We start from the raw sequence: 113,763 nt of genomic DNA on the forward strand, positions 1-113,763 counted from the left end.
CGTTGGTCGGGCAGCCCATGCCGCAATAGCCTAGGTTCCAGCAGCCACGTACGTTGCGCGGGATCACCGCCCAGTGCTGGCCGAGACTTTCGCAGCCGCGCTGCAGCACCGCGTTGTTGGCATTCGGCGGCACGGCCCAGGGCGCGATGCCGAGGCGCTGTTCCATCCGTTCGAACCAGGGTTGCAGCGCCTCGACCGACAGCCCGCTGACGCCGTGCTCGCTGGCCCAGTGCTGCAATGTTTGCGGCGGTGTGCGAAAGCTCGAGGTCCAGTTCACCAGCGTGGTGCCGCCGACCGCGCGGCCCTGCAGGATGGTGATGGCGCCGTCCTTGCTCGTACGGCCGATGGCTTCCTGATAGAGCGAGCGGTAGGCGCGGGCTTCCTGCATGTCGAAGTCGCTGCTGGTGCACAGCGGGCCTTCTTCGATCAGCAGCACCTTGTAGCCCGCGGTGCTCAGCACTTCTGCACTGGTGGCGCCGCCTGCGCCGCTGCCGACGATGGCGATGTCGGCCTCCAGGGTCAGATCGCCCTCCGGCCGCGAGCCGTCGTAGGTGGTCCAGCCGCGGGCGAGGCCTGCAGCAAACATGTCGGGAACGGGCACGGATGCCTCCTATCAGTCAGACCTTCGGTGGTCCGGGATAACCGCAGTGCGCCCAGGCGACGGGGCTGGCGTACCAGGCCATGAGGGTCATCTGCAGCAGCGAGGCATGACCCTGGCGCAGCAGGGCGAGCGAACTGTTCTGCCAGCGCTGCAGGAACGCGCGTATTTGGTCATCGGAGGCTGCGTCCCAGCTGCTCCAGATTCCGGTCAGCGGCCCGCGGGTCAGTGGCAGGCTGAGTACGTCGAACAGCTGGCGTACCTGGCTCAGCAGCGCGGGCGACAGGTGGTGCAGGCCCCCGTCCAGGCTGACGAGGGTGGTCTGCACGGCCTGCGGCATGTCACTGGGCGCCGTCGAGCCTTCCAGTAGCAACGGCGTTAGTCGGCGCAGCATGGGCAGATCGCTGTCACGCAACGCGAAGAAGCCGCTCGCCGGGCTGTCTGCCGAGGCGCTGAGGGTTCGGCTGAGCAGGCCGCCGCCAGCCAGGATGGCGCCGCCGAGCAGTCCGACCTTGAGCAGGCCGCGGCGATTGAGGGAAATCTCGTGCATTGCTCCAGCTCGCTTCAGCGGATGAACAGCGCATAGATCAGCTTCTGCCACCACCTGCCATAGGGCGGATAGATCAGTCGGGCGGCGTTGAAGCGCTGTTTGATGAACACACCCTTGGCCTTGCTGAAGGTGAGAAATCCCTCATGGCCGTGGTAGTGCCCCATGCCGGACGGGCCGACGCCACCAAACGGCAGATCGTCCTGGGCGACGTGCAGCAGGGTGTCATTCAGGCACACGCCGCCGGAGTGGGTGGTTTGCAGCATGCGCTGCTGCTCGCTGCGGTCGTAGCCGAAGTAGTAGAGCGCCAGCGGTCGTGGGCGCGTGTTGACGTAGGCCAGCGCCTGTTCGAGATCGTCGTAGGGCACGATCGGCAACAGCGGGCCGAAGATTTCCTCCTGCATCACGCGCATGTCGTCGGTGGTGTTCAGCAGCAGGCAGTGCGGCATGCGCCGTTGCTGCGCCTCGGCGAACAGCGGTACGACTCGCGCGCCCTTGGCCCGCGCATCGTCGAGGTAGTCCTGCAGTCGCGTCAGCTGACGCGCATTGATGATCGCGGTGTAGTCGGGATTGTTCGCAAGGCTCGGATACAGACGCTGTACCGCCTCACGGTAGGCACCGATGAAGCCCTCGACACGCTCGCGCGGCACCAGCACATAGTCCGGCGCGACGCAGGTCTGCCCGGCGTTCATGCACTTGCCGTAGGCGATGCGCTCGGCGGCATCGGCCAGCGGGACGCTGGCCGAGACGATCGCTGGCGACTTGCCACCGAGTTCCAGGGTCACCGGTGTCAGGTTCTCCGCTGCCGCGCGCATCACCTCGCGGCCGATGTGCGTCGAACCGGTGAACAGCAGATGATCGAACGGCAGCCGGGCGAAGGCCTGCCCGACCTCTACATCGCCGAGCACCACCGCTACCTGATCTTCAGGGAATATCTGCGCCAGCAGCTCCTTGAGCAGCTGCCCGGTGGCAGGCGTCGACTCGCTCATTTTCAGCATCACGCGATTGCCGGCGGCGAGCGCGCCGATCAGCGGCCCGATGGCCAGATAGAGCGGATAGTTCCACGGCACGATGATGCCGACCACGCCCAGCGGCTGGTAGACCACCCGTGCGCTGGCCGGCTGGAAGGCGAGGCCGACATGCCGGCGCGAGGGTTTCATCCAGCGCCGCAGGTGACGGCTGGCGTAACGGATGCCGTGCAGGCTGGGCATGATTTCCGCCAGCAGGGTTTCGTCGGCCGAACGATGCCCGAAATCCGCAGCGATTGCCTCGATCAGCGCCGGTTGATGGCCGGCCAGCACATCGCGCAGGGCGTCCAGCCAACGCAGGCGATCCTCTTCCGAGGGCATCGGTGCGGCGGTGAAGGCCGCACGTTGGCGGGCGAACAGAGCCTCCATGGTGACCAGCGCTTGCGGGATTTCGGCTGACATGCGGGCTCCTGATGCGATGTGCTGGAGGATTTCTAGAGTAATTACTCTAAACTGTCAACGAGACGTGCTTACCCGCCTGCTGGCGTGTACCGTTGCTTCCTTCGCTTCGCCGCCGAGAACTCGCCGCCTCATGGCATCCCGCACCAAGACCCGTGACCGCATCATCGAAGCCAGCCTGGGGCTGTTCAACGCTCAGGGCGAGCGGAACGTTACGACCAACCACATCGCCGCCCATCTCGGCATCTCGCCGGGCAATCTGTACTACCACTTCCCCAACAAGCAGGCGATCGTCGCAGAGCTGTTCGGGCAGTACGAATCGCGTGTCGACCAGTTCCTGCGCCTGCCGCCGGAGCGGGAAATGCAAGTCCAGGACAAGGCGCTTTACCTCGAAGCGCTGCTGGGCGCGATGTGGGATTACCGATTTCTCCATCGTGATCTGGAAGGCCTGCTGGATGCCAATCCGCAGCTCGCCCAGCGCTACCAGGCGTTCGCCGGCCGTTGCCTGCGGCATGCCCGGGCGATCTATCAGGGGTTCGTCGATGCCGGCATTCTGCTGATGGATCCCGCCCAGGTTGAGGACATCGCGCTTAACGCCTGGATCATAATCACGTCTTGGGTGCGCTTCCTTTCCACTAGTGGCATTCGTTCGGACCGGTTGAGCGAGGCCTTGCTGTGTCGGGGTGTTTATCAGGTGCTGGTATTGGAGGAGGGCGTTGTCGCCGACGCTGCGCGGGTGAATTATGGCGAGCTGTGTCGGCGGTTTCGGGTGCCGTTAGACGTAACTGTAAGGGAAGTATGGCACCTGGATTTCGAGCTGGATTGACATTTAATTGGCGCCATCTGCCGACAGGGTCAACCTTTCATCGGTGATGATGGCATTATGCTTGTATAGAGCCAGACGCTATGGATTAATACCGGTGGGCGGTAGGTCGTTTATTACGGTGAATCCATGTGGATCGTTCAAGTATTTGCCCGTAGGTTGACGGCAACGGCAATCCGATTTTTTGCATTATTAGGGCCGCACCGTTCGGCGTACGCCATTTTGCTCCATGGTCTGCTGTTAGCCCTGCCTGTTCACGCTGATGCTAGCTCGACGGCCCGTCCGGGCAGTGTCGCTTTCTGGTACGCCTCCTCTCCGCCGCTGGAAGAACTGGCACAGTTCGAGTGGGCGGTTCTTGAATCTGGCCATCTCTCACGACGAGACGTGGCGTTTCTTCGCGCTCAGGGCAGTTCGCCCTTTGCCTATCTTTCCGTTGGCGAGTACGACGGCGACCTCTCCGAGGGTGGCGACGAGATCGCCCGGAGCGCAAGCGAGGTCCGTAACCAGGCCTGGAACAGTCAGGTCATGCAGTTGAGTGCCCCGGCGTGGCGCGAACATCTGCTGGCTCAAGCCCGAGCCCTCGAGCAGCAGGGCTACGTCGGTCTTTTCCTGGATACGCTGGACAGCTTCCTGCTTTTGCCCGAGGACAGGCGCGAAGCCGAGCGCGTCGCGCTGCGCGATTTTCTTCGGCAACTGCACCGGGAGCTGCCGGAGCTCAAGCTGATCTTCAATCGCGGGTTCGAAGTACTTCCCGAATTGCCGGGCGTGGCGAGCGCGGTGGCGGTCGAATCGATTCACGCCGGCTGGGATGCCGGTCGCGGACGTTACCGTGCAGTGCCGCAAGCTGACCGGGACTGGCTCGACATCCACCTCGATCCATTGCGTGCCCAAGGCGTGCCGTTGATCGCGATCGATTACCTGCCATCCACACAGCGCGAGGAGGCGCGCGCGCTAGCCGAGCGTCTACGTGGCGAGCGTTTCATACCCTTCGTCACCATGCCTGAGCTGGATTATCTCGGGATCAGCACGCTGGAGGTCCAGCCTCGACGCGTTGCGGTGATCTACGACCCACGGGAAGGTCCGCTTTCGAGCAACCGCGGTCATATGTTTCTGGGCGGGCTGATCGAATACCTTGGCTATCGGGTCGACTACCTACCAGCTGACCAGCTGCCGACAAACCCGATGGGCGGGCTCTATGCCGGTATCGTGACCTGGATGACCAATGGCCCGCCGGACGATTCTGCCGCTTTCGACGACTGGCTCGTGGCCCGGCTCGACGAAGGCGTTCCGCTGGCCATCATGGGAGGGGTTCCCGTGGTCGGCCGGGCAGTACTCAGGCGGTTGGGGATGCGCCACGTTGGCAAGCCGGCGAAGCCCGGTGTCTCTATCCTCGCGCAGGACAAAACCCTGGTGGGCGGTTTCGAAGCGCCGGTTACGGTGCGAGTTCGCGAGCTGGTAGCGCTCGACACGATCGATGGCGAGGCACAGGCAGGCCTGAGCCTGGTCGATAGCGAGCAACGCCGTTACACGCCGGTGGCGACCGGGCCTGCCGGCGGTGTTGCGCTGACGCCCTACATCATTGAAGAGGGGCCTGACTACCAGCGCTGGATTCTCGACCCGTTCGTCTTCTTGCAGCGTGCCCTTCGGTTGCCGCCGTTGCCCCGCCCGGATGCGACCACCGAAAACGGGCGGCGTATCGCGACGGTGCATATCGATGGCGATGGTTTTCTGTCTCGTGCCGAGGTGGCCGGCTCCCCATATGCCGGTCGCGAGGTGCTCGAGGCGTTCATCGAACCGCATGGGTTGCTGACGTCGGTATCGGTGATCGAAGGGGAAATCGGGCCCAAAGGCCGCTATCCCCATCTCGCCCGCGAGCTGGAGCCGATCGCGCGTGAAATATTCGCCAATCGTAAGGTCGAGGTGGCCAGTCACAGTTTCAGCCATCCGTTTTACTGGCAGCCGGAGCGCGCCCAGCTCCGGGAAGGCTTTACCGCCGAGTACGGCATGACGATGGCCATTCCCGGCTATGACAAGCTGGATTTCACACGGGAGGTGGTGGGTTCGACGGCCTACATAAACGAGCGGCTGACCACCGCCGACAAGCCCGTGAAGATGATCTTCTGGACCGGCGACGCACTGCCGGATGCGGCTACGATCAAGCTCGCTTATGACGCCGGCCTGGAGAACGTCAACGGCGGAACGACCATCCTGACCCGCGCGCATCCTTCATTGACCGGGCTATCGCCGCTAATCCGGCCGACGGCCGGCGGCATCCAGTACTACGCGCCGATCATCAACGAGAACCTCTATACCAATCTCTGGCAGGGGCCCTATTACGGTTTCCGGGGTGTACTCGAGACCTTCGCGCTGACCGATGCCCCCCGCCGTCTGCGCGGCCTGCATCTGTATTACCACTTTTACTCTGCGACCAAGCAGGCATCGATACGGGTCATGCAGGACATCTACCGATCGATGCAGGCCGAACAGCCGATATCGCTCTGGATGAGCCAGTACATCCGACGGATGAATGGTTTGCACCAGTCGAGCCTGGCCCGGCTCGGCGATGGCCGCTGGCAGATTCGTGGCCTGGATGGGCTCCGCACCTTGCGACTGGATCCAGCGCTCGGTTGGCCGGACCTGCGCCGCTCGCAGGGCGTCGCCGGGGTTCGCGAACTGCCGCAGGGTCGCTACGTGCACCTGAGCGATGCGCACGCCGTGCTCGCGCTGCGTCCCGAGCGTGACCCCAGGCCCGCCCTGGAGCAGGCGAACCTGCCGCTGCTGGCCTGGGACTATCTGGATGACGACCGAGTGAAACTTTCCTTCGCGGGAGAAATGCCGCTGCGGTTTTCCGTTCGCGCCAGCGGCCGCTGCTCGCTGGAAGTTGCGGGCAAGCGTCATGCGGGCGCGAAGGTTCAGGGCTTGTGGCAGTTCGAGCTGGCAGAGACGCGGGTGAGCGATGCGCAACTCCTCTGCCACTGAACCCGTTCGGCTTCTCAGTCCCTGGGCCCTGCTGCTCGTCGGCGGGCTAGTCGTTACCCTGCTGGTCGTCACCTACCATGGCGACGAGGTCTTCATGCCGAGCGAGCGGCAACCTGATGCCGTCTCGATCAGCTACGCCGAACTGCTGCTGGAAGCCCATCCTGATGACACCAGCTTGCGGCTCAAACTCATCGAACAGCTCATTGCCCTCGGCGACCATGTCCGCGCCCGCTCACACGTCTTCAGGCTGAATGAGGCGTCCGGCGATGTCCGCTTTTTCCTAACGGAGCTGGCCGTACTCGAGGCTCAGGCGACTGAAAAAGCGGTTTCCGCCCAGACCCTCGCGGCGCTGAGTGCCCAACTACGCGGCGTGGTGCGCGAAGGGCTTAGCCTCGAACAACTGGCCCGGCTTGCCCGCCATGCCTTGGCGGTGAACGACCCGAGCCTGGCCGCGCAGGTCTACCTGGACCTGGCTGAGCGAGACGAGGCCAGACGACAGCAGTGGTTTGGCGAAGCGGTAACGGCCCACCTCGCCGCTGGCGAAACCGGAACGGCCGCACGCTTGCTGAGCGGAATGATCGCCCGTGTTGACAGTGCCGATGACCGGCAGCGCTATGTCAGCGAGGCGTTTTCGGCATACCTCGCCGCGGACCAGGGTGAACAGGCAGCGACCGTGGTGCATGCCAATCTGGACATCTTGGACGCAGCCGATGGTGCGCTGCTTGAAGCGGCGGTAAAGGCGGGTATCGGCAGCCAGCGGTACGACCTGGCCGCTGAAATCCTGGCACGCTGGCGGCTGCTCGATCCCGAAGGCGTGACCGCGCTGCGCAGCGAAATGCAGCTGCGCCTCGCGTCGGGTCAGCTCGAGCAGGCCTGGGAGGTCGGCCAGCAGCTGGCGAATGTCGCACCGCAGCCCGCCGAGACGCTCGAAACCATGGCCAAGCTCGGCGAATGGACAGGGCGGCCCAGCGAGGCCCTGGAGTACTGGCTGAAGTTGCTGCAGCAGCAGGATGGTCTGCAGGTGCGGGAGCACGCCTGGCGTCTGGCGGCCCAGCTGTTCGATTTCGATAACACCATCCGGTTGCTGGCCGGTGCGGGCGAAAGCCGGCAACTGTCCGATGCCGAGCTCGACGCCCTGGTCTACAGCCATGGCCAGCGCGGCACGCCAGAGCAGGCCGAGCGCTGGCTGCGTCAGTATCTCAGCGCCCATCCGGATCACAGCCTGGCCTGGGAGCGCCTCCAGCAGTTGCTGGAACAGACGCAGCAACTCGAGGCGCAGGTCGCGCTCTGGGCTGAGCGCGACCGCAGGTTCGGCGTGAGCCTCGAGCAACGATTGGCCTGGGCGCACGTGCATTGGGAGCTGTTCGATTTCCAGGCCGCCTGGGCCGTGCTCGATGCAGCCGACCGGCAGCAGGTCAGCGAACCCGCCTACTGGCTCTTGCGCGCCGAACTGGCGTGGGACTTGGAGCGTGATGAGGATGCAATGGAGGGCTATCAGCGGCTCCAGGAACTTGGGGTCGCCAACAGCGATACTGCCGACGAGCGGCTCATCACCCTTTACGAGCGTCACGCTCCGGCGCGGGCGCTGGACGTCATGATGGCCAGCTGGGAGCGCAAGCGGACCCCGGCGAATCTGACCCGCGCCTTGCAATGGGCGATGCAGCTGGATGACCTGCCACGGTTGCGCCTGCTGGTCGAGCAAGGCCTGCAGCTACCTGAAGGCGAACGAGTCGGCGCGCTATGGAGCGCCCGCGCCAGGCTCGCGGTGCAGGCGGGTGAACAGGCCGAGGCCGAGCGATTGCTGGTCGAGGCCGTTGCGCGCTTCCCGCACGCCGACGCGGTCAAGGAGCAGTTGCTCTGGCATTACATCGACACGGGCAACAAGGCGGCCCTGACCCCGCTGCTGCAGCGCTGGGAGCCGCTCGCGCACAAGCGCAGCAGCCTGTGGCTGCCCTATGCGAGTGGTTACCTGCTGCTCAATCGCAACGAACTTGCGCTGCAGTGGTTCGACCGCTTCCTGCGACGCAACCCCGAGGACCTGCTGGTGCAGGCCGCTTACGCCGATGCATTGGACAACGCCGGCTATTTCGACCGAGCGCTGCGGTTGCGACGCCATCTGGCTGGGCTCTTCGATGGCCGGCCTGCGACGGCGGAGCCGGACACCTATCGGACCTACCTGAGCCTGCTCAGTGCGGGTGGGGCCGGCATCGAGATGGTGTTGCGCCTGGAGCGGCCCGATGCCCGCCCCATGCTGCAGATCTGGTTCGACCAGTTCAGCGAGCAGCTCGAGCGGCTCAACCAGCCGGCATTGAAGGACGAATGGCTTGGCTGGGCGCGTCGCAATGGCCTGCGCATCGATCGGTATGCCGAGCTGCAACACGCATTGCGCGCCCACAATGCCAGCGCGTTGGAGCGCCTGCTCGCCGGCGGCGGGCTCGATCCGGCGCAACGAGTCGAAGCCTTGCAACAGCTCGGTGCGTCCCATCGGGCGCTGAGCGAAAGTCTGGCGGCGCTTTCGCCGGACCAACCGGACGCGTTGCAACACCAGTTGCGGGGCCAGGCGCTGGCCCTCCAGGCGCGCCACCCGCAAGGCCTGCAGATCGGCCTGCGCCGGCAGGATTTCGGCACCCTGGAGCTGCGTGGTCAGACGGCGGAGATCGCCCGCCAGTTCGGGCGCGACTGGCATGCCAGCGCCCTGTTCAGCAGACAGCGGTATTCGGGGCCGGGCCTTTCTGACGCCAGCCCCGGTGTCGAGCGGTCCGCTGAGCTCCAGCTGACCCGCGAGCTCGGGCCGGCCTGGCTCGGCGCGGCGCTCGAGATCAGCGACCATGACGAAGGCGATCGCCAGGGCGCTGGTGTTTTTGGCGGCCTTCAACTCACCGATACCGATTCGCTTGAATTTCACGCCGACTGGCATCGCCAGGCTGAGGAGAGCGGCCTGGCTCGTGCACTCGCCCGTCGCGACTCGGTGGGCGTCAGTGCGACGCATGGCCTTACACCCCGTGACCAGTTCAGCTGGTCGCTCGCGCAGCAGCGGTTCAGCACATTGGACGGCGAAGCGCTTGGCCACGGGCGCCAGCTGAATCTGGAATTCAGTCATGCACTGTTCTTCGAGGGGCCTAGCTGGACACTTCGCAGCGGCCTGAGCCATGCCGCCTATCGGCTGGCGGACGGGCCCTTGCATTCAGTCCCGCAAGAACCGGCCGATTACCTGCAGGAACGCTTCGGTCAGGTCTATGTCGCCAGCACCTGGCGCCGTGGCTTTCCCGGTGCGTTGAACCGCGAAACCGCCCAATACAGCTGGCTGGTCGATGTGTTGGCCGGCTGGCAGTGGACTGAGCAGCAGGTCGGCTACGCGATCAACGCGGGTGTCGGGACGCGGCTGCTCGGTGACGACGAACTGGCGTTCACCCTGGGGTATCAGTCGGCGCCGCGCAACGGCGACGGCGAGCCAGGAGGCACGCTGAGCCTGACCTACAGCACCCGGTTCGGGCGCTGATTTCTCACAGGGAGATCCATCCATGTCATTCATCCGTTATCTGGCCGTGCTCGCCGTGGCCATGTTGGCGACCGGCTGCAGCACCTTCACCGATCACGATACGGCGACCCTGCCGCGTGAGGCCGCGTGGGGGCTGGTTCCGGTCGTCAATTTTTCGCAAGCCCCGCAGGCGGGCGAGCGGGTCGAGCAGATCCTGCTTAGCGTGCTGGCCGAGCAGGGCCTGCAGCCGCGGCATTACCCGGTCGCACCTCGGTCGGACCTGCCCATGCTCGACGACCGCAGTCGACTGGCCGATGCGCTGGCCTGGGCAGCATCGGAGCGGCTCGACTATGTCATCAGCGGCAGCGTCGAGGAGTGGCAGTACAAAAGCGGTCTGGACGGCGAGCCTGCGGTCGGTATCAGCCTGCAGGTGATCGAGTCGGCGACGGGGCGGGTCGTCTGGAGCAAGAGCGGTGCACGTGCCGGCTGGTCACGCGAGAGCATCGCCGGTACTGGGCAGAAGGTGTTGCGCGAGCTGGCCGGCGCGTTGCGGCTCGAATGATGTCCGTCGGATCGGCACACAAGGACTTCACGCTGGCGCCGCGCGCCGGCGCGGCTGTGTCGTGGCTGGAAACCTGGGTGATCACCGGCCTGGCGATCGGCCTGGGTTACTGGTTGTCCCCCGAAGACCCGCTCATGGTGCAGGCTTCGTTTCCCTGGCCGCTGATGGCGCCCCTGTTGCTCGGCATGCGCTACGGCTTCATGCGGGGCATGGTCAGCGCGGTGCTGCTGATCCTCGCGCTTATCGCCTATCACCGCTACGGCGACGGGCTGTACCCGCAGATGCCGGCGTCCTTCATCGTTGGTGTGCTCGTCAGCGGCATGCTGGTAGGGGAGTTTCGCGACATCTGGGAGCGGCGCCTGGAACGGCTCGACCTGGCCAACGACTACCGCCAGTTGCGGCTCGACGAGTTCACCCGGGCTCATTACATCCTTCGCATCTCTCATGACCGTCTGGAGCAGCGGGTCGCGGGCAACGATCAGAGCCTGCGCAGCTCGCTGCTTGGCTTGCGCAACCAGCTGCGCGACCTGCCTCGTGGCGACGATGCGCTGCGGGCCCTGGCGGAACCGGTCCTGGGTCTGCTGGCCCAGTACGGCACCTTCCGCGCCGCGGCGCTCTATCGGGTGCGCGACGGTGTTGCGCTGCCCGGCGCGCTGAGTGCCATGGGCGATGTCGCCCCGCTCGACCACGACGACTTGCTCATGCGTATGTGCCTGCAGCGCGGCGAGCTTGTCAGCATCCGCGAGCACCTGATCGAGCGAGGCGAGCATCGGCAACATTCGCGTTACCAGCTGTGCGTCCCGCTGAGCGACACCGAAGGATGCTTCCTGGCAGTGCTTGCCATCGAGCAGATGCCCTTCTTCTCGTTCAACGACCGGGTGTTCGGCCTGCTCGCCATCCTGGCCGGGCACATCGCGGACCTGATCCTGAGCGATCCGGAGCTGCTCCATCTGCAGGACATGGACAGCCAGCACTTCAGCCAGAACCTCAAGCGCTCGGCCAGCGATGCACGGCTTCACGGGCTCGATGCCAGCCTGTTCGCACTGCAGGTGAAGGCGTCGGCCAACAGCGACAGGCTGTTGCGCCTGATCGAGGACAGCCGTCGCGGGTTGGATCTGCAGCTCAGGCTGACCGACCAGGACGGCGACACCTGCGTGCTGGTGCTGCTGCCCTTGACCTCCGCCGAAGGCGCTCAGGGCTATCTGTTACGCCTCAATACGCTGCTGGGCGAGCGGTTTGGCCAGGGGCAGACGCTGGACAGCCTGCAGGTTCGGGTGCTGGCGCACGACATCGGCGCGGAATACGGGCAGGAAGCCTTGCGTCATTTCCTCTACAGCGAGTGTGGCTTGAATGATCAGCAAGTGGCTGTTTAGTGGCGCGCTGCTGTTCGAGCTGAGCAGCTGGGCGGCGTTCCACGAGCGTTTGAGCGTTGCGCAGGCGACATCGCTGTATCTGGGGGCGCATGCCGCGAGCAGCGCCTTGCTGGCGGCCGGAATCTGGCTGCTCCTGCCTCGTCGCTACAAACTGCCGCTGCCGTGGAGCCCGTTATTCATCTTCTGTCTGGCGTTCTTCGTTCCGGTGTTGGGCGCGGTTGGGGTGGCGGCTGCGCTCTTTCCGGCGCTGTACCTGCCCCGGCGTCGGCAGGAGAAGAGCTGGGACTCGATGGGGCTTCCGGAGTTGCCTTTCCGACCGCAGGAGCGCGGCAAGGAACTAATGTTCAACGACGGCGGCCTGCAGGACGTGCTGCGTCATGCTCCAGATACGGACAAACGGATGGCCGCGCTGTTCGCTACGCGTCGCATGCCGTCCCGCGAAGCCATCCCCATCCTCAAGCTGGCGTTGCGTGATTCGGCTGATGATGTCCGGCTTCTGGCCTATTCGATGCTCGACAAACAGGAAAGTGAGATCAACCTGCGGATCGAGACGGCTCTGCGACAGCTTGCGGTGGCGGAGGGCGCCCACCGTACGGCATTGCACGATGCCCTGGCGCGCTGGTATTGGGAGCTGGCCTATCTTGGGCTGGCCCAGGGAAGCGTCCTGGACCATGTCCTGGAGCAGGCGCGCGAGCATGCGCAGCGCACGCTGGACATCCCGGGCAATCCCTATGCGCATGTCCTGGCGGGGCGGATCGCCCTGGAGCAGGGGCGGCTCGAAACCGCGGCGGACCACTTCTCTCACGCAGAAGCGGCCGGCGTCGGAGTGCCGACACTGGCTCCTTTCCGTGCGGAAATCGCCTTTCTTCAGAGACGTTATGCCGAGGTTCGCCAGCAGTTGGCCGCGCTCCCGTCCGAAACCCTGCAGCGTCCGCCTTTCGCTGCCCTTGCGAAGTACTGGTTGTGACCCTCATGCGATCCGAAACGCCTATCGCCGATATCTGCCTGCTGCTCGAGGGCACCTGGCCCTATGTGCGGGGTGGCGTGTCCAGTTGGGTGAACCAACTGATCCTGGGGCTGCCGGACTTCACCTTCTCGGTGGTATTCATCGGCGGGCAGCGAGAGGCTTACGGGGAGCGGCAGTACAGGATTCCGGCCAACGTCGTGCACATTGAAGAGCACTTCCTGGAAAGCGCCTGGCGTCCGGTCGAGGCGCTCGGCCGGGTCGGGCACGAAGGCGCGGGAGAGACCATGCGGCAGATGCATCGCTATCTCCACGACCCGGGCATCCAGGACGAAGCGCTCGGCGAAGGCCTGCTCGACACGCTGGCTTCTGGTCGGCTGTGTCTTGAGGACGTGCTGCGCAGCCGATCGAGCTGGGAGGCGATCACCGAGGGTTACACCCGGCATTGCAGCGACCCCTCGTTCGTCAATTACTTCTGGACACTGCGCACCATGCATGCGCCGATCGTCATGCTTTCGCAGGTTGCGGCCCGGCTACCCAGGGCGCGGGCCCTGCACTCGATCTCGACCGGATACGCGGGGTTGCTGGGGGCCGTGCTGCAGCGTCGCTGGCAGTGTGCGTACATGCTTAGCGAACACGGCATCTACACCAAGGAACGCAAGATCGACCTGGCCCAGGCCAGTTGGATATCCGAAGGCCCGGACGAGGCCTTGCGTACCGGCTTGGACACCGAGTTCAGCTATATCCGCAACCTGTGGATCCGCTTTTTCGAGCGCATCGGCCTGCTGACCTACCGCGCGGCAGACCCGATCATCTCGCTGTACGCAGGCAACCGGCAGCGCCAGATCGCTGATGGCGCGCAACCCTCGCGTACCCGCGTGATCCCGAACGGCATCGCCATGTCGGTCTGGGCCGATGCGCTGCAGCGCCGCCCAGCGGGGATTGCGCCAGTGGTCGGGCTCGTCGGCCGCGTGGTCCCGATCAAGGACGTGAAGACCTTCATCCGGGCGATGCGTGGCGTGGTCAGTGCCATACCGGAGGCCGAGGGTTGGGTGGTCGGGCCCGAGGAAGAGGATCGCGCCTATGCGGCCGAATGCCGAAGTCTGGTCGCCAGCCTCGGATTGGAAGGCAAGGTGAAGTTCCTCGGGTTCCGGCAGATCCACGACCTGTTGCCCAACCTAGGCCTCATGGTGCTGACCTCGATCAGCGAGGCCCAGCCCTTGGTGATTCTCGAAGCTTGGGCAGCGGGAACGCCTGTGGTCAGCAGCGATGTCGGTTCCTGCCGAGAGTTGATCGACGGGGCGGCGGACGAGTCGCCACCGCTGGGTTGCGCCGGGGAGGTGGTCGCCATTGCCGACCCCCAGGCGACGGCCAGGGCGATCATCGGCCTGCTCGGCAACCCCGAGCGCTGGCGGGCGGCCCAGGCGGTGGGACTCGAACGGGTGAATCGCTATTACACCGAGGCCCTGATGCTCGATCGTTATCGCAATCTCTATCGCAACGCCACGGGGAGGCGCTGACATGGCCGGTATCGGTTTCGAGCTGCGCAAAATCCTGTCGCGCGATTCCTATACGGCTACGCTCCGCGCCTATGTCTATGCCGGCTTGATCAGTTCGGGCCCGTGGGTGCTGTCGATCATCAGCGTGATGCTGATCGGGGTGATGAGTCTTGGAGTGGTCGTGCCGGAGCTGCTGGTGCGCCAGTTCCTGGTCAGCGTGACCTACCTGATGGCCGCTTCGCTGATCCTTACCGGTGGCGCTCAGCTGTTCTTCACCCGGTTCATTTCGGATCGGCTGTTCGAGAAGCGACAGGACTGCATCCTGCCGAATCTGGTGGGCATCCTGCTGATGGTCACGGTGGCTTCGGGTGTGCTGGGATTCGCCTTGCTGAGCCTGGTGTTCGATCAACCGTTCGGATACCGGCTGCTGATGCTGGCCAACTTCGTCGTGCTGTGCAACCTGTGGCTGACCATCATCTTCCTGTCGGGCATGAAGGCCTACAACCGCATCCTGCTGATCATGGTCATCGGCTATTCGCTGATGGTGCTGTGCGCCTATCTGCTGCGGTTCATGAAGCTCGAAGGGCTGCTCCTCGGCCTGCTGATCGGGCATGCGAGCCTGTTCTTCATGTTCCTGTTCGACATCCTTCGGGAGTACCCGGCCCGGCGGCTGGTGGCGTTCGATTTCCTCGAGCGCCGGCAGGTTTTCCTGAGCCTGCTGGTCACAGGGCTGTGCTACAACCTGGGAATCTGGATCGACAAGATCCTGTTCTGGTTCAACCCCAGCACGTCGAGTCAGGTGATCGGGCCGTTGCGTGCTTCGATGCTCTACGACCTGCCGATATTTCTGGCCTACCTAGCGATCATCCCAGGCATGGCGGTGTTCCTCGTGCGCATCGAGACGGACTTCGCGGAGTGGTATGAGCGGCTCTTCTCGGCCATTCGCGGGGGCGAGACGCTGCAGCACATCGGCCAGCTCAAGCAGCAGATGATCCTGGCGGTGCGTCAGGGGTTGCTGGAAATCTGCAAGGTCCAGGGCCTGACCGTCGTGCTGCTGTTTCTCGTTGCACCCGACCTGCTCGCCTGGTTGGGGATTTCGGCCTATTACCTGCCGCTGTTCTACGTCGACCTGATCGGCGTGAGCATTCAGGTCGTGTTCATGGCGCTGCTCAACGTCTTTTTCTACTTGGACAAGCGCCGGATCGTGCTGGAGCTGTGCCTGATCTTCGTGCTGCTCAATGCGATGTTGACGGTGATCAGCCAGCACATGGGCCCGAGCTTCTTCGGCTATGGTTTTACGCTGTCGGTGCTGGCGTGTGTTCTGCTGGGGCTGGTTCGCCTGTCCAGCAGTCTCGAGGATCTGGAATACGAAACCTTCATGCTGGGCCGCTGAAACTAGGCGCCCAACCATTGCGGAATACGCCGCTCCAGGTAGTAGCGCGGCCTACGCGGCGTGCCTTCGACAAAGCCGACGTGGCCACCGTTGGCGTGCAGCTCGAGGGCGGTGGTGGCGGACAGCTCGGCCGGTTCCGGCACGCTGTGGCGGAACACGAAGGGATCATCCTCGGCCTGGATCAGCAGGGTTGGCGTCGTGATCGTCGGCAGGTAGTAGCGGCTGGAGGCACGGCGGTAATAGTCCTGGGCGTCGCTGTAGCCGTGCAGCGGCGCGGTGAAGCGGCCGTCGAAATCCCAGAAGGTACGCATGCCGTGCAGTGGTCCGAGGCTCTGCAGGGCACCAAGGTGGTCGAGCAGCCCCTCGCGCTGGAAGCGCTGCTGTTTGTCCCTCACGTAGGCGACCATCGCCTTCATGAAATGCGCCTGGTAGACGCGGGAGAAGCCGAGGCCGATGCGATCGGCACATTGGTCCAGGCGGAACGGCACGGACACCGCAACCGCCTTGCGCAGCGGGCAACTGGCTGCCATTTCGCCCATGTACTTGAGCAGTACGTTGCCGCCCAGCGAGTAGCCGACCGCATGCAGCGGCGCCATGGGCCGGCAGGCCTGCAGATGCCCGATCACTTCGGCGAGATCATCGCTGGCGCCGGAATGATAGGCGCGCGGCAACAGGTTCGGTTCGCCCGAGCAGCCGCGCCAGTTGATCGCGACGCTCGCCCAGCCCTGCGCGCTCAGTTGTTGCTGCAGACCGAGCACGTAAAGCGAATTCGACGAGCCGGTCAGCCCGTGTAGCACAAGGACCAGCGGCGCTGTTGCTTCATGCGGGCCGTGCCAGTCCAGGTCGATGAAATCGCCATCGGCCAGCCACAGTCGCTCACGCCGGCGTTCGAGGCGCGGCGCCTTGCGAAAGAATGCGTTCCACAGGGTCTGCAGGTGCGGCCCGGGAAGCCACCAGGCGGGTTGGAAGGATTCGGACACGGTTGCTCGGGTTCCTCGTTTGCTCCGACGTTAGAGCCTCGGCGGCGGGAAGAAAAGCACGATGCAGGCGTTGAATGATGCTGGCCGCCTGGCGACTTATGTCTTTGGGGATATGGTCAGCGCCGCCTAAGGGGGGGAGAGTGACGCGATAGTCTTATCCGGAACCCTGCCCATGACGCTTACCCCCTTCGATCAACTGCTGGCTGCCGCGCGCCAGGAGCGCGAACCCCAGCGCCTGCTGTTCGTCTTCGTTAGCGCCGAACTGCCCGAGGATGCCACCGAGGCCGAGCGCCAGCGCTTCGAGGAAAACGCCGGCGGCTCGCTGAAACCGGTGCTCTGCGTCGACAAGCTGCCCGAGGAACTGAGCGACTTCGCCGCGCTGCGTGAAGAGTCCGAGCGCACCGGCGTGGCCTGGGATCTGCTGTTCGCCGCGGCGCTGCCCGGCCAGGCGGGCATCACGCCGAACGCCGACGAGGCCGAGCAGCCACTGAAGATGATGGTCAGCGCAATCGAGACCGGCAACGTCGGCCGCTTCCTGGCCTTCGATCGCAACGGTCAGACCGTCGACTTCTACTGAAGTCGCCGACTTCAAGCGGCGGGTGCGCTGCGCTCCCACAGCGCGTAGTGCACCTTGCCAGCCTGCTTCTCCCGATGCAGTCGCCAGTTCCCCGGCAGGCCGAGGCTGGACGGCAGTGCCTCGCTTTCGGTGTAGACCCAGGCGTGCTCGGCCAGCCAACCCTTTGTCTCCAGCAGCTCGCAGGCCGGTTGCAACAGATTCTTGTTGAACGGCGGGTCGAGGAATACCAGGTCGAAGGCGGTCGGCGTCTGGGTTTCCAGATAGCGCAGGGCATCGCTCTGCAGTAGCTGGCCGTGGCCGCAGTTCAGCGTGTCCAGATGCTTGCGCAGGCTGGCGATGGCGTTGGCGTTCACGTCCAGCGCCAGGGCCATGCTGGCGCCGCGCGACAGGGCTTCCAGATAGATCGCGCCGCTGCCGGTGAACGGATCGAGCACCCGCGCGCCGGATAGGTAGGGTGCCAGCCAGTTGAACAGGGTTTCGCGCACCCGGTCCGGCGTGGGGCGCAGGCCTTCGGCATCGGGGAAGCTGAAGCGGCGCGAGCGCCACTCGCCGCCGATGATGCGCAACTGGCCCTGGCCGCCGTGGGCGCTGGGGCGAATGGGTGGATTGGCCATCAGTGCTCCGGAACGCCGCTGGGCTGTTCGACTGGTTTATCGGTGGGCGGTGGCAGCGGTTGCTGCTCGACGCTGGGGCCGGCGGTGACGATGACGAAGGCGTCTTGCTGCAGATGCTTGTTCATCGCCGTCTTGACCTGTTCGACTGTCAGCGCCTGCACCTCGCCCATGAAATCCTCCAGGTAGGTCAGCGCCAGGTCGTAGAAGCCGATGCTGCCCAGCTGACCGACGATGTCGGCATTGCTTGCGGTAGACAGCGGGAAACTGCCGGCGATCTCGCGCTTGCTGCGCTCCAGCTCGGCCTCGGTCGGCCCTTCGGCGAGATAGTCGCGGACCAGCTGCTGCACCAGATCCAGTGCGCCATCGGTGAGTTCGGCGCGGGTCTGCATGCTGATCATGAACGGCCCTTCGGCACGCATCGGGCTGAAGCCGGAATAGATGCCGTAGGTCAGGCCGCGCTTTTCGCGCACTTCTTCCATCAGCCGCGTGCCGAAACCGCCGCCGCCGAGGATCTGGTTGCCCAGATAGAGCGCCGCATAGTCCGGATGGCCACGAGGGATGCCGAGTTGGGCCAGCATCAGGTGGCTCTGGTTGGAGGGGAAGTCGATGTGGTGCTTGCCGGCAACCGGAGCCTCGGGTGTCGGCGTCGCTGGCAGCGCCGGGCCTTCGGGCAGGGCGGCCGAGACGCCTGCGGCCAGGGCTTCGGCCTCTTCGCGGGAGAGGTCGCCGACCAGCGCGATCACGGCATTGCCTGCCGCATAGGCGCGGGCGTGGAAGTCGCGCAGCTGCTCGACGCTGATTGCCGGCACCGACTCGGGGGTGCCTTCGCTGGGGTGGGCGTAGGGGTGATCGCCATAGAGCTGCTCGAACAGCTCGAGGCTGGCGAGCTTGCCGGGGTTCTGCTTCTGGAATTCGAAGCCGGCCAGCAGCTGATTCTTGATACGTTGCAGCGAGTCCTCCGGAAAGCTCGGCTGGCCGATGACCTGATTGAACAGCGCCAGGGCCGGCTCGCGCTTGTCCGGCGCACTGAGACTGCGCAGGCTGACCACTGCCATGTCGCGGTAGGAACCGTTGCCGAAGTCCGCGCCCAGGCCTTCGAAGCCACGGGCGATGGCGCCGACGTCCTTGCCCTCGACACCCTCGTTGAGCATGGCGTTGGTCAGCAGTGCCAGGCCGGGTACGTCGCCGTCCTGGCTGCTGCCGGCGGAGAAGGTCAGGCGCAGGTCGAACATCGGCAGCTCGCGGGCTTCGACGAACAGTACCTTGGCGCCTTCGGCGGTCTGCCAGCTCTGGATGTCCAGCTTGCGCCGGGCCAGGGGTTGATCGCCCAGCTCGGCGAGCGATTCCAGACGAGGTTTTTCCGGCGTTGCGGTCGGCACGGCAGGCTGGGTCGCCTCGCGGGCGACGTCCTGCTTCGCCGGCTCGCCGGGTTGTGGCAGGGCGGTGGAGCCTTCATCGCAGCCCGCCAGGCCGAAACCGGCTGCCAGCAGCAGGCCGAACAGGCCGTTGCGCAGCGCTTTGCAATCACTCATCACGGGCTTCCTCGGGCAGAACATGGGCGACGCTCAGGCGGGAGCGGGTGAAATAGGTGCTGGCGGCCTGCTGGATGTCCTCGGGCGTGACCGCTTCCAGCGCGCTCAGCTCCTCGTCCATCAGGCGCCAGGACAGGCCGACGGTTTCCAGCTTGCCGATGGTGGTGGCCTGCTGGGTGATGGAATCGCGCTCGTAGACCAGGCCGGCGATGACCTGCGCACGCACGCGCTCGAGTTCATCCGCCGAGGGGGGTGCCTGCTTGAGCGCATCGAGTTCCTGCCACAGGCCGGCTTCGACTTCTTCCAGCGTGCGGCCCTTCTGCATGTTCGGCGCGGCGCTTAGGACGAACAGGCTGTCGCCGCGGGCATAGGCGTCGTACCAGGCCGAAGCGCTGGTCACCAGTTCTTCACCGCGCTCCAGCCGCTCCGGCAGGCGCGCGCTGTAGCCGCCGTCGAGCAGGGCGGAAATCAACCGCAGCGCATGCACCTGGCGGGCGTTCTCCTCGGTCGCCAGGCTCGGTGCGTTGAAGGCCATGAGCAGCGTCGGCAGCTGGGTCTTCACGTGCAGCTTGAGGCGCCGCTCGCCCGGCTCGGCCAGTTCCAGTGGCCGCTTGGCTGCTGGCACTTCGCGTTTCTCGATGTCGCCGAAGAAGCGCTCGGCCAGTCCGCGGACCTCATCGGCGGTCACGTCGCCGACCACCACCAGGGTAGCGTTGTTCGGCGCGTACCACTGCTCGTACCAGGCGCGCAGCTCGTCGGCCTGCATGCGGTTGAGGTCGGCCATCCAGCCGATGGTCGGGTTGCGATAGCCGCTGGCGGGGTAGACGATGGTCTTGAAGCGCTCGTAGGCCAGCGAGCTCGGCTTGTCATCGGTGCGCAGGCGGCGCTCTTCCTTGATCACTTCGATCTCGCGGGCGAACTCGTCTGGCGGCAGCTTGAGACTGGCCAGGCGATCGGCTTCGAGCTCGAACGCAACGGCCAGGCGGTCACGTGCCAGGACCTGGTAATAGGCGGTGTAGTCGTCGCTGGTGAAGGCGTTCTCCTCGGCGCCCAGCTCACGCAGGATGCGCGAGGCTTCGCCGGCATCGAGCTTGCGGCTGCCCTTGAACATCATGTGTTCCAGCGCGTGGGAGAGGCCGGTCTGGCCAGCCGTCTCGTAGCTGGAGCCAACCTTGTACCAGAGCTGGGATACCACTACCGGCGCACGATGATCCTCGCGCACGATCACTTTCAGGCCGTTGTCGAGGAAGAACTCGTGGGTGGGCTGGCTGTCTGCTGCTGCCAGCAGGGGCAGATAGAGCGCTCCGAGCAGCAGGGCGGCGGCGCGGCGTAACATCAGAGGCATAGTCGGGACTCGTCCAGTTGGTGTCCGCCACGGCAGACTGGCAGGGCGGCAACACGGCAGCCATGGTACTGGCGCGTGCGAATCAGGCAAAGCCGGGATATCCGCAGCCGAACCGGCCCTGATGCCGGAACCCGTGCTTAGCGCACCCGCTTTGCGAGGTGCTAGGATAGAGCCCGTTTGGCCGGCAGCGTGGCTGCCGGCGTATCGCATCCTTGAGAATACCTTCTCCATGTTTGGTTCCAACGACGACAAGAAGACACCGGCCGAGCCCGGCGAAAAGAAAGGCCTGTTCGGCTGGCTGCGCAAGAAACCGCAGCAGCCGGTGGCCGAGCAGCCTGCCGCCGAACCGCAGGAAGACAGCCTGCCGCACGCCGAGCAGCCTGAGGCAGAGAGCGAGCAACCGGCAATCACCACCTCCGGGCTATTGCCCGAACCGCCCGTCGAAGCCGAAATACTCCCAGAGCCAGAGCCAGAGCCAGAGCCAGAGCCAGAGCCAGAGCCAGAGCCAGAGCCAGAGCCAGAGCCAGAGCCAGAGCCAGAAATAGCGCCGGTGCCGGTCGCCGCGGCAGCGCCCGCCGAAGCACCGGCGAAGCTCGGCTTCTTCGCCCGCCTCAAGCAAGGCCTGTCCAAGACCAGCTCGAGCATCGGTGAAGGCATGGCCAGCCTGTTCCTCGGCAAGAAGGCCATCGACGATGACCTGCTCGACGAACTGGAAACCCGCCTGCTTACCGCCGACGTCGGTGTCGAGGCGACGACGGCGATCATGCAGAACCTCACGCGCCGCGTGTCGCGCAAGGAGCTGGCCGACAGTGGCGCGCTCTATACCGCGCTGCAGGAAGAACTCTCTGGGTTGCTCAAGCCGGTCGAGCAGCCGCTCGTGGTCGACAGTGGCAAGCGCCCGTATGTGATCCTCGTGGTCGGGGTGAATGGTGTCGGCAAGACCACCACCATCGGCAAGCTGGCGAAGAAGCTGCAGCTCGAAGGCAAGAAGGTCATGCTCGCCGCTGGCGACACCTTCCGCGCCGCGGCGGTGGAGCAATTGCAGGTGTGGGGCGAGCGCAACAGCATTCCGGTGATCGCACAGCACACCGGTGCCGACTCCGCCTCGGTGATCTTCGATGCGGTGCAGGCGGCCAAGGCGCGGGGCATCGATGTGCTGATCGCTGACACCGCTGGTCGGCTGCACACCAAGGACAACCTGATGGAGGAGCTGAAGAAGGTCCGCCGGGTGATGGGCAAGCTCGACGAGTCGGCTCCCCACGAGGTCCTGCTCGTGCTCGACGCCGGCACCGGCCAGAACGCCATCAACCAGACCAAACAGTTCAATCAGGCGGTCGAGCTGACCGGTCTGGTGCTGACCAAACTCGACGGCACCGCCAAGGGCGGTGTGATCTTCGCCCTGGCCAAGCAGTTCGGCACGCCGATCCGCTACATCGGCGTCGGCGAAGGGATCGACGACCTGCGCACGTTCGAGGCCGATGCGTTCGTCAAGGCGCTTTTTGCCCAGCGGGACGGCGCATGATTCGTTTCGAACAGGTCGGCAAACGCTACCCCAACGGCCACATCGGGTTGCACGAGCTTTCCTTTCAGGTGCGGCGTGGCGAATTCCTCTTCGTCACTGGCCATTCCGGCGCCGGCAAGAGCACGCTGCTGCGCCTGTTGCTGGCAATGGAGCGTCCCACCAGCGGCAAGCTGCTGCTGGCCGGGCAGGACCTGTCGCGCATCACCAATGCGCAGATTCCTTTCCTGCGCCGGCAGATCGGCGTGGTGTTCCAGAATCACCAGTTGCTGTTCGATCGCACGGTGTTCGACAACGTCGCCCTGCCGTTGCAGATTCTCGGGCTCAACAAGCGCGAGATTGGCCAGCGGGTGATGACCGCGCTGGAGCGCGTCAGCCTCAAGGACAAGGCGCTGCAGTATCCGGCGGACCTGTCCACCGGTCAGCAGCAGCGTGTCGGCATCGCTCGCGCCGTGGTGCACCGGCCGGCCCTGCTGCTCGCCGATGAACCGACCGGCAACCTCGACCCGCGACTCGCTGCGGAGATCATGGGCGTGTTCGAAGACATCAATCGCCTGGGTACCACCGTGCTCATCGCCAGCCACGATCTGGCGCTGATCGCGCGGATGCGTCATCGCATGCTGACCCTGCAACGTGGTCGCCTGATCGGCGACGGGGAGGCCAGCCGATGAGCAGCGAACGCAATCCCAAGACCAACCCGAGCACGGCCGAGCGCGTCGGCGGTTCGGTGAAGAAGCCGGAGCAGCCGCGCGGCGACGAGCCGGACTTCAAGACGCTGTTCCACGCCTGGCTGGAAAGTCATCGCGCCAGTTTGGTCGACAGCGTCGGGCGTCTGATCAAGCAGCCGATCGGCAGCTTCTTCACCTGCCTGGTGATGGCCGTGGCGTTGAGCCTGCCCATGGGCCTGGCGCTGCTGCTGGACAACGTCGAACGGCTCGGTGGCTCGTGGCAGCGTGCCGCGCAGATATCGCTGTTCATGCAGATTGAGGTGGATGGCGACGCTGGCGAGCGCCTGCGAGACGAGGTTGCCGCCATGCCCGACGTGGCAGCGGCGGACTGGGTCAGCCGCGAGCAGGCGCTGGACGAGTTCCAGCAGCTGTCCGGGCTTGGCGAAGCGCTCAAGGAGCTGCCGGACAATCCGCTGCCCGGCGTGGTCATCGTGACACCCGAAGAGGTGGACAAGGACAAGCTCGAAGCACTGCGTCAGCAGCTGGCCGAACTGCCCGGCGTGCAGTTGGCTCAGCTGGATCTGCTCTGGGTCGAGCGGCTGACCGCTATTCTCAAGCTTGGCGACCGCTTCGTCTTCGGCCTGACATTGTTGCTGGTGGCGACGTTGCTGCTGGTGATTGGCAACACCATCCGCCTGCACATCGAGAACCGCCGCACCGAGATCGAGGTGGTCAAGCTGGTGGGCGGCACCGATGGTTACGTCCGCCGTCCGTTCCTCTACATGGGTGCCATCTACGGTCTGGGCGCTGGCCTGATCGCCTGGCTGCTGCTGGCCTATGGACTGGGCTGGCTGAACGAGGCCGTGGTGAATCTGGCGGGCCTCTACGGCAGCGATTTCGGCCTGGGAGGCGTTCCGGCCGGTGATGCGTTATCGCTGGTGATCGGTGCGGTGCTGCTCGGCTACATCGGTGCCTGGCTGGCTGTCGCAAGGCATCTGAGCGAGCTGGCTCCTCGATAAAATTTCATTTGAAAACAATCACTTGGCAGTTGTGTCAGGGAACTTTTCCACAGGCTTGCAGTCTCATGCGGCAATGCTAAACTGCTGCAGCTTCGTCATTGGAGGTACTGCATGACAACTACTCTGCAACCTGTTCAAGCGCTAGTCCCGGGAGCGAATCTCGAGGCCTACGTGCAGACCGTGAACAGCCTCCCGCTGCTCACCGTCGAGCAGGAGCGCGAGCTGGCCGGGCGCCTCTTCTATCATCAGGATCTCGAAGCGGCTCGGCAGATGGTGCTGGCGCACCTGCGTTTCGTCGTTCACATCGCCCGCAGCTATTCCGGCTATGGTCTGGCCCAGGCCGACCTGATCCAGGAAGGCAACGTCGGCCTGATGAAGGCGGTCAAGCGTTTCAATCCGGAAATGGGTGTGCGGCTGGTGTCCTTCGCCGTACATTGGATTCGCGCCGAAATTCACGAATTCATCCTGCGTAACTGGCGCATCGTCAAGGTCGCGACGACCAAGGCGCAGCGCAAACTGTTCTTCAACCTGCGCAGCCAGAAAAAGCGTCTGGCCTGGCTGAACAACGAAGAAGTCACCGCCGTGGCCAATAGCCTGGGCGTCGAGCCGCACGAAGTGCGCGAAATGGAAAGCCGCCTCACCGGCCATGACATGGCCTTCGACCCGGCCGCCGATGCCGACGACGACAGCGCCTACCAGTCGCCTGCGCACTATCTGGAAGATCATCGCTACGATCCGGCCCGCCAGCTGGAAGATGCCGACTGGAGCGACAGTTCCACTTCCAGCCTGCATACGGCGCTCGAGGGGCTCGACGAGCGCAGCCGGGACATTCTCCAGCAACGCTGGCTGAACGAAGACAAGGCGACCCTGCACGACCTGGCTGCCAAGTACAACGTATCGGCCGAGCGCATTCGTCAGCTGGAGAAGAATGCGATGAACAAGTTGAAGGGCTCGATTCAGGCCTGATGCTCGTCAGCTGAAAACGAATCGCGGGATGCCATTGGCTCCCGCGATTTTTTTTGCCTGCCGTTCGCTCGGGGTGCCGCCCGGCTATCGAGGCTTGCTTCTGGCCTGGCGGATGTTGTCTCGCGCCTGTTCAACCGCGACCAGCAGCTGGGCGTTGGTGATCGGCTTGTGCAGCCAGACGATCCCTGCGGGGAACTGTGCCTGCTCGAACTGGTGCGCGGCGGAGATAACGACGATGGGCAGATCCTGCATCGCCGGTTGATCGCGCAATTCGTCGATAAGCTGCATGCCGCTGCCGTCGGGCAGGTGCAGGTCCAGTGTCATGGCCTCGTAATGGCTGGCAGCGAGCTTTTCACGGGCCTGATGCAGGCTTTGCACGCGCTCCACGCCGTAGCCGCCCTCGCGCAGCATCATATGCAGCAGACGGCCGGTGTCAGGCTCGTCTTCGACGACCAGGATTCGCGGCTGGCCGTCGCGGCAGTCCGATTCGGCTGGCGGTATCTGGATCGGCAGCTCGCACCAGAAGGTGGTGCCCTGGCCGGGTACGCAGTCGAAGCCGACCGTACCGCCCATGCGTTCGATCAGCTCCTTGGTGATCGCAAGTCCGAGTCCGGTACCGGACTTCTGCCGGCTGTCGGAGGCATCGGCCTGGGCGAACTTCTCGAACACGCGGGAGCGGAACGCCTCGGGAATGCCGGGGCCCTGGTCGGTAACGCTGATACGAACCTTGGTCCCACGCAGGGAGCTGTGCAGGCGAATCTCTCCGCCCTCGGGGGTGAACTTGACGGCGTTTGAGAGGAAGTTGCCAAGCACCTGCTGCAGGCGCAGGCCGTCCACCCAGACCAGCACATCGGTCGGATGCTCGAGCGTACAGCGCACGCCATGCTGCTCGCAGAGGGCCTGGTTGCTCGCCAGCGATTCCTCGAGCAGGTCGCCAAGCGAATGTTCGCGCAGTTCGAACGACATCTTGCCGGCGGCAATCTTTTCCATGTCCAGCAGGTCGTTGATCAGATGACCCAGGCGCAGGCTGTTGCGGTAGGCGATCTCGAGCATCTGCTGCATGGCTGGAGGCGCTGCCCCGAGCGCGCCGCCGACGATCAGTCCGAGCGCACCGCTGATGGAGGTCAGTGGCGTGCGCAGCTCGTGGCTGACGGTGGAAACGAAGTCGTTCTTCATCTGCTCGACGCGCTTGCGTTCGGTGAGGTCCATCAGCGTGCCGCTGATGCGCTGGGCCATGCCTTGTGGATCGCGCTGGATGTAGCCACGCAGCAACACGGGTACGACGTGGCCGTGCTTGTGCTGCAGGCGCAGTTCGGTAGTGAAATGATCGACATTGGACAGCATGGTTTGCGCCAGCCGGGCTTTCTGCTGCGCTAGGTCTTCGGCAACCGTCAACCGCTCCCACAGTTTGAGGTCGCAGGTCAGCTCGTTGGGACGATAACCGAGCATTTCCCAGGCGCGGGGCGAGGCGAACATGCTGCCGGCTTCCAGATCGAGATCCCACAGCCCATCGTTGCTGCCTTTCAGGGCCAGCGACAGACGCTCCTCGCTCAAGCGCAGATCGTGTTTGCTCTGACGTATGTGCCGCGTCATCTCGTTCGCCAGCGCCTGGGCACGGCTATGGCGCAACGCCAATGACGAGGTCAGGAAAAAAACCAGCAGGCTCAGACCGAGCCCCAGGCCGAACACCAGTGCCTCGTTGGAATGAAAACGCTCGTCGAACTCGGGCCGGCTATCCATGCGCAGCGTCCAGGTCTGGCCGTACAGCTCGAGCTGCTGCAACTGGCTGAAGCGGGCACTGCCGGGCTCGGGGGCTTCGCTCGATGCGTACAGCAGGTGTTCCGGCTCTTCACCGGGACTGGCGTAGATATGCAGCGCCAGCGGCAGATCGGCCGCTCGCAGAATGCCGCGCATCAGATCTTCGACGCGATAAGGGCTATAGACGAAGCCGCGCAGCGCCTGCATGCGCTGCTCCGGCGTCGTCAGCGGCGCGCTCGGTCGATACACCGGGACATAGAGCAGCACTCCGGCCTGCACCTTGCCGTGGGTTTCCTGCAGAAGCGTTACCTTGCCGGTAATACTCGTTTCGCCCAACTGAGCCGCGCGTTGCATGGCGCGCCGGCGAGTCGGCTCGGAATACATGTCGTAGCCGAAAGCGGCCAGGTTGCGGCTGAGGAATGGCTCGAGAAAAATGATCGAGGTGTAGAGTTCCCGCTGACCGGGCGGATGAATGTCGTAATCCGGGTAGCCCTGTGCACGAATGCGTGCGACGTGCGCATCGCGCTCGGCATGCGGGATCGCCTGGCTGAAACCGACGCCCTGGATGCCGGGATAACGGTCTGGCAACAGCAAGCGCTCGACGTACGTGCGCCACTGCTCGCGGCTGACATTCTCCATGGCATCGAACAGGCCGGCGCCGCCGAGCAGGATCTGCTCGTGGTCCCGTAGCCGCTTGCGGATTGCTTCGGTGACCTTCTCGCCGAGCAGCTGGAACTGCTGCTGGGCCGCGCTAGCCTCGTTGGTGCGCAGACTCTGCCAGACCACCAGTTGGACCAGCAGGGTGAACGCCAGCATTCCCCAGGCAACGCCGTTTCTCCAGCTGAACAGCTGTCGCAGGCCGTGAGGCTGATTGTGGTGTATCGCTGGATCGCTCATCATCTTCGTTGCGGTACGCGGTGGTTGACCGATTGGACGCCGGAGGCCTGGAATCGGTGCCAGTCTGCGGCACTCGAGCCAGTATGCCGCAAAGCCGGTTGCCCGGCTTTCCATGACGGCGAGGTTGACCGTTCTGTCAGCTTACCTGCCGTAATGGCCTATTGATATATGCGCCTGATCAGGCTCCGGACGAGCGGCAACTCTGCCCGTAGCGGAGTTCGGCCGCGCGCCAATCGATGTCGCTGGCAGGCTGCGGTCGTGCAAAGCCGTAGCCTTGGCCATAGTCGCAATTCTGCGCCAGCAGAAACGCCGCCTGGTCTGCAGTCTCGATGCCTTCCGCCACGACTTTGAGGCCCAGATTGTGTGCCAGGCCGATGACCGAGCGGGTGATAGCGGCGTCCTCGCGGTCGTCGGGCAGGCCGCGGACGAAGCCCTGGTCGATCTTCAGTTTGTGCACGTTCATGCGCTTGAGTCGCTGGAGTGACGAGTAGCCGGTGCCGAAATCGTCGATCGCCAGCTGAACGCCGAGTGCGCGCAGGCGCTGCAGTAGCTCCAGAGCGGCGTCCGGGTCCTGCATCACCGCGCTTTCGGTGATCTCCAGTTCCAGATGGTGCGCCTCTAGCCCGCAGCGGGCCAGAATGGTGGCGACCTGCAGGTCGAGCTCGCCGTTGCCGAACAGGCGGCTGGAGATGTTCACCGCGATGAAGCCCAGCGGGCGACCCTGGCCAAGCCACTCTCGAGCCTGATTGCAGGCCTGCTCCAGCACCCAGTGATCGATCGCGCTGATCAGCCCGGTTTCCTCGGCGACCGGAATGAAGATGCCCGGTGCGATCAGGCCTTTCTCCGGGTGTAGCCAGCGTACCAGTGCCTCGAAACCGGTGATCGTGCCCTCGCGCAGGTCGTAGATCGGCTGAAAGTGCAGGCGCAGCTGTCCTTGCTCGAGGGCCTGGCGCAATGCGGTGACCAGTTCGACGCGCTGGCGGGCCTGGCTGGTCAGTTCCTCGGAATAAAACGCATAGGTTGAGCGGCCGCTGTTCTTGGCCTTGAACAGCGCCGAGTCGGCGTTGCGCATCAGCTGTTCGACGTTCTGCACGTCGGTCGGATAGGGGTACAGCACGATGCCGATGCTGGCGCTGCTGAACAGCTCCTGTCCGGCAATATGGAAGGGTTCGTTCAGTCGGTCGAGAATGCGCAACGCCAGCGAGGTGGCCTTCTCCGCGCCGTAGCCTTCACAGAGCAGGGCGAACTCGTCACCGCCGAGTCGGCCAAGCGTCATGCCTTCTTCCAGGTACTCGCCCAGTCGCGTGCTGACAGCCTGCAACAGCGCGTCGCCCAGGCTGTGGCCAAGGCTTTCATTGATGTCCTTGAAGTGATCGAGGTCGATCAGAAGTAATGCACCGCTGCGTCTGTTGGCCCTGGCGCGCTCGAGATCCTGCTTGGCGCGTTCGGTGAACAGCAGCCGATTCGGCAGCTTGAGCAACGGGTCGTAATGAGCGAGCTGGTCGAGCTCTTCGCGCGAGCGCTTGAGCGCCGAGAGATCGGAGAACACCGCCACATAATGGCTGAGCTGGCCCTGGTTGTCATGGATGCAGCGCAGGTTCTGCCATTGCGGGTACACCTCGCCATTCTTGCGTCGGTTCCAGATCTCGCCGCTCCACTCGCCATGCTCTTTCAGCGCCAGCCACATCTGGTTGTAGAAGGCTGCGTCGTGCTTGCCAGACGCGAAGAGTCTAGGGGTCTGTCCAAGGACTTCCTCGGTGCTGTATCCGGTGATGCGGCTGAACGCCGGATTGACGTGCACGATGTGTTGGCTTGGATCAGTGACCAGCACGCCTTCCTGAGTGCTGTCGAAGACTGCGGCGGCCTGCTTCAGGCTGGTTTCCTGGACGTGCTGTGCGCGCTGCTGTTCGTCGAAGCGGCGAAAGTGCTGGCGGCCGAGCAGGAATATCAGCACGGTGGTAAGCCCCACGAACAGCGCTCCCTTGCCCGTTTGCCAGGTTTGGCTATCGCCTGCAGCGAGGTAGCCGACTAGTGTGTCGCCGAGGAGAATCCACAGCATGGCCAGGCAGAAGTAGCCCAGACTCAGCCGGACGAGGTAGGTGTTCATGGTTGCTCTCGGGTCCGATCCAGATACTGCATAGTCAAACCCCATCGCACTGGCTGAGCGGGAGGCACGTCATCTCGCACCGGAGGTGCTGCATCCTGCTGCGCCGGTTGTTCTGCATGCTGGTTCAGAGCCAGCCCGGCCACCAGTCCGGGTGGTCCGGTTTGATCCGCTGCAGGTAGTGGCTGCCACCCAGCTGGCGCATCTGTTGCCGAATCCAGGCCGCGCGATTGTTCACGTGGCTGCCCGGTTTGCCAGCGCTCCACTCTCGCGGGTTGGGCAGCACTGCGGCGAGGAGGCTGGCCTGGCGGGTCGACAGGTACGGTGCACCGGTTCCGAAGTGATGCTGGGCCGCCGCCTGCGCACCGAAGACGCCATCGCCCCACTCGACGCTATTGAGATAAACCTCAAGGATGCGCTGCTTGGGCCATAAAAGCTCGATCAGCGCAGTGAACCAGGCCTCCAGTCCTTTGCGCGGCCAGCTGCGGCCGGACCAGAGAAACAGATTCTTCGCCACCTGCTGACTCAGCGTGCTGGCACCGCGTAATGAGCCACCGCGCTCATTGTGGCTGAGCGCCGCACGGATTGCTGCGACATCGAAGCCCCAGTGGTCGGCGAACTTCTGATCCTCGGCGGCGATCACCGCCATCTTCAGATCGTCCGGCAGCACTTTCCAAGGCCGCCAGCCGCGGGTCAGGTCGATAGTTTCGCCTGTGCGCCATGACTCGATCTTGCGCTCGATCATCAAAGCGGTGAACGGCGGTGGCACCCAGCGAAACAGCAGTACCAGCAGCGCCGAGAGGCCGATCAGCCAGAGCAGCAGTTTGGAGAGGCGCAGCAGCAGGTTTCGCAACATGGCACTTGGTCGTGGGCGAAAAGAGCGGGCATTATAGCGACCGCTAAGGCCATCGACCGGAAATGGCAATGATTCGTGCTTATATCGTCCTTGCCGCGCTGTTCGGCTTGACCGGCGTTGCGCTCGGCGCCTTCGCTTCCCATGCCCTCAAGAGCCAGTTGAGCGCTGCCTATCTCGCGGTGTTTCAGACAGGCGTGCAGTACCAGATGCTTCATGCGCTGGCGCTGCTCGGCGTCGCGCTTCTTTCGCTGCATCGGCCCAGCCGCCTGCTGGCTGTAGCAGGCGGCCTGTTCGTCGTCGGTATCTTGCTGTTCTCCGGCAGTCTCTATCTGCTCACCCTCAGTGGAATCGGCAAACTGGGCATGATCACGCCGCTCGGGGGGACGTCCTTTCTCGTGGGTTGGCTCTGCCTGGCATTGGCCGGCTGGCGCATACGCGGCTGAGCGGGACGAACGGCCGCGGGCTTCGCGTTGGTGGCGTGGGTGATTCGGGCTAGAATGCCGTCCCCTTTTCGCAATGGCGGCGAACAGCATGCAGATCCAGTTGAATGGCGAACCCTATGAGCTGCCAGCCGGCGAGTCGGTGGCCGACCTGCTGGTGCGTCTGGACCTGACCGGACGCCGTCTGGCCGTCGAGCTCAATCGGGACATCGTGCCGCGCAGCGCGCACGCGACTACCGAACTCAGCGAAGGCGATCACGTCGAGGTGGTGCACGCCATCGGTGGCGGCTAGCCGGTCGCGCTCATCCGAAGTACGCCGCCTTGCGGCGCCCAGCCCGCAGCAACACGTCCGAACGAGGAATTCCCATGCGCCCAGTTCCGCACGACAAGCCCTTCACCCTGGCCGGTCGCACCTATCAATCGCGCCTGCTGGTCGGCACCGGCAAGTACAAGGACCTTGAGGAGACGCGTGCGGCCATTGAGGCCTCGGGTGCCGAGATCGTCACCGTAGCGGTGCGCCGCACCAATATTGGCCAGAATCCGGGCGAGCCGAATCTGCTCGATGTGATCAGCCCCGAGCGCTACACCATCCTGCCGAACACCGCCGGCTGTTTCACTGCCGAGGACGCAGTGCGTACCTGTCGCCTGGCCCGTGAGCTCCTCGACGGCCACAAGCTGGTCAAGCTGGAAGTGCTGGCCGATCAGAAGACGCTGTTTCCCAACGTGATCGAGACCCTCAAGGCCGCCGAAGTACTGATCCGGGACGGCTTCGACGTCATGGTCTATACCAGCGACGACCCGATCATCGCTCGCCAGCTGGCCGAGATGGGTTGCATCGCGGTGATGCCGCTGGCCGGCCTGATCGGCACCGGCCTGGGTATCTGCAATCCGTACAACCTGCGCATCATCCTCGAGGAAGCCACCGTGCCCGTGCTGGTGGATGCCGGTGTCGGAACCGCTTCGGACGCCACTATCGCCATGGAGCTGGGCTGCGAAGCGGTGCTGATGAACAGCGCCATCGCCCATGCGCAGAATCCCGTGCTGATGGCCGAGGCCATGAAGTACGCCATCGAGGCCGGCCGCCTGGCCTATCTCGCCGGCCGCATGCCGAAGAAGCTCTACGCCAGCGCCTCGTCGCCGCTGGACGGGCTGATTCGTTGAAACGATTCGTGGCCGGCCCCGACCTTGTGTCGGGGGCCGGCTTTTTTATTTCTCGCAGGTAGACCATGACAGAGCAGAACCCCGCGGCCGAAGCGCAGCAAACCGAGCACCGCCGTACTATCAAGAGTTTCGTGATGCGTGCCGGGCGCATGACCGAAGGCCAGCAGCGTGGCCTGGAGCAGGGCTGGCCGAAGTTCGGCCTGGAGATCGAGAACGGGCTGCGCGATTTCGACGAGGTGTTCGGCCGTAGCGCGCCGCGCACCTTCGAGATCGGCTTCGGCATGGGCCATTCCACCCTGGAAATGGCCGCTGCGGCGCCGGATCAGGACTTCATTGGCGTGGAAGTGCATAAACCTGGGGTCGGCGCGTTGCTGAGCGGACTTGTGTCACAGAAATTGAACAACGTCAGGGTCTACAGTTGCGACGCCTTGGAGGTACTGCGCGATTGCGTGGCCGACGCCAGCCTGGACCGCGTATTGCTGTTCTTTCCGGACCCCTGGCACAAGAGCCGTCATCACAAGCGACGTATCGTGCAGCCGGCTTTCGCCGAGCTGGTGCGCAGCAAGCTGAAGATCGGCGGCGTACTGCATATGGCCACCGACTGGGAGCCCTATGCCGAATATATGCTCGAGGTGATGAACGTCGCCCCGGGCTATCGCAATCTGGCCGAGGATGGACGTTGCGTGCCACGGCCTGCGGAGCGACCGATCACCAAGTTCGAGCGCCGTGGTGAACGGCTCGGTCATGGCGTCTGGGACCTGAAATTCCAGCGCATCGACTGAGCGCGGTCAGTAAAAGCGAAACGCCCGCGACCTAGTCCCGGCTGCCCTATCAGCGGCGTCAGGCAGCCAGGTCGCTTGCCACACCCAGATCGAGAGCCGCAGCAGCGGCCAGGGAAGAGTGCTGCCAGGACGGCATGCCTGCCCACACCATATAACAATGCAACGCCGATAGCCGGGTTCGCCACGCGGTGCCCAGCATCGTGCGCAATTGGGGGAGTAGACGATGTACGGAAAGATCGGAATTCTGTTGTTGGCAGCCTGTACCGCGTTACCGGCACAGGCGAAGGTAGACAGCACGCAGGCCGCGCGACTGGGGCAGGACCTGACTCCGCTGGGAGCGGAGCGCGGCGGCAATCCCGCGGGGACGATCCCGCCCTGGGCCGGGGGCGTTGCAGCACCCGCCGGCTACGAGCCCGGGATGCACCATCCCGACCCGTATGCGGCCGATTCAGTGCTCTATCGCGTCGATCACACCAATATCAACGAGTACGGCGGCCAGCTTTCCGACGGTATGAAGGCGCTGCTGGAGCGTTATCCCGACTACCACCTGCGCGTATTTCCGACCCGCCGCAGCGCCTCGGTGCCGCAGCGGATCTATGATGCCACCCGCTACAACGCCGTCAGCGCCGAGCTCATCGCCAACGGCAACGGTATCCAGGGCGCGGCAGCCGGCATTCCCTTCCCTATCCCGCAGAGCGGCATCGAGGTGATCTGGAATCACATCCTGCATTACAAGGGTGACCAGAGCCACATGATCAATAACCAGGCAGTGGTGATCGGTGGCCGGGCCAATTACATCAAGCGCGATCGGCACATCTATTACGTCTACAACCGCGAAGGCATGACTCACGCGGACCTGGACAACACAGTGCTGTACTACAAGTACCGTGTCACCGCGCCGGCCAAGCTGTCCGGTACGGCACTGGTGGTGCAGGACCCGCTCGATCAGGTGCTGACCACTCGCAAGGCGTGGCGCTACAGCCCGGACGATCGCCGCGTGCGCCGTCTGCCGTCACTGGCTTATGACTCCTTGCAGCCCGACACCAGCGGCTTGGCCACGGCCGATGTGGTCGATTCGTTCAACGGCGCGCCGGATCGCTACGAGTGGGAGCTGCTCGGCAAGCGTGAAATGCTGATGCCCTACAACAGCTATGCCGTGCATCAGAAGGGCCTCCCCTACGACAGTATCGTCCAGGCACGCACCCTGAACCCGGAACTGCTGCGCTATGAGCTGCATCGCGTGTGGGTGGTCGAGGCGACCTTGCGCAAGGGCTTCAGTCACCTCTACGACAAGCGTCGGTTCTATATCGACGAGGACAGCTGGGCGATCCTTGCCGTCGACCTGTACGACGAGAAGGGCGAGCTGATCGGCCTGCAGGAAAGCCATCCGATCAGCTATTACGACGTGCCGATGTTCAACAGCACGCTGGAAACGCTCTACCACCTCAAGGACGGCAACTACTTCGTCGATGGGCTGGACAACAACGAGCCGATGTACGACTTCAACGTCAAGCTCGGCCCGCGTGATTTCTCGCCGCAGGCGCTGCGTCGCGGCAACTGACGAAGGACAGAAACAGAAGATGCACGAAAGGGCGCCGCTGGCGCCCTTTTTCGTACCACCAGAACTGCCGTCGCGCGTCGCTGCGGCGGTGTGAGGCTACAAGGTTGCTCCTGTTCGGCGGGGCCGAGCACGGGTAGTGACTTCGCTCAAGAGTGGGCTGGCGCGGCAGTGGGATGATCGCCTGCGTAGCGCTGCAAAGGCGGCCCGGCAGCCGGGCAAGCAGCCGCGCCATTCGCAAAGGAGGGAGCCGCGTGTTCAGACCGGGACAACTGGAGTACCACAGCCTTTCCGCTTCCGGGAAACCGGGTTATCACCTGCAGCTCGACTACCGTGTCGAGGGCACGCCGGAGGCGCCGCAGTGGGCGTGTTTTCACCTGCGCTTCGAGGCCGGAGCAACTCTGGTGGACGAGCAGTTTCGAATGCACCGCGATGTTGCCTGCAACTTCCTGCAGCGCGTCCGTCAGTGCCTGCGTCGCCACGGTGTGCCGGTGGACGCCGATATCCTCTTCGGTCTGCACGGCATCTACGACCCGCTGTTCGAGGATCTGCGCCGGCAGCTGTGCTATCGGCCGGGCGAGGCCGTCGATCTCGATCGATTTCTTCGCGAAGGCTGAGCGGCGTTAGTGGCTTGCGCGGTCAGTTGGTCAAGGCAAGTTCGGATGGACATGGCTCCGAGAAGGCGCTGCGACGCGTCATAGCGGGGCTATGGCAAGGAGCAGCAACACAGTATCGGGGCCATGGGCGCCGGAGTCGACCAACTGACCTTACCAACCAGGCCACTAGTTACGGTCGGCGATCACGCCGATGAGGAAGAAGATCAGCAGCAGCACCGGCGCCAGGCTGTAGTTGTTCAGGTGGGCCAGCCCCTGGGTCATCCACGGGGTGAGGAAGACGATCGCCAGGCCATAGCCCACCGCGCAGACCAGTACGAAGATCAGCGTGCGGAAAAAGAAGTTCAGGCTGCTGACGGCGCCCTTTACCCAGGTATTGATTGCCGGGCCGAACAGTACGAAGAGCGTGGCCATCAGCGCCAGGGAGATATCCGACAGGTGGCTGCGGCTCCAGCGCGACAGCGTGACGATCAGGTCGAGTAGCAAATCCATGCGGTGTCCTTAAGGCAGGAAGCTCTGTAGCAGGTCGTTGAGAAACAGCTGGCCCTTCGGCGTCGCCACCAGGCGCGCTGGGTCAGCCGAGAGCAGGCCGCGCGCTTTGGCGTCGCGCCGTGGCTTGGCGAGCACATCCAGCGGCAGTCCGGTGCGCTGAGTGAACAGCATGGCCGGTACGCCGTCGGTGAGGCGCAGCACATTCATCAGGAATTCGAAGGGCAATTCATCCGCTGCCAGCAGCTTTTCGCCTGCGCGGAAGGCCTTGGCCGGATCGAGGTAGTCCTTCGGCAGGCGGGTCTTCCAGCTGCGCAGGATGCGTCCGTCGGCGTGGCTGAGCTTGGCATGGGCGCCGGCACCGATGCCGAGGAAATCGCCGAAGGTCCAGTAGTTCAGGTTGTGCCGCGCCTGCCGCCCGGGCTGGGCGTAGGCGGAGGTCTCGTACTGGCGATAGCCGTGCTCGGCGAGCAGCGTCTGGCCGGCTTCCTGGATGTCCCAGAGGATATCGTCTTCGGGCAGCTGCGGCGGCTGGCTCCAGAACACCGTGTTTGGCTCCAGGGTCAGCTGGTACCAGGACAGATGCGTCGGTTGCTGGGCGATGGCGATGCGCAGGTCGCTCAACGCATCCTCCAGGCTCTGGTCCGGCAGGCCGTGCATGAGGTCGAGGTTGAAATTGTCGAAGCCGGCGGCGCGAGCCATGTCGGCGGCGCGAATCGCTTCGTCGCCGTCGTGAATGCGCCCGAGCGCCTTGAGCTTGTCGGCCTGGAAGCTCTGCACGCCAATGGACAGCCGGTTGATGCCTAGCTGGCGGTAGTCGCGGAACTTGGCCTGTTCGAACGTCCCCGGATTGGCTTCCAGTGTGATCTCGATGTCCTCGGAAAAGCCGACCAGCCGTTCCAGTCCGTCGACGATCGCCGCCAGTGCCTTGGCAGAAAACAGGCTTGGCGTACCGCCGCCGAAGAAGATCGAACTCAGGCGGCGGTCCCCGACGTGCTCAAGATCCGCGCGAAGATCGGCCAGCAGCGCGGCGACATAGGCGTCTTCGGGCAGTTCGGGTCCGGCCGCGTGGGAATTGAAGTCGCAGTACGGGCATTTGCGCACGCACCAGGGAATATGTACGTACGCCGCCAGCGGGGGCAATTCGAAGCCTGCCGTTGTCGGCGCGCCGTGGTTGCCTTCGCTGGCGCTTAGCGGGGCTGAGTCTGCCGCTTTCATATCCCCAGCCGCTGCTTGAGCAGGGCCATGGCGCGTGCACGGTGGCTGAGCTGGTTCTTCTGCGCTGCAGGCAGCTCGGCGCTGGAGCAGTCGCATTCCGGCACCCAGAACAGCGGGTCGTAGCCGAAGCCATGCTCGCCGCGTGCTGCATGCAGGATGCGGCCGTGCCAGAGGCCTTCGCAGATGATCGGCAGTGGATCGTCGGCGTGGCGCACCAGCGCCAGGGCACAGACGAACTGCGCGCCGCGTTCGGCATCCGGAACCTCACGCAGGACGTCCAGCAGCTTGGCATTGTTGGCGGCATCGCCCTGGCCATCGGCGTAGCGCGCCGAGTAGATGCCCGGTGCCCCGCCGAGGGCGTCGACGGCCAGGCCGGAGTCGTCGGCGAGCGCCGGTAGACCGGATATCCGCGCGGCGTTGCGCGCCTTGAGAATGGCGTTCTCGACGAAGGAAAGACCGGTTTCCTCCGGCTCGACGGTGCTGAACTCGGCCACCGAGCGCACGCGAACCGCGTCACCGAGCATGGCCTGGAGCTCCTTGAGTTTGCCGGCGTTGTGGCTGGCCAGTACCAGTTCGGAAAAAGGCATCATCGGTCGGGGAAGAATTCCTGGTTGAACTCGAAGCTGAACGGCTCGGCGCCGGTCGGCTGAACGGTGAGGGCGAAACGCAGGGTTTCCTGCGAGTCGAAGGGGAACTGCGCGAGGTAATAGATCGCCTCGTCACCTTCCTTGAGCTGCTTGAAGCCCAGCGGGCGATCCTGCCCGAGCAGGTTCTTCACTACGCCGCTGACCTGCGCCGCGACCGGTTTGCCGTCCTTGATCACCGAGACGTTGACTACGCCCTGGGTCTTGCTGCGCGTGAGTCCGGCGGCGGCGGCAATGCCCGGCTGCAGGAAGCCCGAATTGAAGGCGCTGTAGTGGACGTCGTATTCGCCGACGCTGTGTTTGCGCTCGGCCAGCGCCGGCAATGTGAGCAGTGCGGCCAACAGACCGATCAGGATGCGTTTCATGTGCTTACCTCCAGCGTTGAAGCCGCTCAGCGGGATGGCCCGGTGACGCGGTAGATGCCGATTTCACCCAGCAGATTCGGCCATATGCGACTGGCCCAGCCATGCCGATGATCGCGGTCGACTGCCAGGCGTTCGAGTACCCTGGCACCGCTTTCCTGGCACAGCCGCTCGAAATCCTCGAACGTGCAGAAGTGAATGTTCGGCGTGTTGTACCAAGTGTAGGGTAGGAACTCCGACACCGGCATGCGGCCTTTGCTCGCAAGGTACCAACGGCAGCGCCAATGGCCGAAGTTGGGGAAGGTGATGATGCACTGGCGGCCGACGCGCAGCATTTCCTTCATCAGCTGGTCGGGGTAATGCACGGCCTGCAGCGCCTGGGTCATCACCACCATGTCGAAGCTGTCGCTGGCGAAGTTGCCCAGGCCCAGGTCGAGGTTCTGCTCGATGACGTTGACGCCCTTGTCGATGCAGGCGGCGATGTTGTCCGGGTCGATTTCCAGGCCGTAGCCGCTGACCTGCTTGTGATCGCGCAGCCAGGCCAGCAGCTCGCCATTGCCGCAGCCGAGGTCGAGAACTCGGCTGCCGGCCGGAATCCACTCTTGGATGATGTCCAGATCGGCGCGCATCTTCGTTCCTTATACGGCTATGCGGTTCATGTAACCGCGGAAGGCTTGCAGGTAGCGGGGATTGGGGATCAGGAAGGCGTCGTGGCCCTGCGGCGCATCGATCTCCAGGTAGCAGACATCCTTGCGCGCAGCGAGCAGGGCGTCGACGATTTCCCGCGAGCGCTCCGGCGAAAAGCGCCAGTCGGTGGTGAAGGACATCACGCAGAAGCGCGCCTGGGCGCCCTCGAAGGTCTTGGCCAGATCGTCGTTGTGGGCCGCCGCCGGGTCGAAGTAGTCCAGCGCCTTGGTCATCAGCAGGTAGGTATTGGCGTCGAAACGCCCGGAAAACTCCTCGCCCTGATAGCGCAGGTAGCTTTCGACCTGGAATTCCACGCTGTTGAAGTCGTAATTGAGCTTCTCGCTCTTAAGTCCGCGACCGAACTTGGTGCCCATGGCGTCATCGGACAGGTAGGTGATGTGGCCGACCATGCGCGCCAGCATCAGGCCGCGCTTGGGAATCACGCCCATCTCCTGGAAATGGCCGCCGTGGAATTCCGGGTCGGACAGGATGGCCTGGCGCGCGACTTCGTTGAAGGCGATGTTCTGTGCCGACAGCCTGGGCGCCGAGGCGATGGCCAGGCAGTGGCGGACTCGCTCAGGGTAGCTGATGGTCCATTGCAAGGCCTGCATGCCGCCCAGGCTGCCGCCTATCACCGCTGCCCATTGGGCGATGCCAAGGCGGTCGGCCAGAAGTGCCTGACTGTGCACCCAGTCTTCCACTGTCACCACTGGGAAGTCTGCACCGTAGGGCTTGCCGCTGGCCGGGTTGGTGCTGCTCGGGCCGGTCGAACCGTTGCAGCCGCCCAGGTTGTTCAGGCTGACGACGAAGAAATGATCGGTATCGATGGCCTTGCCCGGGCCTATGCAGGAATCCCACCAGCCGGGTTTGCGGTCGTCCATGCTGTGGTAGCCGGCGGCATGATGGTGGCCAGAGAGTGCATGGCAGATGAGCACGGCATTGCTGCGCGCGGCATTCAGCTCGCCATAGGTTTCATAGATCAGCTGGTAATCGGCCAGCGTACGGCCGCAGGCGAGTGTCAGTGGTTCGGCAAAATGCGCGACCTGCGGACTCACCAGGCCAACGGAATCGGCGGGAATTGCAGTGGGCATCGACCCTGGCTCTTGCTTGAAGAAGGCGGCAAAGTCTAAAGGTATGCGCGTTGCAATTCATCCTGAAATGCAACGGCGAGCGGGGCTCTCGCCATTTCCTCGCGGGCTGCGACGAAATGGCGACAGCTTTAGCTGATCTGCGCGCTGGTCAGGCTGACCACCTTGCCCTGCCGCCGCAGCGGCGCCGGTCGGCGCAGCGCGCGGAGCATTTCCGCGGCCTGTGCCAGTTGCAGCTCCAGTTCGCCGCTGTAGCGCGTCAGCAATTGTCCGCGCTGGCTGTTCTGCTGGCTCTCCCTGGCCAGACTCTTCAACTGCAGGATGTGGGTTTCCAGCTGTTGCTTGTGTTCCAGGGAAAACTGCAGCAGCGGCGTCAGCGCATCGCCAGCCCACTGTTCGGCTTCCTGGCGCAGCCGCTGGTGCATGCCGATGACCTCCTGCACCAGGGTAGAGAAGAAGCGTCTGGTGAGTGTTCGCTGCTCGGTGAGCAGGGTCTTCAACTGCAGGCGGAACTGATCGGCCTTGCCCTGCAGGCTGCGCAGCTCGCGCTGATAAGGCAGCAACTGGAACAACGGCGGGTCGATACCCTGTAGGGGGTTTTCTTCGCTGTGCCGCCGGTAGATCGCCGAAACCATCTTGTTGGCCCTTTCCGCCTCCTGCTCGAGGATGCCCAGGTCCTGTTCCACCGAGCGGAAGAAGTGCAGGATCGCCAGGTTGATGCCCAGCGTGGTCAGGCTGCCGGTCAGACTGCGTCGCAACCGGGTCAGGTGCTCCTCGAGGCGTTCGGCCCGTATTGCCGTGCGCAGCAGCTCACCCTGGCGTTGCAGCAGGCGCTGATTGGTCTTCAGGTCGAGCAGGCGCTTGTGGTGGCGGTTGTGATCCTGCCGCGTGCGCGCGGTGAGTTCGAGCAGCATCTGCCCGCTGCCTTCCTGATGACTGGCCAGCACATCGCGCTGCTCGATGACCTTTTCCAGGCGCAGCTTGAGGGCATGCTGACTGTTCTGCAGCAGCGCCATCACCTGCTGCACCACCTGGTCTTCGAGCAGGCGTTCCTTCTGCGTGAGGATGCGCTGGCTGAGCAACTCTTCCAGCCGTGCCAGCTGGCTGCGTTCGAGCAGCGCCTGGTCACCGCGAATCTTCGCCATCAGCGCCTGTTTGGCCGACAGCGGCAGGACGTCGGCGCAATCAATGCCCAGCTGTTGCGCGGTGGTGTCACGGATATCCTCGATGGCCTTCTGTACGAAGGTCTCGCCGGCAACATCGTCCCAGAGCACGTCGATCTTGTTCAGTACGGCGAACAGGCTGTTCTGCGTATCTTCGTCGAGCTGGCGGATGTGCTGCTGCCAAATCTGCATGTCACTGGCGGTGACCCCGGTGTCGGCAGAGAGCAGGAACACGATTGCCTGGGCATTGGGCAGCATCGACAGGGTCAGTTCCGGCTCGCTGCCCAGCGCGTTCAGCCCGGGCGTATCGAGAATGCGCAAGCCCTGACGCAACAGCGGGTGGTCGAAGTTGACCACGGCGTGGCGCCAGGCCGGGACCAGTACGGTATCGCCACTGCTGCTGCTTTCCAGGCCGGCTGGGTCAAAGCCCAGCTGAATCGCCTGTTCCACCGGCATGGCCTTGGTCAACGCGACCTGGGCAAAGGCTTCGGCCATGCTTTCCGGGTCATGCGGGTCGAGCGGGAGATTGAGCCAGAGTCGCGGTGTGCGCTTGAGCTGCGCGATGCTGGTGTCTTCCAGGCGCGACTCAATGGGCAGCAGGCGGATGTAGGAGCGTTCCGAACGCGGATCGAACAGCAGTTCGGTGGGGCACATGGTGGTGCGGCCAGCCCGTGAAGGCAGGATGCGCTGACCGTAGTTGGAGAAGAACAGGCTATTGATCAGCTCGGTTTTGCCGCGCGAATACTCGCCGACGAAAGCCAGGGTGATGTGATCGGTGCGCAACACCCGCAGCGCTCGTTCCAGGCGCGCCTCGACGCCCTCGCTGGAAAGCCGGTTATGCGCCAGCCAGCTGCGGTAGCGGGTGATCTCACGAATGAGGTCACGCTTCCAGGTGACGTAGGCGTCCACTTGTCGATCGAGACGTTCCATGCTCATCCAGCTCCCGGAGGTGTGATTCGGCGAATTATCGGACCCGCCGTTACAAGGTCAATTCAATCGAAGCCTGACGTGACCGAGCGGCCTTGCTGGCGGCATGGGCGGTCATGGGCGGCTCGGTTCGAGTCGATGTCCTCGTTCACACCCCGCAGCAAAGTACGAGGCAGGATGGAAAAAGCCGAGAAGTTGAAGTCTACGTGCAGCCATGCGGCATTCCGAGGCGCTTTTGGCTCCTCGGTGCCGCTTTGGCAGCAAAGCATGAACGGCGTCTCAGATGAGCATGCGCAGGATGTTCGGCATGTGGGTCATGGTGGCCAGGTTGTTGACTACCAGCATGTCCAGCAGCTTGATCGCCAGGAAGGCGAAGATCGGCGAGATATCCAGCCCGCCGAGGTTCGGCAGCAGGCGGCGGAACGGCGCCAGGACCGGCTCGCAGAGTTGGCTGACCAGCTGTGCGCCCGGGTTGTGGCTGCCCGGCGCGACCCAGGACAGGATCACGCTGATGATCAGCGCCCAGAAAAAGATGTTGAGGAACAGCCCAGTGATGCCGATCAGCGCCCAGACCAGCAACAGCAAGGGATTGCCGATGGTGCCGTAGGCGATCAGCAGGATCAGCGCCATCAGCACCATCTGCACGATCAGCGCGAGGATCAGCGAAGAAATATCCAGCGTGCCCATGCTCGGAATGATGCGGCGCATCGGCCGCAAAAGTGGATGGGTTGCCTTGACGATGAATTGGCTGAGCGGGTTGTAGAAGTCGGCGCGTACCAGCTGCAGGATGAAGCGCAGCAACACGATCAGCAGATAGAGGCTGCCCAGCGTCTGGATGACGAGGATCAGGGCTTGCGAGAGTTGGGACATGAATGCTCCTTAGAGGCTGTTGTTTCGTCGCGAACGAAGCGTCAACAGACCTATTGACCCAGTTGTTCGGCCAGTTCGGCCGAGCGTTGTGCGGCCGCGTTCAACGCCTGCTGCACCAGTTGCTCGAAGCCGCCCGCCTGGAAGGCTTTGATCGCCGCTTCGGTGGTTCCGTTCGGCGAGGTGACGCGACGCCGCAGTTCGGCGGCATCGACGTCGCTTTCGCAAGCCATGCGAGCTGCGCCCAGCGCGGTCTGCATGGTCAGTTGCGCGGCGGTCTCGCGGGGCAGGCCGAGCTGCTGTCCGGCAGCCGTCATCGCTTCGATCAGCAGGAAGAAATAGGCAGGACCGCTACCGGAAACGGCGGTTACCGCATCGATCAGGTGCTCTTCTTCGAGCCATAGCGCGATACCGACGGCCGACAGCAGTTGCTCGGCCTGCTGCTTCTGCGTGTCGCTGACCTGGGCATTGGCGAACAGGCCGCTGACGCCCTGGCGCAGCAAGGCCGGCGTGTTGGGCATGCAACGCACGATCGCCTGAGGGCGCGGGCCTAGCCAGCGCTGCAGGCTGTCGCAGCTGATGCCGGCGGCGATCGAGACGATCAGGGGGCCGTGGGCTAGATGAGGAGTCAGATCCTGACAGACCGCCTGCATGACCTGCGGCTTGACCGACAGCACCACCACGTCGGCGCCGGCCAGTGCATCGGCGTTCTGCGCGAACGTCTGGATGCCGTGCTCGGCGCTGATTTTCGCGCGCTGCTCGGCGCCTGGATCGCTGGCGCGAATGGCGTCCGCTGCGACGCCCTTGGCGCGCAGCCCGCCGATCAGACTGGCAGCCATGTTGCCGGCGCCGATGAAGGCGATGCGGGGTGAGGTCATAGCGATTCCTTTATTGAGGGCGTCCGTAGTCGCGGGCGCCGAACAGTGCGGTGCCGATGCGGACCCAGGTCGCGCCTTCGGCAATTGCCGCTTCGAGGTCCTGGCTCATGCCCATGGACAGCGTATCCAGTGTCAGTGGCAGTTCATCGCGTAATGCGCGCAGGCGGGCAAAGGCGGCGCGCTGCTCGGCGGGGTCTTCGCTCGGTGCGGGAATGCACATCAGTCCACGCAGGCGCAGACGCGGCATCGCGGCGACAGCCTGTGCCAGCTGCGGCAGTTCCTCTGGCGCGCAGCCGGATTTGCTCGCCTCACCGCTGACATTCACCTGCAGGCATATATTCAGCGGCGGCAGCTCGGCTGAGCGTTGATCGGACAGGCGCTGGGCGATCTTCAGGCGATCCACCGAGTGCACCCAGTCGAAGTCTTCGGCGATGGATTTGGTCTTGTTCGACTGGATCGGTCCGATGAAGTGCCAGGTCAGCGGCAGCTCGCTCAGCTCGGCCTGCTTATCCAGCGCTTCCTGCAGATAGTTCTCGCCGAAATCGCGCATGCCGGCTTCGGCGGCCTCGCGAATGGCGGCGGCCGGCTGGGTCTTGCTCACCGCCAGCAGGCCGACCGAAGCAGGGTCGCGTCCCACAGCTTGCGCCGCCTCACGGATGCGCGCTGCGACCTTTGCAATATTCTTCTCTATCGTGGACATTACTTGCGCCGCCGCCTTGGGTCTGCGCGGCATTCTACCTGCTTGCTTGTAATTGGGGAGTCCCATGGATATCACAGAACTGCTGGCCTTCAGCGCCAAGCAGGGTGCGTCGGATTTGCACCTTTCCGCCGGCCTGCCGCCGATGATCCGCGTCGATGGCGACGTGCGGCGAATCAACCTGCCGGCCATGGACCACAAGCAGGTGCATGCGCTGATCTACGACATCATGAACGACAAGCAACGCAAGGATTTCGAGGAATTCCTGGAAACCGACTTCTCGTTCGAAGTGCCGGGCGTGGCGCGTTTTCGCGTCAACGCGTTCAACCAGAATCGCGGTTCCGGCGCGGTGTTCCGGACCATTCCTTCCAAGGTGCTGACCATGGAAGACCTGGGGATGGGCGAGGTTTTCCGCAAGATCACCGATGTGCCGCGCGGGCTGGTACTGGTCACCGGACCGACCGGCTCGGGCAAGTCGACCACCCTGGCGGCGATGCTTGATTACCTGAACAACACCAAGTACCACCACATCCTTACCATCGAGGACCCCATCGAATTCGTTCACGAATCGAAGAAGTGCCTGGTCAACCAGCGCGAGGTCCATCGTGACACCCTGGGCTTCTCCGAGGCACTGCGTTCGGCATTGCGTGAAGACCCGGACATCATTCTCGTTGGCGAAATGCGCGACCTGGAAACCATCCGCCTGGCGCTGACCGCTGCGGAAACCGGTCACCTGGTGTTCGGCACCCTGCACACCACCTCCGCCGCCAAGACCATCGACCGCGTGGTCGACGTGTTCCCGGCCGAAGAAAAGTCCATGGTCCGCTCGATGCTCTCCGAATCGCTGCAGGCGGTGATCTCGCAGACCCTGCTGAAGAAGGTTGGCGGCGGCCGTGTCGCGGCCCACGAGATCATGATCGGTACGCCGGCGATCCGTAACCTGATTCGCGAGGACAAGGTGGCGCAGATGTATTCCTCGATCCAGACCGGCGGCTCGCTGGGCATGCAGACCCTCGACTCGTGCCTCAAGGGGCTGCTCGCCAAAGGGCTGATCTCGCGAGACAGCGCCAAGGAAAAGGCCAAGCAGCCAGAGAACTTCTAAACGCCTGACAACTACCGGGCGCCGCCTCATGCGGCGCTTGCCACGATTGCGAGTACGACGATGGAATTCGAGAAACTTCTGCGCCTGATGGTGGAAAAGGGCGGCTCCGATCTGTTCATCACGGCAGGCGTGCCGCCTTCGATGAAGGTCAACGGCAAGATCATGCCGGTCAGCAAGACGGCGATGTCGCCGGAAATGACCCGCGAGACCGTGCACGGCGTTATGAACGAGCAGCAGCGCCGCGAGTTCACCGAGAACCATGAGTGCAACTTCGCCATCAGCGCCCGCGGTATCGGCCGTTTCCGGGTCAGTGCGTTCTACCAGCGCAATCTCGCCGGCATGGTGCTGCGGCGTATCGAAACCAACATTCCGACCATCGAAGAACTCAAGCTGCCGGACGTCCTCAAGAAGCTGTCGATGACCAAGCGCGGGCTGGTGCTGTTCGTCGGGGCCACCGGTACCGGCAAGTCGACCTCGCTGGCTTCGATGATCGGCTACCGCAACAAGAATTCCAGCGGGCACATCATCTCCATCGAAGACCCGATCGAATTCATCCACCAGCATCAGAGCTGCATCGTCACCCAGCGCGAGGTCGGTATCGACACCAGCTCGTTCGAAGTGGCGCTGAAGAACACCTTGCGCCAGGCGCCGGACGTAATCCTCATCGGCGAGATCCGTACCCGTGAAACCATGGACTACGCCGTGGCCTTCGCCGAAACCGGTCACCTCTGCCTGGCGACCCTGCACGCCAACAACGCCAACCAGGCGCTGGACCGCATCATCAACTTCTTCCCGCCCGACCGTCACAACCAGGTGTGGATGGATCTGTCGCTCAACCTCAAGGCCATCGTCGCCCAGCAGCTGGTGCCGACGCCTGACGGCAAGGGGCGTCGTGCGGTAATCGAGGTGCTGATCAATACGCCGCTGGCGGCCGACCTGATCCGCAAGGGCGAGGTGCATGAGCTCAAGTCGCTGATGAAGCGCTCCACCGAGCTGGGCATGCAGACCTTCGACCAGGCGTTGTACAACCTCTATGTGCAGGGTGAAATCACCTACGAAGATGCGTTGCTGCACGCCGATTCGGCCAACGACCTGCGTCTGCTGATCAAGCTGGGATCGGAAACCGATGGCGAGCATCTGACCAGCGTGTCCCAAGGCCTAAGCCTTGAGGTCAGTGACGACGATCCAGGCCGCAGCTTCCGCTAGTCGGCCTGTTTTGCAACCCGGCCGATGCGCTTTCCGCTTCTCGCGGCGACGCGCTCGGCTTGGCCGTCACGCTGCGCACCGGCCCGCGCGCGGCTCATCAACTGCGGGATCAACATGCCTTCGGGTAGATTCTTCCAGAAACGCACCGGCAGGTTGCTCTCCAGTACGCCGCGGTTCAGCCGGGCCGGGTTGAACGTGCTTTCGTAATACGCCTTCCATAGCTCGTCGCCGGGGTCCGCTGCGTTCTGCGCCAGCTGCCGCCACTGTGGCGGGCAGGGGCGGATGTAGTACATGCCTTGGCCATCCCAGCAAACCCCTTCTTCCGGCGTCGCGATCAGCCAGCTGTTGCCGCCCATCCGTTCGGCGAAGTGTCCCGCCGCCCAGGGCAGTATGTCGTGCGCAGGCTCGAACCAGGCGACGTGCCGCGGTCCATCACTGGTCTGCAGTGGGCTGAAGCGAAGAAAGGCATGCAGATGATGGGCCTCACGACGGACTGCCTTGATGCGCCCATGCAGTTCGCTGCCATCGATGTCGCCGACCATTCGCGCACTCGAATCGCCCTGGTTGACCCGCCAGAGCACGCGATACAGCAGGCTCCAGCGCTGCTCGGTGCGATAGCGCGCGGCCATTTCGAGTTCGTCCAGCAGTTGTCGGGGGACGCGAATGCGCGGTCCGCCTTCCGTTGAAGGTGCCGGCGAGGGATCGTCGAATAGCCCTGTCGATTCATCGTCGCTGACCCAGTTCAGCTCATGTGGCGCGACGCGGCTCTGCAGTAGCGCGCGAGCCCGAACTCGCCACTCCTGGAAGCTTCCATCGAAACGCACCGTGACCATTACCAGAGCGCCAGTTGTGCGGGCGTGTCGCGCAGATGCTGGCGCAGCATGGCCGACTCCCGCCCTGCCAGGCTTGGCCGGTAATCCTGAGTGATGACGAAGGGTTTGGCTTTCTCGAGCGAGCAGCGCAGACGGGTCAGATCCTCGAAGCGGATGCGCTTCTGCCGGCGCAGATCCACCAGGCGTTTCGCGCTGAGCATGCCGATTCCGGGAATGCGGGCGATCATCGTCGGTTCGGCGCGGTTGAGGTCCACCGGAAACTGGTCGCGGTGCGCCAGCGCCCAGGCCAGCTTCGGATCGATATCCAGCGCGAGGTTGCCTGGCCCGCTGAGCAGTTCGTCGGCCTTGAAGCCGTAGCCACGCATGAGAAAGTCGGCCTGATACAGGCGATGCTCGCGCATCAGCGGTGGTGCCGCGAAAGGCACGGTGTTGGGGCTGTGCGGAATCGGGCTGAAGGCCGAGTAGTAGACCCGGCGCAGTCGATAGCTGCCGTACAACGATTGGGCGGTGTGCAATATGGTGCTGTCGTCGGTGTTGTCGGCGCCAACGATCATCTGCGTGCTCTGCCCGGCGGGTGCGAAGCGCGGCGCCCGCCGCTCGGCGCTAGCCTCGGTTTCGCCCTGGTGGATGGTGTGCATGGCCTGTTTGATGGTCACCACCTGCTTTTCCGGTGCCAAGCGGATCAGACTGGTTTCGGTCGGCAGTTCGATGTTCACGCTGAGCCGGTCGGCATAGCGGCCGGCTTCGGCGATCAGCAGCGGGTCGGCGTCGGGAATGGTCTTGAGGTGGATGTAGCCGCGAAACTCGTGCTCCTCACGCAGAAGCCTGGCGACCCGCACCAGCTGTTCCATGGTGTAGTCCGCCGAGCGGATGATGCCGGAGCTGAGGAACAGGCCGCTGATGCAGTTGCGCCGGTAGAAGTCGAGCGTCAGGCTGACCACTTCTTCCGGCGTGAAGCGCGCCCGCGGCACATCGCTGGAGCGGCGATTGACGCAGTATTGGCAGTCGTACAGGCAGAAGTTGGTCAGCAGGATCTTCAGCAGCGCCACGCAGCGCCCATCCGGCGTGAAGCTGTGACAGATGCCCATACCGTTGGTGGCGCCGAGTCCGCTCTTGCCCTTCGAGCTGCGCTTCGGTGCGCCGCTGCTGGCGCAGGAAACGTCGTACTTGGCCGCGTCGGCGAGCACGCTGAGTTTGTCGATCAATTGCATCATGGTGACCGTTATACTGTTTGCATATACAGTATCACGGTTGCGCATGGCGGCAAGGTCCGTCTGGCGGGGCGGTTCAGGCGCATTATCGGATAAGCTGGACGTCACTCATCAATCGCACATCGAGGTTCGGATGCAGCAGAACACCCATAGCACGCTGATCGGCTATCTCTTGTGGATATTCGGTTTTCTAGGCTCCCACCGCTTCTACTACGGCAAGCCCATCACCGGCACCATTTGGTTCTTTACCCTCGGCCTGTTCTTTGTCGGCTGGATCATCGACCTGTTTCTGATCCCATCGATGGATCGTGAAGCGGACCTGCGCTTCCAGCCGGGGCCCATCGACTACACGGTCGGCTGGATACTGCTGACCTTTCTCGGCGTATTCGGTGTACACCGCATGTATCAGGGTAAGTGGATCACAGGAATCCTTTACCTGTTCACTGGTGGCTTGTTCTTTATCGGTGTGCTTTACGACTTCTGGACGCTGAACTCGCAGATATCCGAGCGCAATCTGGCGCGGAGCTGAACGAGTAGGGCAGGAAACACTTTAGAAATCTGGCAGGCATGGACGGGTTGATGTCCAGCCTGCGCAGATATTTCGCATCAGCCTTCGAAGCTAAGGTGGCCGTCGACGATGGTGTAGCGCACCGCGCCCGGCAGGCAGTGGCCCATGAACGGGCAGTTACGACCTTTGGAATACCAGCGCTCGCCGACCAGGGTCGAACTGTGCTGATCGAACAGCACCAGGTCCGCAGGTTGGCCGGCTTGCAGGGTGCTGGTCGGCAGGCGTAGTGCTGCAGCGGGCCCGCTGGTCAGGCGCGCCAGCAGGGTTGGCAGGTCGAGCAAGCCGTCATCCACCAATGTCAGCGCCAGTGGCAGCAGAATTTCGGCACTGCTGATGCCCGGTTCGGTTTCGCCGAACGGGGCCAGTTTGGCATCGGCCTCGTGTGGCTGGTGATGACTGGAAATCGCCGAGATGACGCCCGCCTTCACCGCCTCACGCAGGCCAGCGCGATCCGCTGCGCTGCGCAGTGGCGGTTGCACGTGATACAGGCTGGAGAAACCGTGCAGCGCTTCATCGGTGAGGATCAGCTGATACATGGCCACGTCGGCCGTCACCGGCAGGCCGCGAGCCTGTGCCTGGGCAATCATTTCCGCGCCTCGGGCGCTGGTCAGTTGGGCGAAATGCGCGCGAACGCCGGAGCGCTCGACTAGCAGCAGATTGCGCGCCAGTGCCACGGTTTCGGCAGTCTCCGGAATCCCCGACAGGCCGAGGAAGCTGGCGGCGGCTCCTTCGTGAGCAAGCCCGCCTTCGGCCAGATCGTGGTCCTGGGAGTGGAAGATCACCGTCAGATCGAAGGTGGCGGCGTATTCCAGCGCACGGCGCAGGTTGCGATTGCTGGCAAATTCGGTAAGGCCGTTGCCGAACGCGACACACCCGGCTTCACGCAACGCGACCAGCTCGGAAAGCTGCTCGCCGGCCAGGTTGCGCGTTAGCGCGCCGATGGGGAACACCTTGGCATGGCCCGACTCACGGGCGCGATCGAGGATCAGTTCGGTCACCGCCGCGGTATCCAGCACCGGTCGCGTTTGCGGCGGGGAGCACAGGCTGGTGATGCCGCCAGCGGCGGCGGCCAGGGTCTCGCTGGCAATGCTGCCTTTGCGGCTGTAGCCGGGCTCGCGCAGGGCTACCGCAAGATCGACCAGGCCGGGTGCGGCGGTCAGACCCTGTGCGTCGATTGTCTGTTGTGCTTCGAAGCCGGCTGGCGCCTGGCCGATGGCGGCGATCTTGTTGTGCTGTAGGTAGATATCGGCGATTTCGTTGCGCCCGCTGACGGGGTCGATCACGTGTGCGCCGAGGATTCGGGTTGCCACCATCACTGCTGCTCCTCGGATGCGGATTCAGAATCGATCTGGCGCTGGGCCGCCTGGCCGCTCATCGCCATGGACAGCACGGCCATGCGAATGGCGATGCCATAGGTGACCTGATTGAGGATCACCGATTGCGGGCCGTCGGCCACCGCCGACTCGATCTCCACGCCGCGGTTGATCGGGCCCGGGTGCATGACTATGGCGTCGGGCTTGGCCAGTGCGAGACGCTGGGTGTTCAGACCGTAGAGTTTGTAGAACTCCCCTTCGCTGGGAAGCAGGCCGCCCTGCATGCGCTCGCGCTGCAGGCGCAGCATGATCACCACGTCGACATCGCGCAGCCCCTCGTTCATGTCGTTGAACACGCGCACACCGTACTGCTCGATGCCCTCAGGCAGCAGGGTTTTCGGTGCGATCACGCGGATGTCCGGGCAGCCCAGTGTCTTCAGCGCCAGCATGTTCGAGCGCGCTACCCGCGAATGCAGAATGTCACCAACGATGGCGACCGAGAGGTTCTCGAAGCTGCCCTTGTGGCGGCGGATGGTAAGCATGTCGAGCATGCCCTGGGTCGGGTGCGCATGGCGCCCGTCGCCGCCGTTGATCACCGCGACCTCCGGGCTGACGTGCTCGGCGATGAAGTGTGCGGCACCGGAGTCGGCATGGCGTACTACGAACATATCCGCGGCCATGGCTTCCAGGTTGCGCAGCGTATCGGTGAGGGTCTCGCCCTTGCTGGTGGAGGAGGTCGAGACGTTCAATGTGATGACGTCTGCCGACAACCGCTGCGCCGCCAGTTCGAAGGTCGTGCGGGTGCGCGTGGAGTTCTCGAAGAACACGTTGCAGACGGTTTTGCCGCGCAGCAGTGGAACCTTCTTCACCGCCCGTGCGCCGACTTCGAGGAATGAATCGGCAGTGTCCAGGATCTCGGTGAGCAACTCGCGCGGCAGGCCGTCGAGGGAGAGAAAATGGCGCAGCTGGCCTTGGTCGTTCAACTGTAGCGGGCGCTTGGCGTCGGTGGGCGTCATCGCAGGATCTCGGTTGGCGGGGCTGTGGGGCGGACTTGCCGGCTCGCTCAGGAGCCGCTGGTTTCCATCTGTTGTTCGAGGGCCAATGGCTCCGGTCCGATCAGCTTGATGCGCTGCTCGGGCGCCAGCGACAGGGTGGCGCCGACCACGTCCGGGCGAATCGGCAGCTCACGCGCGTTCAGGTCGAGCAGGCAGACCAGCGTTACGCTGGCAGGACGACCGTAGTCGAACAGTTCATTGAGCGCGGCGCGGATGGTGCGGCCGGTCATCAGCACGTCATCGATCAGCACCAGGTGCTGGCCTTCGATCTCGAAAGGCAGCTCCGACGGCTGCACCTGCGGGTGCAGGCCCTTCTGGGTGAAGTCGTCGCGATAGAAGGACACGTCGAGAATGCCGAGCGGTTCGTTCTGCGCGCGGGCTGCGAGCAGCGCCTGGGCCACCCAGACGCCGCCGGTACGGATACCGATGAAGCGCGGCTCCTGGATGTCACGATCAATCAGGTGCTGCTTCAGTGTGGCGACCATCTCGGGCAGCAGCTGTTCGGGATTGGGCAGAATCATGGGGTCTCCTTACAGGTCTGGATCAGGCGGCAGGGTGATCGCTCAGCCAGCCTTCCAGTAATAGGGCTGCGGCCAGGGCATCCACCGGGCGATCGCGATAGCTGCCGTGCTGGCCTTGGCGCAGACGCTCGCCTTTGGCTTCGAACGTGGTCAGGCGTTCGTCGTGAGTGTGCACCGGCAGGTTGAAGCGACCGTTGAGTCGGCGGGCGAACTTTTCCGCCCGAGCACTCATGTCGCTGGGCGTGCCGTCCATGTTCAGCGGCAGGCCGACGACCAGCGCATCGGGCTGCCATTCGCGCATCAGCGCCTCGATCTGTTGCCAGTCCGGCACGCCGTTCTGCGCCTTGAGTACGCAGAGTTCACGTGCTTGCCCGGTAATGACCTGGCCGACGGCGACGCCAATCTGCTTGGTGCCGTAGTCGAAGCCGAGCAGCAGTCGCGGCGCACTCATGCGTGGCCGACCTGGGTGCTGAGCAGGCGCAGGTCGACGCCGAGTGATGCTGCCGCGGCGTTCAGGCGTTGGTCATAAGGTAGGTCGAACAGGATTTCGGTATCCGCGGGGCAGCTGAGCCAGGCATTGTCGGCCAGTTCGGCTTCCAGCTGTCCCGCTTCCCAACCGGCGTAACCTAGGGCCACGAAGTGCCGAGCAGGCCCCTGGCCGTCCGCAATGGCGAACAGGACGTCCTGCGATGTGGACATGCCCAGCGGGCCGAGGGAGAGGGTGGCCTGGAATTGCTGGTCGGGCGAATGCAGAACGAAGCCGCGATCGGTCTGCACCGGGCCGCCGGAGAATATCGGCAGGCTCTGGCAGAGCGGGGGGATCGGCTCGTCCGGGCGCAGCTGCTCCAGCACATCAGCCAGGCTCAGCCCGCTCGGGCGATTGACGATCAGGCCCATGGCGCCTTCTGCGCCGTGTTCGATCAGGTAGATCAGCGTCTGGGCAAAGTTCGGATCGGCCATCTGCGGCATGGCGATCAGGAAGTGATGCTTGAGGTAGCTGGGCGCGGTGCTTTTCATGCGCGTTAGCTTAAGCGTTGCACCGCGTTCCGGCTACAGGTGCGACGGTTCGCCCGGCTGCCGATTTCAGCGACTCGAAAGCCTGTCGCCGCGCTCGAAACGCCAGGTGCGGATGATCTCCACCTGGTCGAACTTCTGCGCCAGTTCGCCGGTGAAGGGCGCAAAAGGCGCTGCCAGTCGCACGATGCGCAGCGCGGCATCGTCCAGCACCGGCTTGCCGGAGGACTCGATCACGCGCAGCTCCTGGATGGTGCCGTCGCGGTTGATGGTCACCAGCATGCGCAGGCTGCCGTAGATCTGCTGGCGGCGTGCCTCGTCGGGATAGTTGAGGTTGCCGATGCGCTCGACCTTCTTGCGCCATTCGTCGCGATACCAGGCGCTGATGTCGCGCATGGTGGCGGCGCTGTTCTGTCGGCTGACTCTGGGGCGCTTGGCATAGCGCTCGACCTCCTGCGCCAGCTCGGCTTCGAGGCTGGCGATCTCCGCGCTCAGTTGTGAGCTGTCGAATGCCGGCGCTGCTTGCGGCTCGGGCTGCGGTGGCGTCTGTTGCTTGACGTCGGCCTTTTCGCGCTGTGGGCTGCGAGTGGTGACGACGGTCTTCGCCGGTTCCGGCCGGGTGCTGCGAGGCGGTGCTGCCGGCGGGGTGACCTTGCGGACCTCGGTATCCTGGAACTGCGCTTGCTCGGTAGTTTTCGGCGTGGCCTTGTGCTCCAGCGTGCCGCTGCCCTGCTGATTGTCTTGGGCGAGGAAGTCCGCTTCCTTGGGCTTCTCTTCGCTTTTGAAGGTCGACAGGGTGATTTCCAGCGTCTTGCTGATCTGCTTCGGCTCGGAGAGGGTAAAGCCAAGCCCGAGAATCAAGGCCAGATGCAATGCGGTAGCCAGAAAAAGCGTAAAGCCGAGCCTGTCCGCCGGGCGGACTCGGGTGGTTTCAGGCACGGGATGGCGGATAGCGGCGTTCATCGCAGGTCGGGTCGGCTCGAAGTGCCGCGCAGTCTGCCGGCTTTGAGCTTGGAGTCGCAAGCTCCAAGCTCAAAGCTGTTAGCTGGTTCAACCTTGCAGCTTCGCCGCGATCGCGTCCATGAGCCGTTCGCCGATGCGGGTATCAAAGGCATTGTCGATTTCGCGGATGCAGGTCGGGCTGGTGATGTTGATTTCGGTGAGGTAGTCGCCGATCACATCCAGGCCGACAAACAGCAGGCCGCGCTTGCGTAGTTCCGGGCCGACGATCGCCGCAATCTCGCGGTCGCGATCCGAAAGCGGCTGTGCCACGCCGCGACCACCCGCGGCCAGATTGCCGCGCGTTTCGCCTGCGGCGGGGATTCGCGCCAGGCAATAGGGAATCGGCTCGCCATCGATCATCAGGATGCGCTTGTCGCCGTCCTTGATCGCGGGAATGTATCGCTGAGCCATGATCTGGCGGCTGCCGTGCTCGGTCAGAACCTCGAGAATAACCGACAGATTCGGGTCGCCCTCGCGATGACGAAAGATCGATGCACCGCCCATCTCGTCGAGGGGTTTGAGAATGATGTCACGGTGCTCGCGGGCGAACTCGCGGAGAATGTCCGAGCGCCGACTGACCAGTGTCGGCGGGGTGCATTGTGGAAACTGGGTGGCGAAGAACTTCTCATTGCAGTCGCGCAGGCTCTGCGGTCGATTGACCACCAGCGTTCCGGCCTTTTCCGCCAGTTCCAGCAGATAGGTTGCGTAGACATACTCGCTGTTGAAAGGCGGGTCCTTGCGCATGAGGATCACGTCCAGATCAGTCAGGGCCGCATCGACCTCCCCATCCTTCTCGAACCAATGTTGTGGGTCGTTGAATACCCGCAGCGGGCACATGCGCGCCCGGGCCTGATTGCCGAGCTGATATAGGTCGCGCTGCTCCATGTAGAACAGTGTCCAGCCTCGCGCCTGGGCAGCCAGCAGCATGGCCAGCGAGCTGTCCTTCTTGAAGGCGATCTGCGCGATAGGGTCCATGATGATCCCGACGCGAATGGTCATGGGGTGTTCTCCGGCAATGGGCGGCGAAGCGCCGCCAGTGGCTCAAAATGTCGCTGCAGATTGGCTGTGGTTGTGCACTGGGTCAAGGAAAATCCGGATGCTTTTCCGGTTGATAGCGTGTGCATGAGGAGTGTGCTAAAAAGGTCCGGCGATTGGGTGCAGCCCATCGGTGGCAGGGCCTCCGGCGCACTGACATAACGATAAACTACGACTCACCGAGGCGATGGTAGGGCGAAATGGAACAGCACTCCGAGGGCTTGAAGGTCATGGTGATCGACGATTCGAAAACGATTCGTCGCACTGCTGAAACCCTGCTGAAGAAAGTAGGTTGCGATGTCATCACCGCTGTGGACGGTTTCGATGCGCTCGCCAAGATTGCGGATACTCATCCCCGCATCATCTTTGTCGATATTATGATGCCCAGGCTGGACGGTTATCAGACCTGTGCGTTGATCAAGAACAACAGTTCCTTCAAGTCGACGCCGGTGATCATGCTGTCTTCCAAAGATGGCCTGTTCGACAAGGCCAAAGGGCGTATTGTCGGATCCGATCAATACCTCACCAAGCCGTTCAGCAAAGAAGAGCTGCTCGGTGCGATCAAGGCGCATGTCCCTGATTTCGCACCGGTGGAGCAAGCATCCTGAAGTTCGGCATTGTTTGCCGCTGAAGCCTTCCTATGGAGAAATCATGGCTCGCGTTCTGATTGTTGATGATTCGCCGACCGAAATGTACAAGCTCACCGCCATGCTTGAGAAGAATGGCCATGTGGTGCTTAAAGCAGAGAATGGCGCTGACGGCGTCGCGCTGGCTCGTCAGGAAAAGCCGGATGCCGTGTTGATGGATATTGTCATGCCTGGGCTGAATGGTTTTCAGGCTACGCGTCAACTGACCAAAGATTCTGAAACCAGTCACATTCCGGTGATCATCGTCACCACCAAGGATCAGGAAACCGATAAGGTCTGGGGCAAACGCCAAGGCGCCAAGGATTACCTGACCAAGCCGGTGGACGAAGCCACATTGCTAAAGACCCTGAATGCCGTTCTGGCGGGCTGACGCCGCGGTAGCCAACACTCGGACAAAGGGACGTGGCCAGCATGCCTGACATGCAAACGCCGTTTCAGCAGTTGCTGGAGCTAGATAAACGTTGCCGCACGTACGCGGCAGGCCTGCCTTCTCAGCAGGAAGCCGTACAAACCTGGGGAGGGATCGGCTTTCGGATGGGGGGGCGCTTGTTCGTCGCTCCAATGGGGGAGGTTGGCGAAATCCTGCATGAGCCGCGCTATACGTTGCTTCCCGGCGTCAAGAGTTGGGTAAAGGGCGTGGCGAACGTGCGCGGCAGATTGTTGCCTGTGATGGACCTTTGTGGGTATTTCGGGCTTGAGCTTTCGGCACTGCGCAAGCAGCGCAGGGTGCTGGTGGTGGATCACCAGGAAGTGTTCGCCGGACTGACTGTTGATGAAGTCTTCGGCATGCAGCATTTCGCGGTGGAAACCTTCTCGGAGGAGTTGCCTCCGATCGAGGCATCGATTCAGCCATTCATTCATGGTGTGTTCCAGCGCGAGCAGCCCTGGCTGGTCTTCAGCCCGCACGCGTTGGCTACGCATCAGGCGTTTCTGGACGTCGCGTTTTAGTTGTAGGTGGGTCGACCAAGGTCGGCCTTTTGGTTCTTGGATGGAAACGACGGGGGTCCAGGCGGGGGCCGGATAATGATCAAAATGAATGCTAATGCTTTGTTGAGCGGGGTGCGCAGCAATACGCTGACCACCGGTTTGTTTATCGTGCTGATCGTATCGATCGTGCTGCTGTTCGCGAACTTCGCGTACGTCAACACTCAGGCTGATCACGATAACGAATACATCGCTCACGCAGGAGAGCTGCGCGTACTGTCCCAGCAGATCGCCAAGGATGCCGTGGAAGCGGCGACCGGCACGCAGGAGGCGTTCGCGTCTCTGAAGCAGGCCCGGAACGAGTTCAACCAGCGCTGGGCCTATCTCTCGCAAGGAAAGGAGAACATCGGTCTGCCGGCGGTTCCCGAATCGTTGCGCGATGAAGTCCACGCGGTGGAGCAGGACTGGAACACGCTGCGTCGCGATACCGACGCCATCCTGGCCAGTGAGCAGACTGTCCTGTCGCTCCACCAGGTAGCCAGCACCCTCGCCGAAACCATTCCTCAGCTCCAGGTCGAGTACGAGGAGGTCGTCGACATCCTGCTGGAAAGTGGTGCGCCAGCAGCTCAGGTTTCGGTTGCCCAGCGCCAGTCGCTGCTGGCCGAGCGTATCCTCGGTTCGGTGAACAAGGTGCTGTCCGGTGACCAGGACTCGGTACAGGCGGCCGATATGTTCGGTCGTGATGCCAGTCTGTTCGGTCGAGTCCTGAATGCGATGATCGAAGGCAACGTCGCCATGGGCATCACTGCGGTGGCCGACGAAGAGGCGCTGGATCGTCTCTCGGAGATCGCTGAGCTCTTCCAGTTCGTATCCGGATCGGTGGATGAAATTCTCGAAACGTCGCCTGAACTGTTCCAGGTACGCGAGTCGGCGAACAGCATCTTCGAGGTTTCGCAGACCCTGCTCGACAAGACCTCCGCGCTGTCGCAAGGCTTGCAGGATCGCGCCGATGCCCGATATCTCAACACCGTCCTTGGTTATATGCTGGGCGCTATCGCGCTGGCCTCGATCATCCTGATTGGTCTGGTAATGGTTCAGGAAGCACGCCGCCGCCTGAGCGAAACCGCTGAGAAGAACGAGCGTAACCAGGCTGCGATTCTGCGACTGCTCGATGAAATCGGCGACCTCGCAGACGGTGACCTGACGGTGGCCGCGACCGTTACCGAAGACTTCACCGGTGCGATTGCCGACTCGATCAACTACTCCATCGACCAGCTGCGCGAACTGGTAGCCACCATCAACCAGACCGCTGTTCAGGTATCAGGCGCTGCGCAGGAAACCCAGGCGACTGCAATGCACCTCGCCGAGGCCTCCGAACACCAGGCCCAGGAAATTGCCGGTGCTTCTGCTGCAATCAACGAAATGGCGGTTTCCATTGACCAGGTATCGGCCAACGCCGCGGAATCCTCGGCGGTAGCAGAACGTTCGGTAGCCATTGCCAACAAGGGCAACGAGGTGGTGCACAACACCATCACCGGCATGGACAACATTCGCGAGCAGATCCAGGACACGTCCAAGCGGATCAAGCGTCTCGGTGAGTCGTCCCAGGAGATCGGTGACATCGTTAGCCTGATTAACGACATTGCCGACCAGACCAACATCCTTGCACTCAACGCGGCGATCCAGGCATCCATGGCGGGCGATGCAGGCCGCGGCTTCGCCGTGGTAGCGGACGAAGTACAGCGCCTGGCTGAACGCTCTTCCGCGGCGACTAAGCAGATCGAGGCACTGGTAAAGACCATTCAGACCGACACCAACGAGGCGGTCATCTCGATGGAACAGACCACCTCCGAAGTGGTGCGCGGTGCGCGTCTGGCGCAGGACGCCGGTGTGGCACTGGAAGAGATCGAGAAGGTATCGAAGACGCTTGCGGCGCTGATCCAGAACATCTCCAACGCGGCACGTCAGCAGGCTTCTTCGGCCGGCCACATCTCCAACACCATGAACGTGATCCAGGAGATCACCTCGCAGACCTCGTCGGGTACCACCGCTACGGCCAAGAGCATCGGTAATTTGGCCAAGATGGCCAACGAGATGCGCCATTCCGTTTCCGGCTTTACCCTGCCGGATGCTCCGGATCAGGCCTGACTTGAGCAGTGCGGCAGTCATCTGATGGCTGCCGCCGATGATCATGAGCGAGGGGCAGGGCATGCAGCCGAGGTTTGACTGGGCATTGGAGCCCTTGGCCGATATGTCGCCGGCGGAATTCCATGACTGGCAGACGCTCCTCGAAGAGCGCTCCGGCATGGTCGTCAGCGAACGCAGGCGCAGCTTCCTGCAGACCAATCTGAGCGCTCGCATGCGCGAGGTCGGTGCTCCCGACTATGCCAGCTACTATCGGCAGGTCACCTCCGGCCCCCGTGGTGCTGTCGAGTGGTCGACCCTCATGGACAGGCTGACCGTTCAGGAAACACGTTTCTTCCGTCATCCCGCTTCTTTTGATCTGCTCGAAACCTACTTGCGCCAGCGTCCGGAGCAGGAGTCGATCAAGCGACCCCTGGCGCTGTGGAGCGTGGGTTGCGCAAGTGGTGAAGAGACGTACTCGCTAGCCATGGCCACCGCCGAGGCGCTGGCGGGACGCGAATTCGACGGCAGCTTCGGGGTCACCGGTACGGATATCAGTCTGAGCGCGCTGGCCAAGTCCCGAACAGCGATCTATAGCGCGCGCAAGCTGGGGCAGGTCGAACCGGCGTTGCGTGAGCGTTATTTCCTGTCGCTATCCGATGGTCGTTTTCAAGTGATTCCCGGCCTGGCCGCACGTGTGTGCTTTGCAAGGCTCAATGTGCTGGAACTGGCGAACTCGCCCGTTTCCAGCATGGACGTTATTTTCTGTCAGAACCTGCTGATCTATTTCCGCCGCTGGCGTCGCCGAGAAATCCTCAATCGCCTGGCAGATTGCCTGGCTCCGGGGGGATTGTTGGTGATCGGTGTAGGTGAAGTGGTCGGTTGGCAGCATCCGGGATTGCTTCCGGTGGCCAACGATCAGGTTCTGGCTTTTACCCGGAAAAGTTTATGAGCGGAGTCGCTATGGGTGATCGGCACGATTATGTCGCCCTGGAGTGGGTGAAAGGCGAGATTGCCGAGACGCTTAAGCAGGCGCGTCAGGCTCTGGAGGCGTTCGTCGAGAACCCACAGGACTCGACCCGGATGCGCTTTTGCCTGACCTATGTGCATCAGGTCCACGGCACTCTGCAGATGGTGGAGTTCTTCGGCGCAGCATTGCTCGCCGAGGAAATGGAGCAGCTGGCGCGGGCCCTGCTCGACGAGCGGGTGGCCAATCAGGGCGAGGCGCTCGAGGTGATGATGCAGGCCATCCTGCAGCTGCCTGCCTATCTGGACCGCATTCAGAGTGCGCGCCGCGACCTGCCGATGGTGGTGCTGCCGCTGCTTAACGATCTGCGCGCCGCTCGCGGTGAAAAGCTGCTTTCTGAAACCAGCCTATTTTCACCCGACCTGTCCGGACGCATGCCGGCGCTTTCCCAGGAGTCGGTCGAGCGTCTGCGTACGACCGAGCTGCCGGCCCTGCTGCGCAAGCTGCGCCAGATGCTGCAGGTTGCGCTGGTTGGGGTGATTCGCAACCAGGACCTGCCGACCAATCTCGGCTACATGGCGCGGGTATTCGCCCGCCTGGAAATGCTCTGCAAAGATGCACCACTGGCGGCGCTATGGCAGATCGCCTCGGGCATGGTCGAAGGTCTGGCCAGTGGCGGCGTGAGCAACGGCACCTCCGTCCGCACCTTGTTGCGACAGGTAGACAAGCAGCTCAAGCGGTTGGTCGAGGAAGGCGCTGATGGCCTAAATCAGGCTGCGCCCGATGAGCTGATCAAGAACCTGCTCTTCTACGTCGCGAAGGCGCCGGGGCAGACGCCCCGTATCCAGGCGTTAAAGCAGCTTTACCGCCTCGACGAAGCGCTGCCGGACAGCGCCGTGGTCGATCAGGAGCGTGCTCAGCTGGCTGGTCCCGACCGTGGCGCGATGCGCTCGGTGGTCGCTGCCCTTTGTGAAGAGCTGGTGCGGGTAAAGGACAGCCTGGACCTGTTCGTGCGCAGCGATCGCAAGGTCATTGCCGAGCTGTCCAGCCTTGAGGTCCCGCTCAAGCAGATCGCCGATACCTTGGCAGTGCTCGGCTTCGCTCAACCGCGCAAGATCATTCTCGATCAGATCGTCCTCGTCCAGTCCGTAGCGCAGGGGCAGCAGGCGCCCGACGACGCCATCCTGATGGATATCGCCGGTGCGTTGCTCTATGTCGAGGCTACGCTGGCCGGCATGGTCGGCGGTCCCGCGGAGGAGCGCAGCGAAGCAAGCCACCTGCCGACCACCGATGTTGCCCAGATTCACCAGTTGGTCATTCGCGAAGCGCGTAACGGGCTGGAGCAGGCCAAGGACGCAATCATCGAATTCATTGCCTCGCAATGGAACCACGAGCATCTGGCCCGGGTGCCGGATCTGCTCACTCAGGTTCGCGGCGGCCTGGCGATGATTCCCCTGGAGCGTGCTGCGTCCCTGCTGCAAGCCTGCAATGGCTACATCCAGGATCAGCTTCTGGCGCGACAGGCCGTGCCGGACTGGCAGAGCCTGGATACCCTGGCTGACGCGATCACCAGCGTCGAGTATTACCTCGAGCGACTGTCCGAGGATTGCGGCACCCAGGGCGATCTGATTCTGGATGTGGCCGAAGAAAGCCTGCAGAACCTCGGCTACTCGCTGGGACATGCAAATGCTCCGATGAAGGTCGCGGCGCTCGAGAACGAATTCGCCGATCCGCTGGACGAGATCGAAGTGCTGCCTGAGGAGCCGAACGCAAGTCTGGATGCATTCGACTCCGTTGCGGTCGACCAGGAAGAATCTCCGGCACCGATGGACCCTGATTTCTTGAGCGAGGCGCAAGCGCCACTCGAGAGCCATGATGCGGAGATCGCGGCGGAGGCCAAGGAAAGCGAGTGGACGCTGGAAGACCTGCCCGGCGATGAAGAAATAATTTTCAACCTGCCAGAAGAGATGCCGGCGTCCGAAACGCCTCCAGACTCACTTGAAGATGAGTCGGACCTGAGCGAATGGAGCGATGCGCAGGTCGCCGAGCTCGATCTTCCGGAAGTGAGCCTGCCAGATTATTCCGAACCTGAAAGCCTGAAGGTCGAAGTCGAGCCTGTACTCAGCCTTGAGGAAGTCATGGCGGCGCCGGTCGCAGCCATCAACCCGCCTGCTCAGGATGTACCGCCTAGCCTCCTGCCGCCTCCTGCCGACGAAGAACCGGTCGACGAGGACCTGCTGGAAGTCTTCATCGAGGAAGCGGCAGAAGTTCTGGAGGCGATTGGCGAGCAGTTACCACTCTGGCTTGCCGACAGTGACAACAAGGATGCCCTGGGCGAAGTGCGACGTGCATTCCACACGCTCAAGGGCAGTGGGCGGATGGTGCGTGCACTGGTCATCGGCGAGTTGGCGTGGTCCATCGAGAATCTGCTCAATCGTGTACTCGATCGCAGCATCCAGCCGACCGACGCGGTGAGGCAGGTCGTGTGCGATGTCGTTGCACTCATGCCAGCCCTCGTCGATGAGTTCGCGGCCAAGGCCCAGCGCCAGCGTGATGACCTCGATCACCTTGCGGCAGCAGCGCATGCCCTGGCCAAGGGGCAGTCAGTGGTGCTTTCGCAGCCTGCCGAGACGCCTGCTGCGATTGCGGACGAGCCTGCCCCGTCCGCGGCGGCGCAAGACGATGACGACGCACTGGACCCCCAGTTGCTGGAAATTTTTCGCAACGAAGCCGAATCGCATCTGACCACGCTGGTCAGTTTTCTCGCCGATTGCGCCCAGCGCCTGCCGCAGCCGGTGACCGATGCGCTGCAACGTGCCTTGCACACGCTCAAGGGTAGTGCGCACATGGCCGGCATCCTGCCGGTGGCGGAAATCGCAACGCCTCTGGAGAAGATGGTCAAGGAATTCAAGACCAACCTGATCCAGATGGATCTGGCCGAAGCCGAGCTGCTGCATGAGGCCGAGCTGTTGTTACGTCAGGGGCTGGCCAATCTCGATCACGAACCGTTGGCGCCGATAGAAGGCGCCCCGGAGTTCCTGGCCAAGGTGCACGCCCTGCATCAGGCCAGATTGGTCGAAGCCGGCGCCCGCCAGCATAACGATGCTGGTGAGGCCCGCGATCCGAGCGTGATCGCGCTGTTCCTCTCTGAAGGCATGGACATCCTGCTGGATGCCGAAGATTTGCTGCGCAGCTGGCGCGAGCATCCTGCCGAGCGTCAGGAACTCTCCGCTCTGCTGCAGGAGCTGACCACGCTCGGACAGGGCGCGAAGATGGCCGACCTGCCGCAGATGGAAGCGTTGTGCCAGGTGCTGCTGCGTTTGTACGCGGTGGTTGAGGAGGGGCGACTGGCTGTTAGCGAGCGCTTCTTCGACGACGTCGAGCAGGGCCATGAAGCGCTGGTCGGCATGATGGATCAGGTAGCTGCCGCGCTGCAGGTGAGTGAGCAGTCGGAGTTGGTGGCGCGGCTCGAAGCACTGCTCGCCGAAGCCATTGATCCATTGGTTCTGGAGCAGCCGGGCGACCCCGTGCCGGTTGCTGCTCCTGGCGAGATTTCGCTGACAGAATTGCCCGCCGAAGCCGAAGCCGAAGCCGAAGCCGAAGCCGAAGCCGAAGCCGAAGCCGAAGCCGAAGCCGAAGCCGAAGCCTGGCCCGAAGAACAAGCCCCGCAAGACGAGGCGCAGGACGATCTCGATCACGAAATGGTTGAGATCTTTCTCGACGAAGCCGTCGACCTGATGGAAAGCGCCGGCCATGCGCTGGATCGCTGGCTCGCTGATCCGGCGAACCAGATGGCGCTCTCGGCTCTGCTGCGCGACCTTCACACACTCAAGGGCGGCGCCCGGATGGCAGCAATCCGTCCGATCGGCGACCTGGCCCATGAGCTGGAGTCGCTTTACGAGGGGCTCTCCGACGGTCGCTACGTCCATTCCGCCCCGCTTGCAGCGCTGTTGCAGCGTAGCCACGATCATCTGGCGCTGCAGCTCGAGCAGCTGCAGCGTGAGACGCCGATGAGCAGTGCTGATGCACTCATCGAGTCGATGAAAGCCTTCCGTCAGGGGGCTCTGCCGGCATTCGACGGCGTTGATTCGACTGATGCTTCCCTACTCGAGGCGGATGCGGGTCCTGACCTGATCCGACCGGAGAACGATTCTGCGCAATCGCTGGATGAGCCGCTGAGCGCCGATGCGTTTGATTTGCCGCTGATCGATGTCGATGAGACTTCTGCCGAGGCGGATGAAGGCGACAACGAAACTGCAGCGGACGATAGCCGCGCTTCGGATATCCCGTTCAGCGAAGAGTTGGATGAGATCGACCTCAGCCTTCCCGAGCTGGATGAGGTGCCGGAAGCGTTCGAAGCTGTGCCGGCCGCCGAGGAGCACGACACAGTCGAGCGCGATCCCGAATTAGTGGAGATCTTCCTCGAGGAGGGTTTCGACCTCATCGAGAGCGCTGCGGGTGGTTTGCAACGCTGGATGGCGGATGTCGACAACAGCTTCGAACTCGAGGCATTGCAGCGCGATCTGCATACCCTCAAGGGCGGGGCCCGGATGGCCGATATCCGTGAAATCGGTGATCTCTCCCACGAACTCGAGTTTCTTTACGAAGGCCTGTGCGCCGGTAGCTACCGGGCCAGCCCGGAATTGTTCGGCCTTCTGCAGGCCTGCCAGGACCGCCTGGCGGAAATGCTCGAGGCGGTGCGGGCCCATCAACCGGTGCCATCGGGCGATGCGCTGATCGAGACGATTCGCCACTTTCGCAACAACCCCGATGAGCAACTGAGCATTCCCAGCAGCGTGTCGCTGAAGGCCGCTCAGGAAGATGCGCAGCAGTCTGCCGAAGCCGAAATTCTCGACATCTTTGTCGAGGAAGCTGACGACCTTCTGGAGGAAATGGAATCAGCGCTCGGTCGCTGGGATGCCGGCCGTGAGGATGCCGCTCCGTTGGCTGACATGCTCCGTGTGCTGCACACGCTGAAAGGCGGTGCGCGGCTGGCTGGGCAGACCGCACTGGGCAACATGGCCCACGATCTGGAGCAGCGGTTGAGCGAGGCGCAGCAGCAGGGCGCCCCCTGGCCGGATAGCCTGTTTCTCGATGTGCAGCACGGCTACGACGCGCTGCTGAAGGATGTCGAGTTGCTTCGGGCGGGCCTGGCGAGCGACGGAGGCGACGCTTCGCAACCTGAGTCGCCGGAGCTCGAGCCAGAGTTGCCGCGCGAGCCGGTGGCTCTGGAACAACCGATCGTCGCGGCCAGTACCTTGCCGAAGCCGAGTACCAGCCCGGCTAAGGTGCTGCCATTCATTCGACGCGCACAGCTGGCCGCTCAGGAAGCCGCTGCGCGGCGGGCACCGCAGGAGCTGGTCAAGGTTCCCGCAGAACTGCTGGAGGGTCTGGTCAACCTGGCGGGCGAAACATCGATCTTCCGCGGTCGAGTCGAGCAGCAGGTCAGCGACGTCGGCTTCACCCTTGGCGAGATGGAAGCGACCATCGAGCGGGTGCGCGACCAGCTGCGCCGATTGGATACCGAAACCCAGGCGCAGATTCTCAGCCGTTACCAGGCTGAAGCCGAGTGCGCCGGCTATGACGATTTCGACCCGCTGGAAATGGACCGCCATTCGCAGCTGCAACAGCTTTCGCGTGCACTGTTCGAGTCAGCGTCTGACTTGCTCGATCTGAAGGAAACCCTGGCTGCGCGTAATCGCGACGCTGAAACGCTGCTGCTGCAGCAGGCTCGGGTCAATACCGAGCTACAGGAAGGACTCATGCGTACCCGCATGGTTCCTTTCGAGCGCTTGGTGCCGCGCCTGCGCAGAATCGTGCGGCAGGTCGCTGGCGAGCTCGGCAAACAGGTCGAGTTCATGGTCGGCAACGCCACCGGTGAGATGGACCGCAGTGTGCTTGAGCGAATCGTTGCGCCGCTGGAGCACATGCTGCGCAACGCCGTCGATCACGGTATCGAGCCGGTCGAGCGTCGTCGTGCTGCCGGCAAGCCCGAGCAGGGCGTGATACGCCTGGATCTGGCCCGTGAGGGTGGCGATATCGTGCTGACGCTGTCGGACGACGGTGGTGGCATCAATCTGGACGCGGTGCGGCGCAAGGCTATCGAACGCGGGCTGATGTCCGCCGATAGCGACCTGTCCGAGCATGAAATCCTGCAGTTCATCCTCGAAGCTGGGTTCTCCACCGCGGAGCGCGTCACGCAGATCTCCGGACGCGGCGTGGGCATGGACGTGGTGCACTCGGAAGTGAAGCAGCTCGGCGGGTCGATGAGCATCGAGTCGACGCTCGGTCAGGGCACGCGCTTCCTGATTCGCCTGCCGTTCACAGTGTCGGTGAACCGCGCGCTGATGGTTTATTCCGGTGAGGATCTGTATGCGATCCCGCTGAATACCATCGAAGGTATCGTGCGTGTCTCGCCATACGAGCTGGAAGCTTATTACCAGCCGGATGCGCCGCGCTTCGAATATGCCGGTCAGGCTTACGAGCTGCGTTATCTTGGCGATCTCTTGAACAACGGCCAGAAGCCCAAGCTGGTGGGACAGAGCCTGCCGCTGCCGGTGATCCTGGTGCGCTCGAAAGAACACAGCGTTGCGGTACAGGTCGACAGCCTCGCCGGTTCTCGTGAAATCGTGGTGAAGAGCCTCGGGCTGCAGTTCGCCGGCGTACATGGCATTTCCGGCGCGACCATCCTCGGCGATGGCCGGGTCGTGGTGATTCTGGACCTGCTGGCGACCATCCGTGTGCTCCATGCGCACCAGCTCATTCAGCTGCAACAGCCGCGCCTTATCGATCAGGTGCAGGAGCCGGTCGAGGTCGAAACCGAACGGCCGACGCTGGTCATGGTGGTTGACGATTCGGTCACCGTGCGCAAAGTCACCAGTCGTCTGCTGGAGCGCAATGGCATGAACGTTCTGACCGCCAAGGACGGGGTGGATGCCATCACTCAGCTGCAGGAGCGCAAGCCGGACATCATGCTGCTGGATATCGAGATGCCGCGCATGGACGGCTTCGAGGTGGCCACGCTGGTTCGCCACGACGAGCGTTTGAAGGATCTGCCGATCATCATGATCACCTCGCGTACCGGCGAGAAGCACCGTGATCGCGCGCTGACCATCGGCGTTAACGAATACCTTGGCAAGCCCTATCAGGAATCGGTGTTGCTCGAGGCCATTCAGCGCTTGGTTCACGCCGATGTCTGACGTTCTCTGCGCCCGCATTGCGGTACTCGCCGACACCTCTCTGCAGCGTCACGTGCTGCAGCAGGCTTTGACCGGCAGTGGCTATCAGGTGGTATTGAACAATGACCCGGCGCGCCTCGAGCCGGCAGACCTGGATAGCACCGAGGCCGATCTCTGGCTGGTCGATCTGGCGCAGACCGAAGATTCGCCTCTTGTGGATGCGTTGCTTGAGCGCGACACCACGCGGGTGCTGTTCGGTGAGGGGCATGCGCCGGAGCGGCATTCGGAGTTCTACCCACGTTGGGAGCGCAGCCTGTTCAGCAAGCTGAAGCGCCTGATCGGTGACCCGTCACGGGCAGTGGGGCCGCGTCTGGACGTACTGCAGGGTGAAGGACAACGCCCCGAGCGCCTGACGCTACCGCCGCTGCTGGCTGATAGCGCGCTGCATGCCGGTGAAGCGGCGACCCAGGTATGGCTGCTGGCGGCTTCGCTCGGTGGGCCGGAAGCCGTGAAGGCCTTCCTGGACGCGCTGCCTGGCGGCCTGCCAGTCGGTTTCATCTATGCCCAGCATATCGAAGCCAGCTTCGAGTCCGCGTTGTCCCAGGCCGTGGGCCGACATAGTCAGTGGCAAGTTCAACAGGTGCGCCCCGGCCAGCCGGTGCGCTGCGGAGAAGTGATCATCGCGCCGATCGGAGAGGAACTCGGGTTCGAGTCCGATGGCAGCACCCGCCTGAACGGTCGTTGCTGGCCTGAGCCGTACAGCCCGTCGATCGACCAGATGATGCTGAATCTGGCCCAGCAGTTCGGCCAGCGTTGCGGTGTCATTGCCTTCAGTGGCATGGGCAGCGACGGCAGTGCGGCGGCCGCATATGTGCTGCGTCAGGGTGGCAGGGTCTGGACGCAGCGCGCCGACTCCTGTGCCTGCTCAAGTATGCCGGACAATCTTCGCGAAGGTGGCTACAGCTCCTACAGCGGTGACCCTCGCGAGCTGGCGCAAGCCTTGGTCAATCATCTGGTCAGCCAGGTCGGTACGCCCGCCACGTCTTTTCAACGGGATAACTCATGAGTCAAATGGTCGTTTCTCCGGAGGCGGAAAGCCTCACCGGGCTGCTGATGCCGCTCGCCGATCGCGTATTGCTGGTGCCCAACGTGGCCGTCGCCGAGCTGATTCCCTATCGCGCTCCGCAATCGGTGCAGGGCATGCCCGCATGGTTTCTCGGGCAGGTGCAGTGGCGTGACCTGAGCCTACCACTGCTGTCGTTCGAGGCCGCGTCCAGCGGCCAGGCACAACCGGTTGGCAGTTCGGCGAGGGTTGCCGTGCTCAACGCGGTTGGTGGGCGCGACCACGTCAAGTTCATCGCGCTGCTGGTGCAGGGCATCCCGCACTCGATCAAGGTCGACGCCAGCCTCGCGCGTGCGGATGTCACGCTTGCCCCGCTCGAACTGGATGCGGTCAACCTTGGCGACGTGCAGCCGCGAATCCCCGATCTGATCGGTCTGGAGCAGAAGCTCGCCGATGCTGGCCTGATCTGATCGAGGCCGCCACCCGGTACGTCGTCAGAAATCGCCCCAGAGCTGCTGTGCCACGCTCAGCGCCACCACCGGAGCGGTCTCGGTGCGCAGCACTCGCGGGCCGAGTCGAGCAGGCTGAAACCCTTGATTGGCCGCTTGTTCGACTTCGCTCCCGCTCAAGCCTCCTTCCGGACCGATCAGGAAAGCCAGTGTCTGCGGTCTGGCATGGCTCGTCAGCGGCGCCGCCACTGGATGCAGCACGAGCTTCAGGTCTGCCTCGACAGGCAACCAGTCACGCAGGCTGATTGGCGGGTGGATGACCGGCAGCACCGACCGGCCGCATTGCTCGCAGGCGCTGATCGCGATCTGCCGCCAATGGGCCAGACGTTTGTCGGCACGCTCATCGTTGAGGCGCACTTCGCAACGCTCGCTGATGATGGGCGTGATCTGCGTTACGCCTAGCTCGGTGGCCTTCTGAATGGCCCAATCCATCCGTTCACCGCGGGAAAGACCCTGCCCGAGGTGGATCTGTAGAGGTGACTCTGGCATCCCCGTCAGGCGTTCGTGCAGTTCGACGGTGACGGACTTCTTGCCGACTTCCAGCAGTTCGCCGCGAAATTCACTGCCGCTGCCATCGAACAGCTGAACCGCGCTGCCGGCCGAAAGCCGCAGCACCCGGCTTATGTAGTGGGCCGATGCGTCAGGCAGTGGGTGCTGGCCAAGGGAAAGGGGGGCGTCGATGAAAAAACGGGATAGGCGCATGGAGGCAGCTGCAGGCGGCGAGTTGGAAGCGGCAAGTCTAAAGCATCGGCAACCTGGCTCGCAGGCTGCCGATGCTTCTCATCAGCCCGGGTCTCTGAAGCCCGGATAGAGGCCAGTCGCTACCGAGGCCCTGGATGCATCTCGGGTGGCGATGTCGATCCCCTCGGTGGCGACTGCCGCGAGAAAGTCGATCTGTTCCTCGGTGATGCAATAGGGCGGCAGGAAATACACCACGCTACCGAGCGGGCGCAACAGTGCGCCGCGCTCCAGCGCATGCTGGTAGACCTTCAGGCCGCGGCGCTCTTGCCAGGGATAGGCCGTGCGGCTGGCCTTGTCCTGAACCATCTCGATGGCCAGCGCCATGCCGGTCTGGCGGACCTCGGCCACGTGCGGATGCTCGACCAGGTGCGCGGTGGCGCTCGCCATGCGCGCGGCCAGCGCCTTGTTCGCCTCGATGACATTGTCCTCGGCGAAGATATCCAGCGTCGCCAGTGCCGCGGCGCAGGCCAGTGGGTTGCCGGTGTAGGTGTGCGAATGGAGGAAGGCGCGCAGCGTCGAATAGTCGTCGTAGAACGCCCGGTACATCTGGTCGGTGGTGAGCACTGCGGCCATCGGCAGATAGCCGCCGGTCAAGGCTTTGGACAGGCAAAGGAAGTCTGGCGTGATGTCAGCCTGCTCGCAGGCGAACATGCTGCCGGTGCGGCCGAAGCCGACCGCGATCTCGTCGTGGATCAGGTGGACTTGGTAGCGGTCGCAGGCCTCGCGCAGCAGCTTCAGATATACCGGGTGGTACATGCGCATGCCGCCGGCGCCCTGGATCAGCGGTTCGACGATGACCGCGGCGATGTCCTGGTGGTGTTCGGCCAGGGTCTGTTCCATGTGCGCGAACATCTGCCGCGAATGCTCTTCCCAGCTCACGCCCTCGGGACGCAGGTAGCAGTCCGGGCTCGGCACCTTGAAGGTATCCAGTAGCAGCGGCTTATAGGTGTCAGTGAAGAGGGCGACGTCGCCCACCGACATGGCGGCAACGGTTTCGCCGTGATAGCTGTTGGTCAGGGTGACGAAGCGCTGCTTCTGCCCGCGTCCGCTGTTGCGCCAGTAGTGGAAGCTCATCTTCAGCGCCACTTCGATACCGGTCGAGCCGTTGTCGGTATAGAAGACCCGGTCCAGCCCGGCCGGCGTCAGTGCGACGAGCCGCTCCGACAGCTCCACCACCGGCTGATGGCTGAAGCCGGCCAGCATCACGTGCTCGAGCTGGTCGACCTGATCCTTGATGCGCTGATTGATGCGCGGATTGGCATGGCCGAACACGTTGACCCACCAGGAGCTGACCGCATCCAGGTAGCGCTTGCCGTCGAAATCCTCCAACCAGACGCCTTCGCCGCGACGAATCGGAATCAGCGGCAGCTGTTCGTGATCTTTCATCTGGGTGCAGGGATGCCAGAGTACGGCAAGGTCGCGTTGCATCCAGCTGTCGTTCAGGCTCATCGTTACTCCTCCGCAATGAGTCGCGAAGCCTAGCAGAAGCGCTTGGGCATGACTTGATGCGATCGGTAATCGATTTACTCGATGTTTCAAAGCGAAAAAATGCGCTCTATTCCGATAGGTAACCGGCTAGGCTTCTAGGCCTGAATTTGAAGGAAGATTCGATGCACTGGCGTAACACCTCAACGAACTATGGGCTGACCAGCATTGCCTTGCACTGGTTGGTGGCCATCGCCGTATTCGGCCTGTTCGGCCTGGGCTTCTGGATGGTTGGGCTGAATTACTACAGCAGCTGGTATCGCACCGCGCCGGATCTGCACAAGAGCATTGGCATCGTGCTGTTTATGGTCATGCTGCTGCGGGTGCTCTGGCGTTTCGTCAGCCCTGCGCCGGCGCCGCTGGCCAGCCAGGGGCGGCTGACCCGGATCGCGGCCAGGCTCGGTCACAGCCTGCTGTACCTCGGCCTGTTCCTGGTGATGATCTCGGGTTACCTGATCTCTACCGCCGATGGCCGGCCGATCAGCGTGTTCGGCCTGTTCGAGGTGCCGGCGCTGATCACTTCCATTCCCGATCAGGCCGACAGTGCCGGGTTGGTTCACGAATACGCTGCCTGGGCGCTGGTGATCTTCGCCGTGGTACACGCCCTGGCCGCGCTCAAGCACCACTTCATCGACCGTGACGCGACACTCAAGCGCATGCTCGGTCGTGCTGCCGGTTAATCACCCCCGATAGGAGAATCCATCGATGCTCAAGAAAACCCTCGCCGCACTGGTCCTCGGTTCCGCACTGGTCGGCGGCCAGGCATTCGCTGCCGACTACGCCATCGACAAGCAGGGCCAGCACGCCTTCGTCAACTTCAAGATCAGCCACCTCGGCTACAGCTGGCTGTGGGGCACGTTCAAGGATTTCGATGGCGGCTTCAGTTTCGATGCGGACAAGCCGGAGGCGAGCAAGGTTAACGTCACGCTGAAGACCGCCAGCGTCGACACCAACCACGCCGAGCGCGACAAGCACCTGCGCAGCGACGATTTCCTCAACGTTGACAAGCACCCGACAGCGACCTTCGAGTCGACTTCGGTGAAGTCCACCGGCGACGGCACCGCTGACATCACCGGCAACCTGACGCTCAACGGCGTGACGAAGCCGGTGGTGATCGCCGCCAAGTTCATCGGCGAGGGCGATGATCCCTGGGGTGGCTACCGTGCCGGTTTCGAGGGCAGTACCACACTGACGCTCAAGGACTTCGACATCAAGATGGACCTTGGGCCGGCGTCGCAAACGGTCGATCTGATCATCTCGGTCGAAGGTGTGCGCAAGTAAGCGCACCCGTGGAACCCGAACGCCGGCATCTTGCCGGCGTTCTGCGTTTGCCAGGATATGTATCGGCGCTTCTTGCGTGTCGAATGGGTCTATGACGCACCTTTTGCAACATTTGTAGCAGGCCCGACGAGTCTTTTCAGGTTTACAGACAGTCATGGATGTAAGTATATTTCGGTCCATTCCGCTCTTCGCGTCTGCGGCGCGCTGTTGCCCATTCCCGCCTGCCAGGTTTTCAAGAGGTCTAACCATGCCAATCAAGTCAGCCAATGCTGCCCTGATCTCCATTCTCGCCGTGGCTGTGTTCCTCGCAGGCTGCGAGGAACAGGATGCTCCACCCCCCCAGGAGGCTCCACGGGTCGGCATCGTCACCCTGCAGGCTGAACCCTTATCGCTGACCACCGAGCTGCCGGGGCGTACCCGCGCCTACCGCATCGCCGAGGTGCGCCCGCAGGTCAACGGCATCATCCAGAAGCGCCTGTTCACCGAAGGCAGCGACGTCAAGGCCGGGCAACAGCTCTATCAGATCGATCCGTCGGTGTACGAGGCCACGCTGAAGAGTGCTCAGGCGAGCGTCGCTTCCAGCAAGTCGCTGGCCGACCGCTACGCCGACTTGGTCAAGGATCAGGCCGTCAGCAAGCAGGCCTATGACGAGGCGCGGGCCGCCAGCCTGCAGGCCGAAGCGGAGCTGGAGCGCGCGCGGATCGATGTGCGCTACACCAAGGTGCTGGCACCCATTTCCGGCCGCATCGGCCGTTCCGCCGTCACCGAGGGGGCGCTGGTCAGCAATGGCCAGGCGCAGGAGCTGGCGACCATTCAGCAGCTTGACCCGATCTACGTCGACGTGACCCAGCCGGCCCGTGATCTGCTCGCCTTGCGTCGCGACCTGGAAGAGGGCCGCCTGCAGAAGGCCGGCGAGAATGCCGCCAAGGTGACCCTGACGCTGGAAGACGGCAGCGCCTACCCCCATGAAGGCAAGCTTGAATTCAGCGAGGTCACGGTAGATTCCGGCACCGGTTCGGTGACCCTGCGGGCGGTGCTGCCCAATCCCGACAAGGTACTGCTGCCCGGCATGTTCGTGCATGCGCAACTGGTGGCGGGCCTGAAGAGCGAGGCGATCCTGGTGCCGCAGCAGGGCGTGACCCGCAATTCCAAGGGCGAGCCCACGGCAATGGTGGTCAATGCCGAGAACAAGGTCGAACTGCGCACGATCAAGACCGAGCGCACGATCGGCAATCGCTGGCTGGTGGGTGAGGGGCTGCAACCGGGCGATCGGGTGATCACCGAGGGGCTGCAGTTCATCCAGCCGGGCGTCGAGGTCGATGCCGTTCCGGCGACCAATGTCGACAATATTGGGGTGCCTGCCGGGCCCCAAGGCCAAGAAGGCTGAGGGGTTCCTAGTTCATGTCCAGATTCTTTATCGACCGGCCGATCTTCGCCTGGGTGATTGCCCTGGTGATCATGCTGGCTGGCGGCCTTTCCATCCTCAATCTGCCGGTCAACCAGTACCCCAGCATCGCGCCACCGGCGATCGGCATTCAGGTCACCTACCCGGGCGCCTCGGCGCAGACGGTGCAAGACACCGTGGTGCAGGTCATCGAGCAGCAGCTCAACGGCATCGACGGGCTGCGCTACATCAGCTCGGCGAGCAACTCCGACGGCAGCATGGAAATCACCGTGACCTTCAACCAGGGGGTCAATCCGGACATCGCCCAGGTGCAGGTGCAGAACAAGCTGCAGCTGGCCACGCCGCTGCTGCCGCAGGAGGTCCAGCAGCAGGGCATCCGCGTGACCAAGTCGGTGCGAAACTTCCTGATGGTGGTTGGGGTGGTTTCCAGTGATGGCAGCATGACCCAGAGCGACCTGGCCGACTACATCGTCTCCAACATCCAGGACCCGTTGTCGCGCACCAGCGGCGTCGGTGACTTCCAGGTCTTCGGTTCGCAATATGCGATGCGCATCTGGCTGGACCCGGGCAAGCTGAACAATTTCCAGCTGACCCCAATGGACGTGAGCAATGCCATTCGCGAGCAGAACGTGCAGATTTCCTCGGGGCAGTTCGGTGCGCTGCCGTCGGTTCCGGGACAGCAGCTGAGCGCGACCATTATCGGCAAGACCCGTCTGCAGACGCCCGAGCAGTTCCGTGAAATCCTGCTCAAGGTCAACAGCGACGGCTCCCAGGTGCGCCTGAAGGACGTCGGCCGGGTCGAGCTCGGCGCCGAGCGCACGGCCATCACCGCCCAGTACAACGGCAATCCCGCCGCCGGCATCGGTATCAAGCTGGCCACCGGCGCCAATGCGCTGGACACCGCCAAGGCGATACGCCAGACGCTGGCCGAGCTGCAGCCGTTCTTCCCGCCGGGCGTGGAAGTGGTATATCCCTACGACACCTCGCCGGTGGTGGCGACCTCGATCAACAACGTGGTGCACACGCTGTTCGAGGCCATCGTGCTGGTGTTCCTGGTGATGTACCTGTTCCTGCAGAACTTCCGCGCGACCCTGATCCCGACGCTGGCGGTTCCCGTGGTACTGCTGGGCACCTTCGGCCTGCTGGCCGCGTTCGGCTTCAGCATCAATACGCTGACCATGTTCGCCATGGTCTTGGCCATCGGCCTACTGGTGGACGACGCCATCGTGGTGGTGGAGAACGTCGAGCGGGTGATGGCCGAGGAAGGGCTGTCGCCGGTGGAGGCCACACGCAAGTCCATGGGGCAGATCCAAGGCGCGCTGGTGGGCATCGGCCTGGTGCTCTCGGCGGTGTTCGTGCCGATGGCGTTCTTCGGCGGTTCGACCGGTATCATCTATCGCCAGTTCTCCATCACCATCGCCTCGGCGATGGGGCTGTCGGTACTGGTGGCGCTGATCTTTACCCCGGCGTTGTGCGCCACCATGCTCAAGGCCAGCGATGGCGAGCATCAGCAGAAGCGCGGTTTCTTCGGCTGGTTCAACCGCACCTTCGACCGCGGCGTGCATCGCTACGAGCGGGGTGTGGCCGGGGTGCTCAAGCGCAAGCTGCCGTTCCTGTTGATCTACTTGGTGATCGTCGCGGCCATGGCGTTGCTGTTCACCCGCCTGCCCGGCGCTTTCCTGCCGGACGAGGACCAGGGTGTGCTGTTCGCCCAGATACAGACGCCGGCTGGTTCCACCGCCGAGCGGACCCAGCAGACCGTGGACGCCATGCGCAAGTACCTGCTGGACGAGGAAAGCGACGTGGTCAATTCGGTGTTCACCGTGACTGGCTTCAACTTCGCCGGGCGTGGACAGAACTCGGCCATGGCCTTCATCGGGCTCAAGCCATGGGACGAGCGTACCGCGGCCGGCACCAGCGTCTTCGATCTGGCGCAACGTGCGCAGGAGCGCTTCTTCCAGTTCCGCGACGCGCAGGTGTTCGCCTTCGCGCCACCGGCGGTCATGGAGCTGGGCAACGCCACCGGCTTCAACTTCTACCTGCAGGACCAGGCGGGCCTCGGCCATGAAACCCTGATGCAGGCACGTAACCAGTTCCTCGGGCTGGCGGCGCAGAGTCCGCTGCTGCAGGCCGTGCGACCCAACGGGCTGAACGACGAACCGCAGTACCAGTTGCTGATCGACGACGAGAAGGCCCGTGCGCTGGGTGTTTCGCTGGGCGAGATCAACAACGCGCTGGCGATCGGCTGGGGCTCCAGCTACGTCAACGACTTCATCGACCGTGGCCGGGTGAAGAAGGTGTACATGCAGGGCGACGCGCCCGCGCGCATGACGCCCGAGGACCTGGACAAGTGGTTCGTGCGCAACGCTCAGGGCGAAATGGTGCCGTTCAGCGCCTTCGGCAGCGGTGAATGGGTCTATGGCTCGCCGAAGCTCGCGCGTTACAACGGCGTGCCGGGGATGGAGATTCTCGGCGAGCCGGCGGCCGGCTACAGCACCGGCGACGCCATGGCCGAGGTCGAGCGCCTGGCGCAGCAGCTGCCGCCTGGGATCGGCGTGTCGTGGACCGGGCTTTCCTTCGAGGAGCTCCTCTCCGGCGGCCAGGCGCCGGCGCTCTACGCGCTCTCGCTGCTGGTGGTGTTCCTCTGCCTGGCGGCGCTGTACGAGAGCTGGTCGATTCCCTTCGCGGTGATGCTGGTGGTGCCGTTGGGCGTCATCGGCGCCGTACTGGCGACCACCGGCCGTGGCCTGACCAACGACGTGTTCTTCCAGGTCGGCCTGCTGACCACCATCGGTCTGACGGCGAAGAACGCCATTCTGATTGTCGAGTTCGCCAAGGATCTGTACCGCGACGGCATGGGTCTGTTCGAGGCGACGGTGCAGGCTTGCCGCATGCGCCTGCGTCCGATCATCATGACCTCGCTGGCCTTCACTCTCGGCGTGGTGCCGCTGGCCATGGCCAGCGGCGCCGGCGCAGGCAGTTCGCACGCCATCGGTACCGGCGTGATCGGCGGGATGGTCACCGCCACCGTGCTGGTGATCTTCTGGGTGCCGCTGTTCTTCGTGCTGGTGACGTCGATTTCCAGTCGCAAGTCCGCGGTGAATGAAGACGCCAAGGGAGATGCCCAGTGAACAAGTCCTTGTTGAGTCTGGCCTTGCTGGCGGCCCTGAGCGGCTGTTCGCTGATACCCGACTACCAGCGGCCGCAGAGTCCGGTCGCCGATGCCTGGCCCGAGGGGGCGGCCTATGCCGCAGGCGCGGCGCAGGCGCAGCGCGAACTGGGCTGGCGCGAATTCTTTAGCGACCCGGCGCTGCAGCAACTGATCGAGGTAGCGCTGGAGAACAACCGCGACCTGCGCGTGGCGGCGCTGAATGTCGACGCCTATCGCGCGCTGTACCGCATCCAGCGTGCCGATCTGCTGCCGGCGGTGAGTGCCGACGGTGCGGGGACGCGCAGCCGCACTCCTGGCGATTTGAACATGAGTGGCGAGCCGGCCATCAGCAGCCAGTACAGCGCCACCTTCGGCGTGTCCTGGGAGCTGGACCTGTTCGGTCGTCTGCGCAGTCTGCGCGACCAGGCGCTGGAAGAGTTCTTCGCCAGCGAGGCCGCACAGCGCAGCACCCAGATCAGTCTGATCGCCAGTGTCGCCAATGCCTGGCTGACCTTGCAGGCCGATCAGGCTTTGCTGCAGGTCACTCGCGATACGCTCAAGACCTATGAAGAGAGTTTTGGTCTGACCCAGCGCAGTTTCGACGTCGGGGTCGCTTCGGCGCTGGAGCTGCGTCAGGCGCGCAGCGCCGTCGACAGTGCGCGGGTGAACATCGAGCAGTACACTCGCCTGGTAGCGCAGGACCGCAATGCGCTGACGCTGTTGCTGGGGCAGAGCCTGCCGGCCGAGCTGCCATCGGGTGACGGTCTCGAACGTACCCAGCTGGCAACGTTGCCGGTCGGGTTGCCCTCCGATCTGCTTCAGCAACGCCCGGATATTCTTCAGGCCGAGTATCAGCTGCGCGCGATCAACGCCAGCATCGGCGCGGCGCGGGCGGCGTTCTTTCCGCGCATCAGCCTGACCGGCGCTGCGGGTTCGGCGAGCAGCGAGCTGTCCGGGCTGTTCGATGGCGGCTCCGGTTACTGGAGCTTCTCGCCGAGCATCAGCGTGCCGATCTTCAATGCCGGCCAGCTGCGGGCCAACCTGGACTACGCCCAGATCAGCAAGAACATCCAGGTCGCGCAATACGAGAAGGCGATCCAGACCGCCTTCCGCGAAGTGGCCGACGGACTGGCGGCTCAGGCTACCTACACGCGGCAGGTGCAGGCACAGCGTGATCTGCTGCAGACCAGCGAGGACTACTACAACCTCGCCGAGCGCCGCTATCGCACGGGCATCGACAGCTACCTGACCGTGCTCGATGCGCAGCGCCAGCTGTTCAGCGTGCAGCAGCAGCTGATCTCCGATCGCCTGGCGCAGATGACCAGCGAGGTCAATCTGTTCAAGGCGCTGGGCGGCGGCTGGCAGGAGGCGGCGCAGGCGCAGCCAGCAGAAGGTTGAGGCGATGCGGTGGCCGGTTACGATACACCAGCACCGATAACACGCAGATACGAAACGCCGCCCATCGGGCGGCGTTTTCGTTTGTGGCTCAGACTTCGCGGTTGCGTGTCAGCAGGGCCGGTTTCTCACCCCGTGGACGGGTTGGCAGCTGCTCGAGCTGATCCAGGCTGGGCAGGCGATCGATCTTCGATTCCTTGTGGATGATCACTGGCTGCTTTTCACGCGGCTTGGCGGCTTCCTGACGCGCGACAGCCGGCTCTTCGATCCGTCGACCCTCGTTCTTGCGCCGTGGCTGGCCGTTGCGCGGCTGACCGTTGCGCGCCGCCTGGCCTTGGCCCGTACCCGGACGTTTGCCCTTGCCGGCGGGAGCACCAGCAGCGCCAGGGCGTGCGGCTCCGGCGGCACGTGGCGCGGCACCAGCCGAAGCCGGAGCCGGAGCACCAGGGCGCCGGCCGCGGTTCTGCTTGTTCTGATACGGGCTGACGTAGTCGACGCGATTGCCGAAGTTGTCCACTTCGTCATCGAGAAACTCGTCCGGAGCACGGTTTGGCGGCAGCTGCGGAGGTCGAGCAGCGGTTTGCGCTTCACTGGCGGCTCCATCGCGAGCAGGCTTGCGCGCCTTGCTCTGGCTGCGGCGGTTGCGTTCCTTCTGCTCGGCGCCTTTCTCTGCCGGCTTTTCGCGCTCAGCGCGTGCCTTGCGTTCGCCACGTTGCGGACGCGGCTGGCGCGGTTCGCGCACCTCCGGTTTCTCCGCCTCGATGGCGCTGGCATCGAAGCCCATCAGGTCGCCTTCGGGAATGCGCTGCTTGGTCATGCGCTCGATGCCCTTGAGCAGCTTTTCCTCGTCCGGCGCGACCAGCGAAATGGCTTCACCACTGCGCCCGGCACGGCCAGTACGGCCTATGCGGTGCACGTAGTCTTCCTCGACATTGGGCAGCTCGAAGTTGACCACATGCGGCAGCTGGTCGATGTCCAGGCCGCGGGCGGCGATATCGGTGGCCACCAGGATGCGCACCTGGTTGGCCTTGAAGTCGGCCAGAGCCTTGGTGCGGGCGTTCTGGCTCTTGTTGCCATGGATCGCGGCAGCCGGCAGGCCATGCTTCTCCAGATACTCGGCCAGGCGGTTGGCGCCGTGCTTGGTACGGGTGAAGACCAGCACCTGCTCCCAGGCGCCCTGGGTGATCAGGTGGGCGAGCAGGGCGCGCTTGTGGCTGGCGGCGACGCGGAACACGCGCTGCTCGATGCGCTCGACGGTGGTGTTCGGCGGGGTGACCTCGATGCGCTCCGGGTTGTGCAGCAGCTTGGCGGCGAGGTCGGTGATGTCCTTGGAGAAGGTTGCCGAGAACAGCAGGTTCTGGCGTTTGGCCGGCAGCTTGGCCAGGACCTTCTTGACGTCATGGATGAAGCCCATGTCGAGCATGCGGTCGGCTTCGTCGAGGACGAGGATTTCCACGTGCGACAGATCGATGGCTTTCTGGTTGGCCAGGTCGAGCAGGCGACCAGGGCAGGCGACCAGCACGTCGAGACCCTTGGCAACCGCCTGGATCTGCGGGTTCATGCCGACGCCACCGAAGATGCAGGTGCTCTTCAGGGGCAGATCGCGGGCGTAGATCTTGAAACTGTCGTGAACCTGGGCGGCGAGCTCGCGGGTCGGTGTCAGCACCAGCACGCGCGGCTGTTTCGGGCCGTAGCGGTGTTCACGATCCGGGTGACCACCCGGAAACAGCAGTTCGAGTACCGGCAGGGCGAAACCGCCTGTCTTACCGGTTCCGGTCTGGGCGGCGACCATCAGGTCGCGGCCTTGCAACACGGCGGGAATGGCCCGCTGTTGCACGGGAGTAGGCTGGGTGTAACCGGCGGCCTCGACGGCACCGGCCAAAGCCTCGGAGAGACCGAGGGAAGCAAAGGACATGAGTAATCCTGTCTTGTTAGGGGCGAGGCCCTGGGATGATCATGCCTGGCTCGAATCGCGACTGGCGTGCGATCCCGTCCGGTCCTGCCGCGGGTCATATATGGCGGCATCCGGGCGTAAGCCTGGCGGAAGCGCGGAGTATAACAGAGCCTGTTAACGCCGCATTGCTCTGACAGTGTCGCAGGTCACGGGTTCATTAGCCAGCTCCGTATTTCTACGGAGCCGGTTGGTGCTCAGCGTGACAGCCCGAGGTTGTTCCAGATCGCCAGGCTCGGCTCGGCCTGGTTCAGCGTGTAGAAGTGCAGGCCGGGCGCACCGCCGGCCAGCAGCTTCTCGCACATCTCGGTGATAACCTGCTCGCCGAAGGCCTGGATGCTCTGCATGTCGTCGCCATAGCTTTCGAGCTGCTTGCGCACCCAACGCGGAATCTCCGCACCGCAGGCATCGGAGAAGCGTGCCAGCTTGCTGTAGTTGGTGATCGGCATGATGCCGGGCACCACCGGGGTTTCCACTCCGAGTTTGCGCACGCGCTCGACAAAGTAGAAGTAGCAGTCGGCATTGAAGAAGTACTGGGTGATGGCACTGTCGGCGCCGGCCCTGGCCTTGCGCACGAAGTTGGTCAGGTCGTCTTCGAAGTTGCGCGCCTGCGGATGCATTTCCGGGTAGGCGGCGATTTCGATGTGGAAGTGATCGCCGGTCTCGCTGCGGATGAATTCCACCAGCTCGTTGGCGTAGCGCAGCTCGCCGCTGGCCATGCCCATGCCGGAGGGCAGGTCGCCGCGAAGGGCGACGATGCGCTTGATGCCGGCATCCTTGTAGAGGTTCAGCAGTTCGCGCAGCTCGGCTTTGCTGTCGCCGACGCAGGACAGGTGCGGTGCGGTCGGCACCTTTACCTCGCCGTCGAGCTGCAGCACGGTGTTGAGCGTGCGGTCACGGGTCGAGCCACCGGCACCGTAAGTGCAGGAGAAGAAATCGGGTTGGTAGCCGGCCAGCTGGCGAGCCACGTTCAGCAGTTTTTCGTGCCCGGCTTCGGTCTTGGTGGGAAAGAACTCGAAGCTGATGGATGGGCGGTTCAAAGCGGTCATTCGGTTATTCCTTGGGCTGCAGGCTGCTGGCGACGAATGCAGGGCACAGTTCGTCGCCAGCAGCATGAGCTGCTTAGTAGCGGTAGCTGTCCGGCTTGAACGGACCTTCGACGGTCACGCCGATGTATTCCGCCTGCTTGGTGGTCAGCTGGGTGACCACGCCACCGAAGCCCTTGACCATTTCCAGCGCCACTTCCTCGTCGAGCTTCTTCGGCAGCACCATGACGGTGACGTTCTTGCTCTTCTCGGCCACTGGCAGATCGGCGAACTTCTCGTTGTAGAGGTGGATCTGCGCCAGCACCTGGTTGGCGAAGGAACCGTCCATGATCCGGCTTGGGTGACCGGTGGCGTTGCCCAGATTCACCAGTCGGCCTTCGGCCAGCAGGATCAGGTAGTCGTCGTTGGTCGGGTCGACGGTCTTGCCGGTGCGGTGGATCTTGTGCACCTGCGGCTTGACCTCTTCCCAGCCCCAGTTGGCGCGCATGAAGGCGGTGTCGATCTCGTTGTCGAAGTGGCCGATGTTGCACACCACGGCGCGCTTCTTCAGGGCCTTGAGCATGCCGGCGTCGCACACGTTGACGTTACCGGTGGTGGTGACGATCAGGTCGATCTTGCCCAGCAGGGCCGCATCGACGCTGGCTTCGGTGCCGTCGTTGATGCCGTCCTTGTAGGGGGAGACCAGCTCGAAGCCATCCATGCAGGCCTGCATGGCGCAGATCGGATCGACCTCGGAGACCTTGACGATCATGCCTTCCTGGCGCAGCGACTGTGCCGAGCCCTTGCCGACGTCGCCGTAGCCGACGACCAGCGCCTGCTTGCCCGACAGCAGATGGTCGGTGGCGCGCTTGATGGCATCGTTCAGGCTGTGACGGCAGCCGTACTTGTTGTCGTTCTTGCTCTTGGTGACCGAGTCGTTGACGTTGATCGCCGGGATCTTCAGCGTGCCGCCCTTGAGCATGTCGAGCAGGCGATGCACGCCGGTAGTGGTTTCCTCGGTCACGCCGTGGACGCGCTCGAGCACCTGCGGATACTTGTCGTGCAGGATCTGGGTCAGGTCACCGCCGTCGTCCAGCACCATGTTGGCATCCCACGGCTGGCCGTCCTTGAGGATGGTCTGCTCGATGCACCACTCGTATTCTTCTTCGGTCTCGCCCTTCCAGGCGAACACCGGGATGCCGGCAGCGGCGATGGCGGCAGCGGCCTGGTCCTGGGTGGAGAAGATGTTGCAGCTCGACCAACGCACTTCCGCGCCGAGCGCGATCAGCGTCTCGATCAGCACGGCGGTCTGGATGGTCATGTGAATGCAGCCGAGGATCTTCGCGCCCTTGAGAGGCTGCTCGGCGGCGTATTTCTTGCGCAGGCCCATCAGCGCGGGCATTTCGGATTCGGCGATGATGATTTCGCGGCGGCCCCAGGCAGCCAGGGAAATATCGGCGACCTTGAAGTCGGTGAAACCGGCAGGCGTCATGACAGCACTCATCGAAGAGTTCTCCATTCGTATAGATGCGAATGGGCGCCGTTGATGCGTTCTGGAAACGCCCCATCCGAGCCTGACAGGTTTCATCCTGCTGCAGCGCCCCTCGGACGGGTGGCGGGCACGGTCGAAGCGGAGTCGACCGGGAAAAAGCCCGGCGATTATAGCTGCGCCGCGCGGCAATCCCAACCCCGCGCCGCGCGAACTACAGCGAGCGAGCGCGAGTCGAAAACTACAGGTTCGGTGACCCTTGCCGGGCGAAACCGTTTCAGGAGACCGCCATGAACCCCATGCTTCGCTTAGCGCCCGTGTTGCTTGTCGGCGCCTTCAGCCTGCCTGCCGCCGCCAAATCCTGCTACGTGCACAGCGAAACCTCCGGCGCGGTTCCTGCGCCAGTGGTGACCGAGCAGTGTTTCGAATTCCACGGCGTGGACAAGGACGACGCCATCGACTGGGTCTGTCAGGACAACGAGGCGGTAAAGAACTCCCGCCGCGAGCTCCGCGACAGTTGTCCCGACGGCCACTTCGGTGTCTGCACCGCGCCGATGACGGCAGAGACCCTGGCCAACGAACGTGCCACTGGCTCCCAGGCGAAGAACGGTACCTTGCCCAGCCAGGTCGGCGGCGACGCGACGATCGTCACCTATCACTATCACGCCACTGATCGGGCCCAGGCCAAGATCGATTGCGAAAGCGCTGGCGGCAGCTGGTCGCAATAGCCTGTTGAGCAATCTTGGCTGACGGAGTCGAAACCCGACTGATTTGTTCAACCGCGCATGGACGGGGATAATCCCGCGCTTTGCATCGACGAGTGGTTGAACCATGAAGCTGAGTCTGCTGAGCTTGCCCCTGATTGCTGTCCTGGCGCTGACGGGCTGCGACCGGGTCGACCCCAATTCCCCGTTGGGCAAGCGCAAAGCGATCTACCAGGCGATGCTCGATACCAAGGAAGACCTTGGCGGCATGCTGCGCGGGCGCATCCCGTTCGACGGCGAAGGCTTCAGTGCAGGCGCGGCCAAGCTGGACGAGCTCTCGCGGCAGCCTTGGCAGCATTATCCTGATGTGAAGGAAGAGCAGAGCGATGCGCGTGACGACGTCTGGCAGCGTCAGGAGCGTTTCAACGAGATGGCCCGCGAACTGGAAGCGACCACGGAAGCGCTGGTGAGCGTGACGACCTCCGCCCCGGTTACTGCACAAAGCGTGGCGCCGGCGTTCCAGCGGGTCGAGGATGCCTGTGAAGCCTGCCACAAGGAGTTCCGCGCCTACTAACGGCGCAGCGATTCGAGCTTTTCCCGCGACTTGGCCAGCTGATTGCGGCGCAGCTCGATCAGCTGGGCATCACCGGTGCCCAAAGCCTCGCGTAGCAGCGTCTCGCGCCGCTCAACCTGGCGATTGGTGTGATCGTATTCGACTTGATGCGGGTGCAGGGCAACCACGCCCTGGCACTGCTCGGTCAGGCCCTGCAATTCGCTGTCGAGTTGCGTCTGGCGCAGCTTGTCACCCTGCAGGCGCGCCTGCTGCAGCTGTTCGCGCAAGGCCTGGCGCTGGTCGTGGCACTGGCTATCGGCGTTGGGGGCCGCGCTAGCCAACGGGCTGATGGCGGTAGCGCCGATCAGCAGGGCAATCGGCCAATGTCGCAAAGACATGCCTCGCCTCCATAATTGTTATCCAGCACCTATCGACCGCGACATTCGGGGGAAAGTCCCTTCAGAACCCCGAAATACCGACAGCGCGCAGCCTGTGACGCAGCAGCTGCAGCTCCGGTGCATGAAAGAAGGTATGCAGCTGTTCCGCGCGTGCCTTGCCAACCCCCGGTTCCGCCTGCCATTGCGCCACGCTGCGTGCCGCCAGTACGTCCCAGTCGGGCTGCAGTGTGAGCGGCAGGTTGACCGGCATGCCGAGCGCCTTGAGCCATCGGCCCGCTGGCTTCTGTCGGGCGAGAGCGAAGCTCGCGACCAGCTTGCTGGCGCGCGCCTTGCCGATGCCAGGGACCTGTTGCAACGTCGCCGCGTCCAGCTCCAGCCAGGCGAGCAGATCGGGCAGCAGTCCGGCGTCCAGCAGGGCCTGCCAACTGCCTTGGCCTACCCCGGGAAGGCCAAGCCCCTGCTTGCCGCTCAGCCAGACCATACGGGCGATGAACTGCTGCTCACAGCCCGGTGCTGGCTGCCAGCAGCTGTGCGCGTGATACTGCGATGGGTCTGGTGCCGCGACCTCTGCCCGTTCGGTGCTGCGCCAGACCATCGAGTCCAGTTGCGGGATGCTATGCCCGGCGAGCGCAATTGCGACCTGGTCGCGGGGGCGCACATCCAGTTCGCGCCAGCGCTCCAGCGAGCCGAGGCTGAGCGTACGGATACGGCGATCATCGAGATGTACCGGTGCCAGCTGCAGCATGGGCGTGATGCGCCCGGTGCGACCGATGCGAAACTCCACGGCGCGGACCTCGGTCACCCCCTTGCGCAGCGGATGTTTCCAGGCCGCCGCCCAGTGCGGCTCTGCCTGCCAGCGCTCGGCAGGCGGGCGCGTGCCTTGCCGCAACACCACGCCGTCGGTGGCGAACGGCAGCGGTTGCCGATACCACTGTTCGCGCCAATGCTGCGCTTGCGCGGGACCCTGTAGCGGCAGGCTGAACCGCTGACTGTCGCTGAACCCCATGGCGGCCAGCCGCTGCAGACGAAGGGTCATCTGCTCCGGCCCGTTCGGCCAGTCCCAGACGAACAGGCCGATCTGCGCCGCCGTATCGGTGTCCAGCCGGTTGCTGGCCATGGCGCCGGCAACACGGCCGCGCGCGCCAGCGCTGCCAAACTCCGCCTGCACATGCTGCTCCAGACGCCAGTAGAGTTCGCCCTGCAGTATCACCTCGCCAGGCGCTGCAAGTCGGGACGGAACCGCCGGCAGCTGCCGGACGTGGGCTGTCCAGTCCTGTCCGCTGTGACCATCGCCGCGGCTGATGGCCTGCTGCAGCAGGCCGCCACGATAGACCAGGGTGATTGCCACGCCGTCCACCTTCGGCTGAATCCACAGGTCCTCGCGGCGCTCGATCCAGGCGGCAACCGCCTGCTCGTCGGCGAGCTTGGCCAGCCCGGTCTGCATTACCGGATGCCGTACCGGGCCGCCGGCCCCGGCCAATGGGTTCGGAGTCGCGAGGGTGCTCGGGAAACAACGCTGCCAGTCGTGCAGGCGCGCCCGGCTCTGGTCGTAGATTTCGTCATCCACCAGCGCCAGGCCGCGGCGGTGATAGGCCTCGTCCCAGTGTTGCAGCTGTCGTTGGAGGCTGGTGATTTCCTGCTGCGCTCGCGCATCGTTCCAGGTCGGGCAGACGGCGAGGCAAAGCGGCGAGAAAAGGCACAATAACAGTGCGATCAGGCGTTGCATGGCGAGCATCCTTGCTTTGATGAGTTGGTCTGGCCTCCCTCGTTGAAGGCCAGCTCATTGTCGCCGGCTCGACGCGGCGCGACCGTGCGTCAGCGCATATTGAACAGTTCCTGGTGGAAGTCTCTTGGCGGCAGGCCGTGGCGTTGCAGGTCCCTGCTCAGATCCTGACCGAAGCCCGCCGGGCCGCAGAACCAGACGTCGCTGTCCTGCCATTGCGGCGCCAACTGGCGAAGGCGCTCGGGCGTCAGGCGCCCGCCCTCGCTGGCTACCAGCACGTGCAGGCGCACCCGGGCGCGTGCGGCCAGTTCGCGGATACGCTCGATGAAACTCTGGTCCGGCGCGCTGGTGCAGTAGAACAGATCGACGTTGTCGCCCTTGCCGCTCGCGGCGAGCGCCTGCAGGCGGCCAATGAAGGGCGCAATGCCGATGCCGCCGGCCACCCAGATCTGCCGCGGCTTGCGGCTATGGAAGTCGAAGCAGCCATAAGGCCCTTCGACCTTCACCGCATCGCCCACCTTCAGGGTGTCCGGCAGGGTGCGGGTGTAGTCACCAAGGCCCTTGATGGAGAAGGCCAGCCTGCCGTCGTTGCACCAGGCTGAGGACAGGCTGAAGGGGTGCGGCCCTTCCTTGTCGTCGAAGGTGACGAAGGCGAACTGCCCGGCCTTGTGCCCCGGCCAGGGACCATCGAGCTTGATATCGACGCGCAGCACGCGGTTGTCGCGATGATGGGTAAGCCCATCGATGCGGCCAACGACCTGATGCTTGCGGCCGATGCGGCGCAACAGCGAAATGCAGGCCGCCACAGAACCCGAAGCCATCATCACGGCAAGGACCAGGCCCAGCGGCGATGTCCAATAGTCGGGCGGCGTCAGCACTACCGAGTGCACCACCAGCGCCAGATAGACCAGCGCCAGCCAGCGGTGCGTCTTGAAGAACCAACGGTAGGGGAAGCTTTTGACCAGCGCCAGTACGATCAGAATCGCCGCCGCGTAGAAGGCCCATTCGCCGATCGTCTCGGCGAGGCCGCGAAAGCGCTGCAGCAGGGCAAAGATGCCCTCATGCATCTGGCCCTCACCGGCACGTCGCGCCGGCTTTTCCAGCCAGCCGAAGCCGACCAGCCATTTCGGTATCTGCCCCCAGCCCCAGTGGAAGATGGCGATCACCAGGGCGCTGATACCAAGCCACTTGTGCAGTCGATAGGTCTTGTCCAGGCCGTCGAAGAAGCGTTCGAAGCGCCGTGGCCGTGCCGCCAGCACCATCGCCACGCTCATCGCAACGATGCCGAGCACGCCGCTGTAGTGCACCAGTACCTTGCGCAGCGGCCAGAACTGGTAGCGAGCCATGATGAAGTCGTCCACCAGCAACCAGAGCAGCGTCAGTCCGACGAACAGCGCGACGTAGGTGAGTTTTATCTGTCTCATTTCGGGAAAGCCTCCTTGCTGGCGACCCGTGTGCCAGCGCTTCCAAGCATGTATGCAGTGCCGCGACGCCGCCATGATCACGGTCACTACGAATCGTGACTGGGAGGCGGCGGGCGCCCTGCGTTACGTTTTTCTCTACAATTCCGCCCCTGATTCCTCGAAGAGACGAGCCCGTGCAAACAGTGATCGCCATTGAGCAGCTCACCAAGACCTACGCTTCCGGCCACCCGGCGCTCAAGCGCATCGACCTCGAGATCCACAAGGGCGAGATATTCGCTCTGCTCGGACCCAACGGCGCCGGCAAGACCACGTTGATCAGCATCATTTGCGGCATCGTCAACCCCGGCGGCGGGCGAGTGCTGGTCGACGGCCACGACATCGTTCAGGACTACCGCGCCGCCCGCTCGAAGATCGGCCTGGTGCCGCAGGAGCTGTTCAACGAGGGCTTCGAAAGCGTCTGGGCGACGGTGCGTTTTTCGCGCGGCCTGTTTGGCAAGGCGCCGGACGATTCGTTCCTGGAGAATCTGTTGCGCGATTTGTCGCTGTGGGACAAGCGCAATGCCCGCATCCTCGAGCTTTCCGGCGGCATGAAGCGCCGCGTGATGATCGCCAAGGCGCTGTCCCACGAGCCGTCGATCCTGTTCCTCGACGAGCCCACCGCCGGCGTCGACGTCGAGCTGCGTCGTGACATGTGGGAAATGGTCCGCGGCCTGCGCGAGCGTGGCGTGACCATCATCCTCACTACCCACTACATCGAAGAAGCCGAGGAAATGGCCGACCGCATCGGGGTGATCAGCCGCGGCGAGATCATTCTGGTCGAGGACAAGGACGTGCTGATGCACAAGCTTGGCAAGAAGCAGCTGACCCTCCATCTGCAGCGACCGCTGGCCGAGATTCCCGCGGAACTGGCCAGCTATCCCCTGGAGCTCACCGATGCCGGCAACCAGCTGGTGTTCACCTTCGACGCCCAGCATGAGGATACCGGCATCGCCGAGCTGCTCCGGCGCCTGGCGGCCCACGGCATCGACTTCAAGGATCTGCAGTCGAGCCAGAGCTCGCTGGAAGAAATCTTCGTCAATCTGGTTCACGGTCGCTGAGGAAAAGCCCGCATGAATTTCTACGCGATCCGCGCGATCTACCTGTTCGAACTGGCGCGCACCTGGCGCACCCTGCTGCAGAGCATCGCCACCCCGGTGATCTCCACCTCGCTGTACTTCGTGGTGTTCGGCTCGGCCATCGGCGCGCGAATGGAGGCGATGCACGGCATCCCTTACGGCGCGTTCATCATCCCCGGCCTGATCATGATGGCGCTGCTCACCGAGAGCATCTCCAACGCCTCGTTCGGCATTTACATGCCGCGCTATTCCGGAACCATCTACGAGGTGCTGTCGGCGCCGGTGTCCTATGTCGAGATCGTCATCGGCTATGTCGGTGCGGCGGCGACCAAGTCGCTGGTGCTCGGCGTGATCATCCTTGTCACCGCGCGGCTGTTCGTCGATTATGAAATCCAGCATCCGCTGATGATGGCACTGTTCCTGGTGCTGACGGCCGTCACCTTCTGCCTGTTCGGCTTTATCATCGGCATCTGGGCCGATGGCTGGGAGAAACTGCAGATCGTTCCGGCGCTGATCGTCACGCCGCTGGCCTTTCTCGGCGGCAGTTTCTATTCCATCGAGATGCTGCCGCCGCTGTGGCAGAAGGTCACCCTGTTCAACCCGGTGGTGTACCTGATCAGCGGCTTCCGCTGGAGCTTTTACGGCGTCTCGGACATCAGCGTCGGTGTCAGCCTGGCGATGATTCTTGGTTTCCTCGGCGCCTGTCTGCTGGCGGTGTGGTGGATATTCAAGACCGGCTATCGGTTGAAGAACTAGCCCGCAATGAAAACGCCCGCATCTGCGGGCGTTTTCATTAGCGCGTCGGGGGGCTTACTTGCCGAACATCTTGCCCAGACCGAGAACCGCATCCTTGGCTTGGGTGACAGCCTGGACCTTCTCATTCACTGCTCCAGCGTCGTCGCCAGCTGCGTTGGCTGCCAGGCCGTCGGCGTCCAACTGAGCGCAGCCGTCTTCGACCTGATTCAGCACATTGCTGAGTTTTTCGTTGCCTAGCATCTGGCCGAGCAGCTTGCCGGTTTCCAGATTGCCCTGCTGGGCGGCCAGCTGCGCTTGGCATTTGGCTTGCGCGTCAGTGGTGGCGGCCTGCAGCGAGGTGCTGGCGAGGATGACGGCGGCACAGCCGAGAATGAGGGAAATACGCATGGATACGCTCCTTGTAATGCCGATCACAACAGGTGATCGATCGAGTCCGTTCGAAAAGGGCGTTGATGATAGCTGTTGGCCTGCATAACGGAAAGGCTCTGGAATGGAGGTTTCGTGATGCACCGCTGGCAGCGGATGGTGTCTGTTGCGACTCTACCCCCCTCTTGAAAGCAAGAAGCCCCGCGCGGCTTGCGCCGGCGGGGCTTTTTGTCGGTGCGGTCGCGCTTACAACCCGGCAGCGGCGCGCAAAGCGTCGGCCTTGTCGGTCTTTTCCCAAGTGAAGGCGGTGAAGGTGTCGGCCCCCACCGTCATCTCGTAGGGATTGCGGCCGAAGTGGCCGTAGGCCGCGGTGGCGCGGTACATCGGGTGCAGCAGGTCGAGCATGCGGGTGATCGCGTAAGGGCGCAGATCGAAATGCTCACGGACCAAAGCGATGATCTTGTCGTCGCTGAGCTTGCCGGTGCCGAAGGTGTTCAGCGAGATGGATGTCGGCTGCGCTACGCCGATGGCGTAGGACACCTGAATCTCGCAACGATCGGCGAGGCCGGCGGCGACGATGTTCTTCGCCACGTAGCGGCCGGCGTAGGCGGCCGAGCGGTCGACCTTGGACGGGTCCTTGCCGGAGAAGGCGCCACCGCCGTGGCGGGCCATGCCGCCGTAGGTGTCGACGATGATCTTGCGGCCGGTCAAGCCGCAGTCGCCCACCGGGCCGCCGATGACGAACTGGCCGGTCGGATTGATGTGGTACTGGGTGTCCTTGTGCAGCAGCTCCGCGGGCAGGCTGTGCTTGATGATCAGCTCCATCACCGCTTCGCGCAGGTCGCTCTGCTTGACCTCGGGGTTGTGCTGGGTGGACAGCACGATGGCGTCGATGCCGGCGACCTTGCCGTTCTCGTAGCGGCAGGTGACCTGGCTCTTGGCGTCCGGGCGCAGCCATGGCAGCAGGCCGTTCTTGCGTGCTTCGGCCTGGCGTTCGACCAGGGCGTGGGAGAAGCGGATCGGCGCCGGCATCAGCACGTCGGTCTCGTTGCTGGCGTAGCCGAACATCAGGCCCTGATCACCGGCACCCTGGTCTTCCGGCTTGGTGCGGTCGACGCCCTGGGCGATGTCCACCGACTGCTTGCCGATGATGTTGATGATGCCGCAGGTGGCGCCGTCGAAACCGACTTCCGAGCTGTTGTAGCCGATGTCGACGATGACGTCGCGCACCAGTTGCTCCAGATCGACCCAGGCCGAAGTGGTGACTTCACCGGCAACGATCGCCACACCGGTCTTGACCATGGTTTCGCAGGCCACGCGGGCATGCTTGTCCTCGGCGATGATGGCGTCGAGCACCGCATCGGAGATCTGGTCGGCGATCTTGTCCGGATGCCCTTCGGACACGGACTCGGAGGTAAAAATCGAGTATTCGCTCATCTATCGGTTTCCTATTACCGGTGGGTGAGTCGGTCGTCAGGGACGGACCGGGAAAAGTACCGGGCCTGGATCTGAAAACCGTTCTTCAAGCCAATGTAGAGGCTCTCGCCGGGCGTGAGCCCCGCGGCATCGGCCCAACGGGCCAGATCGTCCTGTTCGAAGCCCAGCCAGAGATCGCCGCAGGCCTCCCTGGCCCAACTCTGATTGTGGCTGCACAGCTCCGTGACCAGCAGGCTGCCGCCCGCGTTCACCAGCCGTGCCAGTTGTTTGATCGCCTCGCCGGGCGCCGCCAGGTGATGCAGCACCATGTTCAGCACCACGCAGTCGGCCGGCGGGCAGTCGTCGTGCAGTGCGTCGGCGAGCTTCAGCTCGACATTTGTCAGCCCCGCTTCCTGACAGCGCGCACGCGCCAGATCGAGCATGGCGGGGCTGTTGTCCAGCGCCACTACGCGGGCGAAGCGCCGCGCCAACTCCGGCAGGAAGCTGCCATCCCCTGGACCGACTTCCAGCGCCGTGGCGCTGGCATCGAAGTTCAGTGCATCGAGCAAGGCCACCACGCTGTCGCGATACTGCGGCAGGCCGGCGATAAGGTCCTGACGGGCCTGAAAGCTGTCGGCCATGCGCGCGAAGAAATCCTCGCTGGCTGCGCTGCGCTGGGCATGCACGGCGGCGATACGGGCCTCGATCTCGCGCGGCAGCTCCAGCCGATCGGCTTCCTCGAGCAGCGCCGCGTGCAGCTTGCCGCCGGGGCTGTCGACCAGCGGCAGGCTGCGCCGGTAGAACACCGCGTTGCCTTCGCGGCGGGTTGCCAGCAACCCAGCCTGGGTAAGTACCTTGAGGTGGTGGCTCATGCCGGACTGACCGATGGCGAAGATCTGCGCCAGCTCCAGTACACCGAACGAATCGCTGGCCAGCGCCCGCAGTACGTTCAGGCGCAGCGCATCGCCACCGGCCTTGCACAGGGCGGCGAGCGAATCACTGGCGTCGAAACGGATCTGGGGTATGCGCAGGCTCATAAGCGGCGCAGTCTAGTCGGTCACTTTTCGTACAGCAAGGGCAATATCAAAAAGTTTTGATATTGCCCTTCTGGGCGCGGGGTTACTGCAGCAGGCGGGACAAACCTAGGGTGCACGACACCAGGCCAAGGCCGATGAGGAAGTAGTTCGGCAGGATATCCAGCAGGCGCTGAATCAGTCCTTCGCCGGCCAGGCGGCGCGAGAGCAGGCTGTAGGCGAGCAGGATGCTTAGATCGATCACCGCCCAGATCACGATGAGCACCGTCGCCTGTGGCGCGAACGGCTGCGCGGGCAGGATGAAGCCGGGGAGGAAGGCGAGGAAGAACAGGATGTCCTTGGGGTTGGACAGGCCCACCGCCATGGCCCGCCAGAAATAGTGCGCCTCGCTGCGTTTGGGCATGGCGGCCTCGCTGCGTCCGCCGCACAGGCTGTCGCAGCCCAGCCAGATCAGGTACAGGCCGCCGAGGATCTGCCCGGCTTCGAGCACCAGCGGGTCGAGGTCCAGCGCCAGGTAGATCATCACCAGTGCGGCGATCATCAGGATCTGCGCAGACAGCGCACCGCCGAGAATCGTCCACAGTGGCCAGCGCCGGCGCGCGTCGGATACCACCAGTGCGACCACCGGTCCGGGAGAGGCGATCAGCAGGGCGACCGCCGCGGCGAAGGCGAGATAGGTTGCGTTCATAGTTCGGTCACCAGGCCGAATACCCGGCTGCGTTTGCCCAGGCGCTCGGCATAGAAGTTCGGATTGGTGATGGCGAAGGCGCGCTGGATCCAGCGATCGCTGCCGTCGAAGCGTGCACTGAAGGGGCTGCGCGCGTGAGCGGTGCGGCGATTGTCGATGATCAGCATGTCGCCACGATTCAGCCGCACCGGCTCGACCACCTCCCAGGCGATGGCGCGCAGCTTGTCCATCAGTTGTTGGGCGCGGCTGCTGAAGGCCAGCATGAAGTGCGGGTCGAAACGGAAGAAGGGTGCATCCGGGTCGCCGTAGAGGATGGTCTGGTGGCGATTGATGTCGATGCGCTGGTTCTTTTCGGTGGGACCGTAATCGGACAGGAAGTTGTACGGCTCGGTGAGGAAGAACGCCTGCTCTTCGAAGGTCAGTCGCTCGAGGATGCGCTCGATCGAGGCGATATAGGTGACCGCCTCCGCGTCGGGGTCCTGGCGCGGGCAGAGCAGCACCAGATAGTCGGGCAGTACGGCGTGGAAGGCGTTTTCCGTGTGCAGGTCCAGTTCGGTATCGAAACTGTCCGACGTTGCACCGCGGGAATGTGCCTGCTGCGGGAAGAAGTTGTTGACGATGCAGCCCTCGGACTCCTGCAGATAGCCGATCGGTTCGCCGAGCAGGGCGGTGGCCTGCAGCAGAAGGCGCTCGCTGCTGTCGTCGGGTTTGCAAAGGAGGTCGCGGCTCAGCGGTGTTGGCGGGATGTCGCCGATGGGCAGGCTTTCGAGGGTCATGAAGCCTTTCTTGTTACCGAACAGCCTGAAATTGATGATCTGGCCGATCTGCTCATGCTGCAGTGCGCTCTTCTCTACCGCATTGGCCAGGAGCGTCTCGTAGTATTTGTTCTGCATGGCATCCTTTCCTGAGTTTTTATTGGTGCGCGTGCGCGTTAAGTGAATACCGAAGCTGGCCCGGAACCCCATTGCTGGCGCAGTATTGGGACGCTGGAAAAGATTGGAAAATGGAAAAAATGACCCCTAAGGATGAGTTTTAGTCATGCCGGATTCGGTTGTCGCAGCGCCGCGCATGCCGCCGCTCTATGCCTTGCGCGCCTTCGAGGTGGCGGCGCGTTTCGGCTCGTTCACCCGGGCCGCGCAGAGCCTGTTCATCACCCAGAGTGCGGTCAGCCGGCACGTGAAGACGCTGGAAGAGCATCTCGGCTGCCAGCTGTTCGAGCGGCACGGCTCGCGTCTGACGCTGACCGATGCCGGGCGACTGCTGGCGCAGGAGTTGAAGATCGGTTTTCGCACCATCGAAAACGCCTGCGTTGCGGTGACCCGCCAGCGTGGTGCGTTGCGCCTGAAGGCGCCGTCGACCCTGACCATGCGTTGGTTGCTGGGCACGCTGGAGGGCTTTCATATGGCCAGTCCGCAGAACCGCGTGCAGTTGACCAGTGCCTGGATGGATCTGGACGCAGTGGATTTCAGTAGCGAGCCGTTCGACTGTGCAATTCTGCTTGGCAACGGCGGTTTCCCCGCTGATTGGCGACGGGTGAAGCTGTTCGATGAGTGGCTGGTGCCGGTCTGTGCCCCTGAACTGCTTGGCACCACGGCCTGGACCACGCAGCGGCTGGGCGAGGCGGAGCTGATCCATCCTTCGCGGGATTGCCGTGACTGGCGGCGCTGGCTGCAGCGTACCGGGCGCGCGGATCAGATTGCCTGGCAGCAGGGCAAGCTGTTCGACACCCTGGAGCTGGGCATCTCCGCCGCGGCGCAGGGGCATGGTGTCTCGATCGGTGACCTGGCGCTGGTCGGCGCCGAGCTGCAGCGCGGCAGCCTGGTGCTGCCGTTCCATCAGGCAGTGAAGTCCGGTGACAGCTATTACCTGGTCTGGCCCGGCGGCGGCGATGAGTCGGCGACCCTGATGCGCATGCGCGATTACCTGCTCGAACACCTGCCGGACGTGACCAGTCAGGGCGTCGAGCTGTTGGATTGACGGCGCGGGCCGGCCATTCAGTCATTGCCCCAGCTACCCTCGGTAGGGGAAAATGGCCGCCTTTTTCTACGTACACCCCGCAGGAGATTCAGCGATGCCCAGCCGTCGTGAGCGAGCCAATGCCATCCGCGCCCTCAGCATGGATGCCGTGCAGAAAGCCAACAGCGGCCACCCGGGTGCCCCCATGGGCATGGCGGACATCGCCGAAGTCCTCTGGCGCGATCATCTGAAGCACAGCCCGACCAACCCGCAGTGGGCCGACCGCGACCGCTTCGTGCTGTCCAACGGCCACGGCTCGATGCTGATCTACTCGCTGTTGCACCTGACCGGCTACGACCTGTCCATCGATGACCTGAAGAACTTCCGCCAGCTGCACAGCAAGACCCCGGGCCACCCGGAGTTCGGCTACACCGCCGGCGTTGAGACCACCACCGGTCCGCTCGGTCAGGGCCTGGCCAACGCTGTCGGTTTCGCCGTGGCGGAGAAGGTCATGGCGGCGCAGTTCAACCGCCCCGGCCATAACATCGTCGACCACAACACCTATGTGTTCCTCGGCGACGGCTGCATGATGGAAGGCATCAGCCACGAGGTCTGCTCGCTGGCCGGGACCCTTGGCCTGAAAAAGCTGATCGCCTTCTACGACGACAACGGCATCTCCATCGACGGCGAAGTGCACGGCTGGTTCACCGATGACACCCCGCGGCGCTTCGAAGCCTATGGCTGGCAGGTGATCCGCAACGTCGACGGCCATGACGCCGACGAGATCCAGATGGCCATCGAGACCGCGCGCAAGAGCGACCGTCCGACGCTGATCTGCTGCAAGACCATCATCGGCTTCGGCTCGCCGAACAAGCAGGGGAAGGAAGAATCCCACGGCGCTGCGCTGGGTGATGCCGAGATCGCGCTGACCCGCGAGGCGCTGGGCTGGAAACACGGCCCCTTCGAAATCCCGGCCGAGATCTACGCCGAGTGGGACGCCAAGCAGAAGGGCGCCGACGCGGAAAACGAGTGGAACAAGCGCTTCGCCGCCTATGAAACCGAATTCCCGGCGCTGGCGTCCGAGTTCAAGCGGCGCATGGCCGGCGAGCTGCCGGCTGACTTCGCCGACAAGGCCAGCGAGTTCATCCGTGAAGTCGCCACCAAGGGCGAAACCATCGCCAGCCGCAAGGCCAGCCAGAACTGTCTGAATGCCTTCGGCCCGCTGCTGCCGGAGCTGCTCGGGGGCTCGGCAGACCTCGCCGGCTCCAACCTGACCCTGTGGAAGGGCTGCAAGCCGGTAGTCGCTGAGGACGCCTCGGGCAACTACATGTATTACGGCGTGCGCGAGTTCGGCATGGCCGCGATCATGAACGGCATCGCCCTGCACGGCGGCCTGATTCCGTACGGCGCAACCTTCCTGATGTTCATGGAATACGCCCGCAATGCCGTGCGCATGTCCGCCCTGATGAAGCAGCGCGTGCTCTACGTCTTCACCCACGACTCCATCGGTCTTGGCGAAGATGGCCCGACTCACCAGCCGATCGAGCAGCTGACCAGTCTGCGCACCACGCCGAACCTGGACACCTGGCGCCCGGCCGATACCGTCGAATCCGCGGTGGCCTGGAAGCATGCGGTCGAACGCAGGGACGGCCCGAGCGCGCTGATCTTCTCGCGGCAAAACCTGCCGTTCCACGTGCGCGACAACGAGACCGAGGCGGCCATCGCCCGCGGCGGGTACATCCTGAAGAACTGCGTCGGCGAGCCGGAGCTGATCCTCATCGCCACCGGTTCGGAAGTCAGTCTGGCGGTGCAGGCCGCCGACAAGCTGACCGAGCAGGGCCGCAAGGTGCGTGTTGTCTCGATGCCTTGCACCAGCGTGTTCGATGCCCAGGACGCCGCCTACAAGCAGCAGGTGCTGCCGGTGGAAGTCGGTGCACGTATCGCCGTCGAGGCGGCGCACGCGGACTACTGGTACAAATACGTCGGCCTTGACGGTCGCATCATCGGCATGACCACCTACGGGGAATCGGCTCCGGCCAACCAGCTGTTCGAGGAGTTCGGCTTCACCGTCGACAACATCCTCGCCGTCGCCGAAGAGCTGCTGGAGGACTGACCGCAAAGATGGGGTGGATGGCTGCGGCCATCCACCCATCAAGCCCCATCCGCGTAGGGTGGAGAACATCGGTTTTCCACCTGCAGGACCGACGAAGAACCCATGGCCAACGCCCGTCCCTATCGCGTCGCTCTCAACGGCTACGGCCGCATCGGCCGTTGCGTGCTGCGTGCATTCTATGAGCGCGGCGCCGCCTTCGATTTTCAGTTCGTTGCCCTCAACGATCTGGCCGACATGGCCAGCCTGGAATACCTCACCCGTTTCGACTCCACCCACGGCCGCTTTCCCGGCGAAGTCAGTGTCGACGGCGATTGCCTGCACCTCAACGGACACTGCGTGAAGGTGCTGCGCGAGTCGACGCCCGAGGCCATCGATTGGCGGGCGCTGGACGTCGATCTGGTGCTGGAGTGCTCGGGCGCCTACACCAGTCGCGCCGATGGCGAGCGCTTTCTCGCCGCGGGTGTGCCGCGGGTGCTGTTCTCGCAGCCGATGGCCAGCGCGGCGGATGTCGATGCCACGGTGGTCATGGGCATCAACCAGCAGCAGCTGACGGGCTCCGAGCGGCTGGTGTCCAACGCTTCCTGCACTACCAACTGCGGCGTGCCATTGCTCAAGCTGCTCAACGACGCGGTGGGCATCGAGTACGCCTCGATCACCACGATTCACTCGGCGATGAACGATCAGCCGGTGATCGACGCCTACCATCATGAAGACTTGCGCCGCACCCGTTCGGCCTTCCAGTCGGTAATTCCGGTTTCCACCGGCCTGGCGCGGGGTATCGAACGCCTGCTGCCGGAACTCTCGGGGCGGATTCAGGCCAAAGCGGTGCGGGTGCCCACGGTGAACGTGTCCTGTCTGGACATCACGCTGCAGACCGCCTGCGATACCGATGCGCGAACGATCAACCGGGTGCTGCGCGAGGCCGCCGAAGGCGGGCCCTTGCAGGGCTTGCTGGCGTATACCGAGCTGCCCCACGCCAGCTGCGATTTCAATCACGATCCGCATTCGGCGATCGTCGACGGCAGCCTGACGCGCGCGTCCGGCCCGCGCCTGGTGAACCTGCTGGCCTGGTTCGACAACGAATGGGGGTTCGCCAACCGCATGCTCGACGTCACCGACCACTATCTGCGCGTGGCCAATCGCACCTAGCCCCCGCGCCTGGAACATCGCTGCTTCTCGACCTTAAGGAAGACCAACATGACCGTTTTGAAGATGACCGATCTCGACCTCCAGGGTAAGCGCGTGCTGATCCGCGAGGACCTCAACGTGCCGGTGAAGGATGGCGCGGTGAAGAGCGATGCACGCATCCTGGCCTCGTTGCCGACCATCAAGCTGGCGCTGGAGAAGGGCGCGGCGGTGCTGGTCTGCTCGCACCTGGGACGACCGGAAGAGGGCGTCTACAGCGAGGAAGACAGCCTCAAGCCGGTCGCCGACTACCTATCCAAGGCCCTCGGCCGCGAAGTGCCGCTGATCAAGGACTATCTGGAAGGCGTCGAGGTCCAGCCGGGTGAGCTGGTGCTGCTGGAGAACGTGCGCTTCAACAAGGGCGAGAAGAAGAACACCGACGAGCTGGCGCAGAAATACGCCGCGCTGTGCGACGTTTTCGTCATGGACGCCTTCGGCACCGCGCACCGCGCCCAGGGCTCGACCCATGGTGTGGCCAAGTTTGCCAAGGTGGCCTGCGCCGGCCCGCTGCTGGCGGCAGAGCTGGATGCCCTGGGTAAAGCGTTGAAAACCCCGGCCAAGCCAATGGTCGCCATCGTCGCCGGTTCCAAGGTGTCGACCAAGCTCGACGTGCTGACCTCGCTGGCCGACATCTGCGACCAGCTGATCGTCGGTGGCGGCATCGCCAACACCTTCCTCGCCGCGGCGGGTTACAACGTTGGCAAGTCGCTGCATGAAGCGGATCTGCTCGACACCGCCAAGGCCATCGCGGCCAAGGTTGCCGTGCCGCTGCCGGTGGACGTGGTGGTCGCCAAGGAGTTCGCCGAGAGTGCCGAGGCCACGGTCAAGGCTGTCGCCGACGTCGCCGACGACGACATGATCCTGGATATCGGGCCGAAGACCGCCGCCATGTTCGGCGAAATGCTCAAGGCTTCGCAGACCATCCTCTGGAACGGTCCGGTCGGCGTGTTCGAATTCGACCAGTTCGGCAACGGCACTAAGGTGCTGGCTCAGGCCATCGCCCAGAGCCCAGCGTTCTCTATCGCCGGAGGCGGCGACACCCTGGCAGCCATCGACAAGTACGGCGTGGCCGAGCAGATCTCCTACATCTCCACCGGTGGTGGCGCCTTCCTCGAGTTCGTCGAGGGCAAGGTGCTGCCGGCGGTCGAAGTGCTGGAACAGCGCGCCGACTGAAACTTCGCGGGCGAGGTGAACGCCTTGTGCCGTTCGCCTGCCGGCTCAGGAGATGCTGGGCCGGCAGCGCATGGGGCAACCCCGGCGGCTTGCCGTGGTCTTTGTTCTATCTGGAACAAGGAAAGGGGATGCACCATGCGATATGCCGTTGTTGCTGTTTGCTGCCTGGGGTTGGCCGGTTGCGCCGGGAATTCACCGGATAGCGCTTGCCAGGTACTCGACCCACCGCCTGTCCTCAGCCCGACTGCCGAGCATGACCAGCGCGTCGAAATGCAGGCCACGGGCGACCCGACCATCACTACGCAAGACGGCCTGCAGGATTGCCCGTGATCACCGTTTGCCAAGGAGAAGGAATGAACAAAGGCCTGTCCATGCTGATCGCAGCGTTGCTGCTCGGCGGTTGTGGCCACTGGCAATCCGGCCCGGATGCGCCATTCGTGCGCTGGAAATGCCAGAGTCAGCAGAACATCGCCTGGCGATACGCTGACGACCAGCACTCGGCGATCGACCTGAAAGTGGGCAATGACGAACGTATTCATACCCTGCGAAAGGAACCAGCCACCCGCGGCAGTTTCTATAGCGATGGCGTACTCGCTTTCCACGACAAGGGTAACGAGGCGCTGGTGTACCACGTCGCCGATGACAAGGTGCTGGCCCATGGCTGCAGTGCGTCGCTCATCAGCATCTAGCGGCTAATGATTCATACAGGCCTCGCCGATGCGGGGCTTTCGACTGAAAGCTGGCGGGACGCTGGCATTTGCCGCCCCCGCCACTACAATGCCGCGCCCAGCGTGCGGCGCTTGAACAGCGTCGGCCACTGCGGCAGGCTCTACACGATCAAACGACCCAGACCGGGAGAAAGGAAAACATGGCACTCATCAGCATGCGCCAGATGCTCGACCACGCCGCCGAGTTCGGCTACGGCGTGCCGGCCTTCAACGTCAACAACCTCGAGCAGATGCGCGCCATCATGGAAGCGGCTGACAAGACCGACTCCCCGGTGATCGTCCAGGCTTCCGCCGGTGCGCGCAAATACGCTGGCGCGCCGTTCCTGCGTCATCTGATCCTGGCGGCGATCGAAGAATTCCCGCACATCCCGGTGTGCATGCACCAGGACCACGGCACCAGCCCGGATGTCTGCCAGCGCTCGATCCAGCTGGGCTTCTCCTCGGTGATGATGGATGGTTCGCTGCAGGCGGACGGCAAGACCCCGGCCGACTACGACTACAACGTGCGCGTGACCCAGCAGACCGTGGCCTTCGCTCACGCCTGCGGTGTCTCCGTGGAAGGTGAGCTGGGTTGCCTGGGCAGCCTGGAAACCGGCATGGCCGGCGAGGAAGACGGCGTCGGTGCCGAGGGTGTGCTCGATCACAGCCAGCTGCTGACCGATCCGGAAGAAGCCGCCGACTTCGTCGCCAAGACCAAGGTCGATGCCCTGGCGATCGCCATCGGCACCAGCCACGGCGCTTACAAGTTCACCAAGCCGCCGACCGGCGACACCCTTTCGATCCAGCGCATCAAGGAAATCCATGCGCGCATTCCGGACACCCATCTGGTGATGCATGGCTCCTCGTCGGTGCCGCAGGAGTGGCTGCAGATCATCAACCAGTACGGTGGTGAAATCGGCGAAACCTACGGCGTGCCGGTCGAAGAAATCGTCGAGGGCATCAAGTACGGCGTGCGCAAGGTCAACATCGACACCGACCTGCGTCTGGCGTCCACCGGCGCGATTCGCGAGTTCATGGCGAAGAACCCCAGCGAGTTCGACCCGCGCAAGTACTTCGCCAAGACCGTCTCGGCCATGCGCGACATCTGTATCGCCCGCTACGAGGCCTTCGGTACCGCCGGTAACGCCAGCAAGATCAAGCCGATCTCCCTGGAAGGCATGTTCCAGCGCTACGCCAGCGGCGAACTGGACCCGAAGATCAACTGATCCGTCCAGACGTGAAAAAGCCCGCGCTATGCGGGCTTTTTCGTTTCGGCGCAGTGTCGGTCAGCTGGCGAGCAATGCCTGAATCTGGCTGTGCAGCGTGTCCAGGGCGAAGGGCTTGGCCAGCACCGGCGCCGAGCGCGCAATGGGGCTGCCCGATTCATAGATTTCGATCGGATAGCCGCTGATGAAGATCACCTTGAGGTCGGGCCGCAGCTTGAGTGCCGGCTCGGCGATCATCACGCCGGATACATTGCCGGGCAGGCGGAAGTCGGTTACCAACAGATCCAGCTGCGGTTTGGTCGCCAGGATTTCGAATGCCTTGGGCGCGCTGTCCGCTTCCAGTACCTGGTAGCCCTCGCTGGCCAGATAGTCCGAGAGCAGGCTGAGGATATGCGGCTCGTCTTCGACGAGCAGAACGATTTTCGGCAGTGCGTGGTTCATGGTGGTCTCGATGTTGCGTTTCGCTGCATTCCAGCCGTTGTAGAGCCGGACAGGATTTCGACAGGTTACGCGCTGCAAGTTTCAGTCCTGCAGCCGGACGGTCGTCGCTTTCCGCCGGCTACTGTGCGCTGGCTCACGTTGTGAGCGGCATCCTCGCCGTTCCAGGCGCAACGCTCAATGCCTACCTTAGCCGGGGGCGCCCAGCCGGGGGTGCCTGACCGGCAGTACAGGTCTGTCGCAGCACTGGCCCTATGCTCGAGGCCGCGCTAGGGTTGCGCCATTCTCATGCTGGAGTCGCCCATGAACGATACCGAGGCCGCCGCGCAGCGCACGCTCGATTACTACCGCCTCAATGCAGAGGCTTTCCGCGAGGGTACGCTCGACCACGACGTCAGCCAGAACATTGATGCCCTTCTGCGTCACATTCAGGCAGAACCGCCGCTGCGCATCCTCGACCTCGGCTGTGGTCCAGGTCGTGATCTGAAGACCCTGAGAACCCGCGGGCATGTGGCGATAGGTCTCGATGGAACAGAGGCGTTCGTCGAGATGGCGCGCGCCGGCAGTGGCTGTGAAGTCTGGCATCAGGATCTGCTGCAACTGGAGCTTCCGGCCCAATCGTTCGATGGCATCTTTGCCAATGCGGTGCTGTTTCACGTGCCTAGCACCGAATTGCCCAGGGTCCTTTTGCAGCTGAGCGATAGCTTGAAGCCGGGTGGGGTGTTGTTCTGCTCCAATCCGCGCGGTCATGACCAGGAGGGCTGGAGTGGAGATCGCTACGGCGTCTGGTATGCCTGGCCGACCTGGCGCGAACGCGTGTTGGCCGCCGGTTTCGTCGAACTGGAGCACTACTACCGCCCCGCCGGGGTGCCACGGGAGGAACAACCTTGGCTAGCGAGTGTCTGGCGTAAGGGCTGAACGGCCAATGCAGACCGCAGAATGCAACCTGCATCACGCTTCGTATTGCGTTTTGCACGGCTTAATGCCTGGGCATAATTTCATAAGTTATTGTTTTTGTTAGATAAAAAATCATTGGTCAGGTTGGCACGAACGCTGCTCCGTTAGGTTCGCTGGAACTTATTGGAGTACAGAACAATGACCGCTGCACAACAATTCCTCACTGCCGCATTCCCTGAGTTCGAAGTGCTCACCGAGCCCCGCCCGGATGGCGGGCTGCTGCTGACCCTGCGCAACGACGACCGTGTTCTGGTCAAGCGAGCGCTTTCCAAGGGCCAGACCCAGACCCGGATGCAACTGGAATGGGTCGTCAGCTCGGTACGCCGGGACCTCGCGCTGGAGGCGGGGATGTCGCCTTCCATCGCACATCTGCAGAGCCAGAGCCGTACCGCACTGCCGACCTACGAGTACGCCTGAGCCGCCCGGCTGCGGGATGACCGCAGCCATATTTTTCGACACCGGGCCGCAGAGCCCGGTTCGTTTGCCGTGAAGCCGAAGAGGATAGCCACATGAACGCCATCGACCTGTTGATTGAGGATCATGAGCGCGTGAAGGACCTGCTGACGCGCCTGATCGATTCCACCGAGCGTGCCGTGAAGACACGCACCGAGCTGCTGAGCAAGCTGGAAATGGAAGTCACCATCCATACCCAGCTGGAAGAGCAGATTCTCTATCCCGCCTACAAGGAAGCTGGCGGCAAGGAAGAAGCAAAGATGTACCACGAGGCCAAGGAAGAACACCGTGCGGTGGATGCTCTGGTACTGCCGGATCTGAAGGCAACCGATCCCGGCAGCCTCGAATTCTCCGGTCGCGCCAAGGTGTGCAAGGAGCTGCTCGAGCACCATATCGAGGAAGAGGAATCGGAAATGTTCCCGCAGGCACGCGAGCTTTTCGATGCCAAGCGCCTCGAGGAAATGGGGGAGCAGATGAGCGAACTGCGCGCCCGCCTCAAGAAGGAGCTCACCGCCAAGCTGGCGGCCTGAGTACCGGAAGGGCTGCCGGGGCGTCCTGCCTCGGCGCGCCCGACTATCGTCTGTCCCCGGACCCATCGCTTCGCTGACTTGCATCAATAATGCGACGAAGCGCCGCTGCGACCCTAGATGGCTTTATGGCATCAACTGGTACCGCACCTGATAGTCGCCCCTGACTGGCAGAAAGCCAAGCGAAGGTGGGCGCGCCGGGCGGGCCATCGCATCGGGAAAGGCATGGAAGACGAGCTGAAGGCGCTGTTGCAACGAGTCGGGCTGGGCCTCGACCAGATCCTTACGCGCAAGCGTTTCCTGCAATGGCAAGCCAGCGATGCGCTGCGCCTTAACCGGGCGGCTGCTGAGCTCGAGCCGGCGCATCGGGTCTTCATCGAAAAACTCTACGAACACCTTGCCGACTTCGGCCAGCCGTCAGCGATGCGCAGCGATCGTGCCGGTCTGACACGCCTCAAGCAGCGCCAGCAGGAGTACTACCGCCGCCTCTGGAACGGGCCATATGAGCGCGACTATGTGCGTGATCGCCTGCTGGTCGGGCTGGTGCATCAGCGCGTCGGCGTCGACCTGGAGTGGTATCTCGGGGCTTACCGGCTGTATCTGTCGGAAATGCTGCGCGCCCTGGTAGGCGACGACGAGCAGCATGCGGTTTACGACAGCCTGCTGAAGATCGTTTTCTTCGACATGATTCTCGCCATCGACACCTACAGTGCGGCGCAGCGACATGCGCTGGAGGACAGTGAAGCGCGCCTGACGCGCGCGTTGCGCGGCTCCGAAGACGGCATCTGGGAGTGGGACGTCGAGCATGACCGGCTGCACCTTTCCGAGCGCTGGACCGCCATGCTGGCAATGCCAGCACAACCCAGTTATTGCAGCCGCAGCTGGTTCGAACGGGTGCACCCGGACGATCTGCCCGGGTTGCGCGAGGCCATCGCCGACCACCTGAACGGGCGCAGCCCTTCGCTGGTTCACGAGTACCGCGTCCGTACCGAGCGCGGTGAGTACCTCTGGGTGCTGGTGCGCGGTGTGGCCGAACGCTGCGAGCTGGGGACCTTGCGCATGGCCGGTTCGCAGACCGACATCAGCGCGCGCAAGGCCGCCGAAGACTGCTTGCGTCACGCGGCACGTCACGATGCGCTGACTGGCCTGGCCAACCGCCTGCACCTCGAGGAGCTGCTCAAGGAGGTGCAGCAGCGTCCCCATGGACGCGCTGCCGCGTTGCTGTTCGTGGACCTGGACCGCTTCAAGCTGATCAACGACAGTCTCGGGCATGGCGCCGGCGACCAGGTGCTGGTCGAGGTGGCGCAGCGCTTGCTGCGCTGCCTGCGCCCCGGCGATCACCTTGCACGCTTCGGCGGCGATGAGTTCGTCGCCCTGCTCGGCGATCTGGCCTGCGAGGCCGATGCCGAGCGTGTGGCGCAACGGATGCTGGTCGCGCTGCGTCAGCCGTTGCAGCTCGGCGAGCGAACGCTGTCGGTCAGCGCCAGCATCGGCATCGCGCCCTTGCAGCGTGACGGCCAGGCGCTGAACGCGCTGCAGGCGGCTGATCTCGCGCTGTACCGGGCCAAGAGCGCCGGCAAGGACCAATTCGCGCTGTTCTGCGATGGCCTGCATTCCAAGGCGGCGCGCCAGCTGGAGCTCGAGAGCGCACTGGCGCAGGCGCTGGCGCTTCAATAACCAGCCGGTGGCGCCCAATGAATTCATTCCGGTGCTGGAAGAGTCGCGCGAGATCGTCCGGGTTGGTGAGTGGGTGCTGCGCGAGGCCTGCTGTCAGGTGCGCCGCTGGCAGCTGGCGGGTCAGAGCCAGCTGTACTGTGCGGTCAACCTTTCGATTCGTCAGCTGCAGCAGCCAGGTTTCGCCGCGCTGCTGGCCCGTGTGCTGCGTGAAACCGGACTGCCGCCCGCGAGCCTGCTGCTGGAGATCACCGAGACGCTTTTGATGCAGGACAGCGAGCTGATGATGGGCGCGCTGCACGAGATTGCCGCGCTGGGTGTTCGCCTGGCGCTGGACGACTTCGGTACTGGCTATTGTTCGCTCGGTTACCTCAAACGTTACCCGCTGCATGTGCTAAAGGTCGATCGCAGCTTCATTGCCGCCGCACCGGACGATGCCGACTCGGTGGCGATCAGTCGCGCCGTCATCGGACTTGGCCAGAGCCTGGGACTGGCTGTCGTTGCCGAAGGCGTGGAGCACCCCGAGCAGGTGGCGTTCCTCGTGGCCGAGGGCTGCCAGCTGGTGCAAGGCTATTGGTTCAGCCGGCCACGGCCGGCTACGGAACTTCAGGCATTGTTCGACGGCGAGCACTGCGTCGAAGGTCTCTGGCGGCTGCGCCCGGTGCAGCCGGCGGTCGCGTAACGAGTACGACGCTCGTCGCGCCGATGCTTCGGCGCTGGGCTTCGACGGCTGGGCAGGGCACTCTTGCGCCAAACCAAGGTCAACCTTCTGTGAATCTGCTGATTCAAGAATTCGCCGGCCACTGCCGGACCACTCTGAAGGAGGTTAACCATGCGTCTTACCTATCTGCTGCCCCCCGTACTCGGGCTCCTGTTGGTCGGTTGCGGCCCGGATGAGGATCGCGAGCGCGAGCCGACCCCGCCGCCGGCGACTACCGAGCAGCCTGCCGCACCCTCCACTGATACCACCACTCCGCCAGCAGACACCGGCACCGGGACCGGCACTGCGCCGAGCACCGGAACTGGCACCGGCACTTCCGGTGGCATGGCTACTCCGCCAGCCGACAACGGCAGCGGCCTGGGCACCGAGTCCGGCTCCGGCACCGCGCCGAGCACTGGCACCGGTACTTCGCAGTAAGTTCGGCACCACCTGATCCGGGCACTCCGCGCTGACTGCGGAGTGCCTTCAGCAGGAGACAGCGATGAAGTGGAAATTTGCATTCGCCGGTGCGCTGACCGCGCTGGCTCTGGCCGGTTGCTCGCCGGATGACGAAAGATCGGCACTGGACAACAATACCCGCAACCAGCAGGAATATCAGAACACCGCGACCGATCCTGCCGGGCCGCGGGAAATTTCGCCGCCGTCCAACCAGGCCAACGAGTAGATCGTCGATTCGGCGTCGCGCAGGCTAGGCGAACTGGCCTGCGGCGTAGGCCGATGCCCAAGCCCACTGGAAGTTGAAACCACCCAGGTGGCCGGTAACGTCCAGCACCTCGCCGATGAAGTACAGCCCTGCTGATTTCTGCGATTCCATGGTCTTGGATGACACTTCCCGCGTATCTACCCCGCCCAGCGTCACCTCTGCCGTGCGATACCCTTCGGTGCCGGCCGGTACCAGCTGCCAGTCTGCGAGCTTCTCGGCAATCGCTTCCAGTTCGCTGGGTACGTATTGCTTCAGCGGTCTGGATGCGAACCAGTGCTCGCAGAGCAGCCCGGCCATCTTGCGTGTGAAAACCTCGCCGAGCAGCGTCTTCAACTCTGCATTGGGGCGCTCCTGCTTCTGCGTCGCCAGCCACTCGCCGAGGTCGAGATGTGGCAGCAGGTTGATGTGCACCACATCCCCCGGTTGCCAGTAGGACGAGATCTGCAGAATCGCCGGGCCGGAGAGCCCGCGATGGGTGAACAGGATGTTTTCGCGAAAGCTCTGGCCGTTGCAGCTGACCAGGCAATCCTCTACCGAGGTGCCGGACAGCTCGGTGCAGATCGTCTTGAGCTGCGGCTCGGTGATGGTGAAAGGCACCAGTCCAGCGCGTGTCGGCAGCACGTTGTGGCCGAACTGGCGGGCGATCTGATAACCGAAGCCGCTGGCGCCGAGGGTCGGAATCGACAGGCCGCCGGTGGCGATTACCAGCGATTGGCAGCGCACCGGGCCGATGCCGGTGTACAGCAGATATCCCTCAGCATGCTTCTCGATCGACTCGACCGGGGTGTCCAGACGCAGATCCACGCCGGTCTGCGCGCATTCGTCCAGCAGCATCTCGAGGATGTCGCTGGACTTGTTATCGCAGAACAGCTGACCGAGCTTCTTCTCGTGATAGGGCACGCCGTGACGGCTGACCATCTCGATGAAGTCCCACTGGGTGTAGCGCGCCAGCGCCGACTTGCAGAAGTGCGCGTTACTCGAGAGGAAATTCGACGGCTCGGTGTACAGGTTGGTGAAGTTGCAGCGGCCGCCACCGGACATGAGGATCTTCTTGCCGGCCTTGTTGGCGTGGTCCAGCAGCAAGACCTGGCGGCCCCGTGCAGCGGCGGTGAAGGCGCACATTAGACCGGCCGCACCGGCACCGATTACCACCACGTCAGTCTGCACCAGCGCTTACCTCGTCGGAAAACGCGCGATGGTACTCCTGCCGCGTTTCCGATGCAGCCCGACATCCGACGAGACGCTGGCGTCAACTGGCGGGCTTTGTGCTTTGATTGGAGCTGATAGCGTTTCGCCAGAAGAGCGAGAGAATTTGTCGGGCACACGGCGGGTCATCGGGTTGATATTGCTGCTGGCAAGCGCATCGTTGCCGGCCGAAGTGCTTCGTCTGGCCGGCAACGTCTGGCCGCCTTACACCGATCGCAGCCTGCCCGGGGAAGGGTTATCAGGTGGAATACATCGAAGTGCCCTGGGAGCGCGCTCTGCTGGGCCTGCGCAACGGCAGCTACGACATGATCAACGGCTGGCCGACGGTCAAGCGCGTCGACTACACGCTCAGCTCACGCCCGTTTCTGAGCAACCGGATGCGCTGGGTCCAGCGTCGCGAGAGCAATTTCCGCTACGACGGGCTCGACAGCTTGGTTGGCCATCCGATTGCGCTGAGCCGGGGCTACATGTACAGCGACGAGCTGAACGAGGATACGCGCCTGGAGAAGGGCTATTCCGCCAACTTCGTCCAGGCGGCAAAGATGGTGATTGCCGGGCGCGTCGACCTGACGCTGGAGGACGAGCGTACTGCGTTCTCGAGCGCGAACTGGGACATGAGCGGGATGCACTCCGCTTCGTGCCGGGCGAGTTCCGGCGGGTGGAGCTTTCGCTGGTGGTGCGCAGCGATCATCCTCGGCTGAGCGATATCATCGCCACCTTCAACCGGGAGATCGCTGCGATGGTCGAGGATGGCAGTTACGCGGTGATCTTCGCGCGCCACGGAATGCCGGTCCCCACGGCGTTGCCTTAGTGGCCTTTTTGGTAAGTTCAGTTGGTCAATTTCGGCGCCCATGGCCCGATACTGCGTTGCTGCTCCTTGCCAATAGCCCGCTATGACTCGTCGCAGCGCCTTGTCTCGGAGCCATGTTCATCCGAACTTGCCTCAACCAACTCACCGCACAGGCCACTAGCGCGAATCCTGTCCCTGGCCTGCCGGTTGTTGCTTGATCAGGTGGGAGGCCATGCTGCGCAGCGGTGCCAGCTGCCGGCAGATGAGCCCCAGCTGGGTCTGCACCAGACGGTGGGCATCGTCCATTTCATCCGGGGTCTGCTCCAGCTGCTGCGCCAGCGCCTCTTCATCTTCGCTGTAGATGGCGACGGGCTTGTTCTGCGCCAACGCGCTGGCCAGGTCGTCGAGGCTGGTCGCCAGTTGCTGCGCGGCGCGCTCCAGCAGGGCATCGCTGGCGTCGTCCGGCAGGCTCTCGCGATGGGCGCCAAGGCCGGAGAGGTAGTTGAGCAAGGTGTGCGAGAGGATCAGGAAGCGGAAGCCGGTTTCGGCATCCTTGCGGAAGTGTCCGGGCTCCAGCAGCATGTTCGACAGCGTGGTGGACAGCGCCGCATCGGCGTTGTGGGCGTTGCGCCGGGCCAGGCGATAGGCGAGGTCGTCGCGTTTGCCGCTGTCGTACTGACGCATGATCTGGCGCAGGTAGTCGCTGTTGCAGCTGAGGGTGTTGGCGACCACCTGATTGAGGCGTCGACCCTGCCAGTCCGGCAGGATGAGGAACACCGCGGCGGCGGCGATCAGGCTGCCGAGCAGGGTATCGAACAGCCGGGGCCAGATCAGTCCGTAGCCATCGCCAACCTGGTTGAAGCAGAAAAGTACCATCAGCGTGATCGCCGCCGTGGCCAGGGTGTAGCGCGTGCTGCGGGTGGCGAAGAACACCACGCCGGCGACCACCGCGAACAAGGCCTGGATCGGCTGGCTGGGGAACAGATCGAACAGTGCCCAGCCGGCGATGAGGCCGAGTAAGGTGCCGCTGATGCGCTGCACCAGCTTGATTCGCGTGGCGCCGTAGTTCGGCTGGCAGACGAAGACGGTGGTCAGCAGCACCCAGTAACCCTGTTCGGGATGGATGGCGTGCAGCACCGCGTAGCCGCAGACCAGAGCGATGGTCATGCGCAGGGCGTGGCGGAACAGCAGCGAAGTCGGCGTCAGCTGCAGGCGAATGCGATTGACTGCCTCGCGCAGGGACTGCGGCTGGCGGTCCAGAAGGCTGCTGTCCTGCTCGCCTTCCAGAGTCCCGGGGTCGCTGGCGCTGGCGAGCTGGCGCTGCAGCGTGGAAAGGTTGCCTGACAGCGCGCGCAACGAGCGCAGCAGGCCGCGCCAGGCCGGATTGTTCTGCTCACGCAAATGCTCCAGCGAGGCCTGCAGGTCTTCCAGCGCCTGCCCGTTGGCCTCGCTGTAGCGAAACACCTGGCGCATCTGGATGGCCTCGCCGAGGTCGGCGCAGGCGCTGGCCTGCAGCCGCAACAGGCGCTGGCAGCGAAACAGCACATCGCTGTGGAAGAAGGCCTCGGCCAGCGCCTGGTAGGGATAATGCGACGAGCTGACCCGCTCGTGCAGATCCTGGGCGAGGAAATATAGCTTGAGGTAGTGATTGATCTTGCCGCCGCCGCGGCCGTTCCCCAGGCGATTCAGCAGCGTCTCCTTGGCTGCGTTGAGCGCGCTGACGACCCGGCCGTTCTGCTGCGCAAGTTCCAGGCGGCGCTGTTCCACGTCCAGCTGACGCACCGGCTCGAACAATGCGGCCTTGTAGCGAAAATACAGGCCCAGCTCACGGTACAGCCGCGCCAGACTCTGCTGCACCGGCTGATGGGCGAACAGCGCGTTCCAGCCCACCGACAGCAGGCCGTACCAGGCCGCACCCGCCACCAGTAGCATGGGGTCGCGCCACAGATGCTGCAGTGCGCCATCGCGCTGATCGGCCGCGATCATGCTGTAGATCGCGAGAATCAGGGTGGCCTGGGCAATGGCCCCGTAGCGCTCGCCGAGCGCGCCGAGCATGACCAGCGCAAAGGTGGAAAGCGCCAGGCCGGCGACGAACAGCCAGGGATATGGGAACAGCAACTCCACCGCGACGGCGGCAATGCTGAAGCACAGCAACGTCACCAGCAGCGCGTTGAGACGTCCGAGCCAGCTGTCGTCGGTTTCCGCCAGCGCGCTGGCGATGATGCCGAGGAACAGCGGAATGATCAGTGTCGGCTGCCCGAGATACCAGCTCAGACCCATGCTGCCGGCCATGGCGATCAGTACGCGCAGGCTGTAGCCGAACTTCTCCAGCGCCCACAGGCGACGTAAAAACTGGCTGAGCGAGGGTTGCGGCATGGAGCGTTCCGTTGGGGGAGGCCAGATTGGACGAAGCTGCCACGAACACTGTCACGGCCGGCTCGTGCGTTCAATCATACGGGCCGGAGAAGGTCGGCCCGGATACGCGCGTTCAGCAGCAGGCGAACCTTCTCAGAGGACGCGGACCTTTAGCGAGCGGCCCTTGATCTTACCTTCGTTCAAACGCTTGAGCGCCTGCTTGACGACGCCACGCTCGACAGCCACGAATGCCTGGAAATCGAAGATGGCGATCTTGCCCACCTGGGTGCCGGGAATGCCGGCATCGCCGGTCAGCGCCCCAAGAATGTCGCCCGGGCGCAGCTTGTCCTTGCGGCCCGCTCCAATGCACAGAGTCGCCATTGGTGGTTGCAATGGCGCGCCGGTCTTGGCCTTGAGCCCGTCCAGTGGCTGCCAGTTGAGCGGCGCCTGCTGCAGCTTTTCGATGGCTTGCGCGCGATGGGCTTCGGCCGGGGCGACCAGGCTCATGGCCAGGCCCTGGTTGCCGGCGCGGCCGGTCCGACCGACGCGGTGTACATGTATCTCCGGGTCGCGGGCCAGCTCGACGTTGATCACCATGTCCAGCGCATCGATATCCAGGCCGCGCGCGGCGACATCGGTCGCCACCAGCACCGAGAGGCTGCGGTTGGCGAACATCGCCAGCACTTGGTCGCGGTCACGCTGCTCCAGATCGCCATTGAGCGCCATGGCCGAGATGCCGTTGGCAATCAGGTGATCGACCAGCTCCTGGCACTGCTGCTTGGTGAAGCAGAACGCCACGCAGCTTTCCGGTCGGAAGCTGGCGAGCAGGCGCAGGACCGCATCCATGCGCTGCTCGGGGTCGATTTCGTAGAAGCGCTGTTCGATCTGTGCATCGTCATGCAGGGCTTCGGCACGCACTTGCTGCGGGTCGCGCATGAAGCTTGCGGACAGCTGCTTGATGCCGGCGGGGTAGGTGGCCGAGAACAGCAGGGTCTGCCGCTTGGCCGGTGTCTGGCCGATGATGTCGGCGATGGCGTCGTAGAAGCCCATGTCCAGCATGCGATCGGCTTCATCGAGCACCAGGGTGTTCAGCCCGTCGAGTTTCAGCGTGCCTTTCCTCAGATGTTCCTGGACCCGGCCCGGCGTGCCGACGATGACGTGCGCGCCATGCTCCAGCGAAGCGATCTGCGGACCGATGGAGACACCGCCGCACAGCGTGAGAATCTTGATGTTGTCCGCCGCGCGCGCCAGCCGCCGCAGCTCCTTGGCGACCTGGTCGGCCAGCTCGCGCGTCGGGCACAGGACCAGCGCCTGGCAGCCGAAATAACGCGGATTGAGCGGGCCGAGCAGGGCGATGCCGAATGCGGCGGTCTTTCCACTGCCGGTCTTGGCCTGAGCGATCAGGTCGTGGCCTTTGAGCATGACCGGCAGGCTCTGCGCCTGGATCGGCGTCATCGCCGCGTAGCCGAGGGCTTCGAGGTTCGCCAGCATGGCGGCAGAAAGGGGCAGAGAAGAAAAAGCGGTACTGGGCACGGGAAGAGTCTTCGGACGGGGAACGGCCTGCAGTCTATCAGGCCGACGTTGCACGCGCCGGTTGGCGGGCACCGAGATGGCTGTACGCCTGCACGGTGAAACGTTTTGCAAGACCGGCAGACGGAACCCCAAGGCATCGACCTGATCGAAATTTGTCCATTACTCGCTCCCAGGAGGTTGTTTTGTCTCGTGTTCTTTTCCTCGCCGGGCTGTTGGCGCTACCCGCTTTTGCCGACGAGCCCACCCTTTATGGACGTTATGAACACATCAAGGTCGCGGAGATCGGCAAGACCCTTCCCGCCAAGATGGATACCGGTGCCATGACCGCATCCCTGTCAGCGCGCGATATCGAGCAGTTCAAGCGAGATGGCGAGGACTGGGTGCGTTTCCGCCTGGCCGTCGATGGCGCGGATGACACCCTTTATGAGCAGCGCCTGCTCGGCATCAGTCGAATCAAGACGCGCGCGGAAGAGGCCGGCGATGTCGATCCCGACAGCGAGCCGCCACGGGCTGAGCGACCAGTGATCGGCATGCAGCTGTGCATTGGCGATCGCCAGCGTGAGGTCGAGGTCAACCTCACCGACCGCAGGCACTTCAGTTACCCGTTGTTGATCGGCGCCGAGACGATTCGTGATCTCAACGCGGCGATCTATCCAACCGAGAAGTACACGGCGGGTCGCCCGACCTGCTAGCGCGGCATTGCCAGCCCGCGACCATCCGGGCCGGACGGCATCGCCTCCGGCCCGGTCCTGGGTATTCCAGCGATCGCACCTCCTCACCTGCGGCATGAGCCACGATGCGCCATCTTCCTCCCGCTCCTGGGCTGACCGAGTACCTGCTTCATACTGGCAGCCACCCAGGCGGCGAGATCCGCTTCGGCTGTTGCCCGAACGCTGACGGTCTGGAGCGCGCCCGCCTGATCGAAACCCTGCCCGAGAGAATGGGTTCGCAAAATAGCGCTTGCAATCCGCAGGAAATATATAAGCGATAGCTTGATTGCCGTTATTTGCGTTTTGGGGATTGACGATAATTAAGAAGTTGAGTTGCCAATATATAAGGCTGCATCTTTATTTATTTAAATCCGGGCTTTTATTTATTTGTTATTTGATCATCTGGTGCATATGAGCCACGTGACCGACCGGTCTCGCAAGTGCGCCAGCGATTCGTTCGACCTCGGTGCGAGTCTCCGCGTCACCCCGCCGCACCGGTCGGCGTCAAAACCGTCTGCCGCGAAGGTTACGGCGAGCGGGCTGCACAATGGCTCTTGGCCACCCGAGACCCTCTCACCAGGGGGCTTCCAGCGACTGAATTGGTCTTCTCTTGTTGTTCGTCAGACTAAAGTCGGGGCTTTCATTCATTAACCCACCCCTGTTAAATTCAGGATGTGGGTTCCCTTCACACGCAATAAAAATAAGGCGGAGAACGTCAATGGCCGACAACGATAAAGAAAATGCTGCTGCGTACTGGAAGGCGAATGTTCGCCTTATCACTTGGAGCTTGGTGGTCTGGGCTCTCGTCTCATATGGTTTCGGTATCCTCCTGCGCCCGCTGGTCTCCGGCATCCCCGTCGGGGGCACGGACCTAGGCTTCTGGTTCGCTCAACAGGGTTCGATCATCACGT

At 63.6% G+C, this 113,763-nt stretch carries 100 protein-coding genes, 1 pseudogene and 1 riboswitch (2 of these 102 cut by a window edge); of the genes and pseudogenes, 55 read left to right on the forward strand and 46 right to left on the reverse strand.

Annotation, left to right across the window (positions count from 1 at the left end; all coding sequences use genetic code 11):
- The 3 genes in view from CW305_RS20575 to CW305_RS20585 are tightly spaced (at most 16 nt apart) and all read right to left on the reverse strand, a layout consistent with a single transcriptional unit that may run on beyond the window.
- Positions 1-601, reverse strand: partial view of a GMC family oxidoreductase gene (locus CW305_RS20575; RefSeq protein WP_104098824.1) — the 5' end (the start) only. Its footprint begins 995 nt before the window's first position; the window shows 601 of its 1,596 coding nt (coding positions 1-601); its start codon is at positions 599-601; its stop codon lies beyond the left edge, outside the window.
- 16 nt (positions 602-617) lie between these two features.
- Positions 618-1,148, reverse strand: coding sequence for a twin-arginine translocation pathway signal protein (locus tag CW305_RS20580; protein WP_104098825.1), 531 nt, complete (start codon positions 1,146-1,148; stop codon positions 618-620).
- Positions 1,149-1,162: 14 nt separating this feature from the next.
- Positions 1,163-2,575, reverse strand: coding sequence for a coniferyl aldehyde dehydrogenase (locus CW305_RS20585; protein WP_104098826.1), 1,413 nt, complete (start codon positions 2,573-2,575; stop codon positions 1,163-1,165).
- A 130-nt stretch (positions 2,576-2,705) separates the two neighbouring features.
- On the opposite strand from CW305_RS20585, the gene CW305_RS20590 reads away from it, so the two are divergent.
- From CW305_RS20590 to pelG, 8 genes are all read left to right on the forward strand, one after another.
- Positions 2,706-3,398: a TetR/AcrR family transcriptional regulator gene (locus CW305_RS20590; protein ID WP_023446905.1), complete on the forward strand. Its 693-nt coding sequence runs from the start codon at positions 2,706-2,708 to the stop codon at positions 3,396-3,398.
- 126 nt (positions 3,399-3,524) lie between these two features.
- Positions 3,525-6,374: a bifunctional glycoside hydrolase/polysaccharide deacetylase family protein gene (locus tag CW305_RS20595; protein WP_104098827.1), complete on the forward strand. Its 2,850-nt coding sequence runs from the start codon at positions 3,525-3,527 to the stop codon at positions 6,372-6,374.
- Complete coding sequence (locus CW305_RS20600; RefSeq protein ID WP_104098828.1) at positions 6,352-9,873, forward strand: tetratricopeptide repeat protein; 3,522 nt, start codon at positions 6,352-6,354, stop codon at positions 9,871-9,873. The genes CW305_RS20595 and CW305_RS20600 overlap by 23 nt, the downstream gene beginning before the upstream one ends.
- A 22-nt stretch (positions 9,874-9,895) precedes the next feature.
- Complete coding sequence (locus CW305_RS20605; RefSeq protein ID WP_104098829.1) at positions 9,896-10,414, forward strand: penicillin-binding protein activator LpoB; 519 nt, start codon at positions 9,896-9,898, stop codon at positions 10,412-10,414.
- Entirely contained in the window at positions 10,414-11,787 is a 1,374-nt protein-coding gene (locus CW305_RS20610; protein WP_104099120.1) for a PelD GGDEF domain-containing protein, read from the forward strand. Before CW305_RS20605 ends, CW305_RS20610 begins: the two co-directional genes overlap by 1 nt.
- The gene (locus CW305_RS20615) at positions 11,765-12,754 is read left to right on the forward strand and encodes a tetratricopeptide repeat protein (RefSeq protein WP_090520796.1); all 990 of its coding nucleotides are present in this window, start codon (positions 11,765-11,767) and stop codon (positions 12,752-12,754) included. The genes CW305_RS20610 and CW305_RS20615 overlap by 23 nt, the downstream gene beginning before the upstream one ends.
- A gap of 5 nt (positions 12,755-12,759) precedes the next feature.
- Positions 12,760-14,271, forward strand: a complete 1,512-nt coding sequence (pelF, locus tag CW305_RS20620) for a GT4 family glycosyltransferase PelF (RefSeq protein ID WP_090521179.1) — start codon at positions 12,760-12,762, stop codon at positions 14,269-14,271.
- Between the two features lies 1 nt (position 14,272).
- On the forward strand, positions 14,273-15,643 hold the full coding sequence (gene pelG, locus CW305_RS20625; RefSeq protein WP_090520800.1) for an exopolysaccharide Pel transporter PelG: 1,371 nt from the start codon (positions 14,273-14,275) through the stop codon (positions 15,641-15,643).
- Between the two features lie 2 nt (positions 15,644-15,645).
- Here the strand turns inward: pelG and CW305_RS20630 are convergent, their stop codons facing one another.
- Positions 15,646-16,623 carry a hydrolase gene (locus tag CW305_RS20630; RefSeq protein ID WP_090520803.1) on the reverse strand — a complete coding sequence of 326 codons (978 nt, stop codon included), beginning with the start codon at positions 16,621-16,623 and terminating at the stop codon, positions 15,646-15,648.
- A 172-nt stretch (positions 16,624-16,795) separates the two neighbouring features.
- Here CW305_RS20630 and CW305_RS20635 point away from each other — a divergent pair, with 172 nt between their 5' ends.
- Positions 16,796-17,200 (forward strand): hypothetical protein, encoded by a 405-nt coding sequence (locus CW305_RS20635; protein ID WP_042927084.1) that lies wholly within the window; start codon positions 16,796-16,798, stop codon positions 17,198-17,200.
- 11 nt (positions 17,201-17,211) lie between these two features.
- Here the strand turns inward: CW305_RS20635 and rsmD are convergent, their stop codons facing one another.
- From rsmD to CW305_RS20650, 3 genes are read right to left on the reverse strand one after another with little or no spacing between them, the layout of a single operon-like run.
- Complete coding sequence (rsmD, locus tag CW305_RS20640) at positions 17,212-17,814, reverse strand: 16S rRNA (guanine(966)-N(2))-methyltransferase RsmD (protein WP_104098830.1); 603 nt, start codon at positions 17,812-17,814, stop codon at positions 17,212-17,214.
- Positions 17,814-19,346: a M16 family metallopeptidase gene (locus CW305_RS20645; RefSeq protein WP_104098831.1), complete on the reverse strand. Its 1,533-nt coding sequence runs from the start codon at positions 19,344-19,346 to the stop codon at positions 17,814-17,816. The genes rsmD and CW305_RS20645 overlap by 1 nt, the downstream gene beginning before the upstream one ends.
- Positions 19,339-20,691: a M16 family metallopeptidase gene (locus CW305_RS20650; RefSeq protein WP_104098832.1), complete on the reverse strand. Its 1,353-nt coding sequence runs from the start codon at positions 20,689-20,691 to the stop codon at positions 19,339-19,341. The genes CW305_RS20645 and CW305_RS20650 overlap by 8 nt, the downstream gene beginning before the upstream one ends.
- 229 nt (positions 20,692-20,920) lie before the next feature.
- On the opposite strand from CW305_RS20650, the gene ftsY reads away from it, so the two are divergent.
- From ftsY to rpoH, 4 genes are all read left to right on the forward strand, one after another.
- Positions 20,921-22,213, forward strand: a complete 1,293-nt coding sequence (ftsY, locus tag CW305_RS20655) for a signal recognition particle-docking protein FtsY (protein ID WP_104098833.1) — start codon at positions 20,921-20,923, stop codon at positions 22,211-22,213.
- Positions 22,210-22,881, forward strand: a complete 672-nt coding sequence (gene ftsE, locus CW305_RS20660) for a cell division ATP-binding protein FtsE (protein WP_003297174.1) — start codon at positions 22,210-22,212, stop codon at positions 22,879-22,881. Before ftsY ends, ftsE begins: the two co-directional genes overlap by 4 nt.
- Complete coding sequence (ftsX, locus tag CW305_RS20665; protein WP_104098834.1) at positions 22,878-23,897, forward strand: permease-like cell division protein FtsX; 1,020 nt, start codon at positions 22,878-22,880, stop codon at positions 23,895-23,897. Before ftsE ends, ftsX begins: the two co-directional genes overlap by 4 nt.
- Before the next feature lie 111 nt (positions 23,898-24,008).
- On the forward strand, positions 24,009-24,863 hold the full coding sequence (gene rpoH, locus CW305_RS20670; protein WP_104098835.1) for an RNA polymerase sigma factor RpoH: 855 nt from the start codon (positions 24,009-24,011) through the stop codon (positions 24,861-24,863).
- An 84-nt stretch (positions 24,864-24,947) separates the two neighbouring features.
- Here the strand turns inward: rpoH and CW305_RS20675 are convergent, their stop codons facing one another.
- From CW305_RS20675 to mtgA, 3 genes are all read right to left on the reverse strand, one after another.
- Entirely contained in the window at positions 24,948-27,518 is a 2,571-nt protein-coding gene (locus tag CW305_RS20675; RefSeq protein WP_014818729.1) for a hybrid sensor histidine kinase/response regulator, read from the reverse strand.
- A gap of 178 nt (positions 27,519-27,696) precedes the next feature.
- Positions 27,697-29,625 (reverse strand): phosphodiesterase DibA, encoded by a 1,929-nt coding sequence (gene dibA / locus CW305_RS20680; RefSeq protein ID WP_104098836.1) that lies wholly within the window; start codon positions 29,623-29,625, stop codon positions 27,697-27,699.
- A 124-nt stretch (positions 29,626-29,749) separates the two neighbouring features.
- Positions 29,750-30,478, reverse strand: a complete 729-nt coding sequence (gene mtgA, locus CW305_RS20685; protein ID WP_104098837.1) for a monofunctional biosynthetic peptidoglycan transglycosylase — start codon at positions 30,476-30,478, stop codon at positions 29,750-29,752.
- 68 nt (positions 30,479-30,546) lie between these two features.
- Here mtgA and CW305_RS20690 point away from each other — a divergent pair, with 68 nt between their 5' ends.
- From CW305_RS20690 to CW305_RS20715, 6 genes are all read left to right on the forward strand, one after another.
- The gene (locus CW305_RS20690; protein WP_104098838.1) at positions 30,547-30,921 is read left to right on the forward strand and encodes a DUF423 domain-containing protein; all 375 of its coding nucleotides are present in this window, start codon (positions 30,547-30,549) and stop codon (positions 30,919-30,921) included.
- A 73-nt stretch (positions 30,922-30,994) separates the two neighbouring features.
- On the forward strand, positions 30,995-31,210 hold the full coding sequence (gene thiS / locus CW305_RS20695) for a sulfur carrier protein ThiS (RefSeq protein ID WP_256364880.1): 216 nt from the start codon (positions 30,995-30,997) through the stop codon (positions 31,208-31,210).
- A gap of 74 nt (positions 31,211-31,284) precedes the next feature.
- Entirely contained in the window at positions 31,285-32,079 is a 795-nt protein-coding gene (locus CW305_RS20700) for a thiazole synthase (protein ID WP_014818734.1), read from the forward strand.
- 65 nt (positions 32,080-32,144) lie between these two features.
- Positions 32,145-32,861 (forward strand): tRNA (guanosine(46)-N7)-methyltransferase TrmB, encoded by a 717-nt coding sequence (gene trmB / locus CW305_RS20705; RefSeq protein ID WP_044314788.1) that lies wholly within the window; start codon positions 32,145-32,147, stop codon positions 32,859-32,861.
- A 223-nt stretch (positions 32,862-33,084) separates the two neighbouring features.
- Positions 33,085-34,422 carry a DUF1329 domain-containing protein gene (locus tag CW305_RS20710; protein ID WP_041015111.1) on the forward strand — a complete coding sequence of 446 codons (1,338 nt, stop codon included), beginning with the start codon at positions 33,085-33,087 and terminating at the stop codon, positions 34,420-34,422.
- A gap of 251 nt (positions 34,423-34,673) precedes the next feature.
- Positions 34,674-35,036: a DUF5064 family protein gene (locus CW305_RS20715; protein ID WP_023446085.1), complete on the forward strand. Its 363-nt coding sequence runs from the start codon at positions 34,674-34,676 to the stop codon at positions 35,034-35,036.
- Positions 35,037-35,201: 165 nt separating this feature from the next.
- Here the strand turns inward: CW305_RS20715 and CW305_RS20720 are convergent, their stop codons facing one another.
- The 10 genes from CW305_RS20720 to CW305_RS20765 form a co-directional block, all read right to left on the reverse strand.
- Positions 35,202-35,525, reverse strand: coding sequence for a DUF3392 domain-containing protein (locus CW305_RS20720; RefSeq protein ID WP_003303164.1), 324 nt, complete (start codon positions 35,523-35,525; stop codon positions 35,202-35,204).
- 9 nt (positions 35,526-35,534) lie between these two features.
- Positions 35,535-36,740, reverse strand: coding sequence for a radical SAM family heme chaperone HemW (gene hemW, locus CW305_RS20725; protein WP_104098839.1), 1,206 nt, complete (start codon positions 36,738-36,740; stop codon positions 35,535-35,537).
- Positions 36,737-37,330 (reverse strand): RdgB/HAM1 family non-canonical purine NTP pyrophosphatase, encoded by a 594-nt coding sequence (gene rdgB / locus CW305_RS20730; protein ID WP_023446083.1) that lies wholly within the window; start codon positions 37,328-37,330, stop codon positions 36,737-36,739. Before rdgB ends, hemW begins: the two co-directional genes overlap by 4 nt.
- On the reverse strand, positions 37,327-37,749 hold the full coding sequence (locus tag CW305_RS20735; protein WP_104098840.1) for a DUF4426 domain-containing protein: 423 nt from the start codon (positions 37,747-37,749) through the stop codon (positions 37,327-37,329). Before CW305_RS20735 ends, rdgB begins: the two co-directional genes overlap by 4 nt.
- A gap of 26 nt (positions 37,750-37,775) precedes the next feature.
- Positions 37,776-38,375: a methionine biosynthesis protein MetW gene (gene metW / locus CW305_RS20740; protein ID WP_023446081.1), complete on the reverse strand. Its 600-nt coding sequence runs from the start codon at positions 38,373-38,375 to the stop codon at positions 37,776-37,778.
- Positions 38,376-38,384: 9 nt separating this feature from the next.
- Positions 38,385-39,524: a homoserine O-succinyltransferase MetX gene (gene metX, locus CW305_RS20745; RefSeq protein WP_014818742.1), complete on the reverse strand. Its 1,140-nt coding sequence runs from the start codon at positions 39,522-39,524 to the stop codon at positions 38,385-38,387.
- A gap of 128 nt (positions 39,525-39,652) precedes the next feature.
- A complete protein-coding gene (locus CW305_RS20750) occupies positions 39,653-41,620 on the reverse strand; it encodes a dynamin-like GTPase family protein (protein WP_104098841.1) in 1,968 nt (655 codons plus the stop codon).
- A 270-nt stretch (positions 41,621-41,890) separates the two neighbouring features.
- Positions 41,891-42,481, reverse strand: coding sequence for a YggT family protein (locus CW305_RS20755; RefSeq protein WP_014818744.1), 591 nt, complete (start codon positions 42,479-42,481; stop codon positions 41,891-41,893).
- Positions 42,482-42,531: 50 nt separating this feature from the next.
- On the reverse strand, positions 42,532-43,356 hold the full coding sequence (proC, locus tag CW305_RS20760; RefSeq protein ID WP_014818745.1) for a pyrroline-5-carboxylate reductase: 825 nt from the start codon (positions 43,354-43,356) through the stop codon (positions 42,532-42,534).
- A gap of 10 nt (positions 43,357-43,366) precedes the next feature.
- The gene (locus tag CW305_RS20765; protein WP_104098842.1) at positions 43,367-44,056 is read right to left on the reverse strand and encodes a YggS family pyridoxal phosphate-dependent enzyme; all 690 of its coding nucleotides are present in this window, start codon (positions 44,054-44,056) and stop codon (positions 43,367-43,369) included.
- A 64-nt stretch (positions 44,057-44,120) separates the two neighbouring features.
- Between CW305_RS20765 and pilT the strand changes: the two genes are divergently transcribed.
- Both pilT and CW305_RS20775 read left to right on the forward strand, forming a co-directional pair.
- Entirely contained in the window at positions 44,121-45,155 is a 1,035-nt protein-coding gene (gene pilT / locus CW305_RS20770; protein WP_003303153.1) for a type IV pilus twitching motility protein PilT, read from the forward strand.
- 60 nt (positions 45,156-45,215) lie between these two features.
- Positions 45,216-46,361 (forward strand): PilT/PilU family type 4a pilus ATPase, encoded by a 1,146-nt coding sequence (locus CW305_RS20775; RefSeq protein ID WP_015275295.1) that lies wholly within the window; start codon positions 45,216-45,218, stop codon positions 46,359-46,361.
- On the opposite strand, the gene CW305_RS20780 is transcribed toward CW305_RS20775, so the two are convergent.
- Together CW305_RS20780 and CW305_RS20785 are read right to left on the reverse strand one after the other, a co-directional pair.
- Positions 46,358-47,194 carry a TIGR03915 family putative DNA repair protein gene (locus CW305_RS20780; RefSeq protein WP_104098843.1) on the reverse strand — a complete coding sequence of 279 codons (837 nt, stop codon included), beginning with the start codon at positions 47,192-47,194 and terminating at the stop codon, positions 46,358-46,360. The genes CW305_RS20775 and CW305_RS20780 overlap by 4 nt on opposite strands.
- Positions 47,194-48,405 carry a putative DNA modification/repair radical SAM protein gene (locus CW305_RS20785; RefSeq protein ID WP_104099121.1) on the reverse strand — a complete coding sequence of 404 codons (1,212 nt, stop codon included), beginning with the start codon at positions 48,403-48,405 and terminating at the stop codon, positions 47,194-47,196. Before CW305_RS20785 ends, CW305_RS20780 begins: the two co-directional genes overlap by 1 nt.
- Before the next feature lie 133 nt (positions 48,406-48,538).
- Here CW305_RS20785 and CW305_RS20790 point away from each other — a divergent pair, with 133 nt between their 5' ends.
- Positions 48,539-48,934 (forward strand): NINE protein, encoded by a 396-nt coding sequence (locus CW305_RS20790; RefSeq protein ID WP_023446075.1) that lies wholly within the window; start codon positions 48,539-48,541, stop codon positions 48,932-48,934.
- A gap of 77 nt (positions 48,935-49,011) precedes the next feature.
- Here CW305_RS20790 and CW305_RS20795 read toward each other — a convergent pair whose 3' ends face one another.
- The 7 genes from CW305_RS20795 to gshB form a co-directional block, all read right to left on the reverse strand.
- Positions 49,012-50,286 (reverse strand): dihydroorotase, encoded by a 1,275-nt coding sequence (locus tag CW305_RS20795; RefSeq protein ID WP_104098844.1) that lies wholly within the window; start codon positions 50,284-50,286, stop codon positions 49,012-49,014.
- Positions 50,286-51,302 (reverse strand): aspartate carbamoyltransferase catalytic subunit, encoded by a 1,017-nt coding sequence (locus CW305_RS20800; protein WP_102832304.1) that lies wholly within the window; start codon positions 51,300-51,302, stop codon positions 50,286-50,288. Before CW305_RS20800 ends, CW305_RS20795 begins: the two co-directional genes overlap by 1 nt.
- 47 nt (positions 51,303-51,349) lie before the next feature.
- Positions 51,350-51,862: a bifunctional pyr operon transcriptional regulator/uracil phosphoribosyltransferase PyrR gene (gene pyrR / locus CW305_RS20805; protein WP_023446072.1), complete on the reverse strand. Its 513-nt coding sequence runs from the start codon at positions 51,860-51,862 to the stop codon at positions 51,350-51,352.
- A gap of 22 nt (positions 51,863-51,884) precedes the next feature.
- Entirely contained in the window at positions 51,885-52,313 is a 429-nt protein-coding gene (ruvX, locus tag CW305_RS20810; RefSeq protein WP_102832303.1) for a Holliday junction resolvase RuvX, read from the reverse strand.
- Positions 52,310-52,879 carry a YqgE/AlgH family protein gene (locus tag CW305_RS20815; protein ID WP_044315557.1) on the reverse strand — a complete coding sequence of 190 codons (570 nt, stop codon included), beginning with the start codon at positions 52,877-52,879 and terminating at the stop codon, positions 52,310-52,312. The genes ruvX and CW305_RS20815 overlap by 4 nt, the downstream gene beginning before the upstream one ends.
- A gap of 66 nt (positions 52,880-52,945) precedes the next feature.
- The gene (locus CW305_RS20820; RefSeq protein WP_031298040.1) at positions 52,946-53,839 is read right to left on the reverse strand and encodes an energy transducer TonB; all 894 of its coding nucleotides are present in this window, start codon (positions 53,837-53,839) and stop codon (positions 52,946-52,948) included.
- Between the two features lie 87 nt (positions 53,840-53,926).
- Positions 53,927-54,877, reverse strand: a complete 951-nt coding sequence (gene gshB / locus CW305_RS20825) for a glutathione synthase (RefSeq protein WP_102832301.1) — start codon at positions 54,875-54,877, stop codon at positions 53,927-53,929.
- A gap of 236 nt (positions 54,878-55,113) precedes the next feature.
- Between gshB and pilG the strand changes: the two genes are divergently transcribed.
- From pilG to CW305_RS20865, 8 genes are all read left to right on the forward strand, one after another.
- Complete coding sequence (gene pilG / locus CW305_RS20830) at positions 55,114-55,521, forward strand: twitching motility response regulator PilG (protein ID WP_003282729.1); 408 nt, start codon at positions 55,114-55,116, stop codon at positions 55,519-55,521.
- A 43-nt stretch (positions 55,522-55,564) separates the two neighbouring features.
- A complete protein-coding gene (gene pilH / locus CW305_RS20835) occupies positions 55,565-55,930 on the forward strand; it encodes a twitching motility response regulator PilH (RefSeq protein ID WP_003303135.1) in 366 nt (121 codons plus the stop codon).
- Positions 55,931-55,971: 41 nt separating this feature from the next.
- Positions 55,972-56,508, forward strand: a complete 537-nt coding sequence (locus CW305_RS20840; RefSeq protein WP_023446068.1) for a chemotaxis protein CheW — start codon at positions 55,972-55,974, stop codon at positions 56,506-56,508.
- 75 nt (positions 56,509-56,583) lie between these two features.
- Entirely contained in the window at positions 56,584-58,632 is a 2,049-nt protein-coding gene (locus CW305_RS20845) for a methyl-accepting chemotaxis protein (protein ID WP_104098845.1), read from the forward strand.
- Positions 58,633-58,693: 61 nt separating this feature from the next.
- Positions 58,694-59,560, forward strand: coding sequence for a CheR family methyltransferase (locus CW305_RS20850; RefSeq protein WP_104099122.1), 867 nt, complete (start codon positions 58,694-58,696; stop codon positions 59,558-59,560).
- An 11-nt stretch (positions 59,561-59,571) separates the two neighbouring features.
- On the forward strand, positions 59,572-66,774 hold the full coding sequence (locus CW305_RS20855) for an Hpt domain-containing protein (protein ID WP_104098846.1): 7,203 nt from the start codon (positions 59,572-59,574) through the stop codon (positions 66,772-66,774).
- On the forward strand, positions 66,767-67,819 hold the full coding sequence (locus CW305_RS20860; RefSeq protein WP_023446065.1) for a chemotaxis protein CheB: 1,053 nt from the start codon (positions 66,767-66,769) through the stop codon (positions 67,817-67,819). Before CW305_RS20855 ends, CW305_RS20860 begins: the two co-directional genes overlap by 8 nt.
- Positions 67,816-68,286, forward strand: a complete 471-nt coding sequence (locus CW305_RS20865) for a chemotaxis protein CheW (RefSeq protein ID WP_104098847.1) — start codon at positions 67,816-67,818, stop codon at positions 68,284-68,286. Before CW305_RS20860 ends, CW305_RS20865 begins: the two co-directional genes overlap by 4 nt.
- 24 nt (positions 68,287-68,310) lie before the next feature.
- Here CW305_RS20865 and CW305_RS20870 read toward each other — a convergent pair whose 3' ends face one another.
- The gene (locus tag CW305_RS20870) at positions 68,311-69,027 is read right to left on the reverse strand and encodes a 16S rRNA (uracil(1498)-N(3))-methyltransferase (RefSeq protein WP_104098848.1); all 717 of its coding nucleotides are present in this window, start codon (positions 69,025-69,027) and stop codon (positions 68,311-68,313) included.
- 81 nt (positions 69,028-69,108) lie between these two features.
- Complete coding sequence (locus CW305_RS20875) at positions 69,109-70,515, reverse strand: adenosylmethionine--8-amino-7-oxononanoate transaminase (RefSeq protein ID WP_104098849.1); 1,407 nt, start codon at positions 70,513-70,515, stop codon at positions 69,109-69,111.
- A gap of 161 nt (positions 70,516-70,676) precedes the next feature.
- Between CW305_RS20875 and CW305_RS20880 the strand changes: the two genes are divergently transcribed.
- From CW305_RS20880 to adeC, 5 genes are all read left to right on the forward strand, one after another.
- Positions 70,677-71,231 carry a cytochrome b gene (locus tag CW305_RS20880; protein ID WP_014818760.1) on the forward strand — a complete coding sequence of 185 codons (555 nt, stop codon included), beginning with the start codon at positions 70,677-70,679 and terminating at the stop codon, positions 71,229-71,231.
- Between the two features lie 25 nt (positions 71,232-71,256).
- Positions 71,257-71,832: a YceI family protein gene (locus CW305_RS20885; protein ID WP_104098850.1), complete on the forward strand. Its 576-nt coding sequence runs from the start codon at positions 71,257-71,259 to the stop codon at positions 71,830-71,832.
- A gap of 247 nt (positions 71,833-72,079) precedes the next feature.
- Entirely contained in the window at positions 72,080-73,219 is a 1,140-nt protein-coding gene (locus CW305_RS20890; RefSeq protein WP_003303119.1) for an efflux RND transporter periplasmic adaptor subunit, read from the forward strand.
- Between the two features lie 14 nt (positions 73,220-73,233).
- The gene (locus CW305_RS20895; RefSeq protein ID WP_104098851.1) at positions 73,234-76,368 is read left to right on the forward strand and encodes an efflux RND transporter permease subunit; all 3,135 of its coding nucleotides are present in this window, start codon (positions 73,234-73,236) and stop codon (positions 76,366-76,368) included.
- Complete coding sequence (gene adeC / locus CW305_RS20900; protein ID WP_104098852.1) at positions 76,365-77,786, forward strand: AdeC/AdeK/OprM family multidrug efflux complex outer membrane factor; 1,422 nt, start codon at positions 76,365-76,367, stop codon at positions 77,784-77,786. Before CW305_RS20895 ends, adeC begins: the two co-directional genes overlap by 4 nt.
- Positions 77,787-77,874: 88 nt before the next feature.
- Here the strand turns inward: adeC and rhlE2 are convergent, their stop codons facing one another.
- The 3 genes from rhlE2 to ahcY form a co-directional block, all read right to left on the reverse strand.
- Entirely contained in the window at positions 77,875-79,698 is a 1,824-nt protein-coding gene (rhlE2, locus tag CW305_RS20905; protein ID WP_104098853.1) for an RNA helicase RhlE2, read from the reverse strand.
- 233 nt (positions 79,699-79,931) lie between these two features.
- Positions 79,932-80,783 (reverse strand): methylenetetrahydrofolate reductase [NAD(P)H], encoded by an 852-nt coding sequence (gene metF, locus CW305_RS20910; RefSeq protein ID WP_014818765.1) that lies wholly within the window; start codon positions 80,781-80,783, stop codon positions 79,932-79,934.
- A gap of 73 nt (positions 80,784-80,856) precedes the next feature.
- The gene (gene ahcY, locus CW305_RS20915) at positions 80,857-82,263 is read right to left on the reverse strand and encodes an adenosylhomocysteinase (protein WP_014818766.1); all 1,407 of its coding nucleotides are present in this window, start codon (positions 82,261-82,263) and stop codon (positions 80,857-80,859) included.
- A 24-nt stretch (positions 82,264-82,287) separates the two neighbouring features.
- Positions 82,288-82,371: riboswitch (S-adenosyl-L-homocysteine riboswitch) on the reverse strand.
- 167 nt (positions 82,372-82,538) lie between these two features.
- On the opposite strand from ahcY, the gene CW305_RS20920 reads away from it, so the two are divergent.
- Together CW305_RS20920 and CW305_RS20925 are read left to right on the forward strand one after the other, a co-directional pair.
- Positions 82,539-82,976: a hypothetical protein gene (locus tag CW305_RS20920; RefSeq protein ID WP_101275325.1), complete on the forward strand. Its 438-nt coding sequence runs from the start codon at positions 82,539-82,541 to the stop codon at positions 82,974-82,976.
- A gap of 103 nt (positions 82,977-83,079) precedes the next feature.
- Positions 83,080-83,526: a c-type cytochrome gene (locus CW305_RS20925; protein WP_090520858.1), complete on the forward strand. Its 447-nt coding sequence runs from the start codon at positions 83,080-83,082 to the stop codon at positions 83,524-83,526.
- Here CW305_RS20925 and CW305_RS20930 read toward each other — a convergent pair.
- The 3 genes from CW305_RS20930 to CW305_RS20940 form a co-directional block, all read right to left on the reverse strand.
- Positions 83,523-83,903, reverse strand: coding sequence for a DUF1090 domain-containing protein (locus tag CW305_RS20930; protein WP_104098854.1), 381 nt, complete (start codon positions 83,901-83,903; stop codon positions 83,523-83,525). The genes CW305_RS20925 and CW305_RS20930 overlap by 4 nt on opposite strands.
- Before the next feature lie 61 nt (positions 83,904-83,964).
- On the reverse strand, positions 83,965-85,629 hold the full coding sequence (gene ligB, locus CW305_RS20935) for an NAD-dependent DNA ligase LigB (RefSeq protein ID WP_104098855.1): 1,665 nt from the start codon (positions 85,627-85,629) through the stop codon (positions 83,965-83,967).
- Positions 85,630-85,718: 89 nt separating this feature from the next.
- On the reverse strand, positions 85,719-87,050 hold the full coding sequence (locus tag CW305_RS20940; protein ID WP_014818771.1) for a ferredoxin reductase family protein: 1,332 nt from the start codon (positions 87,048-87,050) through the stop codon (positions 85,719-85,721).
- A gap of 173 nt (positions 87,051-87,223) precedes the next feature.
- Between CW305_RS20940 and CW305_RS20945 the strand changes: the two genes are divergently transcribed.
- Positions 87,224-88,147, forward strand: a complete 924-nt coding sequence (locus CW305_RS20945; RefSeq protein ID WP_014818772.1) for an ABC transporter ATP-binding protein — start codon at positions 87,224-87,226, stop codon at positions 88,145-88,147.
- A gap of 12 nt (positions 88,148-88,159) precedes the next feature.
- Positions 88,160-88,921 (forward strand): ABC transporter permease, encoded by a 762-nt coding sequence (locus CW305_RS20950; protein WP_014818773.1) that lies wholly within the window; start codon positions 88,160-88,162, stop codon positions 88,919-88,921.
- A 54-nt stretch (positions 88,922-88,975) separates the two neighbouring features.
- On the opposite strand, the gene CW305_RS20955 is transcribed toward CW305_RS20950, so the two are convergent.
- The 5 genes from CW305_RS20955 to CW305_RS20975 all read right to left on the reverse strand — a co-directional run bounded on the left by CW305_RS20955 (position 88,976) and on the right by CW305_RS20975 (position 93,318).
- Positions 88,976-89,308: a hypothetical protein gene (locus CW305_RS20955; protein WP_014818774.1), complete on the reverse strand. Its 333-nt coding sequence runs from the start codon at positions 89,306-89,308 to the stop codon at positions 88,976-88,978.
- A 225-nt stretch (positions 89,309-89,533) separates the two neighbouring features.
- Positions 89,534-90,724 (reverse strand): methionine adenosyltransferase, encoded by a 1,191-nt coding sequence (gene metK / locus CW305_RS20960; protein ID WP_014818775.1) that lies wholly within the window; start codon positions 90,722-90,724, stop codon positions 89,534-89,536.
- Positions 90,725-90,738: 14 nt separating this feature from the next.
- Positions 90,739-91,740: an ArsR/SmtB family transcription factor gene (locus CW305_RS20965; RefSeq protein WP_104098856.1), complete on the reverse strand. Its 1,002-nt coding sequence runs from the start codon at positions 91,738-91,740 to the stop codon at positions 90,739-90,741.
- Between the two features lie 82 nt (positions 91,741-91,822).
- The gene (locus tag CW305_RS20970; RefSeq protein WP_014818777.1) at positions 91,823-92,425 is read right to left on the reverse strand and encodes a LysE family translocator; all 603 of its coding nucleotides are present in this window, start codon (positions 92,423-92,425) and stop codon (positions 91,823-91,825) included.
- Positions 92,422-93,318, reverse strand: coding sequence for a TauD/TfdA family dioxygenase (locus CW305_RS20975; RefSeq protein WP_102832286.1), 897 nt, complete (start codon positions 93,316-93,318; stop codon positions 92,422-92,424). The genes CW305_RS20970 and CW305_RS20975 overlap by 4 nt, the downstream gene beginning before the upstream one ends.
- 145 nt (positions 93,319-93,463) lie before the next feature.
- On the opposite strand from CW305_RS20975, the gene CW305_RS20980 reads away from it, so the two are divergent.
- The 7 genes from CW305_RS20980 (at position 93,464) to fba (ending at position 100,785) form a co-directional block, all read left to right on the forward strand.
- A complete protein-coding gene (locus CW305_RS20980; protein ID WP_104098857.1) occupies positions 93,464-94,402 on the forward strand; it encodes a LysR substrate-binding domain-containing protein in 939 nt (312 codons plus the stop codon).
- Between the two features lie 94 nt (positions 94,403-94,496).
- Entirely contained in the window at positions 94,497-96,494 is a 1,998-nt protein-coding gene (gene tkt / locus CW305_RS20985) for a transketolase (protein ID WP_104098858.1), read from the forward strand.
- A 102-nt stretch (positions 96,495-96,596) separates the two neighbouring features.
- Positions 96,597-97,643: an erythrose-4-phosphate dehydrogenase gene (gene epd, locus CW305_RS20990; protein ID WP_045666226.1), complete on the forward strand. Its 1,047-nt coding sequence runs from the start codon at positions 96,597-96,599 to the stop codon at positions 97,641-97,643.
- Between the two features lie 48 nt (positions 97,644-97,691).
- Positions 97,692-98,852 (forward strand): phosphoglycerate kinase, encoded by a 1,161-nt coding sequence (locus CW305_RS20995; RefSeq protein ID WP_104098859.1) that lies wholly within the window; start codon positions 97,692-97,694, stop codon positions 98,850-98,852.
- Positions 98,853-98,987: 135 nt separating this feature from the next.
- Entirely contained in the window at positions 98,988-99,182 is a 195-nt protein-coding gene (locus CW305_RS23825; protein ID WP_014818783.1) for a hypothetical protein, read from the forward strand.
- A 23-nt stretch (positions 99,183-99,205) separates the two neighbouring features.
- Positions 99,206-99,541: an MliC family protein gene (locus CW305_RS21005; RefSeq protein WP_104098860.1), complete on the forward strand. Its 336-nt coding sequence runs from the start codon at positions 99,206-99,208 to the stop codon at positions 99,539-99,541.
- Positions 99,542-99,720: 179 nt separating this feature from the next.
- Entirely contained in the window at positions 99,721-100,785 is a 1,065-nt protein-coding gene (fba, locus tag CW305_RS21010; protein WP_014818785.1) for a class II fructose-bisphosphate aldolase, read from the forward strand.
- 60 nt (positions 100,786-100,845) lie between these two features.
- On the opposite strand, the gene CW305_RS21015 is transcribed toward fba, so the two are convergent.
- Complete coding sequence (locus CW305_RS21015; protein ID WP_014818786.1) at positions 100,846-101,226, reverse strand: response regulator; 381 nt, start codon at positions 101,224-101,226, stop codon at positions 100,846-100,848.
- Between the two features lie 300 nt (positions 101,227-101,526).
- Between CW305_RS21015 and CW305_RS21020 the strand changes: the two genes are divergently transcribed.
- The 6 genes and pseudogenes from CW305_RS21020 (at position 101,527) to CW305_RS21045 (ending at position 106,219) form a co-directional block, all read left to right on the forward strand.
- Entirely contained in the window at positions 101,527-102,141 is a 615-nt protein-coding gene (locus CW305_RS21020; protein ID WP_104098861.1) for a class I SAM-dependent methyltransferase, read from the forward strand.
- A gap of 177 nt (positions 102,142-102,318) precedes the next feature.
- Entirely contained in the window at positions 102,319-102,597 is a 279-nt protein-coding gene (locus CW305_RS21025) for a DUF3509 domain-containing protein (RefSeq protein ID WP_003301474.1), read from the forward strand.
- A 92-nt stretch (positions 102,598-102,689) separates the two neighbouring features.
- Positions 102,690-103,163 carry a PA2171 family ribosome-binding persister protein gene (locus CW305_RS21030; protein ID WP_014818788.1) on the forward strand — a complete coding sequence of 158 codons (474 nt, stop codon included), beginning with the start codon at positions 102,690-102,692 and terminating at the stop codon, positions 103,161-103,163.
- Positions 103,164-103,385: 222 nt separating this feature from the next.
- Positions 103,386-105,516, forward strand: a pseudogene (locus CW305_RS21035) (putative bifunctional diguanylate cyclase/phosphodiesterase).
- Positions 105,517-105,666: 150 nt separating this feature from the next.
- The gene (locus CW305_RS21040) at positions 105,667-105,972 is read left to right on the forward strand and encodes a hypothetical protein (RefSeq protein ID WP_014818790.1); all 306 of its coding nucleotides are present in this window, start codon (positions 105,667-105,669) and stop codon (positions 105,970-105,972) included.
- Between the two features lie 64 nt (positions 105,973-106,036).
- Positions 106,037-106,219 carry a hypothetical protein gene (locus tag CW305_RS21045; protein WP_014818791.1) on the forward strand — a complete coding sequence of 61 codons (183 nt, stop codon included), beginning with the start codon at positions 106,037-106,039 and terminating at the stop codon, positions 106,217-106,219.
- A 24-nt stretch (positions 106,220-106,243) separates the two neighbouring features.
- On the opposite strand, the gene CW305_RS21050 is transcribed toward CW305_RS21045, so the two are convergent.
- On the reverse strand, positions 106,244-107,428 hold the full coding sequence (locus tag CW305_RS21050; RefSeq protein WP_104098862.1) for a BaiN/RdsA family NAD(P)/FAD-dependent oxidoreductase: 1,185 nt from the start codon (positions 107,426-107,428) through the stop codon (positions 106,244-106,246).
- Positions 107,429-107,706: 278 nt separating this feature from the next.
- Here CW305_RS21050 and CW305_RS21055 point away from each other — a divergent pair, with 278 nt between their 5' ends.
- The gene (locus CW305_RS21055) at positions 107,707-108,165 is read left to right on the forward strand and encodes a substrate-binding periplasmic protein (protein ID WP_245891016.1); all 459 of its coding nucleotides are present in this window, start codon (positions 107,707-107,709) and stop codon (positions 108,163-108,165) included.
- A 266-nt stretch (positions 108,166-108,431) separates the two neighbouring features.
- On the opposite strand, the gene yccS is transcribed toward CW305_RS21055, so the two are convergent.
- Both yccS and dbpA read right to left on the reverse strand, forming a co-directional pair.
- On the reverse strand, positions 108,432-110,630 hold the full coding sequence (yccS, locus tag CW305_RS21060) for a YccS family putative transporter (protein WP_014818793.1): 2,199 nt from the start codon (positions 110,628-110,630) through the stop codon (positions 108,432-108,434).
- Between the two features lie 132 nt (positions 110,631-110,762).
- Entirely contained in the window at positions 110,763-112,142 is a 1,380-nt protein-coding gene (gene dbpA, locus CW305_RS21065; RefSeq protein ID WP_104098863.1) for an ATP-dependent RNA helicase DbpA, read from the reverse strand.
- Positions 112,143-112,324: 182 nt separating this feature from the next.
- Between dbpA and rloA2 the strand changes: the two genes are divergently transcribed.
- Both rloA2 and CW305_RS21075 read left to right on the forward strand, forming a co-directional pair.
- Positions 112,325-112,834: a retropepsin-like aspartic peptidase RloA2 gene (rloA2, locus tag CW305_RS21070; protein ID WP_014818795.1), complete on the forward strand. Its 510-nt coding sequence runs from the start codon at positions 112,325-112,327 to the stop codon at positions 112,832-112,834.
- 736 nt (positions 112,835-113,570) lie between these two features.
- On the forward strand, positions 113,571-113,763 hold the 5' portion of the coding sequence (locus CW305_RS21075; protein WP_038656273.1) for a DUF4212 domain-containing protein. 71 nt of this gene lie beyond the right edge of the window; the window shows 193 of its 264 coding nt (coding positions 1-193); it begins with the start codon at positions 113,571-113,573; its stop codon lies off the right edge, out of view.

The sequence above is a fragment of the Stutzerimonas kunmingensis genome (assembly GCF_002929225.1).
Classification (GTDB): Bacteria; Pseudomonadota; Gammaproteobacteria; order Pseudomonadales; family Pseudomonadaceae; genus Stutzerimonas.

Bases quoted from the DNA above. Each gene is read 5' to 3' on its own strand.
- CW305_RS20580 (WP_104098825.1), bottom strand. From the start codon at position 1,148: ATGCACGAGATTTCCCTCAATCGCCGCGGCCTGCTCAAGGTCGGACTG.
- CW305_RS20585 (WP_104098826.1), bottom strand. From the start codon at position 2,575: ATGTCAGCCGAAATCCCGCAAGCGCTGGTCACCATGGAGGCTCTGTTC.
- CW305_RS20590 (WP_023446905.1), top strand. From the start codon at position 2,706: ATGGCATCCCGCACCAAGACCCGTGACCGCATCATCGAAGCCAGCCTG.
- CW305_RS20595 (WP_104098827.1), top strand. From the start codon at position 3,525: ATGTGGATCGTTCAAGTATTTGCCCGTAGGTTGACGGCAACGGCAATC.
- CW305_RS20600 (WP_104098828.1), top strand. From the start codon at position 6,352: ATGCGCAACTCCTCTGCCACTGAACCCGTTCGGCTTCTCAGTCCCTGG.
- CW305_RS20605 (WP_104098829.1), top strand. From the start codon at position 9,896: ATGTCATTCATCCGTTATCTGGCCGTGCTCGCCGTGGCCATGTTGGCG.
- CW305_RS20610 (WP_104099120.1), top strand. From the start codon at position 10,414: ATGTCCGTCGGATCGGCACACAAGGACTTCACGCTGGCGCCGCGCGCC.
- CW305_RS20615 (WP_090520796.1), top strand. From the start codon at position 11,765: ATGATCAGCAAGTGGCTGTTTAGTGGCGCGCTGCTGTTCGAGCTGAGC.
- pelF (WP_090521179.1), top strand. From the start codon at position 12,760: ATGCGATCCGAAACGCCTATCGCCGATATCTGCCTGCTGCTCGAGGGC.
- pelG (WP_090520800.1), top strand. From the start codon at position 14,273: ATGGCCGGTATCGGTTTCGAGCTGCGCAAAATCCTGTCGCGCGATTCC.
- CW305_RS20635 (WP_042927084.1), top strand. From the start codon at position 16,796: ATGACGCTTACCCCCTTCGATCAACTGCTGGCTGCCGCGCGCCAGGAG.
- rsmD (WP_104098830.1), bottom strand. From the start codon at position 17,814: ATGGCCAATCCACCCATTCGCCCCAGCGCCCACGGCGGCCAGGGCCAG.
- CW305_RS20645 (WP_104098831.1), bottom strand. From the start codon at position 19,346: ATGAGTGATTGCAAAGCGCTGCGCAACGGCCTGTTCGGCCTGCTGCTG.
- CW305_RS20650 (WP_104098832.1), bottom strand. From the start codon at position 20,691: ATGCCTCTGATGTTACGCCGCGCCGCCGCCCTGCTGCTCGGAGCGCTC.
- ftsY (WP_104098833.1), top strand. From the start codon at position 20,921: ATGTTTGGTTCCAACGACGACAAGAAGACACCGGCCGAGCCCGGCGAA.
- ftsE (WP_003297174.1), top strand. From the start codon at position 22,210: ATGATTCGTTTCGAACAGGTCGGCAAACGCTACCCCAACGGCCACATC.
- ftsX (WP_104098834.1), top strand. From the start codon at position 22,878: ATGAGCAGCGAACGCAATCCCAAGACCAACCCGAGCACGGCCGAGCGC.
- rpoH (WP_104098835.1), top strand. From the start codon at position 24,009: ATGACAACTACTCTGCAACCTGTTCAAGCGCTAGTCCCGGGAGCGAAT.
- CW305_RS20675 (WP_014818729.1), bottom strand. From the start codon at position 27,518: ATGAGCGATCCAGCGATACACCACAATCAGCCTCACGGCCTGCGACAG.
- dibA (WP_104098836.1), bottom strand. From the start codon at position 29,625: ATGAACACCTACCTCGTCCGGCTGAGTCTGGGCTACTTCTGCCTGGCC.
- mtgA (WP_104098837.1), bottom strand. From the start codon at position 30,478: ATGTTGCGAAACCTGCTGCTGCGCCTCTCCAAACTGCTGCTCTGGCTG.
- CW305_RS20690 (WP_104098838.1), top strand. From the start codon at position 30,547: ATGATTCGTGCTTATATCGTCCTTGCCGCGCTGTTCGGCTTGACCGGC.
- thiS (WP_256364880.1), top strand. From the start codon at position 30,995: ATGGCGGCGAACAGCATGCAGATCCAGTTGAATGGCGAACCCTATGAG.
- CW305_RS20700 (WP_014818734.1), top strand. From the start codon at position 31,285: ATGCGCCCAGTTCCGCACGACAAGCCCTTCACCCTGGCCGGTCGCACC.
- trmB (WP_044314788.1), top strand. From the start codon at position 32,145: ATGACAGAGCAGAACCCCGCGGCCGAAGCGCAGCAAACCGAGCACCGC.
- CW305_RS20710 (WP_041015111.1), top strand. From the start codon at position 33,085: ATGTACGGAAAGATCGGAATTCTGTTGTTGGCAGCCTGTACCGCGTTA.
- CW305_RS20720 (WP_003303164.1), bottom strand. From the start codon at position 35,525: ATGGATTTGCTACTCGACCTGATCGTCACGCTGTCGCGCTGGAGCCGC.
- hemW (WP_104098839.1), bottom strand. From the start codon at position 36,740: ATGAAAGCGGCAGACTCAGCCCCGCTAAGCGCCAGCGAAGGCAACCAC.
- rdgB (WP_023446083.1), bottom strand. From the start codon at position 37,330: ATGATGCCTTTTTCCGAACTGGTACTGGCCAGCCACAACGCCGGCAAA.
- CW305_RS20735 (WP_104098840.1), bottom strand. From the start codon at position 37,749: ATGAAACGCATCCTGATCGGTCTGTTGGCCGCACTGCTCACATTGCCG.
- metW (WP_023446081.1), bottom strand. From the start codon at position 38,375: ATGCGCGCCGATCTGGACATCATCCAAGAGTGGATTCCGGCCGGCAGC.
- metX (WP_014818742.1), bottom strand. From the start codon at position 39,524: ATGCCCACTGCAATTCCCGCCGATTCCGTTGGCCTGGTGAGTCCGCAG.
- CW305_RS20750 (WP_104098841.1), bottom strand. From the start codon at position 41,620: ATGAGCATGGAACGTCTCGATCGACAAGTGGACGCCTACGTCACCTGG.
- CW305_RS20755 (WP_014818744.1), bottom strand. From the start codon at position 42,481: ATGTCCCAACTCTCGCAAGCCCTGATCCTCGTCATCCAGACGCTGGGC.
- proC (WP_014818745.1), bottom strand. From the start codon at position 43,356: ATGACCTCACCCCGCATCGCCTTCATCGGCGCCGGCAACATGGCTGCC.
- CW305_RS20765 (WP_104098842.1), bottom strand. From the start codon at position 44,056: ATGTCCACGATAGAGAAGAATATTGCAAAGGTCGCAGCGCGCATCCGT.
- pilT (WP_003303153.1), top strand. From the start codon at position 44,121: ATGGATATCACAGAACTGCTGGCCTTCAGCGCCAAGCAGGGTGCGTCG.
- CW305_RS20775 (WP_015275295.1), top strand. From the start codon at position 45,216: ATGGAATTCGAGAAACTTCTGCGCCTGATGGTGGAAAAGGGCGGCTCC.
- CW305_RS20780 (WP_104098843.1), bottom strand. From the start codon at position 47,194: ATGGTCACGGTGCGTTTCGATGGAAGCTTCCAGGAGTGGCGAGTTCGG.
- CW305_RS20785 (WP_104099121.1), bottom strand. From the start codon at position 48,405: ATGCAATTGATCGACAAACTCAGCGTGCTCGCCGACGCGGCCAAGTAC.
- CW305_RS20790 (WP_023446075.1), top strand. From the start codon at position 48,539: ATGCAGCAGAACACCCATAGCACGCTGATCGGCTATCTCTTGTGGATA.
- CW305_RS20795 (WP_104098844.1), bottom strand. From the start codon at position 50,286: ATGGTGGCAACCCGAATCCTCGGCGCACACGTGATCGACCCCGTCAGC.
- CW305_RS20800 (WP_102832304.1), bottom strand. From the start codon at position 51,302: ATGACGCCCACCGACGCCAAGCGCCCGCTACAGTTGAACGACCAAGGC.
- pyrR (WP_023446072.1), bottom strand. From the start codon at position 51,862: ATGATTCTGCCCAATCCCGAACAGCTGCTGCCCGAGATGGTCGCCACA.
- ruvX (WP_102832303.1), bottom strand. From the start codon at position 52,313: ATGAGTGCGCCGCGACTGCTGCTCGGCTTCGACTACGGCACCAAGCAG.
- CW305_RS20815 (WP_044315557.1), bottom strand. From the start codon at position 52,879: ATGAAAAGCACCGCGCCCAGCTACCTCAAGCATCACTTCCTGATCGCC.
- CW305_RS20820 (WP_031298040.1), bottom strand. From the start codon at position 53,839: ATGAACGCCGCTATCCGCCATCCCGTGCCTGAAACCACCCGAGTCCGC.
- gshB (WP_102832301.1), bottom strand. From the start codon at position 54,877: ATGACCATTCGCGTCGGGATCATCATGGACCCTATCGCGCAGATCGCC.
- pilG (WP_003282729.1), top strand. From the start codon at position 55,114: ATGGAACAGCACTCCGAGGGCTTGAAGGTCATGGTGATCGACGATTCG.
- pilH (WP_003303135.1), top strand. From the start codon at position 55,565: ATGGCTCGCGTTCTGATTGTTGATGATTCGCCGACCGAAATGTACAAG.
- CW305_RS20840 (WP_023446068.1), top strand. From the start codon at position 55,972: ATGCCTGACATGCAAACGCCGTTTCAGCAGTTGCTGGAGCTAGATAAA.
- CW305_RS20845 (WP_104098845.1), top strand. From the start codon at position 56,584: ATGATCAAAATGAATGCTAATGCTTTGTTGAGCGGGGTGCGCAGCAAT.
- CW305_RS20850 (WP_104099122.1), top strand. From the start codon at position 58,694: ATGCAGCCGAGGTTTGACTGGGCATTGGAGCCCTTGGCCGATATGTCG.
- CW305_RS20855 (WP_104098846.1), top strand. From the start codon at position 59,572: ATGGGTGATCGGCACGATTATGTCGCCCTGGAGTGGGTGAAAGGCGAG.
- CW305_RS20860 (WP_023446065.1), top strand. From the start codon at position 66,767: ATGTCTGACGTTCTCTGCGCCCGCATTGCGGTACTCGCCGACACCTCT.
- CW305_RS20865 (WP_104098847.1), top strand. From the start codon at position 67,816: ATGAGTCAAATGGTCGTTTCTCCGGAGGCGGAAAGCCTCACCGGGCTG.
- CW305_RS20870 (WP_104098848.1), bottom strand. From the start codon at position 69,027: ATGCGCCTATCCCGTTTTTTCATCGACGCCCCCCTTTCCCTTGGCCAG.
- CW305_RS20875 (WP_104098849.1), bottom strand. From the start codon at position 70,515: ATGAGCCTGAACGACAGCTGGATGCAACGCGACCTTGCCGTACTCTGG.
- CW305_RS20880 (WP_014818760.1), top strand. From the start codon at position 70,677: ATGCACTGGCGTAACACCTCAACGAACTATGGGCTGACCAGCATTGCC.
- CW305_RS20885 (WP_104098850.1), top strand. From the start codon at position 71,257: ATGCTCAAGAAAACCCTCGCCGCACTGGTCCTCGGTTCCGCACTGGTC.
- CW305_RS20890 (WP_003303119.1), top strand. From the start codon at position 72,080: ATGCCAATCAAGTCAGCCAATGCTGCCCTGATCTCCATTCTCGCCGTG.
- CW305_RS20895 (WP_104098851.1), top strand. From the start codon at position 73,234: ATGTCCAGATTCTTTATCGACCGGCCGATCTTCGCCTGGGTGATTGCC.
- rhlE2 (WP_104098853.1), bottom strand. From the start codon at position 79,698: ATGTCCTTTGCTTCCCTCGGTCTCTCCGAGGCTTTGGCCGGTGCCGTC.
- metF (WP_014818765.1), bottom strand. From the start codon at position 80,783: ATGACCGCTTTGAACCGCCCATCCATCAGCTTCGAGTTCTTTCCCACC.
- ahcY (WP_014818766.1), bottom strand. From the start codon at position 82,263: ATGAGTGCTGTCATGACGCCTGCCGGTTTCACCGACTTCAAGGTCGCC.
- CW305_RS20920 (WP_101275325.1), top strand. From the start codon at position 82,539: ATGAACCCCATGCTTCGCTTAGCGCCCGTGTTGCTTGTCGGCGCCTTC.
- CW305_RS20925 (WP_090520858.1), top strand. From the start codon at position 83,080: ATGAAGCTGAGTCTGCTGAGCTTGCCCCTGATTGCTGTCCTGGCGCTG.
- CW305_RS20930 (WP_104098854.1), bottom strand. From the start codon at position 83,903: ATGTCTTTGCGACATTGGCCGATTGCCCTGCTGATCGGCGCTACCGCC.
- ligB (WP_104098855.1), bottom strand. From the start codon at position 85,629: ATGCAACGCCTGATCGCACTGTTATTGTGCCTTTTCTCGCCGCTTTGC.
- CW305_RS20940 (WP_014818771.1), bottom strand. From the start codon at position 87,050: ATGAGACAGATAAAACTCACCTACGTCGCGCTGTTCGTCGGACTGACG.
- CW305_RS20950 (WP_014818773.1), top strand. From the start codon at position 88,160: ATGAATTTCTACGCGATCCGCGCGATCTACCTGTTCGAACTGGCGCGC.
- CW305_RS20955 (WP_014818774.1), bottom strand. From the start codon at position 89,308: ATGCGTATTTCCCTCATTCTCGGCTGTGCCGCCGTCATCCTCGCCAGC.
- metK (WP_014818775.1), bottom strand. From the start codon at position 90,724: ATGAGCGAATACTCGATTTTTACCTCCGAGTCCGTGTCCGAAGGGCAT.
- CW305_RS20965 (WP_104098856.1), bottom strand. From the start codon at position 91,740: ATGAGCCTGCGCATACCCCAGATCCGTTTCGACGCCAGTGATTCGCTC.
- CW305_RS20970 (WP_014818777.1), bottom strand. From the start codon at position 92,425: ATGAACGCAACCTATCTCGCCTTCGCCGCGGCGGTCGCCCTGCTGATC.
- CW305_RS20975 (WP_102832286.1), bottom strand. From the start codon at position 93,318: ATGCAGAACAAATACTACGAGACGCTCCTGGCCAATGCGGTAGAGAAG.
- CW305_RS20980 (WP_104098857.1), top strand. From the start codon at position 93,464: ATGCCGGATTCGGTTGTCGCAGCGCCGCGCATGCCGCCGCTCTATGCC.
- tkt (WP_104098858.1), top strand. From the start codon at position 94,497: ATGCCCAGCCGTCGTGAGCGAGCCAATGCCATCCGCGCCCTCAGCATG.
- epd (WP_045666226.1), top strand. From the start codon at position 96,597: ATGGCCAACGCCCGTCCCTATCGCGTCGCTCTCAACGGCTACGGCCGC.
- CW305_RS20995 (WP_104098859.1), top strand. From the start codon at position 97,692: ATGACCGTTTTGAAGATGACCGATCTCGACCTCCAGGGTAAGCGCGTG.
- CW305_RS23825 (WP_014818783.1), top strand. From the start codon at position 98,988: ATGCGATATGCCGTTGTTGCTGTTTGCTGCCTGGGGTTGGCCGGTTGC.
- CW305_RS21005 (WP_104098860.1), top strand. From the start codon at position 99,206: ATGAACAAAGGCCTGTCCATGCTGATCGCAGCGTTGCTGCTCGGCGGT.
- fba (WP_014818785.1), top strand. From the start codon at position 99,721: ATGGCACTCATCAGCATGCGCCAGATGCTCGACCACGCCGCCGAGTTC.
- CW305_RS21015 (WP_014818786.1), bottom strand. From the start codon at position 101,226: ATGAACCACGCACTGCCGAAAATCGTTCTGCTCGTCGAAGACGAGCCG.
- CW305_RS21020 (WP_104098861.1), top strand. From the start codon at position 101,527: ATGAACGATACCGAGGCCGCCGCGCAGCGCACGCTCGATTACTACCGC.
- CW305_RS21025 (WP_003301474.1), top strand. From the start codon at position 102,319: ATGACCGCTGCACAACAATTCCTCACTGCCGCATTCCCTGAGTTCGAA.
- CW305_RS21030 (WP_014818788.1), top strand. From the start codon at position 102,690: ATGAACGCCATCGACCTGTTGATTGAGGATCATGAGCGCGTGAAGGAC.
- CW305_RS21040 (WP_014818790.1), top strand. From the start codon at position 105,667: ATGCGTCTTACCTATCTGCTGCCCCCCGTACTCGGGCTCCTGTTGGTC.
- CW305_RS21045 (WP_014818791.1), top strand. From the start codon at position 106,037: ATGAAGTGGAAATTTGCATTCGCCGGTGCGCTGACCGCGCTGGCTCTG.
- yccS (WP_014818793.1), bottom strand. From the start codon at position 110,630: ATGCCGCAACCCTCGCTCAGCCAGTTTTTACGTCGCCTGTGGGCGCTG.